89 protein-coding genes and 2 pseudogenes (2 of these 91 cut by a window edge) are annotated in these 115,343 nt (G+C 47.8%); 43 read left to right on the top strand and 48 right to left on the bottom strand.

Features of this window, described 5'->3' with window-relative positions:
• Positions 1 to 181: the start of a ScyD/ScyE family protein gene (locus ACFS7Z_RS16440; protein WP_377486787.1), read on the bottom strand. The gene continues 830 nt to the left of window position 1, outside the view; 181 of the gene's 1,011 nt are visible here — the first part of the coding sequence; it begins with the start codon at positions 179 to 181; its stop codon lies off the left edge, out of view.
• A gap of 395 nt (positions 182 to 576) precedes the next feature.
• Positions 577 to 1,101, bottom strand: a complete 525-nt coding sequence (locus tag ACFS7Z_RS16435; protein ID WP_377486784.1) for a YybH family protein — start codon at positions 1,099 to 1,101, stop codon at positions 577 to 579.
• Between the two features lie 771 nt (positions 1,102 to 1,872).
• Here ACFS7Z_RS16435 and ACFS7Z_RS16430 point away from each other — a divergent pair.
• Positions 1,873 to 4,377 (top strand): TonB-dependent receptor domain-containing protein, encoded by a 2,505-nt coding sequence (locus ACFS7Z_RS16430; protein ID WP_377486782.1) that lies wholly within the window; start codon positions 1,873 to 1,875, stop codon positions 4,375 to 4,377.
• A gap of 582 nt (positions 4,378 to 4,959) precedes the next feature.
• On the opposite strand, the gene ACFS7Z_RS16425 is transcribed toward ACFS7Z_RS16430, so the two are convergent.
• Positions 4,960 to 5,988, bottom strand: coding sequence for a ScyD/ScyE family protein (locus tag ACFS7Z_RS16425; RefSeq protein ID WP_377486780.1), 1,029 nt, complete (start codon positions 5,986 to 5,988; stop codon positions 4,960 to 4,962).
• A gap of 453 nt (positions 5,989 to 6,441) precedes the next feature.
• Here ACFS7Z_RS16425 and ypfJ point away from each other — a divergent pair, with 453 nt between their 5' ends.
• A complete protein-coding gene (gene ypfJ, locus ACFS7Z_RS16420; RefSeq protein WP_377486778.1) occupies positions 6,442 to 7,344 on the top strand; it encodes a KPN_02809 family neutral zinc metallopeptidase in 903 nt (300 codons plus the stop codon).
• Between the two features lie 241 nt (positions 7,345 to 7,585).
• On the opposite strand, the gene ACFS7Z_RS16415 is transcribed toward ypfJ, so the two are convergent.
• From ACFS7Z_RS16415 to ACFS7Z_RS16370, 10 genes and pseudogenes are all read right to left on the bottom strand, one after another.
• A complete protein-coding gene (locus ACFS7Z_RS16415) occupies positions 7,586 to 8,623 on the bottom strand; it encodes an endonuclease/exonuclease/phosphatase family protein (RefSeq protein WP_377486776.1) in 1,038 nt (345 codons plus the stop codon).
• Positions 8,624 to 8,740: 117 nt separating this feature from the next.
• Positions 8,741 to 9,862: a hypothetical protein gene (locus ACFS7Z_RS16410; protein ID WP_377486774.1), complete on the bottom strand. Its 1,122-nt coding sequence runs from the start codon at positions 9,860 to 9,862 to the stop codon at positions 8,741 to 8,743.
• Between the two features lie 117 nt (positions 9,863 to 9,979).
• Positions 9,980 to 10,597 (bottom strand): type I restriction-modification system subunit M N-terminal domain-containing protein, encoded by a 618-nt coding sequence (locus tag ACFS7Z_RS16405; protein WP_377486772.1) that lies wholly within the window; start codon positions 10,595 to 10,597, stop codon positions 9,980 to 9,982.
• 426 nt (positions 10,598 to 11,023) lie between these two features.
• Positions 11,024 to 12,862: a T9SS type A sorting domain-containing protein gene (locus tag ACFS7Z_RS16400; protein ID WP_377486770.1), complete on the bottom strand. Its 1,839-nt coding sequence runs from the start codon at positions 12,860 to 12,862 to the stop codon at positions 11,024 to 11,026.
• 164 nt (positions 12,863 to 13,026) lie between these two features.
• Positions 13,027 to 13,248: a hypothetical protein gene (locus ACFS7Z_RS16395; protein WP_377486768.1), complete on the bottom strand. Its 222-nt coding sequence runs from the start codon at positions 13,246 to 13,248 to the stop codon at positions 13,027 to 13,029.
• 163 nt (positions 13,249 to 13,411) lie between these two features.
• Positions 13,412 to 13,912, bottom strand: a complete 501-nt coding sequence (locus ACFS7Z_RS16390) for a hypothetical protein (protein ID WP_377486766.1) — start codon at positions 13,910 to 13,912, stop codon at positions 13,412 to 13,414.
• A 207-nt stretch (positions 13,913 to 14,119) separates the two neighbouring features.
• Positions 14,120 to 14,281, bottom strand: a complete 162-nt coding sequence (locus ACFS7Z_RS16385) for a hypothetical protein (RefSeq protein ID WP_377486764.1) — start codon at positions 14,279 to 14,281, stop codon at positions 14,120 to 14,122.
• A gap of 617 nt (positions 14,282 to 14,898) precedes the next feature.
• A complete protein-coding gene (locus ACFS7Z_RS16380) occupies positions 14,899 to 15,729 on the bottom strand; it encodes a helix-turn-helix domain-containing protein (RefSeq protein ID WP_377486762.1) in 831 nt (276 codons plus the stop codon).
• Positions 15,730 to 15,935: 206 nt separating this feature from the next.
• Positions 15,936 to 16,166: pseudogene (locus ACFS7Z_RS16375) on the bottom strand (EcoEI R domain-containing protein); the annotation flags it as partial.
• Positions 16,167 to 16,404: 238 nt separating this feature from the next.
• The gene (locus ACFS7Z_RS16370) at positions 16,405 to 17,124 is read right to left on the bottom strand and encodes a DUF4288 domain-containing protein (protein WP_377486760.1); all 720 of its coding nucleotides are present in this window, start codon (positions 17,122 to 17,124) and stop codon (positions 16,405 to 16,407) included.
• Positions 17,125 to 18,004: 880 nt separating this feature from the next.
• Here ACFS7Z_RS16370 and ACFS7Z_RS16365 point away from each other — a divergent pair.
• The 8 genes from ACFS7Z_RS16365 to ACFS7Z_RS16330 all read left to right on the top strand — a co-directional run bounded on the left by ACFS7Z_RS16365 (position 18,005) and on the right by ACFS7Z_RS16330 (position 30,492).
• Positions 18,005 to 19,057, top strand: a complete 1,053-nt coding sequence (locus ACFS7Z_RS16365; protein WP_377486757.1) for a hypothetical protein — start codon at positions 18,005 to 18,007, stop codon at positions 19,055 to 19,057.
• Positions 19,058 to 19,534, top strand: a complete 477-nt coding sequence (locus ACFS7Z_RS16360) for a hypothetical protein (protein ID WP_377486755.1) — start codon at positions 19,058 to 19,060, stop codon at positions 19,532 to 19,534.
• A gap of 66 nt (positions 19,535 to 19,600) precedes the next feature.
• Positions 19,601 to 21,163 (top strand): HAMP domain-containing sensor histidine kinase, encoded by a 1,563-nt coding sequence (locus tag ACFS7Z_RS16355; protein ID WP_377486753.1) that lies wholly within the window; start codon positions 19,601 to 19,603, stop codon positions 21,161 to 21,163.
• 669 nt (positions 21,164 to 21,832) lie between these two features.
• Positions 21,833 to 24,754 (top strand): DEAD/DEAH box helicase, encoded by a 2,922-nt coding sequence (locus ACFS7Z_RS16350; RefSeq protein WP_377486750.1) that lies wholly within the window; start codon positions 21,833 to 21,835, stop codon positions 24,752 to 24,754.
• A gap of 294 nt (positions 24,755 to 25,048) precedes the next feature.
• Positions 25,049 to 26,737 carry a gamma-glutamyltransferase gene (gene ggt / locus ACFS7Z_RS16345; protein WP_377486748.1) on the top strand — a complete coding sequence of 563 codons (1,689 nt, stop codon included), beginning with the start codon at positions 25,049 to 25,051 and terminating at the stop codon, positions 26,735 to 26,737.
• 139 nt (positions 26,738 to 26,876) lie between these two features.
• Complete coding sequence (locus ACFS7Z_RS16340; protein ID WP_377486746.1) at positions 26,877 to 28,019, top strand: DEAD/DEAH box helicase; 1,143 nt, start codon at positions 26,877 to 26,879, stop codon at positions 28,017 to 28,019.
• A gap of 229 nt (positions 28,020 to 28,248) precedes the next feature.
• Positions 28,249 to 29,520 (top strand): anthranilate phosphoribosyltransferase, encoded by a 1,272-nt coding sequence (locus ACFS7Z_RS16335; protein ID WP_377486744.1) that lies wholly within the window; start codon positions 28,249 to 28,251, stop codon positions 29,518 to 29,520.
• A 78-nt stretch (positions 29,521 to 29,598) separates the two neighbouring features.
• A complete protein-coding gene (locus tag ACFS7Z_RS16330) occupies positions 29,599 to 30,492 on the top strand; it encodes a sulfotransferase domain-containing protein (protein ID WP_377486742.1) in 894 nt (297 codons plus the stop codon).
• Positions 30,493 to 30,496: 4 nt separating this feature from the next.
• Here the strand turns inward: ACFS7Z_RS16330 and ACFS7Z_RS16325 are convergent, their stop codons facing one another.
• Positions 30,497 to 30,970: a hypothetical protein gene (locus ACFS7Z_RS16325; RefSeq protein ID WP_377486740.1), complete on the bottom strand. Its 474-nt coding sequence runs from the start codon at positions 30,968 to 30,970 to the stop codon at positions 30,497 to 30,499.
• A gap of 253 nt (positions 30,971 to 31,223) precedes the next feature.
• On the bottom strand, positions 31,224 to 32,225 hold the full coding sequence (locus tag ACFS7Z_RS16320) for a hypothetical protein (RefSeq protein ID WP_377486737.1): 1,002 nt from the start codon (positions 32,223 to 32,225) through the stop codon (positions 31,224 to 31,226).
• A gap of 314 nt (positions 32,226 to 32,539) precedes the next feature.
• Between ACFS7Z_RS16320 and ACFS7Z_RS16315 the strand changes: the two genes are divergently transcribed.
• Both ACFS7Z_RS16315 and ACFS7Z_RS16310 read left to right on the top strand, forming a co-directional pair.
• A complete protein-coding gene (locus ACFS7Z_RS16315; RefSeq protein ID WP_377486734.1) occupies positions 32,540 to 33,544 on the top strand; it encodes a universal stress protein in 1,005 nt (334 codons plus the stop codon).
• 36 nt (positions 33,545 to 33,580) lie between these two features.
• Complete coding sequence (locus ACFS7Z_RS16310; RefSeq protein WP_377486731.1) at positions 33,581 to 34,489, top strand: universal stress protein; 909 nt, start codon at positions 33,581 to 33,583, stop codon at positions 34,487 to 34,489.
• Here ACFS7Z_RS16310 and ACFS7Z_RS16305 read toward each other — a convergent pair.
• Positions 34,479 to 35,714: a glycosyltransferase family 87 protein gene (locus tag ACFS7Z_RS16305; protein WP_377486728.1), complete on the bottom strand. Its 1,236-nt coding sequence runs from the start codon at positions 35,712 to 35,714 to the stop codon at positions 34,479 to 34,481. The two genes, ACFS7Z_RS16310 and ACFS7Z_RS16305, sit on opposite strands and share 11 nt — an antisense overlap.
• 501 nt (positions 35,715 to 36,215) lie before the next feature.
• On the opposite strand from ACFS7Z_RS16305, the gene ACFS7Z_RS16300 reads away from it, so the two are divergent.
• Positions 36,216 to 36,374, top strand: coding sequence for a hypothetical protein (locus tag ACFS7Z_RS16300; RefSeq protein WP_377486725.1), 159 nt, complete (start codon positions 36,216 to 36,218; stop codon positions 36,372 to 36,374).
• Here the strand turns inward: ACFS7Z_RS16300 and hrpB are convergent.
• Complete coding sequence (gene hrpB, locus ACFS7Z_RS16295) at positions 36,355 to 38,880, bottom strand: ATP-dependent helicase HrpB (RefSeq protein WP_377486723.1); 2,526 nt, start codon at positions 38,878 to 38,880, stop codon at positions 36,355 to 36,357. The two genes, ACFS7Z_RS16300 and hrpB, sit on opposite strands and share 20 nt — an antisense overlap.
• A 550-nt stretch (positions 38,881 to 39,430) precedes the next feature.
• Here hrpB and ACFS7Z_RS16290 point away from each other — a divergent pair.
• Both ACFS7Z_RS16290 and ACFS7Z_RS16285 read left to right on the top strand, forming a co-directional pair.
• Positions 39,431 to 40,513 (top strand): hypothetical protein, encoded by a 1,083-nt coding sequence (locus ACFS7Z_RS16290; RefSeq protein ID WP_377486720.1) that lies wholly within the window; start codon positions 39,431 to 39,433, stop codon positions 40,511 to 40,513.
• Positions 40,514 to 40,948: 435 nt separating this feature from the next.
• Positions 40,949 to 41,866 carry a lytic transglycosylase domain-containing protein gene (locus ACFS7Z_RS16285; protein ID WP_377486717.1) on the top strand — a complete coding sequence of 306 codons (918 nt, stop codon included), beginning with the start codon at positions 40,949 to 40,951 and terminating at the stop codon, positions 41,864 to 41,866.
• Positions 41,867 to 41,907: 41 nt separating this feature from the next.
• On the opposite strand, the gene ACFS7Z_RS16280 is transcribed toward ACFS7Z_RS16285, so the two are convergent.
• The 4 genes from ACFS7Z_RS16280 to ACFS7Z_RS16265 form a co-directional block, all read right to left on the bottom strand.
• Complete coding sequence (locus tag ACFS7Z_RS16280; RefSeq protein ID WP_377486714.1) at positions 41,908 to 42,723, bottom strand: membrane or secreted protein; 816 nt, start codon at positions 42,721 to 42,723, stop codon at positions 41,908 to 41,910.
• Between the two features lie 485 nt (positions 42,724 to 43,208).
• On the bottom strand, positions 43,209 to 43,937 hold the full coding sequence (locus ACFS7Z_RS16275) for a DUF4397 domain-containing protein (protein ID WP_377486711.1): 729 nt from the start codon (positions 43,935 to 43,937) through the stop codon (positions 43,209 to 43,211).
• 614 nt (positions 43,938 to 44,551) lie between these two features.
• Positions 44,552 to 45,700 carry a putative sensor domain DACNV-containing protein gene (locus tag ACFS7Z_RS16270; RefSeq protein WP_377486708.1) on the bottom strand — a complete coding sequence of 383 codons (1,149 nt, stop codon included), beginning with the start codon at positions 45,698 to 45,700 and terminating at the stop codon, positions 44,552 to 44,554.
• A 263-nt stretch (positions 45,701 to 45,963) separates the two neighbouring features.
• A complete protein-coding gene (locus tag ACFS7Z_RS16265; RefSeq protein WP_377486705.1) occupies positions 45,964 to 49,941 on the bottom strand; it encodes a CheR family methyltransferase in 3,978 nt (1,325 codons plus the stop codon).
• 239 nt (positions 49,942 to 50,180) lie between these two features.
• Between ACFS7Z_RS16265 and ACFS7Z_RS16260 the strand changes: the two genes are divergently transcribed.
• The 4 genes from ACFS7Z_RS16260 (at position 50,181) to ACFS7Z_RS16245 (ending at position 53,634) form a co-directional block, all read left to right on the top strand.
• Positions 50,181 to 51,023: a chemotaxis protein CheB gene (locus tag ACFS7Z_RS16260; protein ID WP_377486702.1), complete on the top strand. Its 843-nt coding sequence runs from the start codon at positions 50,181 to 50,183 to the stop codon at positions 51,021 to 51,023.
• Positions 51,024 to 51,029: 6 nt separating this feature from the next.
• Positions 51,030 to 51,221, top strand: coding sequence for a hypothetical protein (locus ACFS7Z_RS16255; RefSeq protein WP_377486699.1), 192 nt, complete (start codon positions 51,030 to 51,032; stop codon positions 51,219 to 51,221).
• Positions 51,222 to 51,304: 83 nt separating this feature from the next.
• Positions 51,305 to 51,679, top strand: coding sequence for an endonuclease domain-containing protein (locus tag ACFS7Z_RS16250; RefSeq protein ID WP_377486696.1), 375 nt, complete (start codon positions 51,305 to 51,307; stop codon positions 51,677 to 51,679).
• A 317-nt stretch (positions 51,680 to 51,996) separates the two neighbouring features.
• On the top strand, positions 51,997 to 53,634 hold the full coding sequence (locus tag ACFS7Z_RS16245) for an ABC-F family ATP-binding cassette domain-containing protein (RefSeq protein WP_377486693.1): 1,638 nt from the start codon (positions 51,997 to 51,999) through the stop codon (positions 53,632 to 53,634).
• 119 nt (positions 53,635 to 53,753) lie between these two features.
• Here ACFS7Z_RS16245 and ACFS7Z_RS16240 read toward each other — a convergent pair whose 3' ends face one another.
• The 4 genes from ACFS7Z_RS16240 to ACFS7Z_RS16225 all read right to left on the bottom strand — a co-directional run bounded on the left by ACFS7Z_RS16240 (position 53,754) and on the right by ACFS7Z_RS16225 (position 63,037).
• On the bottom strand, positions 53,754 to 55,313 hold the full coding sequence (locus ACFS7Z_RS16240; RefSeq protein ID WP_377486690.1) for a protein adenylyltransferase SelO: 1,560 nt from the start codon (positions 55,311 to 55,313) through the stop codon (positions 53,754 to 53,756).
• A 213-nt stretch (positions 55,314 to 55,526) separates the two neighbouring features.
• Entirely contained in the window at positions 55,527 to 60,044 is a 4,518-nt protein-coding gene (locus tag ACFS7Z_RS16235) for a DUF7619 domain-containing protein (RefSeq protein ID WP_377486687.1), read from the bottom strand.
• A gap of 289 nt (positions 60,045 to 60,333) precedes the next feature.
• A complete protein-coding gene (locus ACFS7Z_RS16230; protein WP_377486684.1) occupies positions 60,334 to 61,686 on the bottom strand; it encodes a sensor histidine kinase in 1,353 nt (450 codons plus the stop codon).
• Positions 61,676 to 63,037: a sigma-54-dependent transcriptional regulator gene (locus tag ACFS7Z_RS16225; protein ID WP_377486681.1), complete on the bottom strand. Its 1,362-nt coding sequence runs from the start codon at positions 63,035 to 63,037 to the stop codon at positions 61,676 to 61,678. Before ACFS7Z_RS16225 ends, ACFS7Z_RS16230 begins: the two co-directional genes overlap by 11 nt.
• A gap of 250 nt (positions 63,038 to 63,287) precedes the next feature.
• Between ACFS7Z_RS16225 and ACFS7Z_RS16220 the strand changes: the two genes are divergently transcribed.
• From ACFS7Z_RS16220 to ACFS7Z_RS16210, 3 genes are all read left to right on the top strand, one after another.
• The gene (locus ACFS7Z_RS16220) at positions 63,288 to 65,690 is read left to right on the top strand and encodes an ABC transporter permease (RefSeq protein ID WP_377486679.1); all 2,403 of its coding nucleotides are present in this window, start codon (positions 63,288 to 63,290) and stop codon (positions 65,688 to 65,690) included.
• Positions 65,691 to 65,750: 60 nt separating this feature from the next.
• Positions 65,751 to 68,171 (top strand): ABC transporter permease, encoded by a 2,421-nt coding sequence (locus tag ACFS7Z_RS16215; RefSeq protein WP_377486676.1) that lies wholly within the window; start codon positions 65,751 to 65,753, stop codon positions 68,169 to 68,171.
• 204 nt (positions 68,172 to 68,375) lie between these two features.
• Positions 68,376 to 68,939, top strand: coding sequence for a retropepsin-like aspartic protease (locus tag ACFS7Z_RS16210; protein ID WP_377486673.1), 564 nt, complete (start codon positions 68,376 to 68,378; stop codon positions 68,937 to 68,939).
• Between the two features lie 39 nt (positions 68,940 to 68,978).
• Here the strand turns inward: ACFS7Z_RS16210 and ACFS7Z_RS16205 are convergent, their stop codons facing one another.
• From ACFS7Z_RS16205 to ACFS7Z_RS16185, 5 genes are all read right to left on the bottom strand, one after another.
• Positions 68,979 to 69,413 carry a hypothetical protein gene (locus ACFS7Z_RS16205; protein ID WP_377486671.1) on the bottom strand — a complete coding sequence of 145 codons (435 nt, stop codon included), beginning with the start codon at positions 69,411 to 69,413 and terminating at the stop codon, positions 68,979 to 68,981.
• 207 nt (positions 69,414 to 69,620) lie between these two features.
• The gene (locus ACFS7Z_RS16200) at positions 69,621 to 70,073 is read right to left on the bottom strand and encodes a TerB family tellurite resistance protein (RefSeq protein ID WP_377486668.1); all 453 of its coding nucleotides are present in this window, start codon (positions 70,071 to 70,073) and stop codon (positions 69,621 to 69,623) included.
• A gap of 196 nt (positions 70,074 to 70,269) precedes the next feature.
• Positions 70,270 to 71,664, bottom strand: coding sequence for an MATE family efflux transporter (locus ACFS7Z_RS16195; RefSeq protein ID WP_377486665.1), 1,395 nt, complete (start codon positions 71,662 to 71,664; stop codon positions 70,270 to 70,272).
• A gap of 41 nt (positions 71,665 to 71,705) precedes the next feature.
• Positions 71,706 to 73,073 carry a Gfo/Idh/MocA family protein gene (locus tag ACFS7Z_RS16190; protein WP_377486662.1) on the bottom strand — a complete coding sequence of 456 codons (1,368 nt, stop codon included), beginning with the start codon at positions 73,071 to 73,073 and terminating at the stop codon, positions 71,706 to 71,708.
• A 334-nt stretch (positions 73,074 to 73,407) separates the two neighbouring features.
• Entirely contained in the window at positions 73,408 to 73,731 is a 324-nt protein-coding gene (locus ACFS7Z_RS16185; protein WP_377486659.1) for a hypothetical protein, read from the bottom strand.
• 225 nt (positions 73,732 to 73,956) lie between these two features.
• Here ACFS7Z_RS16185 and ACFS7Z_RS16180 point away from each other — a divergent pair, with 225 nt between their 5' ends.
• The 3 genes from ACFS7Z_RS16180 (at position 73,957) to ACFS7Z_RS16170 (ending at position 75,833) form a co-directional block, all read left to right on the top strand.
• Positions 73,957 to 74,325 (top strand): hypothetical protein, encoded by a 369-nt coding sequence (locus ACFS7Z_RS16180; protein WP_377486656.1) that lies wholly within the window; start codon positions 73,957 to 73,959, stop codon positions 74,323 to 74,325.
• Between the two features lie 345 nt (positions 74,326 to 74,670).
• Positions 74,671 to 75,219 carry an RNA polymerase sigma factor gene (locus ACFS7Z_RS16175; RefSeq protein WP_377486653.1) on the top strand — a complete coding sequence of 183 codons (549 nt, stop codon included), beginning with the start codon at positions 74,671 to 74,673 and terminating at the stop codon, positions 75,217 to 75,219.
• Positions 75,216 to 75,833 carry a cupin domain-containing protein gene (locus ACFS7Z_RS16170; protein WP_377486650.1) on the top strand — a complete coding sequence of 206 codons (618 nt, stop codon included), beginning with the start codon at positions 75,216 to 75,218 and terminating at the stop codon, positions 75,831 to 75,833. The genes ACFS7Z_RS16175 and ACFS7Z_RS16170 overlap by 4 nt, the downstream gene beginning before the upstream one ends.
• A gap of 209 nt (positions 75,834 to 76,042) precedes the next feature.
• Here ACFS7Z_RS16170 and ACFS7Z_RS16165 read toward each other — a convergent pair whose 3' ends face one another.
• Together ACFS7Z_RS16165 and ACFS7Z_RS16160 are read right to left on the bottom strand one after the other, a co-directional pair.
• Positions 76,043 to 76,513, bottom strand: coding sequence for a VOC family protein (locus ACFS7Z_RS16165; protein WP_377486647.1), 471 nt, complete (start codon positions 76,511 to 76,513; stop codon positions 76,043 to 76,045).
• Between the two features lie 305 nt (positions 76,514 to 76,818).
• Entirely contained in the window at positions 76,819 to 77,034 is a 216-nt protein-coding gene (locus ACFS7Z_RS16160) for a hypothetical protein (protein WP_377486644.1), read from the bottom strand.
• An 87-nt stretch (positions 77,035 to 77,121) separates the two neighbouring features.
• Here ACFS7Z_RS16160 and ACFS7Z_RS16155 point away from each other — a divergent pair, with 87 nt between their 5' ends.
• Positions 77,122 to 78,105 (top strand): GlxA family transcriptional regulator, encoded by a 984-nt coding sequence (locus ACFS7Z_RS16155; RefSeq protein ID WP_377486641.1) that lies wholly within the window; start codon positions 77,122 to 77,124, stop codon positions 78,103 to 78,105.
• 106 nt (positions 78,106 to 78,211) lie between these two features.
• Positions 78,212 to 78,922, top strand: coding sequence for an alpha/beta hydrolase (locus ACFS7Z_RS16150; RefSeq protein WP_377486638.1), 711 nt, complete (start codon positions 78,212 to 78,214; stop codon positions 78,920 to 78,922).
• A gap of 322 nt (positions 78,923 to 79,244) precedes the next feature.
• Here ACFS7Z_RS16150 and ACFS7Z_RS16145 read toward each other — a convergent pair whose 3' ends face one another.
• The 4 genes from ACFS7Z_RS16145 to ACFS7Z_RS16130 all read right to left on the bottom strand — a co-directional run bounded on the left by ACFS7Z_RS16145 (position 79,245) and on the right by ACFS7Z_RS16130 (position 83,861).
• Complete coding sequence (locus ACFS7Z_RS16145; protein ID WP_377486635.1) at positions 79,245 to 79,553, bottom strand: hypothetical protein; 309 nt, start codon at positions 79,551 to 79,553, stop codon at positions 79,245 to 79,247.
• A 1,028-nt stretch (positions 79,554 to 80,581) separates the two neighbouring features.
• A complete protein-coding gene (locus tag ACFS7Z_RS16140) occupies positions 80,582 to 81,535 on the bottom strand; it encodes a YihY/virulence factor BrkB family protein (protein ID WP_377486631.1) in 954 nt (317 codons plus the stop codon).
• Positions 81,536 to 81,813: 278 nt separating this feature from the next.
• Positions 81,814 to 82,896 (bottom strand): AI-2E family transporter, encoded by a 1,083-nt coding sequence (locus ACFS7Z_RS16135; RefSeq protein WP_377486628.1) that lies wholly within the window; start codon positions 82,894 to 82,896, stop codon positions 81,814 to 81,816.
• A 215-nt stretch (positions 82,897 to 83,111) separates the two neighbouring features.
• Positions 83,112 to 83,861 carry an alpha/beta hydrolase gene (locus ACFS7Z_RS16130; protein WP_377486625.1) on the bottom strand — a complete coding sequence of 250 codons (750 nt, stop codon included), beginning with the start codon at positions 83,859 to 83,861 and terminating at the stop codon, positions 83,112 to 83,114.
• Between the two features lie 412 nt (positions 83,862 to 84,273).
• Between ACFS7Z_RS16130 and ACFS7Z_RS16125 the strand changes: the two genes are divergently transcribed.
• Both ACFS7Z_RS16125 and ACFS7Z_RS16120 read left to right on the top strand, forming a co-directional pair.
• Entirely contained in the window at positions 84,274 to 85,431 is a 1,158-nt protein-coding gene (locus tag ACFS7Z_RS16125) for a zinc-dependent alcohol dehydrogenase (RefSeq protein WP_377486622.1), read from the top strand.
• A 72-nt stretch (positions 85,432 to 85,503) separates the two neighbouring features.
• Positions 85,504 to 85,983, top strand: a complete 480-nt coding sequence (locus ACFS7Z_RS16120) for a hypothetical protein (protein ID WP_377486848.1) — start codon at positions 85,504 to 85,506, stop codon at positions 85,981 to 85,983.
• 256 nt (positions 85,984 to 86,239) lie between these two features.
• Here ACFS7Z_RS16120 and ACFS7Z_RS16115 read toward each other — a convergent pair whose 3' ends face one another.
• Positions 86,240 to 89,032, bottom strand: a complete 2,793-nt coding sequence (locus ACFS7Z_RS16115) for a cation-transporting P-type ATPase (protein ID WP_377486619.1) — start codon at positions 89,030 to 89,032, stop codon at positions 86,240 to 86,242.
• Positions 89,033 to 89,202: 170 nt separating this feature from the next.
• Positions 89,203 to 89,973, bottom strand: a pseudogene (locus tag ACFS7Z_RS16110) (glucose 1-dehydrogenase).
• A 375-nt stretch (positions 89,974 to 90,348) separates the two neighbouring features.
• On the opposite strand from ACFS7Z_RS16110, the gene ACFS7Z_RS16105 reads away from it, so the two are divergent.
• From ACFS7Z_RS16105 to ACFS7Z_RS16095, 3 genes are read left to right on the top strand one after another with little or no spacing between them, the layout of a single operon-like run.
• The gene (locus tag ACFS7Z_RS16105) at positions 90,349 to 91,431 is read left to right on the top strand and encodes an efflux RND transporter periplasmic adaptor subunit (protein WP_377486616.1); all 1,083 of its coding nucleotides are present in this window, start codon (positions 90,349 to 90,351) and stop codon (positions 91,429 to 91,431) included.
• The gene (locus ACFS7Z_RS16100) at positions 91,428 to 92,687 is read left to right on the top strand and encodes an ABC transporter permease (RefSeq protein ID WP_377486612.1); all 1,260 of its coding nucleotides are present in this window, start codon (positions 91,428 to 91,430) and stop codon (positions 92,685 to 92,687) included. Before ACFS7Z_RS16105 ends, ACFS7Z_RS16100 begins: the two co-directional genes overlap by 4 nt.
• A gap of 1 nt (position 92,688) precedes the next feature.
• Positions 92,689 to 93,369, top strand: coding sequence for an ABC transporter ATP-binding protein (locus ACFS7Z_RS16095; RefSeq protein WP_377486609.1), 681 nt, complete (start codon positions 92,689 to 92,691; stop codon positions 93,367 to 93,369).
• A gap of 77 nt (positions 93,370 to 93,446) precedes the next feature.
• On the opposite strand, the gene ACFS7Z_RS16090 is transcribed toward ACFS7Z_RS16095, so the two are convergent.
• The gene (locus ACFS7Z_RS16090; protein ID WP_377486606.1) at positions 93,447 to 93,815 is read right to left on the bottom strand and encodes a spore germination protein GerW family protein; all 369 of its coding nucleotides are present in this window, start codon (positions 93,813 to 93,815) and stop codon (positions 93,447 to 93,449) included.
• Between the two features lie 342 nt (positions 93,816 to 94,157).
• Between ACFS7Z_RS16090 and ACFS7Z_RS16085 the strand changes: the two genes are divergently transcribed.
• Positions 94,158 to 94,937, top strand: a complete 780-nt coding sequence (locus tag ACFS7Z_RS16085; protein ID WP_377486603.1) for a hypothetical protein — start codon at positions 94,158 to 94,160, stop codon at positions 94,935 to 94,937.
• A gap of 256 nt (positions 94,938 to 95,193) precedes the next feature.
• Here ACFS7Z_RS16085 and ACFS7Z_RS16080 read toward each other — a convergent pair whose 3' ends face one another.
• Positions 95,194 to 98,274, bottom strand: coding sequence for a PAS domain-containing protein (locus ACFS7Z_RS16080; protein ID WP_377486600.1), 3,081 nt, complete (start codon positions 98,272 to 98,274; stop codon positions 95,194 to 95,196).
• Positions 98,275 to 98,623: 349 nt separating this feature from the next.
• Between ACFS7Z_RS16080 and ACFS7Z_RS16075 the strand changes: the two genes are divergently transcribed.
• On the top strand, positions 98,624 to 99,487 hold the full coding sequence (locus ACFS7Z_RS16075) for a universal stress protein (RefSeq protein WP_377486597.1): 864 nt from the start codon (positions 98,624 to 98,626) through the stop codon (positions 99,485 to 99,487).
• Between the two features lie 328 nt (positions 99,488 to 99,815).
• Here ACFS7Z_RS16075 and ACFS7Z_RS16070 read toward each other — a convergent pair whose 3' ends face one another.
• Both ACFS7Z_RS16070 and ACFS7Z_RS16065 read right to left on the bottom strand, forming a co-directional pair.
• Positions 99,816 to 100,427, bottom strand: coding sequence for a hypothetical protein (locus ACFS7Z_RS16070; protein ID WP_377486594.1), 612 nt, complete (start codon positions 100,425 to 100,427; stop codon positions 99,816 to 99,818).
• A gap of 253 nt (positions 100,428 to 100,680) precedes the next feature.
• Positions 100,681 to 102,384, bottom strand: a complete 1,704-nt coding sequence (locus ACFS7Z_RS16065; RefSeq protein WP_377486591.1) for a L,D-transpeptidase family protein — start codon at positions 102,382 to 102,384, stop codon at positions 100,681 to 100,683.
• A gap of 987 nt (positions 102,385 to 103,371) precedes the next feature.
• On the opposite strand from ACFS7Z_RS16065, the gene ACFS7Z_RS16060 reads away from it, so the two are divergent.
• Complete coding sequence (locus ACFS7Z_RS16060; RefSeq protein ID WP_377486588.1) at positions 103,372 to 103,791, top strand: DoxX family protein; 420 nt, start codon at positions 103,372 to 103,374, stop codon at positions 103,789 to 103,791.
• A gap of 101 nt (positions 103,792 to 103,892) precedes the next feature.
• Here the strand turns inward: ACFS7Z_RS16060 and ACFS7Z_RS16055 are convergent, their stop codons facing one another.
• Positions 103,893 to 105,008 (bottom strand): SGNH/GDSL hydrolase family protein, encoded by a 1,116-nt coding sequence (locus ACFS7Z_RS16055; protein ID WP_377486586.1) that lies wholly within the window; start codon positions 105,006 to 105,008, stop codon positions 103,893 to 103,895.
• 348 nt (positions 105,009 to 105,356) lie between these two features.
• Between ACFS7Z_RS16055 and ACFS7Z_RS16050 the strand changes: the two genes are divergently transcribed.
• From ACFS7Z_RS16050 to ACFS7Z_RS16030, 5 genes are all read left to right on the top strand, one after another.
• Positions 105,357 to 106,103 carry an ATP-binding protein gene (locus tag ACFS7Z_RS16050; protein WP_377486583.1) on the top strand — a complete coding sequence of 249 codons (747 nt, stop codon included), beginning with the start codon at positions 105,357 to 105,359 and terminating at the stop codon, positions 106,101 to 106,103.
• Between the two features lie 695 nt (positions 106,104 to 106,798).
• The gene (locus tag ACFS7Z_RS16045) at positions 106,799 to 107,665 is read left to right on the top strand and encodes an aldo/keto reductase (RefSeq protein ID WP_377486580.1); all 867 of its coding nucleotides are present in this window, start codon (positions 106,799 to 106,801) and stop codon (positions 107,663 to 107,665) included.
• Between the two features lie 200 nt (positions 107,666 to 107,865).
• Positions 107,866 to 108,132 carry a hypothetical protein gene (locus ACFS7Z_RS16040; RefSeq protein WP_377486577.1) on the top strand — a complete coding sequence of 89 codons (267 nt, stop codon included), beginning with the start codon at positions 107,866 to 107,868 and terminating at the stop codon, positions 108,130 to 108,132.
• Between the two features lie 155 nt (positions 108,133 to 108,287).
• The gene (locus ACFS7Z_RS16035; RefSeq protein ID WP_377486573.1) at positions 108,288 to 108,479 is read left to right on the top strand and encodes a DUF1059 domain-containing protein; all 192 of its coding nucleotides are present in this window, start codon (positions 108,288 to 108,290) and stop codon (positions 108,477 to 108,479) included.
• Positions 108,480 to 108,738: 259 nt separating this feature from the next.
• Positions 108,739 to 109,509, top strand: a complete 771-nt coding sequence (locus tag ACFS7Z_RS16030) for a DUF5995 family protein (protein WP_377486570.1) — start codon at positions 108,739 to 108,741, stop codon at positions 109,507 to 109,509.
• A gap of 70 nt (positions 109,510 to 109,579) precedes the next feature.
• On the opposite strand, the gene ACFS7Z_RS16025 is transcribed toward ACFS7Z_RS16030, so the two are convergent.
• The gene (locus ACFS7Z_RS16025) at positions 109,580 to 110,971 is read right to left on the bottom strand and encodes an erythromycin esterase family protein (protein ID WP_377486567.1); all 1,392 of its coding nucleotides are present in this window, start codon (positions 110,969 to 110,971) and stop codon (positions 109,580 to 109,582) included.
• Positions 110,972 to 111,255: 284 nt separating this feature from the next.
• Between ACFS7Z_RS16025 and ACFS7Z_RS16020 the strand changes: the two genes are divergently transcribed.
• Entirely contained in the window at positions 111,256 to 111,870 is a 615-nt protein-coding gene (locus ACFS7Z_RS16020; RefSeq protein ID WP_377486563.1) for a hypothetical protein, read from the top strand.
• A 79-nt stretch (positions 111,871 to 111,949) separates the two neighbouring features.
• Here the strand turns inward: ACFS7Z_RS16020 and ACFS7Z_RS16015 are convergent, their stop codons facing one another.
• Positions 111,950 to 112,639 (bottom strand): haloacid dehalogenase type II, encoded by a 690-nt coding sequence (locus ACFS7Z_RS16015; RefSeq protein ID WP_377486560.1) that lies wholly within the window; start codon positions 112,637 to 112,639, stop codon positions 111,950 to 111,952.
• Between the two features lie 158 nt (positions 112,640 to 112,797).
• Between ACFS7Z_RS16015 and ACFS7Z_RS16010 the strand changes: the two genes are divergently transcribed.
• Positions 112,798 to 113,142 (top strand): DUF6152 family protein, encoded by a 345-nt coding sequence (locus ACFS7Z_RS16010; protein WP_377486557.1) that lies wholly within the window; start codon positions 112,798 to 112,800, stop codon positions 113,140 to 113,142.
• Between the two features lie 2 nt (positions 113,143 to 113,144).
• Positions 113,145 to 113,630: a DUF6644 family protein gene (locus ACFS7Z_RS16005; protein WP_377486554.1), complete on the top strand. Its 486-nt coding sequence runs from the start codon at positions 113,145 to 113,147 to the stop codon at positions 113,628 to 113,630.
• Between the two features lie 2 nt (positions 113,631 to 113,632).
• Here the strand turns inward: ACFS7Z_RS16005 and ACFS7Z_RS16000 are convergent, their stop codons facing one another.
• From ACFS7Z_RS16000 to ACFS7Z_RS15990, 3 genes are all read right to left on the bottom strand, one after another.
• Positions 113,633 to 114,166, bottom strand: coding sequence for a DUF5872 domain-containing protein (locus ACFS7Z_RS16000; RefSeq protein ID WP_377486551.1), 534 nt, complete (start codon positions 114,164 to 114,166; stop codon positions 113,633 to 113,635).
• A gap of 305 nt (positions 114,167 to 114,471) precedes the next feature.
• On the bottom strand, positions 114,472 to 114,918 hold the full coding sequence (locus ACFS7Z_RS15995) for an EamA family transporter (protein ID WP_377486548.1): 447 nt from the start codon (positions 114,916 to 114,918) through the stop codon (positions 114,472 to 114,474).
• A 162-nt stretch (positions 114,919 to 115,080) separates the two neighbouring features.
• A protein-coding gene (locus ACFS7Z_RS15990; protein ID WP_377486545.1) for a phosphoribosyltransferase crosses the window boundary here: on the bottom strand, positions 115,081 to 115,343 show its 3' portion. The gene runs 157 nt beyond the window's last position; only the last 263 of its 420 coding nucleotides appear in the window; its start codon lies off the right edge, out of view; the stop codon is at positions 115,081 to 115,083.

The following is a 115,343-nucleotide window of genomic DNA, read 5'->3' as shown; positions in this document are numbered from 1 at the left end:
CCACCCATAGTCTTTGGTATTTGTCTAAGTCTATCCCAAGGGGAGTAGCCAGCCCTGTTGCAAATTCTTTTGTTCCTGGTTCGTGCGGTTTTGGCTCTTCCAGGTAATCCCTGAGATGATCACAGGAGCTCAAAGCAAAAAAGACTAAAATCAGGAGAAGTGGGGAAGTTAATTTTCTCATAGCCAGAAAGTTTGATGGTTTATAATTTGCTAGCTTTACGGAAGCGAAAATAGGATGTTTTCTCAATTCATGTAACTTAATTATCTGAATAAGTACATTCTGTGTTAACTTCTCCTGGCCCATAAATTGTTTATGAAGAAGTAAAAAATTATGCCCATGCCGGATGATTGGATATAATTTTTCTCCGTAAAAATGGTGCATGCGTGGAGGCTGTTCATCTATTTATACACTCCTTACCTATTGCTTCACCAACTGCCTGTGCTCCATGACTGGGGTAGGGGTCTTACCAGTATAGTGGTAGTGGTAGTTCCTTCTATGGAAAAGATCTTTTCTTGGGGAGATAGGTAAAAAGATAAAACTGCAGATTTACGGCAGCGGAGGCATGATGTGGTGGGTTAATTGTTTTGAGAAGGTGGGGGTGGTAATTGTGACTCGCTCACCGGGGCATCCCATACTGCTCTCCAGTGACCATCCTTCCTTTCCCAGACCACAACATAGTTCCCCTCATCCTGTATAGGGGGTATGGGTGAATTTTCGTTCGGGGTAAAGCTGAGTTTGAAAGTGCCACGCTCTACTGCTAAATCGCCGCTGTGCTTTACTTCCTGCGTCTTCACATCAAATTTAAGATGACCGTTTTGCACCATCTGCTCCCAGAAACCCTTGAATTCTTCTTTGCCCTCTATAAGAGGCTGATGTGGTACCAGCTGAACGAGGTCATCAGCAAAAACGGTGGCTACTGAATCTACCAGGCCTGCCCTGTACCAGTCTTCTACCTGTGCATTCTTCTCCTCAATAATCTGCCTGACATTATCTGAATCACCTGCCGAGAGTGGCGCTTTAGATGCTGATGGCTCCTGGCAACCGGAGGAGCCGGCAAACACCACCAGCGCAGTAATGTAAAAGAAGATCTGATTTTTCATGAGGGTGGCTTTAGATGAAGCAGTACGTTACTTCAGTCGTATTGGGTTGTATACGTTCAACTGTGCGAAAAGTCCAATACAGTGTAGGTAACAGCCTGTTTGTGTCTGGGGTAAGGACTATACTGCTAACCTCAGTAAATGCGATAGCCGGATTGCCATTTCGAACATGCCTGAGACATGAGTCGAAAGGGAACTGCGAAGCAGGGTCATACCTGGCAGATTGCGGGAGCATTTTAGTTAACCTCATTTCTCACTGCATTACCAATATTAGCTCTAACTGAGGCCACTAGTGGCAGGGCTTCTTAAGCGGCCGCACTTTTTCCTGATAACTTACTTAATGCACCTAATGCACCAGATTTGCCCTTTCTGTAGAAAAACCTGAGCTTATTATTGTATCTATCGCAGGAATTTTGTAATTATACTTCTTCGCACTTCTCCACTCCGGGACAATTCATAAGCGCAACGCGCAGACTAATGGATTGTGTGACTTGAGCATATGGCTTATCATCTTAGCTAAATTTCAAAACCAACCAATTCATCAGAAGCAATCTTCCCTTAAGAGCTTCATTCAGCACGCGGGCAAACGCTTTGTGCTGCATGGCACAGGCTATCGCATCAACACAAACCCAAACTGGCAGGTCGGTATAAGACTTTCAGAGCTTCCTGCTTTGTAGAATAGGGGTATCGTGCAGGTGCTTAGAGCTCTTAATCTGCTCCTGTGCCAGCTGTACTGTCTGTCAGAAATGGTTGCTCTATTTATTTCTATCTTCTATGAAAAGACTTTTCCTTTCCCCCACATTCAGCGCATCGCGCGCGAGGCGTATTTTGCTACACCTGTTCGTTTTCTCCTGGAACGGGAGAAACATGCACTGGCTCTGGCTGCTGGTTATCACAGCAACTACCGGTTTTGGTCAGTCCCGCATCAGCGGTCAGGTGCAGGGGGAGGAGGGGAGTCCGCTGCCTTTCGCAACCGTACTGCTGCTATCATCCAAGGATTCCTCCGTGGTAAGTGGCGCTATCACGACAGAAGCCGGGGACTATGTGGTCGAAAAAGTGGGAAATGGTTCCTACTGCATAGCTGCCTCCATGGTAGGCTACCATAAAGTATATTCTGCCCACTTTGTGGTGTCAGAGACCAACCAGAGCCTTCGCTTACCCCTGCTTGTCGCCCGGATAGATGCGCGGCAACTGAATGAGGTAATCGTTACAGCTCAGAAGCCACTCTTTGAGCAGCAGCTGGACCGGCTGGTCGTTAACGTGCAGAGCAGTATTACGGCAGCCGGTGCCACTGCCCTGGAGGTGCTGGAACGCTCGCCGGGCATATTGGTTAACCGCCAGGACAACACGCTCTCTCTGCTGGGAAAAGCAGGTGTCGTGGTGATGGTGAACGGGAAAATTACGCGCCTGCCGGCCGAGGCTGTGCTGCAAATGCTGGCGGGAATGAACGCCGGAAACATCGAGAAGATAGAACTGTACACCACACCCCCTGCCAGCTTTGATGCGGAGGGTACCGGAGGTGTTGTGAACATCGTTCTCAAACAGAACCAGGAATACGGCACCAATGGCGCTTACTCCCTTACCATGGGCTACGGCTGGTACGCAAGACCAGGCGCAACGTTTAACATCAACCACCGCAAAGAGAAACTGAACCTTTTTGCGGACGGCTCTTTCCTCTGGGACCATTACTGGTTTTCTGCCTACACTAACCGAAGCTTCCTTCACCATGGTGAGCGTGTGCGAAGCAGTACGCACTCTGACCGGGACACACACCACATGACGTATAATGCGCGCCTCGGGTTTGAGTACAGTTTGGGTGCTAACACCAGCCTCAACGGACTTGTAGCGGGCTTTAATAACCGTGCGGAGCAGTTTGCCCGTAACAAGGCCGAAATTTACCATGCAGAGGCCTTGAGCACGTCCATCCACATCAAAGACCATGAAATCAACAACTGGCGCCACCTGATGGGCAACCTGAACCTGCAGCATGCCTTTGCTGACAAGAGCCGCCTGACACTGGACCTGGATTACCTGCTCTATCACCACCGCAACCCGCACTGGTACGAGAACCAGTACCAATACTGGCCTGAGGGAACGGAGCAACTGGAGTTAATGAATGCTACAAAGCGAACTCCGATTCACATCTGGGTGGGCAAAGCCGACTATAACTGGGAGGTCAATGAGAAGTTAGCGATGGAAACTGGTGTTAAAGGCACCTGGTCTACATTCCGGAATGATGTGCTGCTGGAAAAGCTTGTTGACACGGAGTGGCAGCCGCAAGATGAATTCAGCCAGGATGTAAACATGCGCGAAGATATTGGTGCTGCTTATTTGAATAGCCGCTATCAGTTAGACGCTCGTACCAAGCTTCAGGCCGGCTTGCGCTGGGAGTACACGCAAACTGATCTGACTTCTGAAGCAGGGGAAAACATTTTGAACCGCCGCTATCACAATTTTTTCCCGAGCCTGTTTTTGTCCCGGGATTTAAATGAAAACAACAGCTTACAACTATCTTATAGCCGTCGCATCACCAGGCCTACATATGGTAACCTCGCGCCTTTTGTTACCTTTTTAGATCCGAATAGCTCCATGTTCGGCAATTCCTCTTTGCGGCCCGCCATTTCCGACGCAGTGCAGGCTGTATACCAATGGAAGAACTCCTACACAGTCACCCTCCAATACAGTCACGACAAAGATGCACTCAGCTGGACAATGGTAGTGGATCCCCAGCAGAACAAGCAGTATGTATACACAGAAAATATAAAGGGTATTACGACCTACTCACTGAGCATGAACCTTCCGGTTACCCTCACCGAGTGGTGGCAAACGCAGAACAGCCTGATGGGCAACTGGCAACAGAATGAAACAAACTATCAGGGCGAAAACCTTCAGGTTGAAGGGTATACAGGTCAGGTAAATTCCACGCACACCTTTACGCTTCCACGGGATTTTTCGGTTGAGGCGTCTGGACTTTACAAATCACCCTCTTTCATGAGCGTGCTGCGGTTCAGGTCCTTCGGTTCCGTTAATTTGGGCTTGCAGAAGAAGCTGAAGAACGAAGGAGGCACTTTCCGTTTAACGGTAACAGACCTATTCTGGACTATGCGTATGGAAGCAGTGAATGATGTGCCTGCCATGAACCTGTATCAGAATATTGGTTTTCTTCAAGAACCGCGGGTACTCCGACTTACCTACTCCCGCAACTTTGGCAACAAGCAGGTGAAAGCGCAAAAAGAACGCGCCACAGGCTCAGAAGAAGAAAGGAAGCGGGCAAATTAAAGCCCCTTTCCGTGTCTGGTACCTTTCACATCTCTTTCACCGGCGCAGTTTTTTGAACTTGTGTCGTTAATTGATAACGGGTTTGAACGTGACTAGGCCAGCGGTCCCAAAACAGTAGACACGAGCTAAAACGCTCTCGCCATTTTCAGGGTTAAAACAGAATGAACCGGCCCTTACCCGGGAGTGCTGAAGTGCTTTGCAGCCAAGGTGAAAAACACATCTACTAATAGTATTTACCTAAGCCTCTGTTGTGTTGTGGCTAAGGGTAGAGAATGTCATATTGTAGTGGTTTTAGCAGCCCATTTATGTGTCTTCAGTGGAAAGAAGCCCTGAAACTGACGGGAGATTTTTCATTAGGCTTCTCTACACGCGGACAAAGATGTTTGCAGCTTGTTTGGTTCCGCACAAGGATGTCAGGAACGGCGTTCAGCTTTTAGCCAGACGGCTGGGGTGTGATGACCAGCTGGCAAGTTCTTGTAGAAAACAAACAACAACTGCAGCAGTTTCCTAAACCTGACGGCATCAGGGGTAAGGAAGGGCAAACTTCCCACACCTAAAGGAAACTGCAACAGCCTGTTTATTTTATAATATGGCTTTCTGTATTAATCCATCAAAGGTCTGGGCGACATAGTATGTTTTGGCGCCGCTTCGCTCAATAGAGTTGGGGAAGTTCAAACCAGTCACTAAACGCGTATTTTTCTCCTGGGTGGAGCGTACGATGGTGCCTGAGTTCTCTAAAAATGTTTCGCCGGTCCAGGTGCCATACTCCAGCACAACAGGCTTTTTATCCATGCCCAGTTCTATATCTGTAATGTTCTTAAGGCCAGTAGAGTAAACAGATGTGTTACCCTGGAGGTCTACTTCGTAAATGGTGGCTTGTTGCTGGGGGAAAGGGAACCCGGTAAAGGTGCTGACCAGGAACCGCTGCCCGTCAAAAACGATACCGGTGGGTACAGACTCTACCTGCGCCGGATCTCCGCCTGGATTAGGAATAGGAGGGACGACAGCGAATATGCTCAACTCTCCGGTGCCATTCTTCCGGCGGATAATGGCGTTGGCCCCTGCATCCACTATATAAAGGTCTCCCTCCGGCCCAGTGGTCAGGTTGAAGAGGTCAGATTCATTGGTGTCGTCCTCAAATTCATAGGCTTTTACAAAAGTACCCAGGTCTTCATATTCCAGTTCGCTTGCCTGCAGGGGAGCGTCGCCTGGCTGAAAGGAAGAAACGTCGAATTTATACAGCTTTCCTTCTACACCGTGCAGCATCCAGAGGGTGTTGCCCCGCAGGATGAGGTGGTTAAGCCCATAAACAGCGCCTTCCGGACTGAGGCCAGAGGGGAAGCCCGTTACCACCGGGTACACCGTTCCCTGTGGCGTTACCAGCGAAAGCTGCCCGTCATCTGCAAGGCCTGTCCCTGCCTCTGTCACCCACAACCGCCCCTGGGCATCAGTTTCTATTCCTATCGGTGCCGTTAGCCCGGACGCAAAAGGAGTTACCAGCGGCTTGTTGGGGTGCGGCTTGTCAAGGTCTATTAAATCCGGAAGGTGCTCACAGCCTGTAGTGCAGGCAAGTAATATAAATGATAGGAAAATGTGGAGATGCTTCTTCATAGTTTTAGAATTAGGCAGATACTGCTCGTGGTACATGTTAACAGGCAAAGTATCCTTATCCGGAGCGGCTTGCAATACTGATTTTTCAGTATTTGAACAGGCCAGCCTTCAAACATTTTCGGAAGCGCCTGTACTGAGCCGGTTTTGCCTGCTATCAGCGGCAAGTTTAAACCTGTACCAGGACAAGACCGGCCAGGGCATCCGGACCAGCAGCTACACGCTACATATCTGTCCGCACAAATTCCGGTGATGATGGAGGCACCGTATGGGGAACAGTTAAATAAATGTATTGACAGCTCATCTGCACAACGCTATAGGCCTGCTGGAAGAATGCGTGCATCTAAGTGAAGCCGCCTACCGTTATAGTGTCCGGATAAGGATATGAACGCTGGGCCTGGCAAGGCGGGAAAGAAGCAAACCTTACCACCCATCACTTCTTTAAAAAACATATCTATGAAATGGCAAGGCAGAAGAAAAAGCAGCAATATAGAAGACCGTAGAGGAAGATCAGCAGGCGGTTTCGGGGGTGGTGGCAGAGGCATCAGTCCGATGCTGCTTGTACCTTTGTTCCGGCTCCTCTTCTCGAAAGTGGGGCTGATTATTGTGGCGGTGCTGGTGGCGGTGATGTTCCTGACAGGGACCAACCCCCTGACCTTCCTGCAGCAGTTTGTGGGCGGGGAGCCGCAGTATGCACAGTCAGCCAGTTACCAGCCAAGCCCGGAAGAGCAGGCGCTGGCCGATCAGACGGCCGTTGTGCTGGCAGATACCGAAGATGTCTGGAACAGGATGTTAGAAGGGTACAGGGAACCTACCCTGGTGCTGTTTTCGGGGCAGGTAAACTCGGCCTGTGGGCTTGCTTCTTCAGCCACTGGACCTTTTTACTGCCCCGGCGATGAAAAACTGTACATCGATCTAAGCTTTTTTGAAGAAATGGAACGCAAGCTGGGTGCCGGAGGAGACTTTGCGCAGGCCTATGTGGTGGGCCATGAGGTGGGGCACCATGTGCAGAACCTCACGGGTACAATGGAGCAGGTAAACGCCATGCGGGGCCAGCTTTCCGAAGTGGAATTTAACAAGCTTATGGTAAGAGTAGAGCTACAGGCTGATTTCTATGCCGGTGTGTGGGCGCATCATACCCAAAAAACGAAAGGATTTCTGGAGCCCGGCGACCTGGAAGAAGCCCTGAATGCAGCCAGTGCCATCGGCGATGACCGCCTTCAAAAGCAAGCCACAGGAAGAGTGGTGCCGGACTCCTTCACACACGGCACCTCGGCCCAAAGAGTCCGCTGGTTTAGAAAAGGCTTCGAGACCGGCGATTTGTCACAGGGCGACACCTTTAACGCCACCGATTTATAGATCAACAGCTTAACCGCTGTATACCAGTAGTAAAATAAAAAGCCTCTCCGGAAAACGGGGAGGCTTTTTACATCCTGAAAGGTATCTGCTAGTGCGAGCTTGCAGCTCGTACTGCTAATTATTTAAACGGTTTAGCTGCAAGGGTGAAAAGGAGCACGAGCTGCAAGCTTACGCCAGAGGGATACTGCTGGCGCTATGCTTCAGCCAGTTCATCTCAACCAGGTTGTAATCTTTCCTGAAATTAATAGGGTGTCATGTTATTATCGAACAGATGAATATTGGCGACAACCTGCCCATGGTCCGAAACATAAAAAGGTTTTTTATTCATCGAAATAGTTTTGTCAATAATATGATCATTGTACAGGCGCACGTCCATAATGCGGCCTATCTTGTTGTTGTTTAACTCAGCAAAATGGTTGCTTACAAAGATATTATCGAGACTTTCGTAATGGCCGTTGTGAATGTAGGTATAATGAAAGTTTTCGATGCTTTTTCTTGCTTGTATATGTTTACAATTCTGAAATACATACTTCCATTTATCAAACCTGACATCATCCGGTAACTTACGGTAAGGAGGCTCACCGATAATAACCTGGTTGGTAACGGAAGTATCGCTATCATTTAAATCACCCAGAACAATAATGGGCCTGTCCTCATTCAGGCGAATGTCTTCAGAGAGTAACTGCCTGACGCCGCACGCTTCAATTCCTCTGCGTAGCAGGGAGCGAACGCTCCCTTTGGCTATATCGGTATAGGTTGCCTCGTCGCGGTCCAGGTCTTCCGGGAGAATGGGTCGTTTTGACTTTAAGTGGAGGACATAAACCAGCACCGAAAGCGTATTGCTCAGTTGCAGTTCCGCTCTTATTACGCCTCTTGAAAATCGTTTGATAGGAATAGGAATGCGTATGCCCTCCAGAACCTGCTCTATTTTTTCTTCGTCGAAAAACAGAAACTCGAAGGGTATTTCTTCCACTACCTGTGCACTCATTATCGGGAACGTACTCAGAATAGCATTTACCGGACCAATGCCATTAGGCTTCGCTACAAACAGATGCGCGTTTTCATATGGGGTGCCGGCAATACAATCTAATAAAGCCTGCTCTTCAAATATTTCCTGAAAGCCAACAACTTCAGCATCCATTTTTAATAACTGTTCCCTGACCCAGGCAACTTTTAAGGTATACTGTTCCTGCGTATAACGAGGCCTGGTATCATTATAAATCGGTTTCTCTGCGGTAATGAGGTTTTCGACATTAAAGGTGGCGATAGAGAATTTCATAAATCCGTTTTTTGGACTGTTCTTAACAGGGCTTACGGAAAAGGAGAAGCTTAAGAGATAAATTTGTCGTTGTGAGGTAGTAGCACCAACAGCAAGTTGTTAGGAAAAAGCAACCTATCAATGCCAACCAAAATCTACTTTATTATTGTTAAGCTTAATGCCTTTGCTTTCCGCGATATCTTTGATGGCCTCTGAAAATTTAAGCGGTTTATATTTAAACCTGCTTTCGGTTGATAGGCCAAATAGCCGCCTAAATCGGGCTTCTGTCTCTCCGGAATCCTCTGGGTTATAAACGATAATGTTCCGAATTCTATTCTTGCTGATTGTCCCCAAGGCAAATAAATACCTGAAGAAAGAGTCGCTCTCAGGCAGGGAATAGCCAAATATATAAATGTTTTGTGCATTACTTAATTTATCAGCAGCAGCTTCCCACACTTTCGTTAACTGACCATGATATTCTGTCTTGTTCCAGGTAGGGGGAATAATAACAGTCTCAAGATTCTTGTGCTCATTTGCGCCTGCCATATTCAAGTATCTATCAATATCGAAGGGATACTTCTCGTTCTCTTTGTATCTTTTATTATCAAAATCGTTTTGGATGTATCTTGTGGCATCTTCAAGAGAATGAAAATTTATTTCCTTTGTCTGACTGTTCGCGTTTGTGTACCAGTTAATAGAGCCGTGTAATTTTAGAAGGTTAAAATTTTCAGTATCATCATCCAATCTGTAATTTACCTTTGTGTTATAAAAAGCTAAAGCTAATTCTAACCCTAAATCATAATTAAACGTCAGCACTGAGGCACCGTAAGCCTTTTTATTGATCAGTAATTCTGCAAACTGGCTATAGCTTTCAGACGATTTAAACGTCGGTATATTTTGATAGCCCGTTTTTATTACAAAAGGAAATAACATTGACTGTATCAATGTTCTGGATATCAGTGTTGTCAAGGCTTCTTTGTATTTCGCAACATCTTGTGATTTAGAGGTTAAGCGACCGAGGATGATGCCCATCTCAATAGCACCGAAGAGGGATTCTATATTGTTGAGGTCCAGCTGGGCTTTTGAGTGAACGATCTGAAGTTCACTTATTAGGTCAAATACAAGTTCAATCTTTTCTTGATCCTCTTTAAATACTCCCTGACGGAGCAGATCTTCGGCCACATCTAAAAAGTTATTCATTAGAGGAGCGCCCGATTCAAAAGATGCGCCTGCACCTAATATATAAACATCACCATTCATGGCATTTGGATTTATAACTATTTAAAACAATATATCAATTGCCACAAAAAAAGAAAACCTTAATTGCTGGACTTGGCCTTTCAGCGCCTCCAGCATCGTCGTGAGCAAGCGCTACACTTAGCACGGTGTAAAGAACTGCCCCGCATCGGAGCCTTCGGCCATGGCAAACTTGCCGATGTAATATTCATACACGCGGCCGTAGATGTCGGATTCAGGGTTATTTATCTCGGAGAACTTCTCTTTGGAGAACAGGTAGATAAGCCCCGCCACCTGCGTAGGGGAGAGCTGACTTTTCACGAAAATTGGCTCCAGCACCCATTTGTAGTCGGGGTTGCGTTTGGCCAGCAGCTCATCGAGCAGCACAAACGCCTGGTCCACCTTTACTTTAATGTCGTCCTGCTCGGCGTTCTCGCGCAGGTACTCCCAGGTGGATTCCTTTGGCAAGCGGTACACGTTCTTTACCTGGTACTCCAGCTCGTCTTCCAGCACCTGCGCCTGCTCGTGCTTTTCTATGTTATAGTAGTCGCTTTCGGGGTCGGAGAAGGAGAGCTGCAGCTCCTGTTTGCGCACTTCGTAGCGCTCGGAGAGGTGCTTCACAAACAGCAGCGAGAGCACGTAATCCTTGTACTGGTTTTCAGCTACAGCGCCACGCAACTCGTTGGCAGCATACCAAAGTTCATTTTCAAAATTTATATCCGCCTTGGGTTTGGCGGTAGGGGTAGTATTCTTAGCCATGTAATTTACTCGGTGTTTTAACAAAGGCTTAAGGTAGGAAATTTGCCGCGAAATGCTAGAGTGATATAGACATATTTTAATGTTCTATAAAATTAAAATTAAGCAAGATTTAAAACATGTTGGATTAAAAGCTGATAGTCTGTAATTACCGCTGAAACGTCTGTTTTTATCCCTCCGGAAAAAGGAGCAGATACTTTGACTTGCCACTAACGAGTATGCCAGGCGAGCATTGGAAAGCAGGTGAGCACGGTAAGAGGAGAAACCCCGGCAGGAAAAGCCATGGGTAGTGCCGGGCATAGAAAGCAACAGCCGCCCGGGCTATGGTAGTCCGGGCGGCTGTTACTGTTACTGTTACTGTTACTGTTACTGTTACTGTTACTGTTACTGTTACTGTTACTGTTACTGTTACTGTTACTTATGCTACGCTTAGCGCTGCACCACGATCTTAACAATTTGTATTTTTTCACCTGTTGTTAGGTGCGCCAGGTACATGCCTTTTACCAGTCCCTCTGCGCGTAGTTCCAGTTCATAGCGCTTGCCGCTTACGGTGGTGCCGGCGGCGATATGCTGAACAAGCGCCCCTTTCAGGTCATAGAGTTCCAGCAGGTAGCCTGTGTCGCTCTCGGTGGCGAAGGCCAGGGTGGTGCGGTCACTGAAGGCGGTAGGGTACGCCTGAAGGCCTAGGGAAAGCGGCTCCACCACAGAACTTTGCAACAGAGCACTGTTGAGGCTCCTGATGGGTTTATGGATAATGATGGAGCCCCTGTCAATGGCGTCGCAGGCCGGCGCATTGTTATCCAAACTGGCGGAAGTACAGCCAAGCTGGTTGTCGTAAACGACCTCACCTTCGGTTCCGTCCTCGTTCAGCACCCAGATTTTGAGGCGGAGCTGATCTGGACCAGTCTTCGCCCTAAACAGCCCGTCGGTGGCGGCGACAAGGTAGCCAAACCTGCGATCATCCGTGTCAGTATCAAAGCCCCGCTGGTGGTGGAGAACACCTTTGCCCCTAAAGAAGGCCCTGTTGCCGGAGATAACCAAAGAGCCGTCTTCCACGCTGGTGCTTCGGAAAATGGAGGGGCCGGACTCTAGAATCACGATGGCTGAGCCGATAACCTGCTCTTCGCTTCTATACTTTGCCACAAAGCCCCAATATATGTTTCCACCCCGGTGCATAAGCTCGTATTCTGAATTGAAGGGGGAGTCGCTCCTGCCCCCGCCGGATACGAAGCCAGCGTCGGGATGATAAACATGAACATAATGTACAGAGGTCTGGTCAGGGCAGCCCTCTTTGCCGACATAAGTGACGCTCACCTTGTAGGCGTTTGGTTCGTCAGGCCAGTTGACAGCGATGGAACCGGTGCCCTGGCCGGTGAAGTCGGTATAGGCCGAGCCGTCGATGTCGGTGATGGTCCAGGTATAGGAGGCGGCTCCGGAGTGAGGAAGGGAATAGACGGAGTTGCTGGTGCCCAAAGCAGCATTCGTGCTGCCCGCGATGGCTGCCTCAACTATGCCCGGTTCAAAATCATAAATTGTATTGTGGCCGTCTATACCAATGGTAAAGGCATCGACGTACCCGGTAAAGGCAGTACCCCAATATTCGGTAAAGGGTTCAAACCGGGGGGAGCCTATATTGAGCCGGATACCGCCAAACCCGCCACCTGAAAACTGATTCACAATTCGGGCATCAGGATACTGGCTGATATAGGAGGCTAAGGTGAGATAAATTCCACCCTTCTCCGGGTTAAGGATATGCGGCGTACCTAACCACCAGATAGCATTAAGCATATCCCATGTCTGCCAGGTTTTTTCAAGTGTAGGCCCCTGGTCCGTCAAACCGGTTCCTGCTACCCAGGAACCGGTTTGCCAGCGTGGTTCAAAAATCAAGTGGTCATCTTTCAGGCCATCTCCCGTTCTGTCTATCTGCAAAACCACAAAAATATTATCAGTATTGTTGGTGCGGCTTTGAATATAAGTAGAGTAACTAAAGTTGGTGAGGGAAGATAAAAGTGTATTATGATAAGACTCATTTCTGAAATTACCCAGGTCACCGGTCAGGGTCGTGTATTCTAAACTGCCATTGCCCAATAGAGGTTCTGCTTCTCCGGTGGTAAAGGTAGCGATGATGTCGGGGTTGCCCTGATCTACCCAGCCATCCAGATTACAATCCGTAACGGTGATAACAGTTTGGGAATAAACGCTTGTTGAAAAAACCATTGCGGCAAGCAGCAACAGTTTTTTCGGGTAGAAAGTAATTTTAGTTTCCATGTTTCTTAGATTAAAAGGTTTCAGGTTATTACCGCATCAAGTAAGAGGCACTTGTTTTATCTTTTAAGAAGCTAAACTCACTGGGGTTAGAAACAGGTGCCTGTTTATCTATCCGTTTATAGAGGTTAGCGAGGTTTGATTTAGGCGCTAAAAGGGCTTTAGTCCTACTCTGTTAAATTGATGTCTGCTACCTTGTCGCCTAAATTTTTACTTAAGTTCAAGCCTGCATCTACTGCAATTTCATAGCGTATTCCAGCGTAAACGCGAGAGATAGCAACCTTATCCACGACCAGAAAAGGGGCATTCTCAGCCGGAGAGCTAATGGCGACTAACGGGGCAGCAGCATCGGGCGCATCATCTTCACATGCCGCAATACTGAAGACCATGAGAATAAGGAGTAGCCAAGTTGTCTTTTTTTATTCCTGTGAAATAACAAGGAACACATTCAAAGCCAGCATGTGGCACAAGGGGACTTCTCTCGGAAAGCTTTACTGTTTCCTCTGCAATGGTTTGGCTTCTGTCAGAGGTTTTAAAGTATATATACTTCATCTAGAGCCAATACTCACTTTGGAAAATGTGTACATACTCGTTACTGCTCAACACACCATTACCATCATGGTCTAAGCGACTAAAGAGATAGCTTGTAAACTCTTCTTCGGAAAGCAAACCATCGTTATCAATATCCCATTCAGCTAAGAAGCTAGCTTTTTCTAAGCCCTTACTGAACTCTTTAGGTTGCAGAATATCGTCACCGTTCGTGTCCCAATCCGACCAGGTCTGGTTCTCCAGTCCATGAAACTGTACGAACCAATTCCAATCGTCCTCATCAGGTTCAATTTCCCAGTCTTCTATACCACTATTAACGCTACCATAGAAGGCTGCACCTAGCTCATTATAGTTCAGAAAGGCATCATTATTATTATCTATTTGCCCAAAAAATGCACCATTAGAAATTATCGTGCTAAAGCTGGCAAAATCTAATTCTGGCGCATGCACGGTAACAGCAAAAGAGCTTTTTGTCACGTTCTGCTGCCCATCTTCCGCTTCCACGGTGTATATATGGGTACCCAGAAAGTATCATGAAGGTATATGAATGGTTAAGCCCCAGTTTACACTGCTATTACCTTTGCTAATGCTAACCATTTCACCATCTATCTCCTGAGGTATGCAAGTGGAGTCACATTCTGGGTCTGCTGTGTACACCCGCACATCCTTTAAGGCCATGTTATCGGTGATGTTTACTTTGATTGCATTTTCTTAATATACCAATAAAGTATCATTGGCTGCCGGAGACGTGATACTCACTACAGGATGAACAGTATCAGGTTCCGGTACAATTGGGCCAAGCTCAGCACCATCGTCACATGCCGCGATGGTAAAGGCAAATAGGAACAGGAACAGCCAATTTATCTTTTCCATAACCTTTTTTTGAATTAGTTAGAAACGTATAGACGGACAACACACAGTACACATAGCCCTGGCTCTACTGTTGTTCCTTCAGCATGCGGAAAATCAGAATGTATGAAAGTAATTTACTTTACAGGGGAGTAAGCAGAAGATGATGCTTTCGAATCAGGTTAACTTTGCAGTTCTAAATTTTAGATTCAAAGTAGGGTCAGAAGCAGCTTTGGCCGGTATCCTTGCAGGTGGACGATACCCGAATCAAAACCTGTTTAATAAGATTTTAATGGAGTTTTTTTTATAAAACTTATAACATTAAATAGTGGTTCCTCCTGCTTCTTCGCGTTTAATTCTCTATATATACTATGTTATGGTTTTGTTGAATCATCTGCCTTCAGGCATAGTTATTGTCAGAGCAGCGTCATTATTGTCCGGAAAAATGCTGAAAGAATCTTCCCAACAGATTATATAGTTTAAATTTAGCCTGCTCCAAAGCAACACCTTTGTGCCGGTTTTATTCATTTTCAAAGAAGGTCAAGGGGTGAAGTCAACCATTTACCTGGATGATATAAATATACAATGCAGCTGCTGCTAATGCATTGTAAAAATCAGACATAACAATTTTTACTTTTACTTTAACTTATTGAGCACACTGCTTTAATGAAATGTCCATCAAAACTTTGATCGGTGGAGAGGTATTGATTAGGAGAATGGCCAGTGAAGTCATAAAAGTCTTTAATGAAATGCGATTGGTCGTAAAATCCGAATTTATATGTCACATCGAGCAGAGAAGCCTCTGGATTTAGAAGCAGATAATTCATAATTGCCCGGAAGCGTATAATTCGGGCATACAGCTTCGGAGTCAAGCCTACCTGCTCTGTAAATTTCCGGGTAAGTGTTCGAGCGTTTGCTCGCTCCCGGACTGACAATTCACCTATTTTAACCTGTCCTTGCGTCTGCAGAATATATTGTACCGCCATATCTACCTCATTTGGTTTGATGAATTTGTCACGGAACAGCCGCCTCAAAAAAATCTCAAGCACAGACAGTTGCCCCTTCTGATTTTTTTCATCCAGGAGTTGCTCAGGCAAGAACTGGCAATCTGGAATAAGGTCATCAAGCCGAAGGTAAGTATCATTGAAGACATCTGCCGATTCACCCAATACTTTTTGCAAGGCAGTCGGCTTTAATACAACCATATAAGACTGACAGGTTCTGACCCTCAGCCACCACATTTGGGTTGCCTGTCCGCACAGGTAAACACCGTTAGTGATAGATTGAACTTGATTAAGTTGTATGCACTCCAGTTGTCCCTTATTGTCTTCATTCATAACAACCATAAGAGCAGGCACTCCGCGAGGAAGGGTGGGTATAAGGCGGCTATCCTTAAATTCGCTTTGACCAAACAAGTAACCACTCACAAACGGCGCTAGTTCTAAAGGTGCAGGCGAAGTTTGTAGAATCATGGCTCATTTTAAAAGGCAACATACACTTAGTAAATCATATAGTTATATACGAGGTTGCCAATTTCTTACCTCCTTAAGGAACAGCTTTTGGTATCATTTTATGTGTATGTATAAATATATTGTTTGATGTTACCTAATTCCTGAGGTAAGACAAGTATTCACAATAGATTGAAGTTCCAGGAGTGTCCGGTTTTGTCGCCGTTGTTGGTGTTATCCTTGGCTTCGTTGTTAGCCACCATGGTTGATCTGTAGAACAGCACATAATCCGCTCTTTTATGCTTACCCCTCGTTTACTTCTGCCCCCGCACAATAGTTCTGCCATCGGTAAAGGCCCACTCTTCTCTTACTTGTTTTTGAATATACCAGCCAGCCGCTACAAACGCAGGCGTAATAAACTTCGTGCAGATGTCACGCTCGGAGAGGGGCTTTTTTGTCAAGCATGTTTCCAAGTGGTGTTTCAATATTCAATATGCTTTTTGTAATATTCTTATCAAAATCTATATTGTAGGTGAATTATAAGTAGTTGTGCTCATGTATATTGTCTTTGCAAAAGATTAGGGATTAAGAGTTTTTACCAGTCATTACTCCCTAGTAGACCTTCTTAAGCCCGGCTATTTTAGTGCTACCACTACATCTTTATAAGTCCGTTATGGCAGCAACTTCATTTTCTATTATTTATTCTTTTGAGCGGTAGGGCAGGAGCCATTCGTCTCCTGGTTTCATCCTACGGTCCTTTCTTTCAGAATACAGCTCTATCCCGTCTTTATCTAAGTCCTTAAGTTCACGGGCATACATTTCCTGGATGTCGATGATTTCCTCAAACTTAAACCAGACATACCTTTTGTCACTGTTCAGGAAAGGTTCTTCCTGCTTTGGCAAAATATCCAAGGCCTTTTTCTCTGCCTCTTCTTCATTCTTCGCTTTCAGCAAAACAATTCTTTCTTCATAAGTTTGTAACCCGCTGGTAATTCCTTCGATCAGAATGGCGTAGCGTGCTTTGACTGCGTAAAATAAATCCGGCTTTTCCTCATTATCTTCTTCTGATGTCAGCCGCTCTACACCCTCCATTTCCTTCACCCTAACATGATGCACATACTCCTTTTCCTTAAGGTCGTACACGTCTTTCATCTTCATTTGGGCTTCCAAGAGCCGCGGTTCTGTCCGTTTATTAGCCAGTTTGATGTTTGTAAGCGTAAAATCTTTTTTCAGACTGGCGTATTGCTGCTGCAGGAATTCCCGGATAATAGCCTTCCTTTCCTCGGGAGGTATTTTCATGAAACCATCTGTAACGGGGTATTTCATGACTATAGCTACTGTCGCTAGTTTCTCACTACGCCTGGCCTCTTCCGGGCTTATTTTCCATTCGCTTAGTATCTCATTCATTTCTTTCATCATATCGCTCATGCAGGGTAGGCAGGTGCTACTACAGCTATATGTCTTTCTTCGCCGTTCTTGTTGTTTTCATTCACAACTTGTTCAACTGTAGCGCATTTTCATGAATAGCAGTGAGGGCACGTAATCCTTATACTGGTTTCGGCGGCAGCGCCACAAAATTCGTTGGGAACTTTCCAGGTTTTGTTTTTAAAATCAATAGCCGCCCTGAGTTTGGCGGCTGGGATAGTATGCTTAGCTAAGTAATGTACCCGGTTTTTTCAAAGGCTTCAGGTAGAAGACTTAGTATATGCTAGAGAGAAAACGCATTGTTATTCTTGACTCTATTCATTCGGTAGGAAAAGCTCCTGCCAGGCAGGCTCCGCTTCATGTACTGCTTTCAACACCAGCAGCATAGGGGCATAATGGAGCAAAGGCATGCGCTGCAGCCGGCTAAACGTGTTTACCTAAGTAGTTCTTTTCACTCTATAGCCCCAATAACAGCGCTCTGCTCAACAAGAAGGAGTTATTTATAAAATTAAATCTATATTCTATAGTTTTTTTTATATAATATGCGTATAATTTACTATATTGTTTAAAGTATAATACCAGAAGTAGCAGCTTCCTGTTTTAGGACAGCCAGCTACTTAGCCGTGCATGGTGTAACCCCCCTGCTCCTGTAATCCAGCATTTACAGGAGCTACAGCAAAAGCACGCATTAAAAATGAGACTTCGTTTACCGGCTTTTGTCTTGGTATCTGTTTCAGCATACAGACTACCTTATCCATAAATTTTTAGACAGCAGAAATATCCGGAAATAGAACTTTAGCACAGCACCTATAGATTTGGATCCGCTTCTGATAAAAGAAAAGGGTCCTGATGAATTCATACGTACCGCACACAAATGAAAAGAATCATCTACCGGGTCAACCAACAGCTTAGGCAATGTATACTGAAAGGTATACCGCCAGCGCTGTGTTTTATCTTTTTTCTTTCTGTACAAGCCTATAGCCAGAGCAACACCCAAATCAGGGGCTTTGTAGATGTTTCCGCTGTTTACTCCAATGACAGGTTGTTTTTTGCTTTAGGGGAGCAGGACCTGTTCATCACTTCTGACATCAGCGACCGGGTGTCTTTCCTGGGTGAAACAGTTTTTAAGTTTGATCCTTTCTCAGCCACGCGTTTCTCAGTGAGTGTCGAACGTGTTATAATAAGGTACAACATTGCAGGCAACCACAATGTACTGGTGGGGAAGCACCATACGCCACTCAATTACTGGAACGATACCTACCACCACGGCAGGGCTTTCTTCCCGACAATTTACCGGCCTTTGATTTTTTCAACCCCACTCTTCCCCATCCATACCACAGGCATCAGCCTGCAGGGGCTCAACCTGGGGCCCATGAAGTTCGGCTATGACATCATGTTCGGAAACGGGCTCGGCGCATCAGACGTGTTCGATATCGACGACAATAAATCAGTGACGCTTGCCCTGCACATAAAGCCCGTGGATAACTTACGCATAGGTGTTTCTTATTACCGCGATGTTTTTAACAAGGGGGCTAAACTGCACGGCGGCCACATTCTGGGCTGGCGGCTGAAAGAAAATTTAGTGACCGCTTCCGTAGCCAGCTTTGGGGAAAAAGTGGAGGTGCTGGCAGAAAGTATGGTGGGGATTACGCATACAGATTCCACAGGGTATAAAAGGTCCATTTCATCTTATGTGTATGCGGGGTATAAAGCCACTGAAAAGGTGATCCCCTATGTCCGCTATGATCAGCTCCGTTACCAGGAGGGAGAGTTAGGTTTTGCTAATAACAACACGGCTTCCTACCTGGCAGGCATCAGGTACCAGATAAATTACCTGGCAGTTATAAAATTAGAATATCAGCATCAGCGCTCAGAGCTGCTTCCGGATGTTAACCTGGTTTCCACTCAATTTGCTATTGGTTTCTGAATGAGGAGTGGCAACAAAATATATAGCCCGGTAAGGCAGTTCGCAGCGAAGCTTCTGGTAACTTTTCTGTTCCTGCTATTGGCCGCACAGGCCCATGCGCAGGATACGCTTGCTGCCATAGCACACGAGAAAGGAGCACCTTCCAGCCTCTCCAAGAACGAACTGAAATCTGTGCTGTTGGGAGAGCGGCAGCGCTGGAGCAATGGTACGAAAGTGGTGATAGCCCTGATGAAAACCAACAACGAACTTGGCGAAACGATTAGCAGGAACGTGTTTAACATGAAGCCGGACGAGCTAAATAAACACTGGCTTGCCCTCGTCTTCCAGGGGAAGGCCTCTGCTCCGAACTTCTTCAACTCTGTTTCAGAACTTGAAAGCTTTGTCTCCCAAAACCCGGGCGCCATTGGTATCACAAATCAGCCAGTTAGCTTACCCAATATCAAAACGATAACTGTAGACAGAAAAGAAACACTGTGAGCACTCCCCACACCCTGTTTTACGTATAATTAATTGTTTACTTTTTACATGAAGTAGCAGATGGTAATGAATCTTAAAACTAAGATATGGCTGACAGTTGCTACTATTGTGCTCTTGTTCTCGTTTTTTACCTTGTATTATTTCCCTGACCAGCAGGCAAAGCTTTTACTCCGCAATTACAACAATGAGGTACAGCACCTGGCCAATACGGTGGCCTTGGGTGTTAAAATAGCCATAACTGAGCAAAACTTTGAAGGGGTGCAAACTGCGATGGAGTTCGTGAAAAGCGACCCGAGGCTGGAGTTTATCAGCATGCTACAAACCGATACTACCTGGAATGAAGCGCATACGTCCTACACCACCACTGAAAAGCTTTTCAAGACGTACCCGGAAAACAACCCGTACAGCCCTGCCGCTGTCTCGGATGAGAACATTATCGTGAAACGTTCTCCTTTTGAAAGCTCCCTAATGTCGGGCGCGATACTGCTGGGTTTTTCGACCGATGTTATCAATTCCAGTGTACGGAAGATCAAGATCACATCGCTCCTGGTAAGCGGGGTAGTGTTTTGCATTGGCATCATCATTGGTTTCTGGCTGTCCAAAACTATTTCTGACCCGGTGCTGGCCCTTCGGAATGCCGCCATACGGGTTAGTGAAGGAGACTTTAGTGCCAGAGTGAAGAATAACTCCGGTGATGAGATTGGGGAGCTTGGCAAGTCGTTTAACCAGATGGTGGAATACCTTGCCATCACCACCCGGAAGCTGAAAAGAGCCAACCTTACTTTAGCCTCCACCAACGACACGCTGAAGAATACGGTACAGGAACTGAAGGTGACCCAGGACCAGCTGGTTCAGAAAGAAAAGATGGCTTCTCTTGGTGAGCTTACCGCCGGCATTGCCCACGAAATTCAGAATCCGCTCAACTTTGTCAACAACTTCTCTGAAACAAACCAGGAACTGATCGAGGAAATGGTGCAGGAACTGCAGCACGGCGATACAGCCGAAGCCATACTGCTGGCCAACAATATCAGGGCAAATGAAGAGCGGATATTAACGCACGGAAAGAGAGCGGACAGTATTGTGAAAGGGATGCTGCAGCACTCCAGGGCAAGTACAGGCATAAAAGAGCCTGTTAACATCAATGCCCTGGCAGATGAATACCTGCGCCTGAGCTACCATGGCATCAGGGCGAAAGACAAATCTTTTAATGCAAAAATAAAAACAAAGTTCGATAAGAATATCGGGACCATTGAAGTGATACCCGATGACGTGGCAAGAGTTCTTTTAAACCTGTACAACAATGCCTTTTACTCTATCCTGGAAAAAAAGAAACTGCTCCACGACAACTATGTGCCCGTAATAGAAGTGACGACAAAAGACCTGCAGGATAAAATTGAAATCTCCGTTAAAGACAATGGCCTCGGCATTCCTGAAAAGATACATGATAAAATCTTCCAGCCCTTTTTCACCACCAAACCAACGGGACAGGGCACAGGACTTGGCTTGTCGCTGAGCTACGACATCATTACAAAAGGCCATGGTGGTGGCTTAAAGGTGAACACACAGGAAGGAGAATATGCTGAGTTCATCATTCAGTTACCATACGCTGTTAAAGGAGAACTGGCATAAACAGGTATTCTTCTTTCATTGTATTTGTACCACCTGCACCAAAAGCAAAAGAGGCTGTCCCAAAACCAATTAATTTGACCAGGCACTACAAGAAACAGGTTCATCATCTCTTACAAAAGAGGCTGTTTGAAATCGGGGCAGCCTCTTTTATTTTGCTTACACAAGGGCTCCGGTCACTTAGAATAGTCTAATAATACTAAGTTGCCTAAAGTTCCTTTCATGAATGAGCCTTTTCTATTCGTCCGCACGGAGTGAAGCTGCTTCCAGTCTTTGGGTTGAGCGCCTGGGGTAGGGGCCCTCTATTTGGAGATTTTTAGGTGCCGCAGCAGCGGCAGCGCACTGGCGCAGAAAAACTCCAAATAGAGGGCCCCTACCCCCAAGACGAGGCCTCTCGGCCTAGAGAGCACAGAGCAACTAAGATGATACAGTAGATTTGATGCCGCTGGATAAACTATAACTACGGCAGCTTAAAGCATTCTTATGGATTACACTTTATGAGATTTTGTAAGATTAATCTCCTTGTTGAAGTCTGTTTCATAGGAAGCCAGTAGCCGAAAAACCCATGCTTTTTCATGAATATACCCATCTGATGAACTGCTGCCCGTGCCTCAATTTTTTACGTGAGGTGGCAGTTCTGAAGAATTCGTGCTATGTTTGATGACAGGCAAAATGGAAGAGCAAAAACAAATTTACGAGCCGTTTGTAGCGGCAAAGACACACGAGGAAGCCTATGCCTGCTCAGCAAATGTTTCCAAAGAAAGAACAGCCCCCTTGCCCGCCAATACAATGCGCATCATCGTTATAGGCAAGCACAGGTACTATAACCTCTTCACAGCACAACTGGCAGAATGCCGCTTCAGCAGCACGGGGGAGCTCAGGAGCCCGCTCACCATACTGCAAACGCTTGATCTGGTCTGGCAAACACAGCAGCCGGAGGAACTGAAATTCTACGCTGCTGTCAGTAAGCTGCAAACCTTCTATGAGGCTTCGGGCACAGACCTGCAGGTGTTGCAGGCACTTGTCCGCAACCCCTTCCGGTATGCGTATTATCTCCATGATGCTGCCATTACAGAGAAGATAACACCCCGGTCTATTTTCCCCGTTCAGGTAAGCCAGCCTAAGATAAACTGCTCCATTCGCGTCGACCTGCAGGACGGGCTGTACACAGTCAGCAGTGACCTGTTTATCAGCGGGGCTTATTTCCCCTTAAGTCGCATCACTACCCGGTTTGATTATTTTTTGGTGGTGGAGGACAACTGGTATTTCTGCGTTAACCCAAACCTGCTGCAGACCATTGCTTACTTTAAGCGGCACGGCAACGGTATTACCTTGCCCCATGCCTCCTTTATGGAGTTCCGGTCAGACGTGCTGGCGGAGATGGAAAAACATGTGCCGGTAGATCACACGTACTTGGAGCCCGCCACACCAGCACAATACGTGGCGGGTGGCTTTGACCAAACTCCTGAAAAACTGATTTACCTCTCTGGAGTGGAACAGTATGTGAGGCTGAACCCAGTGATGAAGTATGGGGAGGTTGAGATTCCTGTACTGACGAGAAGGCAGATACTTGCCGAGGACAAATCGGGACGCCTGTTCGGCGTAGCACGCGATGCGGAGGCAGAAGATGCCTTCACGGCCCTGCTGCTAAAACAACACCCGGACTTTGAGGAGCAGCTGGAAAGCCCGCTTTTGTACTTTTACCTGCACAGGCACCGCTTCCTGGAAGAGGATTGGTTTCTGGATGCCTTCGAAGCGTGGCGGAGCCAGGGCATTACGGTGCTCGGGTTCAACGAACTGAAAGGAAACAGGCTGAACCAGCACAAGGCCAGCGTTTCTGTTCAGGTGTCGAGCGGCGTGAACTGGTTCAATGCCAAGGTAGCCGTTCGGTTCGGCAGGAGCAAAGCCTCCCTGAAGCAGCTCCAGAAGGCGGTAAAGAACAGGAGCAAGTATGTGCAGCTGGATGACGGCACAATGGGCATTATGCCGGAGGAGTGGCTCGAACGGCTGGAACGCTACTTCCAGGCAGGCAGGGTGGCCGATGAGAAAACCCTGCACATACCGAAGGTAAGCTTTGCCTCGCTCTCAGAATTTTACGAGGCACACATGCTGGCGGATGACGTAAAAAAGGAAATCAGCCAGTACGCGTCACAGCTGTCAGATGTAGCCTCTATCAGACAAGTGCCCGCCCCTGCAGGGCTTTTTACGGAGCTGCGCCCGTACCAGCAACTGGGTCTTGGCTGGCTCCTGTTTCTGGATGGGTTGAACTTTGGCGGCTGCCTGGCAGATGATATGGGACTGGGGAAATCCGTTCAGGTCATCGCCTTTATGCTGCACTTAAAAGAAAAGTTTGGGCAGAGCACCCACCTGCTGGTAGTGCCAACCTCGCTCCTGCACAACTGGGCAGCCGAGCTGCAGAAGTTTGCACCGTCCCTGAAACTGCTGACGCTGCACGGCAGCGACAGAGAGAAAACCACGGATTCCTTCGCTGGCTACGATGTGGTGATGACCACCTATGGCACCCTAGTTTCAGACATCGCCTACCTGAGGGAGTTTATGTTCAGCTATGTTTTCCTTGACGAGTCACAGAACATCAAGAACCCTGCGTCACAACGTTACAAAGCGGCCTGCCTGCTTCAGTCCCGGAACAGGATCGCTATATCCGGCACTCCCCTGGAGAACCGTACGTTTGATATTTACGCGCAACTCTCGTTTGCCTGTCCGGGACTGCTGGGAACGAAGCAGTTTTTCAGGAACACCTATGCTATCCCCATTGATAAGTTTAAGAACAAATGGAGCGCCGCCGCATTGCAGCAAAAAATAAGCCCTTTCATTCTCAGGCGCACCAAAAAGGAGGTGGCAAGCGAGCTGCCCGAAAAAACAGAGGTGGTGCTATATTGCGACATGGAGCCTGAGCAGCGCAACGTGTATGATGCTTATGAAAAGGAGTTCAGGGAGTATGTATCGGCAAGCGGGGAGGATGAGGTATCCGGAAATGCCATGCACGTGCTCAGGGGCATCACGAGGCTCCGCCAGATTTGCAACTCGCCGCTGCTGATAGGGGAGAGTGTGCCGCTGGCAGCTTCCTCCGCCAAAATCAGGGTGCTGCTGGACCAGGTACGCACCATTTCCCGCCAGCATAAGGTGCTTGTCTTCTCCCAGTTTGTAACCATGCTCGACCTTATAAAGAAAGAGCTGGTAAAAGAGGGAATCAAACACGCTTACCTGACAGGCGGTACCAGGGACAGAGGGGAAGTGGTGCGCAAGTTTCAGGAGGATGAGCAGACCCGCGTGTTCCTGGTCAGCCTAAAGGCAGGCGGCACGGGGCTCAACCTGACTGCAGCGGATTATGTGTTTCTGGTGGATCCCTGGTGGAATCCAGCAGTCGAGAACCAGGCCATTGACCGCTGCTACAGAATCGGGCAGAAGAAGAACGTGATTGCCGTGCGCCTTATCTGCCCGGACACGGTAGAGGAGAAAATTATGCTGCTGCAGCAAAGCAAGGCCAAACTCGCCACTGATTTAATCAGTGCGAATGAGCCTGTCTTTAAAACGCTGAAAAAGCAGGATCTCCTCAGGCTCACCACCCCCTGACCTATGCCTTTGGCCGTTCCCCTCTTTTGTGGCTGCTGTTACTACACCGAACTGTGTACTGGTAACGGTGTTGCAGAAGATAGAAAGATGTTTTCCTGTAGGTGGGCAATACCGGGTGTTGAAACAAAAAATAACCTGATTTCCTTTCCATACCATACCTTCTCTCTTTCAGGCACAGGAAACGCGCTACTGCCATACTTCAGCCTCCACTTGTAACTCAGAGGGCAAAATCTTTCAGAAAAACTTGATGAAGGCTGATTTCCGTAAGTCTCTAAGAGACAAGAACACTTTTCAATGATCAAAAAAATACTCATTCCTTTCATACTATTACTTACAGTTGGTTGCCAGGACAGAGAACTGGATGAAGTAGGCCTTATAACAGACCAGGCCATGGTGGTATCGGCGCACCCGCTCGCTTCTGCTGTTGGAGCGGAAATCATGAAACATGGGGGAAACGCAGCAGATGCGGCCATTGCCGTTCAGTTTGCCCTCGCCGTTGTTTACCCTGACGCAGGAAATATTGGTGGTGGTGGCTTCCTGGTGCTGCGCCAGCAGGATGGCACCGTCGATGCGCTGGATTACAGGGAAGAAGCGCCTGGTGCGGCCCACCGGGACATGTACCTGAATGAGGCGGGGGAAGTAATAGAGGGCCTGAGTGTAAACGGGCATTTGGCAGCGGGTGTGCCTGGCACAGTAGACGGCATGGTGCAGCTGCATGAAAAGTATGGGAGTATGCCGTGGGAGACACTGGTGCAGCCGGCAGTGTCGCTGGCAGCAAAAGGCTTTCCCCTGACCGAAAAGGAGGCAACAAAACTGAATGAATACCGCGAAAACTTTATCACATACAGCAGCAGAAGGCCGGAGTTTATCTTGAAGGACAAGTGGAGGCAAGGCGATACCCTCCAACTGCCGGACCTGGCCAAATCGCTGGCAAGGATACGGGACAAAGGCAGGGCCGGCTTTTACGAGGGGGCTACGGCGCAGTATATCGTGGATGAAATGAAAAGAGGAGGGGGCATCATCTCTAAAATGGACTTGGCAAACTACCGCGCCATCTGGCGCGACCCGCTTACAGCTCAGGTAGGAGAACATACCGTCATTTCCATGCCACCGCCCTCCAGCGGCGGAATTGCCCTGATTCAGCTGTTGACTATTTCAGAAAACTATCCTGTTGGGGAGTGGGGGGTAAAAACAGCAAAAACAGCCCATTTTAAAATAGAAGCTGAGAAACGGGTATACGCTGACCGGGCAAAGCACCTGGGAGACCCGGATTTTTATGATGTCCCGGTGGAGGGTCTGCTGGACAAGACCTACATCAAAAACCGGATGCATGACTTCTCCATGGAAAGCGACACAGACAGCGAGCAAGTGTATGCCGGGGAGCCTGCACTTGCCGAAGGGGCCCAAACCACACATTACTCCATAGTGGATCCGATGGGGAATGCCATCTCTGTTACCACCACGCTGAACAGTAATTTCGGTTCTCTTGTGTTTGTGGATGGCGCAGGCTTTTTACTGAATAATGAGATGGACGACTTCAGTGCCAAACCGGGTTATCCTAATTCCTACGGGCTGATAGGTGGGGAAGCCAATGCCATCGCGCCTGGCAAGCGCATGCTCAGTTCCATGACCCCGACCATACTGGAGAAAGAAGGAGAGCTATACATGGTGGTGGGCAGCATGGGCGGCTCCACCATTATCACAACCGTTTACCAGATCATCATGAACGTGATTGTGCATGACTTGCCCATGCAGGGCGCTGTAAACAAAGGGAGGTACCACCACCAGTGGGAGCCCGACTGGGTGCTGACGGAGCTGGGCGCTCTGGGGCCGGTTACTGGCTTGCGCCTGTGGTTAATGGGGCATAAAATAGCTCCGAACGTGAACGGAATCGGGAGGGCTGCCGGCATACTGGTGCTGCCTGATGGCAGGATGGAAGGAGGCGCCGACCCAAGGGGAGACGATGCCGCCGCAGGTTTTTAACCGGTGATTTGCCTGCTGCTTGTTTTGTTTGTTGGAGAAGGTATCCGCAGTGCTCTTTCGGAGCTAAGCTGGGAGAACATTATTAGCCCTATCTTTGTACACAAAAGCACCAGCTTTATCACCTAAATTCAGGCATACCATGTCATTTTCATCTTTAGGCTTGTCAGCCCCCCTTTTGAAAGCTGTAGCCGAACAGCAGTACACACAGCCTTACCCTATTCAAAAAGAAGCGATTCCTGCTGTGCTACGGGGGAGGGATGTACTGGGCATTGCCCAAACGGGTTCCGGTAAAACAGCAAGCTTTGCCTTGCCTATCCTGGAAATGTTCCAGGGGAAAGACCCCATTAAAAACAGGTATGTGAAGGTCCTAATTCTGGTGCCGACAAGGGAGTTAGCCATCCAGATTAATGAGGTGTTCCATGCCTTCAACGCCAGGCTGCCCCATAAGGCGAAAACGATGGCCGTGTATGGGGGCGTTTCCATTAACCCGCAGATGATGCAGCTCAGCGGCACTGAAATACTTATTGCTACCCCTGGGCGGTTGCTGGACCTGGTTTCGCACAACGCAGTGAAACTGGCAGAGGTAGAGACGCTGGTGCTGGACGAAGCAGATAAAATTCTGAGCCTTGGCTTTAAAGAGGAGGTTGATAAAGTGTTTGCTCTCCTGCCTGTAAAACGCCAGAATGTTCTTTTCTCCGCAACACTAGGGGAGGATGTCGAGGCCATGGTTACAAGGCTTCTGTCAAACCCCGTGAAAATTCAGGTGGAGGCAGAGGCCTCTGTTCCTGAACTTATAAAGCAGGTAGCTTACCATGTTGAAACCGGGAAAAAAGGCCCGTTGCTCCGTTACCTGATCAAGACCGGCAATATGCAGCAGGTATTGGTATTTACCTCTTCCATCAGAACAGCCAATAATATCGTAGTTAAACTAAATAAAAACGGGATTGAAGCGGCTGGCCTGCATGGGGAGAAAAGCCAGGGCGCCCGGACGGAGGCGCTAAAAAAATTCAAAGCCGGCAAAATAAGAGTCTTAGTCGCAACTGACTTAGCCTCGCGGGGCATCGATATTAAGTTACTGCCCCACGTGATTAACTATGAACTGCCACGCTCCCCGAAGGACTACGTGCACCGGATAGGCAGGACCGGGCGTGCTGCCTCTGAAGGGGAGGCAATATCCTTTGTAACACCGGAAGACGAGCATCACTTTAAAATTATCCAGAAGAAAATGGGCCAGCGAGTCCCCATGATCCAAACAGATGCCCTCGACCTGGCGGGGTGTTAAAGAAATACTGGTTATCTTGTCATATTTTTCGGCAGCCCAAACAGCAAAATAAATACTGTGGTAGTCATTGGTGCCAAAGGGGAAAATCCTGTTTTGCTCCAGATAGATTTCTCCATTTGGTAAAATGACGTGAACATGTAGTTGTTGAAGGCACGCAACCGCGGCGAATGAAAAGCATGACGGACTGCTTCAGCAACATTTGCGTAAATCTCACTGACAACTCTAAAATATGAAAGCAGCATATACACTACAACATAACCCGCTGGTAGAAGGCATCAAAATCATCGGGATAGGCAGGCACGGAAGCAAGCCTCTGCCAGAGCCCTTGCTCCATGAAATTGCGGCATACCTGCAGTTTGCGCAGGAGGTGAGTGCTATTCAGAAAGGAGCCTTTTATGGCGCTTTGCTTGCAAAAGGGCCTACCCACACAGAACAGGAACTACTGTTGCCTTCAAATGGGCAAACTAATGCTTTTAATGTGGTTGAACTCTATGACACCCTCTGCGCGGATACACCCGCTGAAATGAAAGAGACAGGAGTGAAACTGCTGCAAAAACAAACCTTAACGGAAGCGGAAGCAGAGAAACTCGGCCAGTACCTTTTTTCAGCGTTGCCCGGCGAAGCGTACAGGGGCATGGCAGCCAGTATGCTGCGCATCCGGTACGAGACAGATGAAGAATACTATGGCCTGATGAAAGCCATTGAAGCCACCTATTCCCCCGGATTCCAGGAACCAGTAGCATTACCCGGCACTACTGTTCAGTTGGCAGAACCGTTCGATGGCGTAGAGCACTCCTATATGCTCACGCCCTTACTGGCGCAGGCTTTACAGGAAACAGGGTATCGTGTGCTCGTAAATATGGGAACATCGGCAGGCCCCAAGCTAAGCCTGAACGCGCTGGATTTATACAAGGGGCTGGAGGGACAATTTCTCCAAGCCACAAAAGAACTGCAGGAAGAGGCGCCTGTTTTTGGCTGGGCCTTAGATCAGAAAGACTTATCGCCCGCTTTGGATGAGTGGGTAGAACGCAGAAGAACTATTTTCAAACGTCCTTTCCTGGCTACTCTGGAAAAAGTGCTCAATCCATGCCGAGCGGAAATTCTGATAACCTCCGTCTTTCACATCACATACATGCAGAAGATGATACGGCTGGCAGACATGGCTGGCTTCAACGGCGTCATCGTCTTGAAAAGAGGTTTGGAAGGAACGCTGGCTCCATCCTTAGCCAAGGCAAGTGGCATTTTATGCGCTGCCCGCCAACAGGGAGGAACCTTCGTTACCCAAACCTTCGAGGCGGATGAGGAGCGCTTTGCCTCATTCCGGGCAGAGGCTGATGACCTGGTGGAGCCACTTGACCTGGAGACGAACTTGGCGCTTGTGCGCCAGTATGCCCAACAGGGTTTTACAACAAACAACAATTTTGACAAGCGGGTGGGGCTGGCCGTTGCGCTGTTTCAGGCCGGCCTGAAGTGGATACAGGAAAACAGGCAGGCGGGGTAATTATCTAAGGGGAAAAGTGGCACTTTATGTTTTTGATGCCGTATAGCTGACCGATAATACGCAAAAGAACCTCTGAACATGAAAATACTGCAGGGCGGAGCACCGAAGTGCGGCAACTTCTGGCTTTACCAGATCATCCAGCAAATCCTGTCCCGAACGGGCCGCGATACCACCACCTTCATACAACAGCACCCCATTTACGAGCTGGCCAAAACCTGGGACCTGAACTACCCCAGCCAGGCCAGCATAGATGTGCTGGAGATTACGGACCTGCAGTACTCCTACCGCATCAGCAGCATTTTCAGAATGCCCGTTACTGATATAGAAGACTACCTCACCAGGACAAACCACGTCTGGACACACTCCCCGATCTGTAAAAGAAGCGGCGAACTGATGCGCCTGTTCGATAAGAAGGTATACATTGTCAGGGACCCGAGAGACCGGGTCATCTCCGCCTCCAAATACTATTGCTCAGAATACATGCTGAAGTATTACCCGCAGGAGGAGAAAGATCCGCAGCAGTTCCTGGAGAAAAAATTTGAAAAACTAATGCACGAGTGGGTATGGCATGTGTTCGACCATCTTCGCCTTCAGCGCGAGTACAACATCCACATCTCTTTCTATGAAGGCTTCCTGCTCGATTTCCAGCAGGAACTGGAGCGGCTGCTGCATTACCTGGGGGTAGAACTAAACCAAAGCCAGCAGGACGAATTACAGGAAGCGATGAGCTTTGCTGCCCTAAAAAGTAAAAACCCGAAGCACCTGAAGAAAGGCCAGTCCGGCTACTGGATGGACCAGCTGACAGACGAGCAGGTAGAAAAAGCAGACATCATTGCCGGCCCCCTGATCCGTTTCCTCCAATACCCCGGTCAGAAAGGGCAGCCGATGACCTTCTCACCGAATCCCGCACACCACGATTTTGAACAGCTGAAACAGGAAATCATCGCATCGCAGGAGGCGCTGTATGCCTGACCACCTACCAAACCCCCAACTGCCTGCCTACCGTCTTGAGCTGCCCTATGTGATAGCCGGTATGGTGCAGTGTAGTTAGAGCGGCCCAGGAGAGGGTTAGCCCATTTGCCTGTTTCTGAAATAGCGGCGTCTCAGGTTTTGCTATCATGTCTATCATTTCCTGTAGTTCAGACTCATAGTCGCTGATGGCACTTTCCCACTCTTCCTTTGTCTCCGGGGTATGGTTTTCCGGCCAGTGCGCATCCGGCCACACGTCGGGGTTGTTTTCAGGGTCCTTCATGAAGTTGAGCAGCGTATGCTGGCGTGCCTTTATGTGCCCTAAAAGTACCCATGCAGAGAAATGGAGGCCATCCAGCATAACCCCGGCCTTCTTATAGTCAAACTCCTGCAGCAGGATGACATTGGGGGCGAAGCCGCCTTTCAGTAACACAACCAGCTGCTCTCTTAAAATACTTTCTGCGTTTTGTTCAAGGGTCATTTTTAATTCTGCTGCTTTACAAATGTTCATGTTATCAAGAGTTCTGAAACGACAACACAGCCATAATGTTCCTTAGCAGGTGCAGGGAATTCTACAGCATAGCGCCTGAAGGAGGATTTCATAACTCAGACAGCAGCAGTAGGAGGGGACAGTTATTTTGAAGGAACCTTTCACTGGAACTGACATGAATTGGTGCCTCATCCTGCCACTGAAAGACAAAGTTGGAGTAGATAAAGTATAACTGAACTCAGCTTCATGAAGAGTGGGTTCTTTTACTTGATTTTGCTACAGCAGAGGTTTCAACGCGAACTGCTTTGCTTTTGTTGATACTCCTCAGGAGCAGCACAGCGCACATAATGGCAGTCAGGTTAAACAGCGGGATAATGATAACAACCGGAAACACATTGTACCCTAAAAGCGCCATCGCAATAACTTTAGCTGTTAATGCCGTCATCAGGATGGAAAGGAAAACAAGGTATACAGGTGCCAGCAGGTAGCCGGCGTCGTATTTATGGACAAGCAGCCTACCCGCCACAAAAGCCGCTGGTAACAGAATACCTAAATCCAGCCCCTGTACTACCAGGGTCGTGTAATGCTCTACCTGTAGGGGAACAACAACGCCGTCGGCCAGGGGCGGTACTATGATACTCAACCATAACAAGCCAATCGCAACTGCTGCAATCATCAGGAAACCACCTGCCAGTTTAACTGGAGTATGGGCATGGAAGTACGTGTTGGTATTTGCTGACGGGAGGGAGCGCAGCGCAAGTATGAAACCAAAGAAGCTGGCAGCAAGCAAGGCTACGTAAACCAGGAACAGGGCATTGTACATGCCCATAACGGTGTAAAACAGGTACGTCACCAGGAAGTAGCCTATGGTGCCCGTCAGCAGGTAGCTGCCTGCCAGAGAGCCTCTCCGTGACAGCACCAGCGAAAGCAGCAGCAGGGGGATGCCGATGAACAAGGTCACTACATCCTGCGCTATACCCTGTGGCGCCACTTCCGCTGACATGTGCTGGTACAAACCTTTTCCGTAAATCAGCACTTCCTGCCCCCGGATAGAGGTGTAGGCATAGGCTCCCGGTCCCTCCTCTGTAAATATGCCAGTTGCTGTAGCAGCCAGGGCTAATAAAGAAATAAGCAACACCAGAACGGTGATGGTCTTTGCATGCCTCATTTTAAACCTCCTTCCATAAATGCCCGAAGCACTTCTTTTTTCCTGTACTTCCGCTGGCCCTAATGTTAACTGCCTCATCAAAATTGAATAATGGTAAGTAATTTAAAGTTGAGCCTTTTTCAGGCATTAGGATATGATGAAAGTCATCCGGCAGCCTGACTTTTCTCCTGTGTAAGGGAAGGAACGTTGGCTAAACTAGCTACAGAATCAGGAAACCTGGTTTGCGAAAAGACCCTTCTGCTGCAGAAAACCCTTGACAGAGGAAGGTGAGAAAAATCAATCTTTATGCTGACGTGCATTATCCCCGATGATGGCTATATACCCTTTCTTTGTGATGTGAACCAGTTGGTTATGAAGCGGCTGGAGAAATTTAAGATTAAGAACCTGAAATTATGAGAACCATTTTAGTACCCACCGATTATTCTCAGAATGCACATAATGCCTTGCTTTATGCCATAGAACTGGCGAAGGCAACGGGATCAGGCATCGTGCTGTTTCACGCATTTTACCAGCCGCTCTCTTACCCCTACCACATGAATTTTACCACTGTGGTGCATGAGCTGGAAAGAGAGAAAGCAAAGAAGCTGGAGGCGAACGTACATGAGGTCCGGGAGAGTTTGTTTGCAGACTTCTCGCTACGCTTCCTCACAACTGTTCCGGCAGCTACTGCAGAAGACAATGACATTCACAAAACTAAAAGCGGGTACCATGCCGTGTCCATTGACCTGGAGCCGGCGGAAAAAGCCAGGCTGAGCATTAAGTGTGTGTGCAAGTATGGCTTTGGCTTCGATGAGATTCTGAAAGCGGTTGATGTGCACCAGGCAGACTTGGTGGTGATGGGAACAAGGGGAGGAGGTGGGTTACAACGGGCTTTGCTCGGCCGTACCACAACAGCCGTCATCCGGGACGTGCAGGTGCCGGTGCTGGCTGTTCCGGGGAATGTGAAGTTTGATGGGTTGAAGTCTATTGTTTTTGCTTCCGATCTTTCCAAGTTGCCAACTGCGCAGGTGTTCGATTCGCTGCGTGTGTTTGTGAAGTTCTTCAGAAGCAAGCTGCAGGTGTTGCATTTATATAAAAAGGATATGCGGCAAGACCAGCAGGAAAATGCTTTAGCGGCTCTGTATACTTTAGATAAGCACCTGCACGACATCGACTATGAGGTTGTTTTCCAACAACGCAATGATCCTGCCGAGGCAATTCAGGACTTTGTAAGGGAAAAAGAAGCGGACCTGCTCGTGTTAATCCCCCAGAAGCACTCTTTCCTGGAGACGCTACTGAACAAGAGCATTACCCAAAGACTGATGGTGAACGCCTTTGTGCCTATTCTTGCTTTACCCGCAGTGAATACACAAAGCAACAACATACTGCTGGAGAACCTGACCGAAGTACAGCTTTAACACGCGCATACCTTTCTGAACTTTAACCTGCACCAGATGAAAACATTACTTGTTCCTGTCGATTATTCAGAGGCTTCGCTTAAAGCGCTTGAAACAGCCTTGAACCTGGCATCGCGTATACATGCAAAGCTGTTACTGTGCCATGTGTACCAGACCCCGGTATATGCTGCTGAAGTACACCACCCGGTGTATGCCCTGCCTTTGTATGAGACAAAGCAGGATGCACTGGCAAAGCTAAGGAAATTTGTAAAACGCGTTAAGAACGACCCTGAGGTTGATGTGCCGGTAGCCTATACCGTAGTGGTAGGAAGCGTGGTAGAAGGGCTGCTCGAACTCGCCCAAAAGCGAAAGGCGAGCCTGATAATAATAGGCACAACAGGACGCGGATCATTGGAAAACAAACTGTTTGGGTCCACTACAAAGCATCTGGTGAAGCATGCGTCATGCCCGGTGCTGGCTGTTCCACAGAAAGCCCGCCTCAGCCCGGTGAACAGGGTGGTGTATGCTTCTGCACTGGAGCCTGGTGAAGCAGGCGCCCTGGTGCAGTTGTCACAGTTAAGGCACTTGTTCAGCTCTGCCTTAACACTGCTTTATGTTGATTGCGGGGACAAACAAAGCCAGGTGAACATTGACATCAGAAAGAATGAACTGCTGAAGGATCTTCCCGATGACACCTACACTTTCTCCCAAGTTCGATGTGACAAGGTAGCGGAAGGCATTGTGCATTTTGTGCAGGCTTACAATGCTGATCTATTAGCCTTTACTGTGTCCAGGCGTGGCTTCTGGAAAAATATGATGCAAAGCAGCACGACCAGCAGGTTGCTGGAGGAGCTTAACCTGCCGATGTTAGCGTTCCCTCAGTATCCGGCACCAGCAACAGGATTCATGCCCGATGAACAGGATGAAGAGCATGCCGCTATGCAGGAGAAGCCGGTTAAGCCCTGATTTCTTCGCCTTTGCGGGGATTGTTATCCAGCGTCTTTCCCTTTTTCTTATACTGCAGCGCGAACATAAGGACTAAGAGTAACACGGTACCAACACTGTAGACAGATAGCGCCTGAAGGTACCCGTAGACGGCGGCACCTGTTACGTCACGTATAGTTGCCCCAATCAGGAAACAGGCAAGAATAAGCGCTGCCTTTCCTGCAAGGGAGAAATTCTGGTAATTGTAAACCAGATACATGATGCAGGGGGCTGTAAATAAGAAAGCATTCTCGCTGGTGAAAGCAAAAAGAGGTACCAGGGCTATCAGAAAGGCAAGCTCCGGCACTTGCTGTTCTCGCAGTTGGCGCCCCCACCTGTTAAACAGCAGGAACAAGCCTCCTATCAGAACGAGCAGTACGAATTGGTATACTTTGATGGCTGCAGCGCTTGTTAAAGCATACTGTACCGGCGTGTAACGCGCCAACACTGAAAAGATGGTGTGGTTCCCTTCCGTGAGCAGGCGCTGCTTTGCTTTCAGTTCAATCGTCAGCTCTTGGAACCAGCTCAGGTATAGATGTTTGAAAGCAGGCAGGGAGGGATAAAATAACATAGGCAAAAGCCCCAGCAGCAGTATAAATCCCACAGCGTAAAAGATTGTCCTGTACCTTTGCTTCAGGAGCAGGTAAGGAAAGAAAATCAGCCCGAAGGGTTTGATAAACAGGCTTGCCGCCAGCAGCAGCCCAGCTACAACAGGTTTACCGTGTACCAGGCCCTTCATCATAAAAATATAGAGGCCCAGCAGCAGCAGGTTCACCTGGCCCAGGTGCCACTCCCGGTGTAAGTGTACCGCAACAGCAAGAAATGACAGCAGCAGGACGATATTCTGCTTCCTGTTATCAGAAGCCAGACCATCCTGAGGTAAAAGCATCCTATAAAAGAGTTGAAAGGCAACCCCTGTTAAAAATGTCAGCAGAACCCAGTACAGCACCTTGGCTACAGAAAAGGGCAGCAACAGGAAGGGAATGAAATAAATGGCGGCTGTGGGCGAGTATTTATAAACATAATGCCCGTCAGTTGCTATTCTGTAGAGCGCCTCCCCCTGCATCAGGCGGGCAGCTGTTCTGTAATATACCTCCAGGTCATGCATCCGGAGGCGTTCATTTATTACCTCCCCTGTAAGTAAAACAAAACTTATACTTCCTAAAAAGAAAACCCAGGTGTACTTGGAGTGGAGGAGCTTGTTCATACAGATTGGTGTCCATGGCCAGGTTCATTTAAAAGCGCAGGTGAAGGTATTTGTTCAGAAGAAAAGCCTTGTGCAGAACCTGCTTACGCTGATAATTTACTCTGTTCATAACAAAAGCCTTTCTGACACCGCTTTAGTTCTTGAAACGACTCATCTGAGATTTATCTTATGAATCAGTTAATTATTTAGCCCTCCAAAAAAACATCAGACCAAGAACTACTACCAAATCGCCTAAAGTTCCTTCCATCAAACCAAGACTTTTCTATTCGTTGTCACGAAGTGAAGGTGTTTCCAGTCTTTGGGTTGAGCGCCTGGGGGTAGGGGCCCTCTATTTAGAGATTTTTAGGTGCCGCGGCAGCGGCAGCGCCCTGGCGCAGAAAAACTCCCAACGCGATGTCCAAAGACGAGGCCTCTCGGCCTGGAGAGCACATACTTTTACAATGGAACTATAGGCTTGTTGCCGCTGGATAAAATGATTCTACGGCAGTTTAAAGCATTCCTATGGAATACACTTTATGCGATTTGGTATTATATGCAGACATGCAGGAGCTGTGCACACTGCGTGGCTTTTACCTTACCCGTACGCTTTCAGGCACCATTGCTCTCTTGCTTTTCTTTCTCATGGAACTTCCTCTTCGCTTTACCTGGGCCTCCTTTTAATGCCCCTTGTGGGTGGGGCCGAAAGCGGATCTTCCGGCCAGTGGTGCTTCGGATAGCGGCCACGCAGGTCTTTCCGGACGTCAAAATAGCCGGTGCTCCAGAAGCTGCGAAGGTCCTGGGTTACCTGCACCGGGCGGGACGCAGGAGAGAGCAGGTGGAGGAGCAGGGGTACCTTGCCGCCGCCAATTCTGGGGGTGTCCAGCAGGCCAAACACTTCCTGGAGTCGCACCGCCAGCACAGGCGAAACAGTATCAGCATAATCAAGTGCTATGCGGGAGCCGCTGGGCACCTCCAGGTGCGTCGGGGCCAGCCTGTTAAGCTCCTGCCGCTGCTCCCACGACAGGTCAGCGAGCAGAATCTCATTGAAATCCAGTCTGGTTACCTGTTCCATGGAGCGCAAACCGGCCAGGTGCGGGAGCAGCCAGGTTTCCATATCGGCCAGTGCAGCATCTGAGGCATCTGGCCAGGAGCCTGGTGACAGGTGGTGCAGAAAGGCCAGCCGCTGCCGCGTGCGCTGTGCCTCCTCCGACCATGGCAGGCGCGCCACGCCTTTCTCCTGCAGCCCCTGCAGCAGCGCCTGCGCCACAAGTTCCGGGTCCGGTTTGGTCTGCATGGATTCTTCCAGCACCAGCGCTCCGAGCCGCACGATCTGCCTTGCCACCACGCGTTCTGTTTTGGCATCCCACCGCACTTCCTGTAGCTCTTCCAACATCCCGGAAAAGTGCTCCAGAATGTCCTTTTTATCTATCGGCGCAGCCAGTAATACCCGCGCCTGCTTTCCTGCTTCCAGGTGTGCTACGGCATAGAAGGCAGCTTCGCCGAAGAGTTCTGTCTGCAGTGCCGCCCGCTGCCCCGTCACCAGTCGTACCCTTCCGGATGATTCCCGCTGTGCCACCCGGTGGGGATAGGCGAGCGCCGTGAGTAAACCGGCAGCTTCTGGGTTTGATCTGCCTTCTGCTGCTCTAATCCGCTGCCGCAGGTTCTGTTCCTGTTCCCGCACCCGTCGCAGTGCATTTTCATCCAGTACATACCCTGGCGTGGGCGGGCGCTTGCCTGCCAGTATCTCGAGGCGCAGCTGCAGGTCGGGCAGTGGTTCCTGCCACGCCAGTTGCACCGGCTTGAGCATGTCCCGCTCCGAGAGGAGGGAAGCTAACGCACAGGCTGTACTTCCAATGCCAAGTTCCTGCCCACGCACCACCAGGTGACCCAATCTCGGGTGTATACCCAGCGTGGCCAGGGCTTTGCCATGGTGCGTCGGTTTTTCTTCGCTATCTATGGCACCAAGGCGCTGCAGCAGGTCCCGGGCCAGTGCCATGGCCGCCGCAGGAGGCGTATCCAGCCATTTCAGTGCCGATGCCTCTTTCACGCCCCATAGTGCCAGTTCCAGTACAAGGCCTGTGAGATCCGCTTCACAGATTTCAGGTGCCTGCCTGTCCGGGAGCTGCAGCTGATCGGCCGAAGACCAGAGGCGGTAGCAAACGCCCGGCTCCAGCCGGCCGGCCCTGCCGCGGCGCTGGTCAGCAGCAGCACCGGACACCGGAATGGTAACTAATGTGGTAAGGCCGGTGCGGGGCACAAACTTCGGAACCCTTGCATAGCCGCCGTCCACCACAATGGTGATTCCCTCTATCGTTAAGCTTGTCTCTGCTATACTGGTTGTCAGCACTACTTTGCGTTTACCCCTGGGTGCCGGGTGAATGGCCGCCAGTTGTTTGGTGAGGCTGAGCTCCCCGTGCAGTAAGTGCAGGTCTGTTGCGGGCGGCAACTTATTTTCGAGGTGCTGCGCTACCTTTTTTATTTCTCCTTTACCCGGCAGGAAAACCAGTACATCGCCTCTTTCTTCTTTGGCTAAGGCCTGCCGCACCGCTTTCGGCACTAGGTTGCCCAGCCGCTCCATGGGGCGGTTACCGGCAGCAGCTACTTCTGCCGGTGGCAGGTAAAACGTTTCTACCGGAAACTGGCGGCCTTCGCTCCGGATAACGGGCGCATCCAACCAGGTTCCCACAGCGGCGGCATCCAGTGTGGCGCTCATCACCAGCAGGCGCAGGTCCGGCCGCAGCACGGCCTGTGCATCCAAGGCAAGGGCCAGGCCCAGGTCTGCCTGCAGGCTCCTTTCATGAAACTCATCAAAAATGATAGCAGCGACTCCCTCCAGGCCCGGGTCCTCCTGTATCAGGCGGGTGAGGATAGCTTCGGTCACCACTTCTATCCGGGTTTTGCCTGAAACCACATGCTCCATCCTTACCCAGTAACCTACTGTCTGGCCCGTAGTTTCACCCAGTATATCTGACATGCGCTGGGCAGCTGCCCTTGCTGCCAGCCTGCGTGGCTCCAGCATAATGATTTTGCCGTTTTTCAGCCAGGAGGCCTTCAGTAGGGCCAAAGGTACAAGTGTGGTTTTTCCGGCTCCGGGCGGCGCTTCCAGCACTGCCCTGGCATTGGATTCCAATGATGACAGCAGCCGGGGAAGGGCTTCCTTAACAGGTAAATCAGGTAAGTTATGCACTGGGCAAGGGAATGTGTTTCTGTACCAAAGGTCATGATTTTACTGCAGAAATGGTAATCTGTTCTGTAGTGAGAACCAGAAGATAAGGTAATAGCTGGTTTCTTCGTGTTATCAGGGAAGTATGCTGCAAGGGGCACGTGCAGTTTATAAAACGATAATCAGGAAATTATTTGCAATTGTATTCTGGACCAGGCGCATCCTTTAGTATGAGGCCGATATATGGCAGTGGACGCAACACCTGTAACCTTCACAAGTTCTTTAGAGAGAACAACCTGTTTGTTTTGCTTATTCTCTCTTCCTGTTCTCCTTAGTTATACAGGACAATCGCGAAGAATCAAAAATAAAAGTTAACTGTATCAGGCACATCAAGAGTATACCTGAACCAACCCTTTACTTTACTGGAAGGCGAAGCAGCATTACAACTATGGTTCTTTACATCAGGGTATAGTTTACCACGAGAATCCTGGTCCTCATCCGTAAAAACCGTTGCGGCTATAAACCTCTTGTGCTTAGGGCTGTTCCATACTTACTTGAAACTATAATTTGAACTATGAAGCAATTATCCGTAACAACAGCCGCTTTTCTAAAAAAGCGATTTTCCTTTGTGCTTTTCTTCCTGATTTGCCTGGGCACCGTCTCCTGCTCCCCTGAAGAGTTGTGGGATGATTTTAAAGATGTAATGGACGATGTGGATGCTGCAAAAAGGGTTCCAGAGAAAATCATGTTCACCAATCCCGGTCTGTACCCGGAGGGTGTGAGCCATGATGCGCTTAACCGGCGCTTCCTGGTTTCCTCTATCACCACCGGCAACATCGGTACGGTCAGTTACGATGGAAATTACATGCCTTTTATTACAGATGATCGCCTGGTATCCGCCGTTGGGCTGGAGGTGGATGAGGCCAGAAATAGAGTGCTGGTAGCTGGTGCCGATCCGGGTGGTACGCCCAACTCAAGCCCTGCTACAACCGCGCAGACGGCAGTACTGGGCATATATGATCTGGAAACTGGTGCCCCGATGCACTTTGTAGACCTTGGTGCCCTGCGACCTGGAATGGGACATTTTGCAAATGACTTTTCAGTGGATAAACAAGGTAACGCCTATATCACCGACAGTTTCTCTCCGATCATTTACAAAGTAGATATGTGGGGAAACGCTTCTGTCTTTTTTGAGAATGAGGATTTTGCCACTTCTCCGGGTGCTTTCGGTTTCAACGGTATCGCCTTTCATCCCTCAGGCTATCTGTTAGTGGCCTACTCAGTTGATAATGCCATTTACAAAATTCCATTGAAGAACACGTCTGCCATCAGCAAGGTACAACTGAATGATCCGTTGGAGAGGCCGGATGGACTGCTGCTGAGCCAGAATGGCAAGCAACTGATTGTGGTAAACAATGCAGGCGGTGCGCCTTCGGGTAGGGTGCTGTCGTTCAAAAGCAACGATATGTGGAACTCGGGTACCTTGAACAACAGCTTTATAGCCGGTGAGGTTTTTCCGACAGCACCTACAGGTTACGGAGACGAAGTTTTTGTATTGTACGCTTACCTGAATCAGCTCTTCAACGGGCAGGAGCTACAGGAAGTGTATACCATACGCAAGATGCCATTTTCTGACAACGAGACCTTCGGTAGGTAATCTGCTGACACAAGTACTCCAGCCATTCTGACGAAGGCGAAGAGCAGCATGAAGCAGGAATGAAAAACTCAATAGCAGAAGCCTCTTTGTATACGACAAGGAGGCGGCTTCGCTTTTAAGTGCTGATGGAGTGAAATAACAGCGAAGAATACATGCGGCGTAGCTGCCGCTTCGTATAAAATAAGACAGGAGCAAACTGTATTTATTGAATTATGGCTTACATACTGGTAAGGCAGGATTGCAGGTTGTTAATGTCCTGATTCAGAGGTGTAAATACCCGCAAGAATGTTTGTTTTTTCTGAATTTTGCTTGAAAATGTAGCTGCTTTCGGGCTTTCGGTACTTAGAAAACTGGTCCTTTTTTTCTAACTTTAAGAATATAGCGGCAAATAGTCAGTTATAGAACTGATGGGAATTTAACTGGAAGGAGGATCGCATGACAAAGCATTATTGGAAATTCGGATGGGTAGGAACGGTGATATTGGGTCTTTCGTTGCACCTTTGCAGCCAGCAGCCCCTTCGGTCTGAAGGAGACACTGAGGGAGAAATAAATACCATTGTAACCAAAAAAGGTTACCGCCCACCTGCTTTGCCGGATGCGCTTTCTTTTGCCGGGGAGCCGGTGCCGCTCCACGTGCCTGACGTGGCCGAGCGCCTGGACCAGGAACTTCTCATTAACACCTACTCGCACTATAGAACGCTGCTGGGCCTGAAGCGCATGCAGCGGTACCTGCCGGAAATGAAACGCCTGCTCAGGGAAAATGATGTTCCGGAAGATTTTATCTACCTCGCCCTTGCCGAAAGCCTTTTCGGACATGTTACCTCGCCGGCGGGTGCGGCAGGATTCTGGCAGCTGATGCCGGACACTGCCCGTGGCTATGGTATGGTGGTAAACAGCGATGTGGATGAACGCTTTCATGTGGAGAAATCGACGCGGGCTGCTATCCGCTACCTTAAGACTGCAAAGAAGCGATTCGGCAACTGGACCAACGCGGCAGCCTCCTACAACCGGGGCATGGGCGGCCTCGACAGAGCGCTGGAGAAACAGGGGGTGAGTTCTTACTATGATTTATACCTGAACGAGGAAACCTCACGGTATATGTTCCGGATTCTGGCTTTAAAAGAGGTGCTGGGAAATCCGCAGAAATACGGCTTCGACTTTGCAGAAGAGCATGGCTATAACGCTTTGCCAACGCGCCCGCTGGTCATCACTACTTCCATACCTGATTTATCTGCTTTTGCTTTGGAGCATGGCACTAACTACAAGACCATACGCTACTATAACCCCTGGATAAAAGGGTATGATTTGCCTGTGCCTGCTGGAAAAGAGTTTGTGCTGCAGTTACCTAAGTAGCCGCTGCTGCAACGGCATAGATCTGTAAGCCTGATGCAGTATTATTGCATTTCGTAAATCTGCCAGACTTCATTAATGGGTTTGCCGGTACTGCTCAGGCCGCTGTGGTGCCATTTGCCGTCTTTCACTTCGAAGTCGAAGGCTAATTGCCTGCCTACCCGGCTTGAATCGCGGGAGAAGAACTCGATGTTCTCTGTGTACTTGCCGTTTTCTGTTGTAAAAGTGCCCCCACCGGTTCCGAAGAAACCTGCTGTCTCAGAGTTAAAGGCAATCCATTGAAAGCGGTCTCCCGACAACATCTTGATTGTTTTCCGAGGTCCCGGTTGCATGGCGTTCATCTGTCCGTTATCTTCGCGCCCACTAATGCGCCAGGCACCTGCCAGCGGAGAAGCTGTTTGCCCAGCCTGAATTTTTTCCCATACTTCAGTGGCGTTGGCTTCTTTCACTCCCTTCAGCTGCATTTTGTCGTTCATGATGGTATAATCGCCCGTCACTGATTTTCCTACTGCCGTTGTATCGAAGGTATTGAACTCGTATTGCTCGGTGATCTTTCCATCAGCGAGTTTGTAAGTGCCGCCGTAGGTTCCTAGAAACTCTTTTCCGGCCTTGTCATAATAAGCCACTGAGAAAAAACCGTCTTCCATAATTTTTACAGCGGTGGCGTTTGGCATTGCCGCTTTCTCTTTCGTTGTAGGAATCGTAAGCAGCCAGGCACCTTCCGGTTCAACGGCCTGTACAACAGAGTGTGTAATAGCTGTATCTGTACCCGGATTTGAATAAGGAGCAGTAAAGCCCATCAGAAGCAGTAAGCCAAGTGCTAAAATCTTTTTACCAAACAATACTTTCAGTGTTACCATCGCTTTAGTGTTACGCTCAAAGAGCAGGTTAAAGTAATTTTCTGAACTGAAATTTTATAACTTATAATTTGATTATACGCAGGCTATAAGGTAAAACGGAATTTCGCTCAGGGAGTTGACTCTGTTCCATGTTTACCTGGAACGCTGGAGCAACAGAAGGTAAAATGCAGAAGCCAGCGGTAAAGATATTTGATGACACCAGCGCCTGTTATGATGATGCCCTTTCCTTAGCATCAATACCTGCTTTATTCTTAAAAACTTGTAAGCTGACTTAGCTTTCACGGAGTAAACTGTATGCACAACTACAACCTCCATCTTACAATCATTCTGAAGTCGGCCTGGCAATGAAATACTGCGCTGTGGGGCTGGTGCCGGTAGCTGAGTATAATGCAACAAACCCGCTTATACCTGGAGAAGCGGGTTTGTGAAGAAAAAACAATTTTTAATAGAATTGCCAGGAATGTATTCTACTCTACCCCTGGCGCTTAGTAATTTCGGATAACCTGCAGGCTTAGCACGTTGGTGCTTCCGGTAGGAGGTGATGTAAATCCACGGACGATAAAGGAGTAGTTTCTTCCGGCTTCCAACGTGATGTTGGGCACAGCAAGCAGCAGTTCCTCACTGCCTGCATCTCTTAGCTGGACAGTATGTGTTCCTGAGGGTGTTTTCCTGAAGGGGGTACTGTCTCTGAAGTCCATATTGGTGGAGAAGGAAGTGTTGGTGCTGCTTTTAACAAGTACAATATCCATGGCAGGGGCATCCGGTGATAGCTGCACCACACGCAACCCTACTTCATTTGCACCTGGTGTTATCAGGCTATCCTCTACAGCCAGCAACTCAACTTCCTGCAACCGGTCTACCAGAAAGAGCGAGTAAATGTCGCCTTCTTTAAAAGTTAATGCTGTATCTATCAGGGCGTTGGATGCATTGACTGGTGTAAACTTGAGCCTGTGGTTTCCGGGTGCCACAAAATTAAAGTAATCGGAGTAATTGGCATACTTAAATGATTGGTTGTTGATGCGGGTGTTGTCTACAAAAATGTCAACATCAGGAGCATCAGGTGCCCCATGGTAAATGGCGATGTAAGTAGCAGGCTTTATAATGTCATCATCCGCATCTTTCATTTCCAGGCAGGAGGTTAGGGAAAAAGTAAAGACACTGGATAACAGAATTGTAAACTTGCTTAAAAACAGCTTACCTGAAATTTTTTTCATAAGTTTTTGATGGTTGGATAGAACGGAAAATTTCTCCTCGGCACTTAAGACTACTGCAAAAGCATTCGTTTATAGCGTGCCGAAGACATAAGAAAGACCCCAAAGAAGACAGTGATGGTTGCAGGTGCTGTACAATTTATTTTTGTTGCAGGGTAGCAGCGGCAGAATAAGGTGGAGGTAGTTTACTTGGTGTACTAACCACTATATCGGAAGCCTGGTGCTGCATGCTGTTCCTCTTCTTTTATTTTCGTGGGGCAGGTTTATATACTTGTAACTAATACCTTTTATCTTAAAGTAACTTCCACAGGATCAGCTAGCTATGGATTTTGTCTAAGCTGCCGTAGTGACAGTTCATCCTGCAGCATCAAACCTGCTTTTCTATAGCTATTGTGCTGTGCTCTCCAGGCTGGGGTAGGGCCCCTACCCCCAGGCGCTCCACCCAATGTCTGGGAACGGATTCGCTTCGTGCTGCTGATTATGGCTTGAAGTCTTATCATCCTTAGGAATAAGCTTTATGAGATTTGGTATAACATACATAACATGGCTGTAACCTAGCTTAGCAGAGTGGAAAGAAGCTTACACATAGATGCCTGCACAACACTATAAGTACAAGATTACAGCAGCAAGGTGTCAATCCGGTGCGCGTGCACCATCTGGTCGTGGGGCGACCAGGCAAAAATAGTGAATCCGCCATCCTGCGAGGCTACGAGGGCGAAGGCATCGTGCTGGTCGTGTACGAACTGTGCTGCAGATAAATGCCGGGTACCGCCGTTCTGCGAGGGCGAAACCACAGTCGGGGTGCTGCCGACAACAGGTTCTGTGACCATTACCTTCTGGACAGGAGTGCTTCCCTGCGGCCGGCCAATTTTTGAACCAAAGGCAAGCAATTCATACTTGTCGTTGATAACAGTAGCACCGTCTACTGCCGTTACACCGGCAATGCCGTCTATTGCTTTAGTCAAGGCACTTTGCCAGTCGTTTCCGCTTTGCTGCTCCTCTTCCTGCTGCACCAGTTCGGACAACCTGCTGAAGGCTGGAACCACAGAGTACAGAATAGGATGTATAATAGATTTACGCCATGCCTCTGTGCCAGCCGGAACGACCAGTAGGGTGCCGCCGCGCTTGTGGTCGCGCATTGAAACGGCCAGCTGTACCAGCACGTTCACAGATTCTCCCCAGGGCGAGGGGGATGAGAAGCCCAGCAGGGTTGAGAGGAGGGGAGGGCTGTGCTGCAGAAAGATGCTTTGCTCCTCCAGTACCTTCACCTGGTCTCCTTTTAGTACTGCAATGTTGGCAAACTTGCCCAAGCCGCCGGTTCTGCGGTACTTTATCACCAGCAAGCCCGGCTCTGTAACATCCAGCACCAGGCACAGGCTCGGAATCAGGCGGGTAGCGCCCCACACATACATCTCATTCTCGTCCTGCCACACCCCCAGATGGATACCGGGACGCTCCACGGCTGGTGCAAGCTTTACCAGAACAGCGGGAGTGAGCGGCAGCCTTTGCTCCAGCAACAGCGGCTGGCCTGAGAGTGCGGGTGGGAGAAAGGCGAGGGATATCTTGGGAGAATGCCCTTCCTCACGACGCAGGCTGGCCCAGAAAGCAATATCAATCAGAATTTCTATGGCCTTGGCATTGGGTTCTGGTGCCATAGCCTCTTCATTTTCGTAGCGCGACGCAGTCAGATGGCGCACAAAATGGGCTTCTATCGTTTTAGCTACTGTCTTGGCAGCTCTGTATGTAGTGTGGTGGTGTATAGGCATGGGTTAGCCAGTGATGTTAGCGGGATAAACAGGTAAAGCAAGCTTGTGTTTATCTCTTTCTGCTAAACTATTGCTCCTGGTGGATTTTTCAAAAGAAAGCGCTGTCTTTATACCCGACCTCCTGGTGCGACCTTTGCTTTTCTTCATGCAAGTGGCTAACGTTCTCTGCGAGGGTACAGGCTAAAAGTAAGTTTTTACTGTAAGCTTATCCTAAAAAAGGCAGGATGAAAAATAGACTACAGCAGCAACAGCAGGATAAATGCTTATAGCGTACACTCTATTTCAAACACTGAGCCTTTGCCTTTTTCGCCATGTACTTCCATTTTCCCCTGCAGCAGCTCCACCCTGTTTTGGATACTGCTCAGGCCAATGCCTTTCAGCTTATGGAAATCTTTCTCATCTATACCAATGCCATTGTCTTCCACCCGCAGGTAAACGGATTTTTCTTCACATTCAATTAATATTTTAGCTTCGGTAGCGTGTGCGTGTTTGAGAATATTATTCAGCAGCTCCTGAATGATCCGGTACAAAGAGAGTTCTACTGTGTAGTCCAGGCGTTTATCGAATCCGTTTATCTCTAAGCTGATGCGGAGGCCTTTGTTGTTGATCCTGGAAATAGCTTCTTCTACGGCAGTTTTAAAGCCAAAATCCTTCAGAACAGCAGGTGTCAGTTCGGCAGAAATATCGCGCGTAATCGTAACACTATCTGTGAGCAGCTTATCAACGGTGGCTATGGCTTTCTCCTGCTTCGCGTTCTCAGCATCTAAGTTGCTGAGGTTTAGCTTGGCGGCGTACAGTATCTGGCCTAGCCCATTATGCAAGGCTTCCGAAATGCGCCTGCGCTCTGCTTCCTGTGTTTGCAGAATGGCACTCAGTATCTCACGCTGCTGCGACAGCCTGTACTGAATCTGTGTTTCTTCAGCATCTTTTTGATCCTGAATGTCCGTGGCAGTTCCTACCCACTGGGTGATTCTGCCGTTCGGATCCCTGATGGGAACATCTTTGATAAGGTGCCAGCGGTACTGGTTATCTACTTTTCTTAAGATGCGGGCCTGAGTATTAAATATTTCACCTGCCTGCATGGAGGAGAGATAATCTGGCTGCAGCGTTTTCAAATCGTCAGGGTGAATAGCGTTTTCCCAGCCCCAATCAGTTGATTCTTCCTCTGCTAGTCCGGTATAATCATACCAGAACCGGTTAAAGGAAATGGCTTCTCCGGTAGGTTTGTTTGTCCAGGTAATATGCGGCACGGCCTCCAGCAGGGTGCGGAAACGTTCTGCACTTGTTGCAATCTGTTCCTGCTGTTGCTGCAGCGAATGTTCATACAGTTTGCGCTCTGTAATATCGTGCAGTGTCAGCACCAGGCCATCGTCAAACTTAACAGCTACAATGTGCAGCCAGTGCTGGCTGCCGTTATGCTGCTGTGGCAGTTCCACATCCAGTTGCTCGCCTGTTTCCACCACTTGTGCCAGGCTGCCAAAAATTCTTTTCTCCAGTATACGAGGGTATTCCCCCCAAAGCGTTTTACCAAGCAGGTTGCCGGCAGGGTAGCCCATAAACTCCTGTGCTCTGTGGTTAAACAGAGAAAGGGTGAAGTCAACGATTGCGTTGCTTTGATTCCGGACAGCCTTGAGGGCAAGGATGGCATTCGGGGAACTGTCCAGGATACCTTCGTGCAGCAGGTGCAGGTTTTTCAGCTCGTTTATCTGGATGAAGATGATGATGGCGCCATCAATCTTCCGCTCCTGCGTGATGTAGGGAAGGATGCGCATCTGGTACCACACGCCGCCTTTATCCTGCACCTCTTTTTCAAGGACATAATGCCTGGAGATAACATCCCGTACATCGTCTATCAGCCCGTCGTAGCGCAGGTTGTTGGATATCTGGTAGATGGAGCGCCCGATGTCACTTTCTATCATGTTTATCAGGCGTGTTGCAGCAGGCGTAAACTTTCTTATAACCAGTTTGCGGTCTACGAATATCTGCCCGATATCGGTGCTTCGGAAATAGTTGTTCAGGTCATCGTCGAGTTCTACCAGCGCTTTTATCTTGTACTGGTGCTCGGTGTTGATGGTGTGTAGCTCCTCGTTCAGCGACTGCAGCTCCTCATTAGTGCTTTGCAGCTCTTCATTAGAAGAAAGTAATTCTTCGTTCGTGCTCTGCAGCTCTTCGTTTGCAGTCTCCAGTTCCTCTACTACGGCCTGCAGATCATCTTTGGTGTACTGCAATTCTATTTCAAGTTCCTTAACCCGTTGGTCATATTGGCTATCAACAGAGGGTATCAGCTCGTTCGTGGTAAGCGGTACGCTAGGGTGCTCTTCAGAGAACAACACCAGGATAAATTTATGACCCAGGTTTCTGCCTGCCAGGTAAGGCTTTACCACTACATTAACATAGCGGAGAGTATTGCCATCGCGCATCTGAACGTTATGGGCAGTTAGTTTCTCCTTTTCAAGTATGGCTCTTCGCAGCATGGTTCCCAGGGAAACGGCAAGGTCCTGCGGCACCAGCTTAAGCAGGTTAAAAGTGAAGTTCTGCTCAGGTAGGTCCAGGTAGTTTTTGAATTTACCTGCTCCGTGCAGCACATCATAGTTTTCATCTACATACACAGCGGCGAAACCGTACTCCTCCAGTACAGTCTCACTGAGTAGCTCGTTGAAATGATGATGCAACAGTTGTTTCGTAGTCAGGTCACGTGAATAGCTTGGTATGGCTGGCGGAGCGGGTCTCCTGCTCAGGCCACTGCCCGTATAAGTATCAGTCAAGCCAAGAGACCGGCTAGGCTCTGTGTTGCGGTAAATCTTCCACTTTTTACTTACCTCCTCAAAGTTTCTCCGCTCGCCGATGCTTTCGCTGGAACCTAGGAACAGGTAACCGCCCACCTGCAAAGCGTAGTGAAACTTATCGATGACTTTTTTCTGAAGCAACGGGCTGAGGTAAATAAGCATGTTTCTGCAACTCACCAGGTCAATCCTGCTGAAGGGAGGGTCTTTTACCACATTGTGAGGGGAAAAAATGACCATGCGGCGTACGCGCTGGCACACCCGGAATTTGCCATCCTCTTTTAGAAAGAATTCCTGCAGCCGTTCTTCCGGAACAGCTGTTAGATCGGTTTTTGGGTATAATCCTTTACTTGCAAAATCGAGGGCATCGCGGTCTATATCGGAGGCGAAAATCTTTACCTCGAGTTCTTTCTTCACCTTATCCAGGTACTCCCTTACCAGGATGGCCAGGGAGTAGGGTTCCTCGCCGGAGGAGCAGCCGGCAACCCAGATGCGCAGCTGGTCATTTTCCTTTTTACTGTCTACCAGGTCTGGAATTACTGTATCTGCGATTACCTGGTAAGCCTCCTTGTCCCGGAAAAATTTGGTGACACCTATCAGAAAGTCTTTGCTCAGTATTTCTACTTCCTGAGGGGTCTGGTTCAGGTAGTCGAGGTAATCAGGCAGGTTGAGTATGTTCAGGACGGCCATACGGCGGCTGATGCGCCTTATGATGGTTGGCCGCTTATAGCTATTAAAATCAAACCCTGTCCGCTCATGCACCATATCCAGGATCTGTAGGAAAGACGCTTCCGTTTCACTGTTCACCAACTCTGTCAGGCCTAAGGTGAGCGGCGCTGCTTTCACATAATTCATAATCTCGCCGGGCATTTCCTCCGGTGACAGGACATAGTCTGAATGGCCGGTGTTGATGGCATTAAGAGGCATCGCGTCGAAAGTGGCAGTTTCGGGGTCCTGCACGATGACCATACCACCTGCTTTTTTGATGGCTACTACGCCCTGTGAGCCGTCGTTGCCCGTGCCTGAAAGGATGATACCGATGGCGCGGTTCTTTTTGTCGGCAGCCAGAGAGGCGAAAAACGTGTCTACGGTTCTGGAGCGGCCGCTATTGGTTTTCTCAATTAGCTGTAAGTGATTATCCTGTATGGTCAGCTCCTTGTTATTGGGAATAACGTATACCTTGTTTGTCTCCACAAGCATGTTGTGTGCTGCTTCCATTACTTCCAGTGCGGAATATCGTGACACCAACTGCGTCAGAAAGCTACGGTGTTCCGAAGAGAGGTGCTGCACAATAACATAAGATACACTGTCCTGCGGCACACAACTAAACAAAGCCTCGAGGGCCTGCAAGCCACCTGCAGACGCTCCAATCCCAATCACAAATACCTCTTGTTCTGCCTTTTTACGCACTTTGCTGCCTGCTTTATTATTTTTCTTATGTTTAGCTGATTCTGCCATGCACTGTTCCTTATACTCAGGATACGTTTTTTTCTTACTGGTCTGGCAATTTATCACTTAATTATGTAATAAACTTTAGGCGGATGAGGGGGAGGCGAATAATAGGGATAGGTTTTTCTGAAGCACGGGGCAGGCTTACGAAGCAGAGGACTTAACACTTCATGTAGTGGCCCGTAAATATAAAAATATGTTACTATGGCGTATGCAGCCATCTGCCTGTAAGGTTTGAAGTTTTTTATATGGATATAAACAGCCCTAAGATCATTGTTATTGGCACCTCGGCAGGGGGGATGCAGGCGTTAACGCTGCTGCTGTCTAAGCTCCCGGCTGATTTGCCGGCTGCGATTTTCATCGTTCAGCATTTAAGCAACGATTCCTCCGCGCCATTCCTGGTAAATCGGCTCAACCACCACACGAAGCTAACCTGTAAAGTTGCGGAACACCAGCAGGCTTTTGAAACTGGTACGGTCTATATGGCCCCACCCGACAGGCACCTGATTTTAACAGAAAAAGAGATGCTGGTAGCAAGAGGCCCGCTGGAAAATCAATTCCGGCCAGCCATTGACCCTTTGTTCCGCTCAGCAGCGGCTTACCATGGTGCACGGGCGACAGGTGTAATATTAACCGGCTTTTTGAGCGATGGGGTAGTGGGCATGGAGTTTATAAAGCGCTGCGGTGGTAAAACAGTGGTGCAGCACCCGGATGATGCGGAGTACCCAGCCTTGCCGGCCAACGTTATACGGCAAGTGGCCATAGATTATGTGGTGCCCATTAGTGACATGGGAGAAATATTAATGAAGCTTGCGCATCAGCCAGATCAGGATTCAGTGAAAGTGCCTACAGATGTCTGGCAGGAAGCACAAATAGCACAACGAGTTATGATCAGCAGTGTTATGACCAGTATTGAAGAATTAGATAATATCGGGAAACGCGCCCCTTACAGTTGCCCTGATTGTGGTGGTGGCTTATGGGAGCTTTCACAACCAAACACGGTGAAGCGCTTCAGGTGCCACTCCGGCCACGCCTATACCAAAGAATCCCTGATGCAAGGGATGTCCAATTCCATTGAAGAAACGCTTTAGGTTGCTTTGCGCACCCTCGAAGAGCGGCGCAATATTCTGAGGCAAATTTCCCAAGCTGAAAGCAGCAAAGGAAACGGGCGCTGGGCTACCATGCAGGAGGAGCGCGCAGAGGAAATGAAGGTGCACGTAGAGCGGCTCCGCGAGCTACTAGCCAAATCAGCCCTCTCAGACGACGAGCATATGAGTAAGGTGGAGTAAGGGGATTTGATAAGGAAAAACAGCTTTTCCCTTTTGGAAAAATTCCCTTCCCCGGAGGGGTTAGGGGTGGGTTAATTTTACAGATGAGACACAAAGTCATACCATATCAGCCAAATCTAAAAGAACTGGCTAGGCAGCTTCGGCAAAACAGCACACTGTCAGAAGTCCTGCTTTGGAATGAGCTCAAAAATAGGCAACTGCTCGGCCTCAATTTCGACAGGCAAAAGCCACTAAATAACTATATTGTTGATTTTTACTGCAAGCAGTTGATGCTGGCAATTGAAGTTGATGGCGACAGTCACGATTATAGCTATACAGAAGATAAAGTGAGACAGGAAACTTTGGAGGAATTAGGTGTAAGGTTTCTTCGGTTTGATGACGCAGCTGTAAAGCAGGAGCTATCAAACGTAATCCGGGTAATTGAAGGATGGGTGATGAAGCATAGGCAATTGCAGTAACCCACCCCTGACCCCTCCGAGGAGGGGAATTCTCTGCATGTTCAAAATGACAGGATTTAGAGAGGTAGCCAGTACTTGAGCTGCAATTAAGTTGGGTAGAATGAAACGGCCCTACTCCGAGGAGGGGAATTTTCTGCACAAGAGTGAAAAGAACCTGTATAGGGCACCATTCCATACCTTTATCCATTATAACCTCACAGTAAATAACCTCAGAGTAACTACATTCTACTCAACCTGCTCAATTCCGGTCTACTATCTGAAAATCTAAGGCAAAAAGGTGAATTTTATCTTATCTTTGCACCTTTATTTTTAGCCATATGATTTCAGTTGACGGAGTTACGGTCGAGTTTAATGGCTCGGCGCTTTTTAGCAATATTGGTTTTTACATTAACGAAAACGACCGTATTGCCCTGATGGGCAAAAACGGTGCGGGGAAGTCTACGCTCTTGAAAGTGATAGCAGGCGTCAGCAAGCCCACCCGTGGCAAAATATCGGCCCCGAAAGAAGCTGTTATTGCATACCTGCCGCAGCACCTGCTAACAGAGGATGACTGTACCGTGTTCGAGGAAGCCTCTAAAGCCTTTGCGGATGTACTGAATATGAAAGCGCAGATGGACGAGCTGAATGCGCAACTAGAGACCCGCACTGATTACGACTCTGATGATTATTACAAGCTGATTGAGCAGGTATCGGAGCTAGGCGAGAAGTACTATTCTATCGAAGAAATCAACTTTGATGCAGAGGTAGAGAAAACACTGAAGGGCCTTGGTTTCTCCCGTTCTGACTTCGGCAGGTCTACGGTAGAGTTTAGCGGCGGCTGGCGCATGCGCATCGAGTTGGCCAAAATCCTGCTGCAGAAGCCGGACCTCATCCTGCTCGATGAGCCGACCAACCACCTGGACATTGAGTCCATTCAGTGGCTGGAGGATTTCCTGGTGAACAATGCCAAGGCCGTTATCGTCATTTCACACGATAAGACCTTTGTCGACAACATCACGAACCGCACCATTGAAGTGACCATGGGCCGTATTTACGACTACAAGGTAAACTATACCCAATACCTGCAGCTGCGCAAGGAGAGACACGAACAGCAGCAAAGGCAGTTTGAAGATCAGCAGAAAGAAATTGCTGATATCCAGGGCTTTATCGACCGCTTTAAGGGTACTTATTCTAAAACGCTACAGGTGCAGTCGCGGGTGAAGATGCTGGAGAAAATGGAAATCATAGAGGTGGATGAAGTAGACTCTTCCGCCCTGAGCCTGAAGTTTCCGCCTGCCCCGCGCTCCGGTAATTACCCGGTTATTGTGGAGGACCTGACAAAGAAGTATGGCGACCACACGGTTTTCAAAGATGCTTCGCTTACCATAGAACGAGGAGAGAAAATTGCTTTTGTCGGCAAGAATGGAGAAGGAAAGTCTACCCTGGTGAAAGCGATAATGGGGGAGATTGATTATGAAGGCAAGCTACAATTAGGCCACAACTGTATGGTAGGGTATTTCGCCCAGAATCAGGCCGCTTTACTGGATGGTGATCTCACCGTTTTCCAGACAATAGACCAAATTGCTGTTGGAGACGTGCGCACCAAAATAAAGGATTTGCTCGGCGCTTTTATGTTCAGCGGTGAAACAGTAGAGAAAAAGGTTAAAGTGCTATCCGGAGGGGAGAAAACGCGCCTGGCCATGATAAAGCTGCTGCTACAACCCGTTAACCTCCTGATTCTGGATGAACCTACCAACCACCTCGATATTAAAACAAAAGATATTCTGAAAGATGCCCTCAACAGCTTCGACGGTACCCTGATCCTCGTGTCTCACGACCGGGACTTCCTCGACGGGCTGGCCACCAAAGTATTTGAGTTCGGCAACAAGCGCATTAAAGAACACTTCGAGGACATCAACGGCTTCCTGCGAAATAAGAAGTTGGAGAACCTGCGCGAAATAGAGCGCAAAGCATAGGTTCTGATTTTTAACATAAAGAAGCCGCTCACATAAATCCTGAGCGGCTTCTTTTTTTAGTTTCCACCTTAATACATTCTGTTGCCTGTTGAAAGTGCAGGATATTCGGAAAACAAAAATCAGGAACTGCAGGATAGCATAGAGCAACCTGCTTTCTGGCTTGCCCAATCAGGCCTTTTGGCAAAAAACTCATCAAATTCTTTTGAGTACGGCTTCTTCATTGCCTCCTGCAGCTTTACAAAAAGCTGATCCTGCCCCCGTTCCAGCTCTTCAATGGCCTGGTGCAGCAGGTAGTTTCTTAGAATAAACCGTGGGTTCGCTTCCCTCATCCGCTTTTGGGAGGCTTCACGGGAACTGCCATTTGTCTTTATCCGTTGACTGTAGTTCGTAATAAGGCTGTATAGCGTTTCAGTTTCTTCCTGTGACAATTCATGGTATAAGCTTTCTTTAAAATGCTTCACAACATCCTGCTTCTCTTCCAGCCCGAGAGGGAAGTCGATAAGAAGCTGGTAGAAAATGGCCATATCAGGCTTTATAGTTGAGAGAGTAGCCTCAAACTGCTCAATGAGATCCACGTCTTCCGGTTTCACCTGGTCAAGACCAAGTTTATTTGCCATCATGGCCAGGTACTTTTCTGTATATACATTTCCGTAGGTTTCCAGCACCTCTACTAACTCTTTCGTGTCAGGAAGTAAAGGGGCAATGGCGCTGGCAAGGCAGCCTAAATTCCAGTAAGCGATGGCGGCTTGTTTTCCAAAGGCGTACCTTCTGCCCGGTAAATCAGTGGTGTTCGGCGTAAAATCCGGGTCATAATCATCGAGGAATGAATAGGGGCCATAGTCGATGGTAAGGCCCAGGATGGACATGTTATCCGTATTCATGACCCCATGCACAAAGCCCACCCGCAGCCACTCCACAATCATTGTTGCTGTGCGCTCCGTCACCTCCCTGAACCACAGCAGGAGTTTGTCTTCGCCCTGTAGGTGCGGATAGTAGCGGCTGATGGTCCAGTCGGTCAGTTTTCGCAGATTCTCGGTTTCTTTGCGGGCAGCCAGTATTTCGAAATTGCCAAAACGCAGGAAGCTCGGCGACACGCGCATCACAATGGCTCCCGGCTCATAGGCTGCATTGCCATTGTAAAACATGTCGCGCAATACAGGCTCGCCGGTGGCCACCAGGCTCAAGGCCCTGGTAGTGGGTACGCCCAGGTAATGCATGGCTTCGCTCATCAAATACTCTCTGACAGATGAACGCAGCACTGCCCTGCCATCGGCCCTGCGGGAGTAGGGAGTAGGTCCGGCTCCTTTTAATTGCAGCTCCCAGGACGTGCCTTCTGCTGCTTCCCATTCACCCAGTGTGATGGCCCTGCCATCGCCCAACTGGCCAGCCCAATGCCCGAACTGGTGCCCGGCATAACAGGCCGCGTAGGGATGCATAGATGCCGTGACCTTATTGCCGCCTAAAATGTCAGTCTCCTCCTGGTTTTCCGGCTTTTGTATACCAAGCTCTGCAGCCAGTTCATCTGACCAGGCCAGTAGTGTAGGTTTTTCGACAGGAGTAGGAATGGCTTTACTGTATAGAACACCCGGTGTTTTCCGGGGCTGCAGGTTCCCGCTTTCATCCCCATCGAAGGTGTTTACAAATTCATTTTTATATTCTTTTGCGCTAAGACTTTGCATCTGTATCTGGTTAAAATCAAGGTTGTTGTGGTTTGGCTACCGTTTAATTTAGGCAGCTTAGCCAAACCATTATAACCTGATTTCAGGAGGAACAGTTATATTTTAATCAAAACAACACATAGTATAATTGTACCATTTGATGGAGTGAAGGAGTTTGTTAAGGCTAGTTGAAGAGTAAGGAGTTTGATGATGGTGAAATATCTGGCTGTTGATTTAAAGTAGCGTAAGCTTTTTAGTCACAATGCCTCTATCTGTTCTGATGTGTAGGATATAGAGCCCTGTCTGCGCAAAAGCCAGGTTCATCTCCAACTTGTCAGGGCGTGGACTGGAAACCGCAGCCGAGTGTATAAGCTTACCAACGGTACTGAACACCTGCACAGCCTGCACATCAAAGTCGGCTTGTAGGAAGTTGATGGTAAAGTACCCGGTGGTAGGGTTGGGATAAACGACAATGGACTGTGTCGGTGTGAGCTCTTCTATTTCAAAATCAGAAGTGCTGTAGGCAATGCCTCCATACCCCGTAATTTTTACTTTACCGGTGCTTGCACCCCTTGGTACGCGTACTTTATACCTTGCATCTGAAGCTTCTAAAATCAGTGCCTTCTCTCCGTTGAATTGAATCTCATCCTGCACGCCAAGTGTGCCAAAATTCGCACCTGTTATCTCTACTTCGGTGCCCACACTTCCTTTTGAGGGTGCCATGGAAACAAAGACAGGAGCCGGTATTACCTCGAAACTAACAGTGCTTGTTGTTTTACCGCCTGGCGTCTCGACAGTTACAAAACCAGACCCAGCACCAACGGGTACTTTTACCGTCAGTTGTGTAGGGGTTGCCTGCAGCACCTCTGCCTGCACATCTCCGAACATCACCCTGTTTCGGTCTGCAAGCGGTGCAAAATGCTCGCCTGCCAAGGTAATAATAGCACCTACAGCGTCTGTGGTTTTGCTCAGGCTACTGATGGAAGGCTGATGCCATACAACATATTCGGTTGTACTTTCCGTCTCGCCCCCTTTGGTTACAATCTTAAACTTTGATGTCACGGCTTCAGATGGTACCCGCACCACCAGTACATCACCTGTATTGCTGATGATGTCACATGCCTTTGTGCCAAGTTTTATACTTTGTAGCAAGTCTGGGTTTAGCTGCTCACCCATCAGGGTTACGGTGGAGCCTGCAATGCCCTCTGCAGGGCTGAAACTGCTGAGTACTGGTGGCTGGTATACTTTAAAGGCATCTGCCGTGTTTGCCGCGCCGTCTGGTGTCACTACTTTTACAGTGCCTGTAGTTGCGCTTACTGGCACCAGCACGCGCAACTCTGTATCAGAGGCGCTTACAACAGGAGCCAGTATACCATTGAAATAGACCTTGTTGCTGGCCGCTGTAGCAGAAAAACGCTTACCGCTAATACTTACTTCTGTGCCATACTTGCCGGCAGCGGGAGCGAAGCTTGAGATAGCTGGGATTGCAATAATCTGCTCCAGGTTTAGTCGCACCGTTTCATCTACAACCAGCGGCATATCATAAATGCGGTTTTCAGTGATATTGGTTCGGACAGGAGAATTGAAGTCGAAGAAGATATCAGCGTAATTCTCAACGGCAGTTTTCTCCGGCAGGTTTGCTTTGGGTTTTATGCTGAACTGGATGTACCCGTGGCTGCCAGGCTCATTGCTAGTACTGTCGGGCAGCATGATGTTATCAAATGTCCAGGTAAGCACGGCTTTTCCTTTTCCGCTTAATTCATACCGATGTGTATGCGAAACTGAGCCGATTTGCAGCGTGCTCAGGTCCAGGTGCTCCGAAAGCGTATCCACTACTACCACCCGGTAGGCCACATCGGTGCCGGTGTTCTGGAACCGTATCTTATACTTCAATGCCACACCCGTTGGTGTGTAGTTCTCTTCTGTCTGCCCAGTAGGTGTTACCAACTTGTCGTTCGGGTCGAAAGAGTCGATGATGGGCAGGCATTCTTCTGCTACCTCGGCCTCTTCATCGTCGGTAGGCAGTGCATTTACAAATCCGGTGCTGAAGGCAGTTGGGGTAGCTGCTGTACTACAGGCTTCTATTGTTGTGCTGGCCATGGTATTGTCGCCATTGCCCTCAGGCTGGTCTGCCTCCAAACGAACGGTTCTGCCACCTGCGGGTACCCAGAGCACCAAGCTGTCGCCGGCGGCCAGCCTGTAATCCTCTACCGTGGAGAGCAATCCGTTGATGTACTTTCGGAACTGCTCACTCTTCTCCATGTCCACCTGCCCGGTATTTTTTATCACGAAGCGCACCTTGCCTGTTTCCGGGTTACAGGTGCCTGTAATTGTAATGACAGGAGCAGGGGGTGCCGTAGGGCTCTGGTTGCCTGGTGTTATCCAAGCCCTGGTGCAGACGGTCATGCCTCTTATAGTTTCGTCTCCACAAACTACTTTGTCCTGGATGGTTATGACACTTTTTTGGCCTGCTGCCACCGTGCCGGCATCAAACACATAGGTGCCGTTGGGCAGGCGGGTGTACGGCTTATCTGCCGACAGCAGGTCTACTTGCGCTGGTAGCTGTAAATAAACTTTCGCATCTTCAGCAAGGGCATAGCCTGTGTTGGAATAAGTAAGTTTCGTGGTGCTCTCGAAGCAACGGCGGCGGCGGTCGGAGGCGACACTGACGGAGAGGATGGGGGAGACAACAACCTTCACCCCAATGTTGTGGCTCCCTGAATTGTTGCCAAAACTGTCGAAAGTAAAGGTGCTGGCATTCTGGTTAGGCAAACACGACAATTGTGACTTTTTACCTGCCATTTCCTCAAAGAGAGGCTCTACTGTGAAAGTGCCTTTTCCCACTGCCAGGGAATAATGACCCCCTGCATCTGTTATGGCATAGTATGGGCCTGGTTCTGCTTTTGTTATGACGCCTGCAAGGCCCGGCTCATTTGTGTCCTGTACACAATTTAGATTGATGTCATGGTAAATGCTTCCCTGAATGAGATTATACACAAGAGGGGTAGTAGTTTCATATACTTTTATTACATCTTTATAATGGTCGGCAGCAGCAATAAACTTACCATCTGCGCTTATCGATATACTAGGAGAGTCATCTGGCAAAGAAGAAACCGCTTTTCCTCTGGCGTCATAGTACGTTACTTTGTACACAGCTCCATCTAGAGAGGAGACAACAGTGTTTCCTAAGGCATCTGTGGTGATGCTTGCACGTGCCAAGCGGTCATATTCATCTGTTCTGAAAGAGCCGTACTGTTGCAGGAATTTTCCTGTCGAACTGAACTTCTGTATGCGATGTCCATTGATATCTGTGACATACACATAACTACCAGCATCTACACTTACATCCAGTGGCTTCCAAAGCTGACCCGGGCCTTTTCCCATACTGCCAAAGGTAGCGAGAAGTACACCTTCCGGGCTGTACTTACTGAGTGCATTGGTATTATGACTTGTTACATACATGTTGCCAATCTGATCAACAGCCAAACCAGCCGATACATAAGTTCCAGAATTTACCTTATAGTATCCTGCTATGTTGTTGAAAGACCTGATGTAATTTCCCATAGCATCAAACTTTTTGATAGATGTTCTTGTGCCCTCTATATCCACAACATAAATGTAGCCCTGGTTATCTACGGCAAGGGTTAAAGGATTCTCAATACCGGCATCCTTCCCGCCAAACACCAGGAGTTCCTGTCCCTCCGGGTTCAGTTTTACTACTTCGTTTTTAAAAAGATCCAGCATGTACAGGTTGTTATTGTTATCGAGTACAACCTCATATGGCCTTCTAAGGCTTCCCCACTGTTCTAAAAACTGCTGATTAGCATTATACTTGCTGACGGCACTACCATACCTGCTATAGCTTCCGAGGTACATGTTGTTTTGGCTATCAAAAACGATTTTAAAATCGCTTCTCCAATAGCGGCTGTCGGGTTCTGTATTTAAAAGCAATCTCTTTTTGAATTCACCGGCAGAGGAGTAGATGTTTATTGCCGGGGTGAAGTTTGATATATAGATGTCACCGTTCTTGTCTAAATCAATATGAGTGGGCCTTATAAGGCCACCGTCTGCTATCGCTTTTTCGCTGAAGCGCTGTACTATTTCTCCTTCTTGGTTCAGCACCGTCAGGAGGGAAATAAAAGAATTGCTTTCTAGATTACGTTTGGTTTCAGCAACATAGATTTTACCCTGATCATCTAAAGCGATTTGAATGCTGGATGTGTGGTATTCCGGGGCAGCATCAGCAAGGGCAATAGATTTTATATACTTGCCTTCTTTGTCATATACAAAAATCTTTCTTTTTAAAGAGTCGAAGATACAAAGCTGCAGGTGCTTGTTGTAGTGAATAGTCCAGGGATACAAATATTCCTCTGGCCCTTCGCCGGCGTTGCCAAAGGTTTCTAAAAAAATTCCGGCTGGATCATGTTTCTCAATTCTCTTTTTTACACGGTTAAGCAGATATATATACCCCTGATCATCAACCGTAATACCCCCGGGTGCGCCATCTGGAATGTAAGAGTTTGCATATTCCTCTAATTCAACTGAAAATTCAGATAAGATCTCTCCTTCCTTCATCTTCAGGATTCTGGTTTTGTCAATCACATAGATGTTGTCTGCAGCATCTACTGCCATGCCTCCTAAGTCAAAAGATGGGGTGCTGCCAATAGTAGACTTTAATTGATAACCAGGAACCTGAGCTAGTATAAAGTGCAGAGGGAGTAGTAATAGAAAGAACAGTAGCGTTTGTTTCATAAAGGAAGTAAAGAAGCTCAGGGTTTGGATTCTAAATATCCTCTAAATATAATAATATAAGTATTAGTGTAACATTATATAAAAATATTATATATAAAATCCTTGAAAACAAATCATGCTTGTTTTTCTTCGGTATAAGTTCTTCTAAGGAATCAGATCAACTTGGCGACTGGGAGGATGGTTTTATCTGCTTGAAGCAAGAAAGGTTAGCTATGGCCAAATTAAGATGAAGGGTAGTTTGGAAATGAGAATATGTATCAACTCTGTTCATTGTTCAAGTTCACTTCTCTCACCCAAACCGAAGGATAAACACCGTTCCCACGCCTTCTTCTGATTGTACCTGAATGGTGCCGCGGTGGAGCATTACAATCTGCTTGCACAAACTCAGGCCAATGCCGCTGCCTTGCTTCTTGGTGCTGAAAAATGGGATAAAGATTTTCTCCTGTACTTCCCTGGACATGCCGGCTCCATTGTCGCTTACTTTGATAACAATTTTGCCATCGGTGCCGATGTTGGCGCTCAGGGTTATCTCTGGATCAGGAACGTCTTTTACAGCTTCCATGGCGTTTACCAGCAGGTTGATGAGCACTTGGTCCAGCAGGTTGGGATCTGCTTTCAGGGAGAGGTTCTGATCTGTGAGTACAAGGCTGAGGTGGATGTTTTTTTGTGCGAGCGTGGGCTGCATCAGGCGGTGCAGGTTGTTGAATAGCTCCCGGATGTTGACCTGGGTTAAGTTCAGCGTTGTTATTTTGCTGAGGTTGCGGTAGGTCTGGGCAAACTTCAGCAGTCCTTCGCTCCGGCGCTTGATGGTGCCAACACCCACTTCCAGGTCTTCAAAATCCTCTGTGGAGGCACCTGTCACCACGGCTTCCTTCAGGCGGTTCTTCAGCGTATCGGCCAGCGAGGAAATGGGCGCGATAGAGTTCATGATTTCGTGCGTCATCACGTTCAGCAGCTTTTGCCATGCCTGCGACTCTGTTTCATCCAGCGCTTCATTCACATTCTGGAAGGCCACCAGTTTATACCGGTTGCCATCGCTTTGCCAAGAGGTTGCCGACAGGAGAACTTTAATGGTATTCTTTTCTAAATGAGTGGTATGAGCCGTCGTGATAATAGTTTGCCCGGGCTCCAGTTTTACTACCTCTTCATATAAATCCCCGTCTCTTTTCTGGAGGTAATGGATGGTCTTCATAAAAGGGACGTGCAGGAGCTTCTTGATGGCTTCGTTCATGAGCAGGATTTCGCCCGTGCCCATGTCATAGGTCACGATACCGGTATCCACCATCTCGAGTATCTTCTGCAGGTGCTGGTACTGGGTTTCTTTTTCTCTGTTGATGCTCTTGAAGGTGGTGGTGATTTCATTAAACCCCTTCCGAAGCATATCCAACTGGGCGGAGTCATGGTTTTCAGCAAAGTAGCGTGAAAAGTCGCGGTAATGGACGGACTCCACAAACTGGTTCAACTCTTCCTGCGCCTGCTTCAGAAAGCGGATGAGCTCAAAAACTTGGAAAAGGATGAGGGGCACCAGAAAGACCAGCGCCTCAGGCCAGCCTTTTAAAATGACAATGGCGGGGGTGCTCAGGGTAATACACAGCAGTACCACCCGAAGAATAAGCTTCGCTTCAAAGTTCTTAAATGTCATATTTGCCCAGTCGCCTGTATAATGCCGTGCGGGTAATCCCTAACTCCTTCGATGCCCTGGACAAATTCCCGTTGTGTTTTTCCAGCACGCGCAGGATAGTTGTTTTCTCCAGCTCTTCGAGGTTGGTCTCCTGTTGCAGGTTTTCAGGTGCAGGAGCCGCTTCTATGGGAGAGAAAATTATGTCCTGCGCCTCCAGCACGTCACTGTCGGCCATAATCACTGCGCGCTCTATGGCATACTGCAGCTCCCGCACATTGCCGGGGTAATGATAGCTCTTTAGTTTCTCCAGGCCTAATTTAGCAAGCTCCGGAGCGGGTTTCATATACTTGTTTGCGTACACCGTAATAAAGTGCCGCCCCAGCAGCACAATGTCGTCTCCTCGCTTGCGCAGCGGGGGAACCGTTATTTCCACTGTATTGATCCGGTATATCAGGTCCTTGCGGAAGCGGGCCTCGTTTGCCATCTCTGCCATCGACACGTTGGTAGCACAAAGCAGGCGCACATCAATGTCCACGGGCTCATTGGCACCCACCCGTATGACCTGCCGGTTCTGCAGCACACTGAGCAGCTTGGACTGCTGGTGCAGGGAGATGTTCCCGATTTCATCCAGGAAAATAGTGCCTTTGTGGGCAGCCTCAAAACGCCCGGCTCGGTCTTCCCGGGCATCTGTAAAGGCGCCTTTCTTATGGCCAAACAGCTCACTCTCAAACAGTGACTCGGTCAGCGCGCCCACATCCACTTTAACAAATGGCTTGTCTGCCCGCAGCGAGTGCTGGTGAATGGCTTTGGCGATAAGTTCTTTTCCGGTACCGTTTTCCCCCAGTATCAGGATATTGGCGTCGGTCGGAGCCACTTTCTTTATCTTGAAAAAGATATCCTGCATCACTTCCGATTCTCCTAATAATTCAGAGCCAATCACCGAGGTGCTGTCGGCAGGTGAGGAGGAGACCTTTGGGCCATTGGTTTTTTTGCTGATGGCTTCCTGAATGGTTGTTAGCAGCTTTTCGTTGTGCCAAGGCTTTACCACAAAATCATAGGCGCCTTCTTTCAGGGAACGGATGGCCAGGTCGATATCGCCATAGGCGGTAATCATGATGACGGCGGCGGTTGACTTCAGTGCTTTTATCTTCTTGAGCCAGAAAAGCCCTTCGTTTCCGGTGTTAATGGAGCTGGCAAAGTTCATGTCCAGCAGGATCACATCGAACGTATGGTGTGTCAGCAGTGACTGGATGTTCTCCGGATTCTTTTCCGTCACTATTTCTTTCACCTGCGGCCGCAGCAATAGGCGGACAGCCGTGAGCACATCGGTATCATCATCGACAACAAGAACAGAGGCCTTCTTTAGTTGCATAAACAAAATCTATAGCATCGAAATAAACTACAATTATGCCACTATTACAATATGCTGATTCTGAATAGGAACCATTATTTAGCAAAAGATAAAGTGTGCATTTTCGCACACTCATCGCGCGATTTTGCACGCTGCTGATATCGTAGTGAAAATTAAAGCCCTGATAATGAACAATATAATGTTTTGGCATTTGTTCTGCAAGCCTGATCAAGACAGAGAAGCACCATAGAACAGCTAAACCATTATCAACATGTTCAGAAATTACTTTATTACGGCCTACCGGAACATTCTCAGGCATAAGGTCTTTTCTTTTATCAATATTTCTGGCTTATCTCTTGGTATCACAGCCTGCCTTTTGATCGGTCTGTTCGTCTATGATGAGTATAGGTTCGATAAGTTTATACCCGGGGGAGACAGGGTATACAGAGTTTACTATGAGATAACAGGAGATGAAGGTACAGATTACATAGGTACAACCCCGGCCATGTTCGCTACTACGCTGGAGCAGAATTTTCCTGAGGTTGAGAATACCCTACGAGTGATGGAGCTGCGGTCGAAGCTACTGTTTGAAAAGGGTAATAAGAAAATGTATGAGGAAAAAGGCGTTTTTGCTGATTCGACCTTCTTCGAACTCTTTCCGCTTTCCTTTACCCATGGCTCTGCCGCTGGCGCTCTGGTGGAACCTGCCTCCATTGTGATTTCTGAAGATATGGCAGAACGCTTTTTTGGGAAGGAGAACCCTGTTGGTGAAGTGATTCAGATGAATAAATTTCCTTTCAAGGTAACAGGGGTGTATCAGAACAACCCCAGATTCCATCTCTCCATTAATTTTATTCTGCCTATGGCTGCCGGAGTCCCGAAAGAGCAATTGCAAAACTGGACTACTTATGCCTATAACAGCTACGCAAGACTTGAGGAAGGAGCAAATGTAAATGACCTGGAAACTAAATTCCAAAACTATACAGCGCCATTCCTGAAAGGTGACGGTCCTGTGTTTTTGCCTCGGTTTCAGCCTTTAAGAGAAATTCACCTTCAGTCTTTTGACTTTAAACATGATATGGCTCAAAAAGGGAACATTACCTATGTGAGAGCGCTCAGTATTATTGCTATTTTCATACTACTGATTGCTTGCTTCAATTTTGTGAATCTGGCTACTGCCAAGTCTCTGCAAAGGGCAAAAGAAGTGGGGGTACGAAAAGCTATAGGCGCCAGCAGAAAACAATTAGTCCTTCAGTTCCTTGGTGAAACCATCTTGCTAACCAGTATCAGCGTCATCTTTTCAGCAGCACTTACTTCTTTACTCCTTCCTGTGTTGAATGAGTTTACAGGAAAGCAAATGACTTTTAATGTCTTCTCTGACCCTTCATTAGCAGTTTTACTGCTCATCATGACGCTTATAGTTGGTATACTCGCTGGTTTTTATCCGGCATTGATTCTATCTGGTTTTCAACCAATAAAAGTATTAAAAGGTGGAAGTGTGAGTGAAGTATCACCAGGAAGAATACCATGGCTGCGCCAAGGCTTGGTAGTTGCTCAATTCTCTATATCTGTTTTGTTGATAATAAGTGCCATTATTGTTATTACGCAAGTAAACTTCCTCCACAATAAAGATCTTGGTTTCAATAAAAAAGAAATCATGTTCTTTCCTATGCGGGGTGAGAACATGCAAACCAATTACGAAACCTTTAAGAATGAGCTGTTAAAATCACCCCATGTCTCTTCGGTATCTATTGGATATGGGTTTCCAGGCGATATGTTTGGAGACGGCTTTGTTACAGCACCTGTAAAAGGCGAGCAGAAGAAAATTAAAGCCACGCAATTGATGGTAGATACTGATTATATAAAAACATTAGGCATACAGTTAGTGGCCGGCCGTGATTTTTCCAAGGAAATAAAAACGGATAAGGATGAAGCCTATATCATTAATGAGACTACGGTTAGGGAACTTGGATTCGAAACGCCTGAGCAGGCATTGGGGCAAACGCTTATGTGGAATACATGGCGAGATCCTGACTTAGTAAAAAAAGGGCAGGTAGTAGGGGTAGTAAAAGATTTTCATTATAAAAGTTTATATGATAAAGTAGAACCGACGGTTTTGCAAATATACCCGGAAGCCTATTCAAAAGTGGCTGTGAAAATGGAAACAGCTGATGTTGCAAATACTATTGTGCATGTGAAAAACGTGTGGGATAAATTTTCTCCGGACTATCCGATAGAGTACAATTTCCTGGATGAAAACTTTGACCAAATGTATAAGGCGGAAGATAAATTAAAATCTTTGCTCTGGATATTTACGGGCATTACCATTTTTGTCTCTTGTCTGGGCCTATTTGGACTTGCTGCCTATGCAGCTGAGAGAAGAAGAAAAGAAATTGGTATAAGAAAAATCTTAGGCGCCAGTGTGAGAGGAATTGTTCTGCTATTGTCAAAGGACTTTTTGAAAATGGTTGTTATAGCGCTTCTCATTGCTTCGCCGGTTGCTTGGTATTTCATGCACCAATGGTTACAAGACTTTGCCTATCGCATCGATATAGGGTGGTGGGTGTTTGGAGTAGCAGGAGCGGCAGTGATCATTGTCGCTTTGTTAACAGTATGTTTCCAGGCAATAAAAGCAGCAACAGCCAACCCCGTCAATAACCTCAGGATTGAATAAATACTGAGTAAATAGTAAAAGAAGAATTTATTAATATAAAACAGCTTAACCACCTCCTATATGTTTAGAAACTACTTTAAAATCGCCTATCGGAATATCCTCCGGCACAAAGGGTTCTCCTTTATCAATATTGCTGGTTTAGCGCTCGGTTTGACAGCCTGCCTGCTCATCGGCCTTTTTGTGCATGATGAGCTGCAGTACGACAAATTCCTTCCGGAAGGGGAACGGGTATACCGCGTTTACAATGATATATCTGCTGAGGAAGCCGGAACCATATTGGCGGTTGTACCTCCCATGTTTGGAAGTACTTTGAAGGAAAGTGTCCCGGAAGTAGAGACTGTTGTTCGCATCCTGATGCTGACGTTTGATTCTAACCAGCTGGTTGAGGTGGGGGAGAAGAGCATTTACGAAAAAGGACAATTCTATGCTGAACCGGAGTTTTTTGAAGTATTTCAGCTTCCTTTCAAATATGGTTCTCCCGAAAAAGCCCTTGAAGATCCTTCCTCCATCGTTATCTCAGAAGAGTTTTCTGATAGAGTGTTCGGGGATATCGATCCGGTTGGTAAGGAGGTAATGGTTAATAAAGATCCGTTTATTGTAAGAGGGGTATACAGTACGGAGGAGCGCTTTCATTTGCCTGTAAACTTTGTGCTTCCGTTGGCAGCTGCCCAGATACCTGCAGAACGGATGAAAGATTGGGGATGGCAGCAGTTTTATACATATGTTAAATTGAAAGAAGGAGCAAGTGCAGCTACAGCTGAAGCAAAGCTCCAGGATATTGTGGCAAAGCAGATTGATGAAGCCCGTAATAAACCTTTCGCATACCTTCCGTTGCTGCAGCCCCTGAACGAAGTCTATCTGTACTCAGCCAGCTTTAAGTTTGACCAGTCTATAAAAGGCAACATTACTTATGTCCGGGCGCTCAGCATTATCGCCATCTTCATCTTACTCATTGCCTGCTTCAACTTTGTGAACCTGGCTACTGCCAAGTCCATGCAGCGGGCAAAGGAAGTGGGCGTAAGAAAGGCGATAGGCGCCAGCCGGGGCCAGCTCATGCTGCAGTTCCTCGGCGAGACAATATTGCTGACGCTTATCAGCGTAATTTTTTCTGCCGCACTCACATCTTTGCTCTTGCCGTCGCTGAATGAATTTACGGGCAAGGAAATGTCGTTTAACCTGTTTACAGACCCAATTCTCCTTTTACTGTTGCTACTCCTGACGCTGGTGGTCGGCATACTGGCAGGGCTTTATCCGGCCATGGTGCTGTCTGGTTTTAAACCTGTAAAAGTGCTGAAGAGCGCTGTGGTGGTGGACAGTAAAGTGGGGAAAATACAGTGGCTGCGGCACGGACTGATTGTGGTACAGTTTGCCTTGTCCATCTTCCTCATCATCAGTGCCGGCATTGTTTACAAGCAGGTGTCTTACCTGCACAATACAGACCTCGGCTTTAACAAAGAACAGATCATGTTCTTCCAGATGAGGGGAGAAAATATGTTCAGCAACTATGAGACGTTTAAAAACGAGGTGCTGAAAGGGCCAGGCATAAAGAATGTCTCCATTGGCTATGGTTTTCCGGGAGATGCCACGGCAGGAGACGGGGTAAATGTGCCGAAGAACGGGGAGATGGTACCACAATCTACTGCCATGCTGATGGTAGATTTTGACTACATCAACACTTTAGATGTAAAAGTGGTAGCAGGAAGACCTTTTTCAAGAGAATTTAAAACAGATACTGACCAGGCTTTTATGATCAATGAGACAGCTGTAAGAGAACTGGGGTACGGTACGCCGGAGAAAGCGCTGGGGCAGACGTTATTCTGGCCAAGATGGGATAGCCCTGATTCTCTTAAGGAAGGCAAAATCATAGGTGTTGTAAAAGACTTCCATTTCAAAAGCTTGTATGATAAGATGGATCCAACGGTGCTGCAGATCTACCCGGGTGCCTATTATAAAGTAGCCGTAAAAATGGAGTCTGGTAATATAGCCGGTTCCATAGACCATGTAAAGGGAGTTTGGGACGAGTTTTCACCTGATTACCCTTTAGAGTACATTTTTATGGATGATAACTTTCAGAAAATGTATAAAGCGGAAGATAAGTTGAAGACCCTATTGACCATCTTTACAGCCATCGCCATTTTTGTTGCTTGCCTGGGTTTGTTTGGCCTGGCCGCATATGCGGCAGAGCGCAGGAAAAAAGAGATAGGTATACGCAAGGTGCTGGGTGCTGAAACTTCGTCTATCGTGACCTTGCTTTCTAAGGATTTCCTGAAGCTGGTGTTGATAGCTGCTCTCATTGCCTTTCCGCTGGCCTGGTATGCTATGCAAACGTGGCTGCAGGACTTTGCCTACCGCATCGACATTCCAATCTGGGTATTTTTTGTTGCAGGTATAGTTGCAGCTCTGTTAGCCTTTATTACCATCAGTTACCAGGCTATAAGAGCAGCTACTTCCAACCCGGTCCTTAACCTAAGGATGGACTGAAGAACTTTACAGGAAGAGCTACCCAGACAGGTAGCTCTTCCTGATTTAAACCCGAACTGATTAACTTCTGCAGAAAGCTTTAGTCGGCTGATTTTGAAACGATTTCTGTGCAGATATACTTTATACATAGGAAAGCAGGTGGTAAATTAACTGCCCTAAGGCTCTTCATTTTAAACAAAAGCATATCCGAAGCAGGAGTTATATATGAGCAAATTTTTCTGTTACCTGATAACAGCACTAACGGTTATCGTAGCGGCTTGCGATGCGCCGCAGTCCACTACCAGAGTTGCAGCCGGGGCACCAGCTGAAACAAGTGTGACAGCTGACATGAGCCTAGATGAGTTACTGACAAAGCACCAGCAGTACGAGCGGGTAAAGTTGAAGAAGATGCCATCCGGGCATCTGCAGATGCAGGTTTACCTGAATGGTGTGAGCGGGAAGTTTATACTGGATACAGGAGCCGGAGCTACCATATTGGAAGAGAAAAGAAAGGCTACGTTTAACTTAAAGTCACGTAAATCAAATACTCAGGTAACGGGAACAGGGGGTGGCACTATGGGAATGCAGCTGTCAACTGGAAATAAGATGCAGATAGGACAGCTTGAAATAGACAACACGAGCATATACCTGATAAACCTGGACCACGTGAACAAGGCTTTCCTGAACATGAAGCTGGAAGAGGTAGACGGTATTATTGGCGCCGACATTCTTTCTGCTAAGCGAGGGGTTATCGATTATACCAATCTTATCCTGTACCTGCGGAAGTAATAGCTCTACTTTTGCAGCTGGTATAGCGCAAAAAAAGATTTACCTGCTCTTTCTGCCTTTTCCCTGCTTTTGCTTTCTGGCTTTGCTTCGGTCGCTTTTGATTTCATTAAAAGCCTCATTAGAGACCGTAATTGTGTACTCAGCAGAGGTTAAAATGGTCACATTTTCCTCGTAGTCATGGTCCACTATCAGGGAGAGGTGCTTGTTTTCGTTGCGTTCATACGCATCACCTGACTTATCATACACATCAAACTCATAGCTTCCCTTTTCAAACTGCTTTTTGTCAGAGAGTGCCAGGCAATCTCCCGTGATAACGAGCGGTGTGTCCAGTTCATCCACAAAGTCAAAAGCCTGAAAGTATTTACCGTCCTTTTTGTGAGTGATGTATTCAACTGAATTGATGTGAATAGCAATATCGCTGTTCCTGCTGTCTCTGGTTGTTTTGATCTGGCCGATGTTGCCTGTTATTCTCATATGCTTCTGTTTCCTCTGATTCCCCTGCCACTGCCTGCTTCACCTGTCTCTTCTCTTAAGCTTTTGCCTGTTGGATTTGGAAGGGCAGGAGAAGTTTCAACTAATTCGTGCAAGGTACGCATACGCTTTGACTAAATGCCTGCTTTAGATTTTGAGGGTGAGTCCGGAAAGAGGTAGGGTAGAAAATTAAGCCAATAGAGGTGCTGCTTATTCCTGCGTTTCGTCCTTGAAATGGCTTAGTCTCTTCTCCACTATTTTTTTTGCTATGCTCTCCTCTAAATCAAGGGCAGAAGATATATAGCTGATCAACTCTTCTTCTTTGCTGGCTAATACGCCATCGGCAAGCACCAGCTCAATTGTCAGGGCAAAAAGGTCGTATTTACTTTCAGCCGAGATATGCTCTGCGCTATTGTCTATCAACTGTTTGCTTCCTATTTTGGCATGTGCAAGTAAAACTGTTTTATAATACTCCCGCACGTTGTGCCCCTCAAAAATGGGCTTGTAAGCTAATGTCTGGGCCAGTTCCTCCAGTTCTTCATCTGCAACATCTTCATCCACTGCAATGCAGGCGTGCATAATGGCTATCCATGCCTCTTGTTCATTTCCTGGTGTATAAGTTACTGATGTTGCTTTCGTATATTTTTTATCAAATATTCCCATTAACTTATTTTACTCCTTTTAGTATTGTGAATTTTCTACTACACCCGATAATTATCAAAGGTTGCGGGATTTTAATTATTTAGTCCTGTGAAGAAGTAATAAAAGAAAATGAACCCGGAATGAGCATTTGTTGCGCCAGAAGGTTTTATAAAAAGGTAAGCCGGGTTTGACGAAAACCCTGCAGAAAGTGGGCCAGTTAAACCCTCACTTTCTTCCATTTGCCTTGCCTGAACAACCACCAGCTCACGAGTGCGTGGAGTGAGTGGCAGAAAGCGATAGCGATAAATATGCCTGTGGCGTGAAAACCAAAGGTAATTGAAAGCAGGTAGGCGAGAGGTATCTCGATTACCCAAAGCACCATCACGTTGATGATGGCGGGAGTACGGGTATCGCCGGCCCCGTTGAATGCCTGTACCATAACCATACCCAATCCAAAGAATATGTAGCCCAAGGTAATTATCTTCAAAGCCTCAGAAGTAATTCTAATAACTTCTGCCTCATCTGTAAAAAAGCGAGCCAGGTGCTCTCCAAACAAAATAAAAATAAGGGTGATGGCCGCCATAAAAATAACATTATAACGCGCCGTCAGCCACACGGCAATTTCTGCTCTTTTCCCTTTTTGCGCTCCCAGGTTTTGCCCAACCAGCGTAGCTGCTGCAGTAGACAGCCCCCATGCAGGCAGTATGGTGAAGACGATTATACGGAAAGCAATGGTATAGCCTGCCAGGGCATGGCTTCCGAATTCCGCAATCAGCCTCGTCAGGAAAATCCAGCTGGCGGAGTCAATCAGGTACTGGCCCATCCCCCCCGAGGATACTTTCAGGATTCTCCATATCATGGACAAACGGATGCGCAGATTTTCCCGTCCGATCTTCAGCAAGTGCCTGCCATTGAGCAGGTGGTAAAGCTGGTAAACCACGCCCAGGCTTCTGCCGGCGGTAGTGGCCCAGGCAGCGCCCTCGAGCCCCAGCGCAGGGATGGAGCCAATACCAAAAATGAGGATGGGGTCCAGAATAATGTTGGCTCCGTTTGCAATCCAGAGCGCGCGCATGGCCAGGTGTGGCAAGCCTGCACCGCGAAAGGCGCCATTTACCAGAAAGAGGATAATGATGGCGATGTTGCCTGCGAAAATGATTTGTGCATACCGGATGCCTGTCGCAATAACGTCAGGTTCGGCGCCCATCAGCGCCAGGATTTCCGCTGCATAGTAAGTGGCGAGGGCACCCATCAGCAGCGCCAGCAAGCATCCTGTTACAACCAACTGGTAGGTGATGTTTCCGGCTTCGGTATAGTTCTTTTCCCCAAACCTGCGCGACACCAGCGCTGTGGCGGCGATGCTGACACCCATGCCAACTGCATAGATAATCATCAGCACCGACTCTGTGAGTCCCACCGTGGCTAATGCGCTTGAACCAAGCCTGCCCACAAAGAAGATATCCACCACAGCAAATAAAGACTCCATTACCATCTCCAGTATCATGGGGATGGCCAGCAGTACAATGCTTTTCTTAATGCCCAGGGTAGTATAATCCTGCTCCTTTCCCTTAACGGCGTGCCAGACGAGGGTCCATTTTTCTTTAATGTGGCTCATGCAGCGGAAAGTAGTGTGGTTTCGGTTCTGTGGAGAATGGCTTACACCTTGTTCAGGTCCGGATGAACCCAGGGCTGGCGGTAAGGCCGCTGCAGCAGGAGTGTGGCTTCCGGGTCACCCGGAATTTCATGCCGGATGGGGTCATACACAAGGGGGCGCCCCAGCAGCATGGACATGTTCGCCAGGATACAGCTGGCGGTGGAGATATGGCCCTGCTCAATGTCAGCAACCGGCTTGCCTCCCTTTCCGATGGCTGCCAGGAAGTCCTGCATGTGCAGCCTGGTTGCCGGCGCCGCATGCAGTTCTATACCTTCCTCTGTCAAATCCTCTGGATATTTCTCCTTTTCATAAACCGCGTCCCGGTGAATCTTTTCGCTTTTATCATCCACAGGTATAAAGTCATATTGATGCGGGCTGGCTAGTAAGGTGCCTTTCTCCCCATAGATGGTTAATCCCCAGGGATAATCCGGGTTAACGGGAGTGCCCCATGTTCTGTGCTGCCAGACGCAGTTTAGTTCATCGTATTCAAAAATGGCTGTCTGGGTGTCTGAAATATTTGCCTTCCCTTCCTCCTGCACATAAATGCCGCCCGTAGAGGAAACACTTTTTGGCCACCCCAGGTCCAGCATCCAGCGCGCCGCGTCGAACATATGGATGCACATGTCGCCCACAATGCCATTGCTGTACTCCATGAAATTTCGCCAGCGACGGTGTGGCGGACCGTCGTAAGGGCGTAGCGGGGCAGGCCCGGTCCATAGGTCATAGTTCAGGAAATCGGGAACGGCGCGTACCTCCGGGCTGGTTTTACTGCGCATGTGGTAGTAGCAGTACATCTCTACATGCGCCACTTTACCCAGCAGCCCGGCATCAATGATATTTTTCTTGGCCTCAATCAGGTGCGGCGTGCTTCTGCGTTGTGTGCCTACCTGCACTACCCGGTTGTACTTACGGGCGGCAGCAAGCATCGCTTCCCCTTCCATCACGTCCACGCTAATCGGCTTTTGCACATACACATGTGCTCCGGCTTTGATGGCGGCAATGGTTGGCAGGGCATGCCAGTGATCCGGGGTGCCAATCAGCACAATGTCGAACTTGTTGTCAGCAAGCATTTTCCGGTAGTCCTCGTAAAGCCGCGGCTTCCTGCGTGACTTCTGTCGCTGGCTAACAAGGGAAGCGGCCTCAGCCAGCATGTTTTTATCAACATCACATAGCGCCACCACATCTACCTCTGCCACCTGCATCAGGCGGAACAAATCGCTTTTACCGTACCAGCCCGCACCGATCAAGCCGACCTTCAGGGGCTTTGCCGGGTTGGCAAGGCTCATTCCGTGTGCACCAAGGGCAGTCAGGGCAAGTGTGGCTGTAGCGCCTTTCAGGAAACTTCGCCTGTTAAATAGATATGAAGACATTACTGTAGCAGTTTAAGGTAACAATATGAGTTAATAGTTTGCAGCACTTGCTCCGGCTGCGATGTCGCAACACCCGAAGAAGTACTCACAGCAATATAAAAATATTTTTGCTTTGATGTGATTTTCCTGTTAACCCCATTTGTATGCTCCGGATGTGAGCAGGTTCGCTTTGCAACAAAGGCTGGAGTCGGAAGGAGAGAGGTGTATGACAGCCAGGGCCTGAGGTCCGGATACTTTAACCGGAGATTCAGGAAGGGCAGGAAAAGCAAAAGACCCGGTACTAACCGGGTCTTTCTTATATAGCTTGTTTATGCTGTTAAGCAGTAAGCCTGCACTAGTCTTTTTCGTTACCTAAGCCTTCGTTGCTCTTGTGCCCCTTCAAGGTGCTGGCGTTAGGCTGATCGGTTCTGAATTCTTTGTCAGTGCTGTCTGCGCCCCGCGACGTAGTGGTCAGGTTGGTGTGGTCTTTATCGCTTTGCTTTCCCTTGCCTGGTTTTGCACCGCCACCATGACCTTCACTGCTTGGCTTGTTTTCACCGCGTGTATTGTCGGCGCCGCCCGCTACTGGTCCGGTCTGGTTTCCTCGCTGCTGGCCGCTTCCGCTCTCATCAGCTTGTCTTTTCAACTCATCATTGCTTTTATCTTTATCGCTTGCCATAGTATTTCTCCTTGTCTTGTTTGTAAAATGGTTTTGTACCGGATTCCCGGGGTAATTAGTTGTACGGACAAAACAAGGGTTAAGGTTAAGGATGAGTTGTCTGGTCTCAATTAAATGCTAATAATATTAGTATAAAGGTGAAAAGCATTTAAAATAAAGAACATGTACAAGCTTGATGCGTATATAATTAGCAAATAGTATGTTGAAAGCCTAAAGAAGAACATTATGAAATTGAAAATAGATGAAAAGCCGTTTCTGCCAAACGGACGGCATGTTGTAAAGATAACTGAAGTGGAAGAAGGGAAAAGTGAAAACAAGGACATCCCTTTCATTAACTGCCGCCTGGAGAACGAAGATGGGTTTGTGAACCAGCGTTTTTATTTAAGCGAGCCTGGTCAGCCTATCCTGGCGTCGTTTCTGAAAGCAGTAGGCATTGAAAAAGCAGAAGTTGATTCAAAAGAACTGAAGGGTAAAACTTTATCTGTAGAAGTAGAGGAGCGTTCTTACGAAGACGCGGAAGGCAAAGAAAAGACCATCAAGCAGGCCACTCATTTCGAAAATGCAGGTAAAGCCAGCGTTTCTGACAAATACTAAGTAAGGTATAGCATGTAATTGTACCGGAAAAAGAGGAGCCACGTGTTCCTCTTTTTTGTTTTAAAACATCATTATTGTTTATCGTGCTCAAGGGCTTCTCATGCGTAATACCATTAAATACTTGCGCTCGGAGTTTACATTATGTTGCATTGCCTCTCTCCTTAAGAGATTGTGTATGATGAAGTAGCACGCTTCTTTTCATGTTCCACATTTAGTAGATATGAACAGCAAAAGTATATAAGCCTCACCTACTACCTTAGTCCATCATTTTGTTATTCAACCGCTTTGATTAAATTGTACTGGATTAGCCTTTAATAGGAATCGGGGGCAGGAGAAAGAAGAGATATGTCAGGAATAAATTTACAGGGAGAAACAGAGCAAAGCTTGGTTGCAGCGCTGCAGCAGGGGAGGCAGGAAGTACTGGGCCTGCTATACGATGCTTATGCGCCGGTGATGATGGGAGTCATCTCAAGCATTGTGCCGGACCAGGAAATGGCTGAACAGGTGCTGCAGGAAACTTTCGTGGCCATCTGGACACGCATTGAAGTGTATGATGCCACCCGAAACAGGTTCCTGACCTGGGGCTTAGCCATTGCACGTGGTATTGCATTGGAAGCAGTTAAAAATGGCAGGTATACGGCTGTTGCCCAGCAACAAAAGAGTCGTAATTTTGCGGGGGCAGAAAACAAGGAGAACAGCTTTCTGAAGAAAGGGAAACAGGAGAATGAGCAACTTTGCCACCTGGAGCCACAGGAGAAGGAAATTCTGGAACTTGTTTACCTGAAAGGGCGCAGCTGCACCGAGGCCGCGGCAGAACTGGGCATTACAGAGGAAAAGATGAGAGTAGTCTTAAAAAACGCATTTGTACATTTAAAAGCGAAAAAACCAGCATGAACTCTATAAAAGACTTTATAGAATCCGGGGTTTTAGAGCTCTATGTAATGGGTGCTGCCAGTCCGGAAGAAGCTGCTGCCGTAGAGCAAATGGCCGCATCCCATCCCGAGGTGCAACAGGAAATTGACGCTATCAGTGAGCAGATGGAGGTGTATGCCATGGCGCATGCCGTAAAGCCAAGGAATACGGTGAAGACACTGGTGCTAGCTACAATTGATTACCTGGAGCGCATGAAGGAGGGGGAACTGCCTACCTCGCCACCTGTACTCACTGCCCAATCGCGCCCGGAAGATTTTGCCCCCTGGTTGAACCGGGAGGACATGGTGTTGCCTGCTGATGCAGAAGGCGTCTATGCTAAAATAATAGGGTATACGCCTGTGGCCACAACAGCAGTCATCTGGTTAAAAGATGCTACGGAGCAGGAGGTACACCACGATGAGTATGAACGCTTTCTTATTCTGGAAGGTACCTGCGAAATAACGGCAGGAGAGAACGTCTACAGCCTGGCAGCAGGAGACTATTTTGCTGTTCCGCTCCACACGCCGCACCACTTTAAAGTTATTTCCACGGAGCGATGCAAAGCAGTGCTGCAGCGCCTGAGTGTGGAAGCCTGAAAGAAAACAGCTATCCCTGGCAGCAGCAGTTCAGCAAACGAACCTGCTACTGCAAAAGGACAACCTGAAGCTTTTACGCAAATTAACAAATGAGCTTTATCTTACTCTTTCGGAGGTATCCATTCCGAAAGAGTAAGAATTTTAATCAATTTCAGCGTTTTTATAAGAGAAGTGCAACAGTTCAACAGAAAGTTTTCGCTCTGTTTTATTCAGGAAGCAACAGGCTGCGCAGCCTGCGTTTGTGCCTCCTTTGACTGCTGCACCGGATCGTAACTGATCATCCACTGAACCCCGAATTTGTCGGTCAGCATCCCAAAGTAATCTCCCCAGAAGGCCTTTTCAAGCGGCATATAAACATTCCCACCAGCTGATAATTTACCGAAAAGCATGTTGGCCTCCTCTTCACTTTCTGCACTCACAGACAGATGGAAGTTGTTGCCAACCGTCAGCGTCTGACCCATTGATTCGAGGGCATCAGTTGCCATGAGCAGGAGTCCCTGTCCAATAGGAAGCGCAATATGCATGATTTTATCCTGTTCATGTGCAGGTACTCTGCCGGCTTCCGGCGTGTCCCTGAAGCGCTGCAGCGCGGCATATTCACCACCGAATACGGATTTATAAAAGTTGAAGGCTTCTTCTGTGTTGCCACTGAAGTTCAGGTAAATGTTGATGGTTGCCATTTTGTCTATAGTTTAAGTTGTATAAAGATTCTTTGTTAGTTTGGCTCTTGGACGTAAAAGCTATTCTTTAGGTATTCTTGCAATCGATTATAAGTGCCCTTGAAGCCTTTTTATAACGAGGTATATTCTTTCTCAAAAGAGTTAGTTTCTTCTACTGTTGCATTCACCGGACATGAGCGCAGGGTCAGGCTTACCTTGCCATCTTCTTCGGATAAGGGAAGTATGTTTAAAACTTCCAGCGGCTACACCTGGCAGAAAGGTGCCCGTGTACTTATGCCTTCCTCACTTGAAAATGATCTGATATTTCAGATATGCTGCGGTGCCTGCCGTTCCGTATAGATAAACCGACCCCACATCTTTTGCCCGTTTGGTAGCGCCATGCTATAATAAAGAGCAGCCAGGCCGCTCATCCACTTGTGCAATCTCCTGATTAAACCTTTACAAGCACCAGCATCGCTCCAGGGGGCTGCCGCTGTCCGTGCCTTTTCTGACACGTCTTTTACGCTTTCCTGATAGTACAAACATATCCTTTTTAACCTGGAAATAAGGGGTATAAATACGGCAACTTTAGGGTTGATCGCGACACCCGTTCTGCTTATCTTACACCTATGAAGCACATATCCATCCTTGTTCCGAAAGGCGCTATACTGGGTAGTATAGAAGGCCCGCGCCAGGTATTTACGGAGGCAAACAAAGCGCTCAAAAGTATGGGCAGGCCCGCTCTGTTCCAGGTGCAACTGGTAGGCCTGTCTGAACAGGTGTCAGCAGCTGGTGGTATCTATACCATCTATACAGATGTTGTGGCAGATGCGGTAGATGATACCGACCTCATCATTATCCCGGCACTGGATGGAGACTTAGTGGAGACAGTAGAAAACAACAAGGCGTTCTTGCCCTGGATTGTAAAGCAGCATAAAAGGGGTGCAGAAGTCGGCAGCCTTTGTGTAGGTGCTTTCCTGCTGGCGTCAACGGGTTTAATAAACGGGCGGCAATGCGCCACGCACTGGATGGCCGCCAGCGCTTTCAAAAAGATGTTCCCCGAGGTACACCTGGTGCAGGACAAAATCATTACAGATGAGCAGGGGATCTACTCCAGCGGCGGTGCCTTTTCTTACCTTAACCTCATCCTGTACCTGATTGAAAAGTATGCGGGCCGGGAGGTGGCCGTGTTCATGTCGAAGGCCTTCCAGATAGATATTGAACGTCGCAGCCAATCGCCGTTTGTTATTTTTAATGGGCAGAAGGAACACGATGATGAGCAGGTAATGGTTGCGCAGGAGTTTATTGAGCAACACCTGCAGGACAGGATAACGGTTGACCAACTGGCAGACATGCTTGCGTTGAGCCGCCGGAACCTGGAGCGCCGCTTTAAAAAAGCTACTGCTAACTCCATAGTAGAGTATATGCAGCGGGTTAAGATGGAGGCCGCAAAATTAAGCCTGGAGCGTACGCGTGAGAATGTGACGGAGGTAATGTACCATGTGGGCTACTCCGATGCAAAAGCTTTCCGTACCACCTTCAAACGTATTACGGGACTTTCTCCATTGCAGTACCGCAGCAAGTATAACCGCGAACTGGTTGAAGAAGCATAGGGTAAGAGTCCAGATTTAAAATAGCATCAGAAGGAGTTGCTTGTCTCTTAAAGTAAATTTATACTGGGTTTTTTCGTAAGCTGAATGTACCAAAGGAGGGGGAGGAATGACGACGAACAGAAAGCAGTACGCGACAGGAAGGTTAACAGCAGTAACAGGCGCCGCTACAGTAGAAGATGCATTTAAATCCGGTGTAAGGCGGCTCAACTTAGATGAAAAAAAAGACGGTTTAATCTACGTCCCGCATAGTTACGATAAGAAACAACCTGCTGCCCTTGCTGTCATGCTGCACGGTGCAGGAGCCCCTGCAGAAAACGGGCTTTCCCTGCTGCAACGGTATGCCGACGCACGCAACATCATTCTTCTGGCTCCTGCTTCCAGGTCTTATTCCTGGGACATCATTGCCACTGATGCTTTTGGCCCGGATGTGATTTTTATTGACCAGGCACTCAGCTTCATTTTCAAATATTTCGCTATCAACCAGAACCGCATTGCCATCGGTGGGTTTTCTGATGGCGCTTCTTATGCCTTCTGCCTTGGCTTAACCAACGGCGATTTGTTCACGCACATCATTGCCTTCTCTCCGGGCTTCGCTTATGCGCCGGAGAAGAAAGGCAAGCCTGCTGTGTTTATCTCGCATGGAGAGTATGATCCTGTACTGCCGATAGACTCCTGCTCCCGGCGTATTGTGCCGCAACTACAGCGCCAGGGCCTGGAGGTAAACTACATTGAATTTAGAGGAAGACATGAAGTCCCTTCCAACATATCTGGAAGTGCAGTGGCATGGTTTACAGGAAGCCCCAGCCCTTCTTTATAAAGCAGGCGTTGCCTGTTCCTCTCATACAATCCCGGTACATCTGAGAAACTTTATAGAGTTAGCGAGTAGTCTATCGGCTTCCTGTTTTTTATTGATAATGCCCTCCTCAACTGATGGCTGCGCAAGACACGTAGTGTGCATTCAATTCGCACTTTCGGATTTGTAATCCGAAAGTATGGAGGTCGCGAATTTGTAATTCGTCCTGCAGGGGCAGTAGCTGCCGGCAAGCCAGTGTATTGCAAATCCGATTCTTCACAAGTTCCGGATTACAAATCCGGAACAGCAGCCTATATGCGTACGATTCAACTGATTATGGTATAATTCAGAGGCGCTCCTTCAGGTAATATGAGGATTTATCAGACTCCCAGAAAATTTCGTAGTAGATGCACTCATTTTGTTGGGCAGCTCTGGTGTCTTGTGCACCTTCTGCCTCTTGTATACTCTGAAACATATCCTCATCAAAGCCTCTTTCTATAAATCGGGGCTCCTCAGGAGCATTAAAATGGCTATCTGCCTTTATAAAAACGTATCCTTTTTTAGGCTTATACTTTAAGTATTCTCTGATGATGGCATCTCTGTGCTTGCCCAGAAACTTAAGCTTAAGCAATTTATCCGGATTTTTAAATTTCATAAAACCGAGAGTGTAAAATAGCTATAGCGGATACATTCTGCACTGTCCGTGCTACAGGACGGTATAGAAGCATACTAAGCAACAACTATTTGCCAGGCTACATCACACGAGACATAGTGGCATTAACAGAAAACGCTTCGTTGCTGCCAGGATGAAATATCAGTGGCCAGACAGGAAGCAACAAAATTACAGTGTAGAGGTGCAGCAGAAAGGATATTAGCCCTGCACAGGCAGAAATAACCTTGAACTCAAGGTGGAGTGGGATTACTATTTTTAAAGGACAGTCTCATTTCAGAAGCTAAAATACGAAACAGATTGGAAAGACTCTATTAAATAATAGTCTAACGAATCAATATCAATACGTGCATTCGTTTCGCCCGTTTCACTTCTATAGAACTTAGCAACTCAGTACAGAAGGATAGAGGGCTCTATAATATGGAACAGTTTGAAATAATACCCGATCAAAGAAAGATCTATTTTCTAAAGTCAGGTCTTTCCTAATCGTTGGCACGGAGTGAAAGGGTTTGCAGTTTTTGGGTTGAGCGCCTGGGGGAGGATGCCTCTATTGTAAATGTTGCGGTGCTGAGCGCAGCGAGGCAGCCGTAGCAGAGCTAAAGAGGACCCCTTCCCCCGGCAGCTTCTTTACACTTCACGCTGCCCAGGAGGGCCTCAACCACCAATGACGTGACCGCTCTGATATAGTGCCCCTGCCCCAGCCTGGAGAGCACAGAGCATCAGAAATGAAACAGTAGGTCTGATGCCGCTGGATGAACTACAGCTACGGCAGCTTAGACAAAAAAAGTCTCACTCCTTTGGAATACACTTTAAGCTGCCGTAGTATAAACTGATGGGATGGAGTCCGTTTAAAACACAAAGCCCCTACCTGCTCGAAAACCGAACAAATAGGAGCCTTAAAATTCAGGGAGTTTGTGGTTGGTTACATAAAACTCCCCGTTATACCTAGGGTAACATAACTGTTTCGGCATGCACGGGAGCGTAGCACCTTTGTGTCTGCTATGAGAACAATATTAATCTTCTGGCCCGTCCGCTACGTGGTCGGCGTGATAGGCCCCACGTGCTCCCATTGGTTGATCCTCACCGACAGTAGTATCTTTTTCTGTCTGGTGTTCCAGTTCAGAATTTATCTCAGCACCCAGCAAAATGATGTAACTCGTCAGGTTAAACCACAGCATCAGAATGATGACAGCGGCAACAGAGCCATAAGTTTCATTGTAATTACCAAAGTTGGTCACATACCAAGAAAACAAAAGTGAGCCTATCAACCATAGCACTGTTGCAATGCCAGCTCCCCAGCTCACCCATCTGAACTTAGGTTTGTCTCTGTTAGGGCCTATCTTATAAATAAGGGCAAGACCGCTCATGATGATCACAGCCAGCAGGAGCCACCTGCCCCACGACAGCACTGTCTGAAGCACACTTGGCAGCCCCAGGTGTTCAACCAGTGCAGGAAACGCAATCACCAGCCCAATACCCAGTGTGCCGACTATAATGCCGCCCAGCGTGAAAAGCATGGTTATACCGTTTAACTTCAGGAAACCTCTATCTTCCTCTTCATCATAGGCAATGTTAACGCCTTCGAACAAGGACTTTGTACCTGCATTGGCGCTCCATAAACTCAGGAGAATGCTTAGGGCAACTCCCCAGCCAAGCGTGGAACTGGAGCCTTCTGAGATGCTGCGCAGCCTTTCATTCAGCATCTCATGTGTTTCCTGGGGCAATACATTGGTAAGCTGCTCCATGTGCTGCTCCACTGAGGCAGGCTCAGTCACGAGTCCATAGATAGAAATGATGGCCGCTAAGGTTGGAAAAAGGGCCAGGAAAAAGTAAAAGGCGACACCGGCAGCCACAATATGCATGTTATCAGTGCTTAACTGCTCTTTTACCCTTAACATCACCTGTTTCCATCCCTTGCCGGGTATTTCTCTCGGTTTATCGGCTTTCCTTCCTTTTGTATCTTTCATGTAAAATTTAATTTTGATATACCTATAGAACGAAGCACCCTGCCGTTGGTTAATGAATTTGGCTTATTTACGGGGAATGCAAGCGGTGCAAACTCTATGAGAACAGCAACGGAGCCCAGCAGGAATGGAGTATGCAGAACATGAGGCAAGGCTAAACGAGTATGCTGTTACAAAACTTCCGGCTTTCTACCTTTGCGCTTTTTCCTGATGAAAACCTGCTTCAGTTAGAAGCAATGAAATCAGTAAAGAACACCTTTTGCTGATGAGACTAATTTAAATTATTTATTATCAGGAGGGGGCGGCAGGTCGTCTGTGGCGTCACCCTTTCCGAGTATGTAGCCGTAGGGGGCTAGTTGCGGTATCTGGTCAAAAATAATTTTCAGGCTGGCGAACAAGGGAACAAACAGGATCATTCCGGCTATGCCCCATAGCAGGTTGCCCAGAAGAATGACCATGATGGTTGCCAGCGGATTGAGTCTGACTTTTGAGCCCGTGATGTAGGGAGTCAGCAGGTTTGCCTCTAACAGCTGTGTAACCATAAAAAAGACCAGTACCAGCACCGGGTACCAGAGAGAATCTTTTGTAAGAAAGGCAAACGCAATAGGTAGGGCGATACCGAGGTAAGAACCAAAATAGGGTATGATGCGCAGCAGGGCCGTGATCATGGCAAAAAGAATGGCATGATCAATGCCTATCGCCCAGAAGCCAAGGGCATATACAACTCCTAGAACAGCGATAACCGTCAGAATTCCCTTCAGGTAATCATGAATGATAATGGAGATCTTAGCGAGCATCACTTTCGATTCTTTCTGACTCTCAAACATGCGGAGCCTGACAAAGAAGTTCTGAATACGCTGATGATAAATCATCAAGAAGAAGGTGTAGGTCAGGATAATGAAAAGAAACAACAGGACGAAAAAAAACTGCATCACAAAATCCCGAGCACTTTTAAAGACCGCCTTTGCAATGTCCGGTTTTTTCTCCTCCAGAATTTCTTCCTGCTCATTCGCAGTTATGTCTGTGGTTTCATAAAGCAGCCATTGTAGCCTGTTTGTCTTCTCATTTATTTTATCTTCTAACCTCGGGAGGTCCGATTGAAGAATAGTGGCCTGGTAATAAACAAGGGCTGTCAGAGCGGAAATAGTACCCAGCAGTAACAGGATGGAGACAAGCGCAGCCGTAGTCTCCTTTAAATGATACTGCTGTAGCTTTTGCACCAGCGGGAAGAGTAACATGGCAAAGAAGGCGGCAACAGCGATGGGTATCAGAAATGGTTTGCCCAGGTACAGGAGCAGGGATACCAGCAGTATAGTAAGTAAGCGCTTGTTAAACCTGCTGAAATTAATCTGTTTTGTATGCATAACTGAAGAAATGAAACGCAAAAGCAGCAAGGAGGTTTTGCACATTTCTTATAGTGGTTGTAGCTCGTAACAATAGGTGTTGCCTCTCAGGTAGAAGTCCAGTGTTATAATTCCTGATTTAAAAGGGAAAGGAGAAATTCATACGCCTGCCATTTAAGGAATACCAGAAGGAAAGAAAGTGAAGTTGGACTACATATATACTATAAGGAGAGGGGTTACTCCACAGTGGAGATTACCTGTGCCAGTTCCTTTTTATAAGTTGGGTTTTCATTCATGCCGTTGTGTCCCTGCCTTTCCAGGAAAATCACTTTATCTGTAGGCTTGAGAAGTTCTTTCAGTTTTTCAGATGACAGGGGATAGATGATTTCATCCTCAGCGCCATGGAAAAGAATTACTGGTGCCTCTGTTTTTTCTAAGAATCGAAAAGTTTCAAATTTATACTTTAACAGAAATGCAGGAACAAAAGGGTATAGGTTATTCATCAAGTCACCGAGGCTGTAGTAAGGTGCCTGCAACACCAGGAGCTTCGGGTTGTTGACCGAAGCAAGCATTGCGGCTGCTCCTGTGCCAATTGAATAACCTGTAACTATAATTTTCTCCTCGGAATACAACGTTTTCAACTGGTCATAAGCAGCCTGCACATCTTCATAAAACTGCTTTTCGCTGCTGATGCTTCCTTCGCTCTTTCCATAACCGCGATAGTCCAGTATGAAGATGTCGTAGTTCAAATCAGTATATGTTTGTGCTATCCATCCCCAGGTGTACACTGAACCGGCGTTGCCATGCAGGTAAAAGACCAGGCCTTTTGGTTCAGCTGCCTTAAATAGTAGCCCATGCAGCTTTATACCATCTTTTGTAGGAATTTTGATTTCCTCAAACTCCTTATCAAACCTGAAGGTATAGTCTTTCCTGAGCTTCTGCGGAAAGAAGATCAGGCGCTCCTGCTGAAAAGATAAAAGGCCCATGAGTAGAAGGTATATGACCAAAAGAACTAGGACAAACTTAAGAACATTCATACGCAAGAATCTGACTTAATTATACAAGCCCGCCTACTGTTATACGACTTGCTGAACGTAAGTCTGCTGCAGGTGCGTTAGCTGCTATCAAATTTGAAGGACCAGAGCGATACCCTGTTCAGCGCGAGGAGTGGACAGCAGGAGGAAAAGCATAAGTTTGCGGTGAATACGTACTTGATTCTAAATTATATGGTATAAATACGTATTTATAGTCTCCTGTCTCTGTTCCTGCAACTTAGACTATACAGACAAGTACCTACATTAATGCGATACAATCACTTGATCCAAATTCGGAACAAAGGCAGAAATGTAGCGCATCTGAAACTTAATTTGTCTTACTAAACATGAAGAAAACAAACTTATGCTGGCAATGAACTACCGCGGACCACAACGGATCCGCCTCGATCGCGACAAACCTATGCCCGAAATACAGCATCCGCAGGATGCCATTGTTCGGGTTACCCGCTCCTGTATCTGCGGGTCTGATTTGCATTTATATAACGGAAATGTGCCTGATACCCGTGTAGGGGAGACCTTTGGCCACGAATTCATCGGAGTGGTGGAGGAGATAGGACCAGATGTTCACAAACTCAAAGTAGGAGACCAGGTTATAGTGCCGTTTAACATAGCCTGTGGACAGTGTGTCTTTTGCAAGCAGGAGCTCTATGGTAATTGCCACGAAGCCAATCCGCAGGCTACTGCTGTAGGCGGTATTTTTGGCTACTCCCATATTGCCGGCGGCTATAATGGTGGCCAGGCAGAATATGCACGTGTTCCATATGCCGATGTAGGCCCTACCGTTATACCAAGTGATATGCACCCAGATGATGCCGTACTGCTGACGGACGTTGTGCCGACAGGATACCAGGCAGCAGAGATGGGTGGCATCCAGAAGGGAGATACCGTTGCCGTATTTGGAGCAGGCCCGGTAGGTATTATGGCGGCAAAAAGCGCCTGGCTTTTTGGAGCAGGACGCGTGATTGTATTTGACCAGGAAGAGTACAGGCTTGATTTTGTGCGTAAGTTTGCGCAATGTGAGGCCTATAACTTCAGGTCGATAGAAGATCCGGTGGTGTTCATGAAGAAAACGACTGATTCCCTTGGCGCTGATGTATGTATTGATGCAGTTGGTGCCGAAGCTGCTGGTAGTGCCATGCAAACTTTTACCGGCCGTAAAACACTCATGCAGGCAGGTTCTGCCACAGCGCTGCAATGGGCTATCAACTCAGCGAAAAAAGGCGGCATTGTCTCTATTGTAGGGGTATATGGTCCTACACTAAACCTGGTACCGATAGGTAACGCAATGAATAAAGGCCTTACCATTCGTGGAAATCAGGCATCAGTGAAGCGCCTGCTGCCGAAAATGATTGAGCACGTGCAAAGCGGCATATTCAGCCCGAGAGAAATGATTACGCATCACTTCCCTCTGGAGGAGGTATCCGATGCTTACCGCATTTTTTCTGACAAGCTGGACAATTGTATCAAGCCAGTTCTTATTCCACCATCAGCAAGAATCTAAAGGAGGATTATTATGAATAACGAAGCTAAAGAAAACGCAAATATAGAAGATTGGAGAATCGATGCTCCTGCTATGCCTAAAGACTACTCTCATATAAAAGGCTGGGGCATAGATGCAGATCCGAAGAATGACCCAACCTACCCGATGAGAAAACGCAGCAACGAGGAAAACAAGGGTTATTCCTGGAATAGGCCGCCGTTACAACCGGTAGATATAGAAGTGCTGCACTCTATTGAACGCCCAAATGTGACGGCTGTTTTTGGCACGTCTATGCCGCCGACGGGATTGAGTGGCATGCTCCGGCGCTATGCTTTCCAGTACGGAGAAGGCAGTTTCGGCCATTGGTTACCCTTGCTGCTTGCCGACAGGGTGAATGTGGTTGAAGGTATTATTGACGACCTGAAGCGCGGCCATGCTCCCAATATTTGGGCTGAACGAGGTATGAACGCAGAGTGGAAGCACAATCGGGCAGGCCTTATAAAGAATCTGGCAATAGGAGCCGTTGTAGTCACAGCGGCCGTAGCCTATTTTTCCAGAAAAGACAGAGATTAACAAAATTAGCTGATAAATCCTTTGCAGTGCATTGGGTTTATTTTGTTATATTATTCAAGAAGTACGGAAAGGACGCTAGAAGTAGCATTCTTTCTGTGCTTCTTTTTTCCTGTTCGAAATTAGACTGTAAGCTAAATAAGACTGACGCCTTTTTATTCTTACTCTCCTATACTTCTCATCCCTCTATCCTACAAGGAGGACATATAACATCTTTATAAGCACCTATCATTATAATCACTTCAATGCTGAGAAAGTATTATGCAGATGTGCCGGCTTTACGGGTAAGTATTCGAAACCGGATGGTCTTTTCAGTTGAAACAATCAGCAGGAGCATTACACCAGCACCAAAGATGCGTAGAAGCTGCATTGCGTCCAAAGGGCTGGAATGAAACATTGTGTTCAGGAGAGGGAGGTAGATGAACAGCGCCTGGAAGAAGAACATAGCCGCAATACCATAATAGACCCAGGGGTTAGTGAAGAAACCTATCTGCAGAATCGGCCTCACGAGAGAACGACAACTCAGCAGGTAAAACGCCTCCATAACTACAATAACCGTGGTGGCTACTGTCTTGGCCTCTGCTGTGCTGGCGCCCTGCTTTATCTCGTACAGGTACAGGCTGAATCCGGCCATCATAATGAGCGACCCTACGAGCAACGTGCGCATTATCAAGTCTCTTGTAAGGATGGGTTCTCCGGTGGGGCGTGGAGGGCGGTCCATAATGCCTGGTTCTTTGGGTTCAAAAGCCAGCGTAAGCCCCAGCAATACGGCTGTTGACATGTTAATCCAAAGAATTTGCACGGGCTGAACAGGAAGCTGGGTTCCCAAAATTACAGCCACCAGGATAATAAGTCCCTCGCCCAGGTTGGTGGGAAGCGTCCAGACAATAAACTTTGTCAGGTTATCAAAGACACTTCTGCCTTCTTCTACGGCGCCTTCTATAGATGAGAAATTGTCATCCGTAAGCACCATATCTGATGCTTCTTTGGCTACTTCGGTACCGGTTATACCCATGGCGATTCCAATATTAGCCTGCTTCAGTGCTGGGCCATCGTTCACACCGTCGCCCGTCATGGCCACAACTCTGTTGCGGGCCTGCAGCGCTTTCACAAGCCGAAGCTTCTGGTCCGGTGACACACGGGCAAAAACAGAAGTCTGCTCCGCTACCTCTTCAAGTTCCCGGTCACCAATCTGCTGTAGCTCCCTGCCTGTAATGGCCACCAGCTTACCGTTTTCCTGTCTGCCTTTTAAGCCAATCTGGGTGGCAATGGCCGCAGCGGTAATGGCATGATCGCCCGTTATCATTTTAACATCTATGCCGGCCTTCTGGCACAGTTTTACTGCTTCTATCGCCTCCTGGCGCGGCGGGTCAATCATGCCCTGCAGTCCCAGGAATATCAATCCTGATTTGGTGTGTTCGTGGGTGATATCTTTTGTTCCCTCAGGTGCTTCGGCCATGGCACAGGCTAATACACGTAGCCCCTCGCTTGCCATTTCCTCTACCTGCCTGTTTATTTCCTCCTTGTCAAGTTGACTAAGTTCACCGTTCGCCTGCATGGCCATGTTGCAGCGCTCCAGCACCGCCTCCACCGAGCCTTTGAAGTATATAACAGGCCGGTTGCCACCATGCAGTGTAGCCATGTACTGGTACTCCGACTCAAATGGAATGGTATCCTGGCGGGGTTGTTTGTGTTCCAGCTCCCTTACGTCAAAATCTGCTTTGCGGAAGGCTACCACCATGGCACCCTCCGTGGGATCGCCTTCTATGGTCCATAAGCCTTCTTTTTCCTTCACGTTACTGTCGTTGCAGAGCATGCCGGCCTTCAGGCACTGTTTCAATGCATGGTTGGAGGTCAGGTCAGCCTGTGATTCTCCGTCCAGTATCTCGCCCTCCGGGCGATAGCCAAGCCCTGTCAAGGTATAAGTTTTGCCTCCTGCTACTATCTGCTGCACCGTCATCTGGTTTTCGGTGAGGGTGCCTGTTTTGTCAGAGCATATCACGTTGGTGCTGCCAAGCGTTTCCACAGCTACCAGCTTCCGTATAATGTCCCTGCGTGCCGCCATTTTAGATACCCCCAACGCCAGCATAATGGTGACGGCTACAGGCAAACCTTCCGGTATAGAACCCACTGCGAGTGCTACAGCCATCATAAAGGTTTCGCCTATACCTTCGCCACGCAGCAGGCCTACGGCGAAAACAACAGCAGAAAGCCCCAGAATAACCCATAGCAGCAGGTGGCTAAACTCTTTTATTTTTCGGGTGAGGGGCGTCTCCAGGTCCTGTGCCCTTGAAATAGATTGCTGAATTTTTCCTACTTCGGTATTATCTCCTGTGGCTACCACTACACCTCTGCCATGCCCGTACGTGACCATGGTAGAGGAGAAGCCCATACTCAGGCGGTCTCCCAGTACATCGTCCGGAGCTACCGGAGCAGCATTTTTCTCTACCGCCACTGATTCTCCTGTAAGGGCCGACTCATCCACTTTCAGGTCGCGCTCGTGCACCATGCGAACATCTGCAGGAAATTTATCCCCCGACTGGACAAACACAATATCTCCCGGCACCAGCTCCTGCGCATTAATGTCCTGCTTTTGGCCGTTGCGGATTACCTGCGCCCTGGCTGTCATACTCTTTGCCAGGGCATCAATGGCCTCCAGTGCCTTCGACTCCTGCACATACCCGATGATGGCGTTGACGAAGACAACCGCAAAAATGACAATGGCATCGGTGTACTCTTCCAGGAGAATGGTGACCACTGTGGCAGCTAGCAGAATGTAGATTAGCGGCTGGTGAAACTGCAGCATAAACCTGACAAAGGCGCTCTGCTGCTTTGTCTTGGTCATGATGTTGCGGCCATACAGCTCTCGGCGCTTTGCTACGGCTTCGTCGGTGAGGCCTGCTTCCGGTGTCACGTGCAGCAGTTTCATCACCTCCCCGGGCGTCATGCTGTGCCAGGGGTATTGTTTACCGGGTTGCAAAGCTTTGCTGCCTGTTGTCTTTTCTTCTCTCACTCGCATGCCGGTGTAGGGTTTTTCTTGAAGCGTATTCATGTTGTCTTATGAGATAAACGAGCCGTAGACTGTCAGTAATAGTATCTCAGCCCCTTTCCGTTGTTGTGTTTAAAAGGCTATAAGGAGAGGCTGCCAGAATGTATCGGTAAGGCCAGCAGATGGAAGAGGTTAGGACGTCATAGAAATAAGTTATCACCCGCCTTAAAAGTTTACTGCGCCAGGTAGGCACCGTCTACGGCATAGTAGGCTCCTGTTACGAAAGAGGCTTTGTCAGAGCTCAGCCAAACCACCAGTGCAGCTACTTCTTCTGATTCTCCCAGCCTGCCAATGGGGTGTAAGCCGGCTAAGATTTGTAACGTGTCTTCTGTCATTCCCGCATCAGATAAGAGCGGTGTTTTAATAAAAGCAGGGCCAACCGCGTTCACACGTATATTCTTAGAGGAGTACTCCAATGCACTGCTTTTGGTAAGCCCCACCACTCCGTGCTTGGCCGCCACATAGGCTGCAGCGTTTGCAAAGCCTACCTGGCCGAGTATGGATGAGTTATTGACAATGGCGCCACCCCCGTTCTGCAGCATCTGCTGTATCTGGTATTTCATACAGTAGAACACACTGCTCAGGTTTACCGCTATTACTTTGTTCCACCCCTCAATACTCATATCACCTACTGGGTTAGACTCCCCGCCGATACCTGCATTGTTGAAGGCAACATCAAGGCGACCATATTGGGCTACCGTCTGCTGCACCATGCTTTGGCAATCCTCGGGGCGCGCAACATCGGCTTTCACAAAAAAAACATCCCCACCGTTGCGCTTTATTTCTTCCACCACCTCTTCTCCCGGTGCTTCTTTAATGTCCTAAACAACTACTTTAGCGCCTTCCTGCGCGTACTGTTGGGCAGTGGCTTTACCTATACCGGAAGATGCTCCTGTTACCAAAGCTACTTTTCCCTCAAATGGATACTGCGTATTTGATGCCATATCACAAAAATTAAATTTTATAATTCAGGACGTTACTTTACAAAGTTGATCAAATTGTTGTGCCGGCGAAATGATATAAATCATAATTTAAGCTGTTACAAATCAGTTACAAGCACCTGTAGCAAGTTCTATATTTGTATGATGGGTCTAAAAGGCGCGGCATTTTCAAACCTATTTAGATTCGAAAGCTATTGTTTATCGGACTGCTGCAATGGCTTTTCCATCGCTTCTTTTTTGTGCAATTTGATCTATAATTTATTATTTTTAGACTATGTGCAGCGCAGGTCTGAACAAAGGTTTTATGCTTTTCCAACTATATTTGCGTGCTGCTGCACCGCCCGACATGCTGTTTCCAAAATGCTTAAGCTTCATGTTATGAGATTATACCTGCAATTGGTCCTGAGCATATTGCTGTTGGTTTCCTGCAAAGGGGAGCAGGAAAAAACACAACCCACAGTAGAGGATATTTCAGAGTCTGTGTATGCATCGGGGGTAGTGAAAAGTAAAAACCAGTACCAGGTTTACCCGATGGTTAATGGCATTATCCAGCAGATTCTGGTAACCGAGGGAGACGTGGTGCAAAAAGGTGACCCGCTTCTGAAAGTGGAAAATGAGGCTGCCCGGCTGGGTACCGAGAATGCAAGGCTTGCCGCTGACTATGCCCGTGTCAGTGCGAACGAAGACAAACTGGGCGAACTGCAGGAAGACATTAATCTGGCTCGCAGCAAAAAGCAGAACGATTCGCTGCTCCTGGTAAGGCAACGCAACCTGTGGGCAAACCAGATAGGCACCCGGGTAGAGCTGGAGCAAAGAGAGCTCAACTATAAAAACTCCGCAACAGCCTATAATACAGCCCGACTCCGGTACAACGACCTGAACAGGCAACTTAACTTTGCGGAAAGGCAATCACAGAAAAACCTGCAAATCAGCCAGGCCAGAACAAACGACTACCTGGTAAAAAGCGAAACCGATGGCAGGGTATACGATGTGCTGAAAGAGAAAGGCGAAATGGTGAGTCCGCAGAGTCCGGTGGCGGTGATTGGTGATGCAGATGAGTTTATCCTGGAGTTGCAGGTAGATGAGTATGATATTTCCCGCATTAAGCCGGGGCAGCGTGTCTTGCTGAACCTGGACAGCTACAAAGGGCAGGTGTTCGAAGCCGAAGTAACAAAGGTAAACCCGGCCATGAACGAAAGAACCAGGTCTTTTACCGTAGAAGCCGGTTTTGTGACCACACCACCTGCGCTGTACCCGAACCTCACCACGGAGGCCAATATCCTGATACAGGCGAAAGAAAAAGCACTTACTATACCACGCGATTACCTGCTGGACGGAGCCTATGTGCTGAAGCAAAACGATGAGAAAGTGAAGGTAAGCACCGGCCTAAAAGACTATCATAAAGTGGAAATTCTGGATGGCCTGACGAAGGAGGACGTAATTGTGAAACCTGCCCAATGAACAGCAAGCTCATCTTAGACATCGCAAAGTCGCTGCTGCTGGCCAGGTGGCGGCAAACTTTGGTGGCTGCTGTTGGAGTAACCTTCAGCATTGCCATGTTCATTACACTGCTGGGTTTCATGAACGGCCTCAACGACATGCTGGACGGCCTGATCCTGAACAGGACACCACACGTGCGCCTGTACAACGAAATAAAGCCCAGCCAGAACCAGCCGATAAACAATGCTTCCGGTTTTAAGGATTCCTACAACTTTATCAGTTCTGTGAAGTCTGGCATAAGCCGCAAGGAAATCTACAACAGCGGCCCCATTATCCAGGCACTGAAAGACGATCCCCGTGTAGTGGGGGTATCTCCGAAACTAAGTGCACAGGTGTTCTTCAATGAAGGCACAATTGATATAACCGGCGTAATCAACGGGGTTGATGTGGAGGAAGAAAGCAGGCTGTTTAACTTCCGGGACTATGTGACATCGGGTTCCGCCATAGATGCCAAAAATGTGTCGAACAGTATCATACTTGGCAAAGGGCTGGCTGAAATTTTAGTCGCAGATATAGGGGATGTGGTGCAGGTAACGACTGCGCAGGGCGAGCGGTTTTCGCTGAAGGTAGTCGGCTACTTCCAGTCGGGGATACAGGAGTACGATAAAGTGCAGAGCTATGCTTCCATTAGCACCACACAGAAACTCCTGGGCAAGCCTGCCAATTACTTCACCGATTTGCAGGTAAAACTGCAGGACCTGGAAACGGCGCCAGCCGTAGCAAAGGAGTATGCGCAGCTGTTTGATACTGATGCAGAGGATATTAAAGCAGCCAACGCACAGTTTGAAACAGGCACGAATATCAGGTCGATGATTTCATATGCGGTAGGGGTTACCTTGCTTATTGTAGCAGGCTTTGGGATATTCAATATCCTGAACATGATGATCTACGAAAAAATGGATTCTATTGCTATACTGAAAGCCACCGGTTTCTCAGGAAGCGACGTGAACAGGATCTTTCTGGTGATCGCCCTGAGTATCGGGTTTTTCGGAGGAGTTGTGGGACTGGTGATAGGTTTTGGTTTTTCTGTTGTCATCGATAATATTCCGTTCAACACGGCAGCGCTGCCAACCATTAAAACATTTCCGGTTAACTATAACCCTATCTACTACTTTATAGGTTGCTCCTTTTCATTAGTTACCACCTACTTTGCCGGATTTTTTCCTGCACGCAAGGCCAGCAAAGTAGACCCTGTTGAAATAATAAGAGGCAAGTAAAATGCAGGACATCATACTGGAGGCAAGGCACATCCATAAAAGGTTTTATGACCCTGTTACAGTGCAGGTGCTCACGGACATCACTTTCACTGTTAACAAGGGGGAGTTTGTATCAGTTATCGGCAAATCAGGGTGCGGTAAGTCTACGCTGCTGTACATCCTTTCAACCATGGATACCGATTACGAAGGGGAGCTGCTGATTGACAAAGTATCCATGAGCGGGAAGTCGGATGCAGCTCTGGCGCGCATCCGGAATGAGAAGATTGGCTTTGTGTTCCAGTTCCATTACCTGCTGAACGAGTTTACGGTGCTCCGGAACGTGATGCTGCCTGGCATCAAGTTAAACAAGCATAGCGAGCAGGAGGTGGAGCATCGGGCACTGGAACGGCTGAAGATGCTGGGAATAGAACACCTTGCAAACAAATTGGCTTACAGGGTTTCTGGTGGCGAAAAGCAGCGCGTAGCCATAGCCAGGGCCCTCATTAACGACCCGCATATTATCATGGGCGATGAGCCCACCGGCAACCTCGACGTTAAAAACAGCGAAATGGTGTTTGATATTTTTAAGCAGCTCGCGGAAGAACACAACCAGACCCTGCTCATCGTTACCCACGACCCTAGCTTCGCTGAAAACTCCGGCCGTATCATTGAAATGGAGGACGGCAAGATCATCAGGCATTAGCAGGAGGCGGAACCAGGAGGTTTGGTTTCTACTGAAATGAGGCGTTGCCAAATTTGATGTTCTTCCTTGTTGCTCCCTTACCTGCGGAATATTTTTGTAATACTCCGGGCGGTTAGCAGGACGGCAACACCGCTAATAGCAAAGAGTTTGATCAGTGTCTGAGGGTCTTGGATAGGGCGGAATTTTGTTGTACCCTCTTTTATTTCGATGTAGCCGACAGGCGTCAGCACCATGCCACCGCCTCCGCCTGAGCCTTCTTCTCCCGCTTTTGTGCCGGCTCCCCCGCCAAAGCCGTAAGCAGCTTTTGAAACAGGTATAACTGTTACCCCATTGCGTTCCACTGGCTCACCATAAATACGCTTTGCATTGGCTGCAGCACTCATTTTTTCGGCTATCCGTTCCACAAAGGATCCGGATGGACTGCCTTGTTTTTCCTTATCTTCCATAGAGATGCTTTTTAGTTGGGTTATTTACCTTTGTAATAATACACAGATCTCCTTTTTCAGGGCTCAAAGAAGAAAGCTGTTTCTGATGCTAAGTGCTTTTTATGTAGCTGATCAACCCCAGGGAGGTAGGGCATATTGTAAGAGTAGGGTATGGCTTACCTGCTATACGGTTTGTAAATTTACAACGAATTGCTGATTTGTTTATGTTATGCGTGAAGAAATTAAGCTCAGCTAATTTATTCTTATCAGCGAGAAAGCGAAAAGTGTGCAGGTAATAGCAGTTTATGTAACAAGGATTTACCTTTGCGGCTTGCTAATGCTTTTCTACTTAATTTTATTTTTATGCCATCAGGTTCTACCGCTCAGGTAAGACTTACCTTTAAAAAGTCTTTTGTATTGCTGTTGTTTTCGGCCCTCATGCTGCTCTTTAACCGGAAGGCAGAGGCGCAGGTCATTTACCAGGGTGGGTCTAACGTGCAGCTGCTCTATGGCCGGAACTTAAAGCAGTCTGGTGAGCTGGCCACCGTTACGGTAGAGCATTTTGGCTCTTACAGGGCTCTGGAGCAGTTTGTATTCGCGGACCTGTACAACAACGTGAGCCTGGCGAGCCCCAATATGTATATGGAGTGGTACCCTAAACTTAGCCTCAGCCGCGCCACCGGACGTGAGTTTAAGCTGGGACCCATCAGCGATGTACTGTTATCGGGTGGTATGAACGTTTTGTTCGGAGGCTCAGAAGACTTCTTCGCCTACACTGCAGGCCCTGCCTTTAAATTCAGGATTCCTGGTTCTGGTCTGCTGCAGCTTGAAACCTACTACTACAAGCAACATGGCGAGGAGTATGACGGAACCTACCAGTTCACACCAAGCTGGGATATACCTTTACCTGTTTCGGAGAAGGTGCGCCTGCGGTTTCGTGGCTTCATGGACTTCATAGGTGACCGTGGCCCTGGAAGCACACAGTACCTGACACAGCCACAGCTTCTCCTGGATTTGGGGAACACCTGGGGAAAGTTAGGAAAGGTATTTTTCGGTTCTGAATGGCGCTACTGGAATAATGTTGTTGGTATCGAAGGGCTTGAGGAGTCCATCCTGCAGGCCAACCTCCTGATTGGCCTATAGGTAGGCATTACAGCAGGGGAGATATACCTCCTTTGCTGCATCCTGATCTATAGAAAGAGCAAGAAAGCCTGAGAACCCGGTGTAGCCTGTATGCACTTTGCGCCTGCATTTTTGTGCCTCTCTAAAGACCTGCCTTACCGCTGGCTGAAAGGAAAGGGACAGCATCATCGGACGTTATTTCTACTCCGAAAGCCGGACATTTTCAGGATTTCCAGCTTTGCATGCTGCCTCATTTCAGCACGACAATCGCGTTTGCTCAGGTTTTAAAGTATATTTTAAAGGTAGAGCCAACGCCAATCTCACTCTCCACTTCTATATGGCCGTCGGCATTCTCCACAATCTTCTTTACCATGTAGAGGCCTACACCAGAACCCTCCACGTGGTCGTGCAGGCGCCCGAACATCGAAAATAATTTGTTTTTTTTCGTTAGGTCCATGCCCAGCCCATTATCCCGTACAGACAGTACAGCATAGTCCTCTTCCTTACTGCAGGTTACCTGTACCTTCGGTTTCCGTTCCGGGGAACTATACTTAATTGCATTGGAAATTAAGTTGTAAACCACAGAGCGCAGGTTTTTTTCTGAAAAACAAATCTGGGAGCAGCCATCCACTTTAATTTCCAGTTCGGCATTCATTGCATTCAGTTGTGGCGCCAGATCCAGCTTCACTTCCTCTATCACATCCGAAATTTTCACCACCACGGCGTCCTGGTTGTTTTCCTTTTGAAGCTTTGTCACTTCCGTCAGGTGATCGATGGTGCGTTTAAAACGGGTAATAGAGTGCTCTATCATATCCCTTACTTCCTCCAGGCCCTGAGCGGCCAGCGTGTCAGGTGGCAGGGAATCGATGAGAATCTGCAGGAGCCCTTCTATGTTAAAGATTGGAGCCTTCAAATCATGTGATGCTGCGTAGATGAAATTATCGAGGTCAACGTTTGTGCGTGTAAGTTGCTTATTGGCCGTTCGCAGATCCTCGTTTGTTCTGGCTAGTTTTGTAGTAAGTGCCTTTAGCTCTGCCTCCTGTTCCTTACGTTCCGTGATATCTATGGTGATGGTTGCCAGGCCTAAAAGTTTTCCTGTTTGCGGGTCTTTTATGGAAAAGCAGTTATAATAAACCGGAATGCTCTCCCCGGTCTGGAAGTGGCGAAAGCGAAGCTCTCCGGCCCAACTTCCTTTTTCTAGCAGGATGGGCAGGATGAATTCACTTACAAAGGACTTATCCTCTTTATAAAAGAAATCAACAACGCTCACTTCTTTTACCTGCGATTTTTCCAGCCCTACCAAATCAAGGCCTGCCTGGTTGATGTAGAGGCCTTTGCCCTCAGGGGTGGCAAGGCCAATAAAATCTGAGCTGTTTTCTACCAAAGCAACCAATTGCTGCTGTTCCTGTGACAAACTTTTATAGGCCTCAACAGACCTGGATAAATCTTCGTTGGCTGCTTTGAGTTCACTGGCGAGAGCCTGGGCTTCTTTTTCCCTTTCTTCAATCTGTTGACGTGCTTCTACCTGCTCGGTTATGTCGCTTACCAAGGAATAAAAACCTGCCACTTCGCCCTGCCGGATATCAGGGACATAGCTGGTGCGGATATGCTTCACGAAATCTTCCCAGTAAGGCATTCTGCTTTCGAAGTCAAGGCGTTCTCCGGCCAGCGCCCGATCTATGTAGCCTTTCACTCCCTGGTAGGCCTTTTCACCAATCACATCCCTTATAGGGCGACCCAGCAGGTTGTTGGGATCTGTGCCAAACCATGCCTCATATGCCTGATTCGTAAACTGGTACCGCTCTTCCTTATCCAGGTAACCTATCAGCACGGGAAGGGCATCGGTGATAAGTTGCATACGTTTGGCATTATGTTCAACAACCTGGCGGGCTTTAACCTGTTCGGTTACTTCATGCGCAAATACCAGCACCCCATCCACGTCTCCGTTCTCGTTGCGGCGCGCCTGATACGTAAAGGTCCAGTATATTTCTTCCGGGGGCGCACCCTCATGACGCGATAGCATCAGGGGCAGTTCCTGTGCGACAAAGTTTTCACCAGTTTGGTAAACCTTCTTTAAGATGCCTGGTATGGGACTCCCTGCTATTTCCGGTAGAGCCTGCAGTAGGGCTTTACCTAGCAACACCCGTCCGGGGAAAATTTGCTGATAAGCGGGATTGACCAGCTCAAAGACCATATCAGGACCATCCAGTATGACAATAGGAGCCGGGGCCTGCATAAACAGATTGTGCAAAAGATTGCGCTTGGCTTCGGTTTCGGCTTTAGAAGACTGTAGTTGTTTCGTTCTGTCCGCTACCCGCTCCTCCAGTTCGTGATTTAGCTCCTGAAGTGCGAGGTGCGTTTCAGAAAGCTCCTCATTCGCTGCCCTTATTTCTTCGTTAGCTGTTGCCAACTGCTCGTTAAGCAATTGAAGATCTTTCTCCCTTTGCTCCACTTTCAGCCGTGATTCTACCAGATCAGTTACTTCATAGGCGAACACCAGTATGCTGTCAACAACGCCTTCCAGGTTTCGGATAGGCTGATAAGTAAAGTTGTAGAAATTATTCCCCAATCCGCCGGTGTTGTCGTGGTCGAGCTGCACTTTCATCTCATGTGCGTGAACGCTGACGCCGGTCTGGTATACCCGGTCCAGCAGCCCGAAAATGGGCTGCCCTTGCAGCTCGGGCATAGCCTCTGCAATAGGTTTTCCCAGCAGTGGGCGGTCGCCAACCACTCGCTGGTAGGGTGGGTTTACCAGCTTGAACACGTGGTCTGGCCCATCTAAAATGCAGATCATCGCCGGAACCTGCATAAAAATGTTGTACAGTTTCTCCCGTTGCAGTACTGCTTCGTTGCGGGCAGTAAGCAGCTCCGCACTCGTTACTGCCTGCTGCCCGGAAAGTAGCTCCAGTTGCTGCGAATAATCTTTTAACCGTAATTCACTTTTATACAGTTCTGTATTATCCACCACCTTTTGAATGATGTACTGGATGTCGCCTTCACTGTCAAAAACAGGGGTATGAGAAGCGTGCCAGTACTTCTCCTCAAAACCACCGGAAGGCTCCGGCTGCGGAACATCATACCGTATATGGCCTAGCTGGTGTGTTAGCTTGTGCTGGAGAACCCATTCAAGTGAGTCTCTCAGTCTTGTCGTAGAATCGGATTGAGCCAGCGCCGGGTTTTCCGGGAATGCATCAAAAACAGACTTGCCTTGTATATCTTCCCGTTCTGTGAGGGTAGCTTTCAGGTAAGCGTTGCTCGCTGTGAGAATGGTAAAATCGGGTGACAGTATCAGGTAGAGGTCAGGTACAGTTTCGAATAGCTGGAGCAGTTGTGGCAGAGGAGTTGCGGCTTTAGTCATTAACTGATAATAGGTTCGGGTGGTACCTGTGCTGCTTGGTAGAGGTGGTATTAATCAAACGATGATTGTTAGGAACAGGTTGATTTATTTAAGTTTATTCCAAACTTTAAAATTTTCATTCCTCCAGAACTTCAAAAGCCTTTCTGTATCGGTTCTGCTTTCAGCGTAGGGTAAAGGAAGCTGCCGTATAACCCATTAAAATTATCCAACTTGTAGCTAACGCAATACAGGATCTTGGAAAAGGAGGTTATAGTGGATGTTCTAAACTGCTGTATTTCTGGTACCTTTCTCGGAAGTTCTTCGTATGTGAGATAAATAAATGATAAAAATTCAACTAGATATCAAAGATATGATAAACTTTTTAGTTCCGGTTGATTTTTCAGATAATTCCCTCAGAGCGTTGGAATATGCCTCCGGACTGGCAGAAAGGTCAGGCGCAAACGTTATAGCGTGTCATGTTCAAAACAAAGGCTCTTTTTTGTCTGGGCTGACAGGTGACAAGCAGAAGGAAGGTAAAGGAGAATTACAGCAGAAGATGGATTCTTTCCTGGCCAGAATAACATACCCTGCTGCTGCAGTGCCCGAGACAATACTGCGGGAGGGAGATACAGTAGAAGAGGTTCTAAAGGCAATTGATGAATATGGTGTTTCGCTCGTGGTAATGGGAACCGCAGGTGGAAAGACGTTGAAAAAGAGGATATTCGGTACAACAGCGGAAGCTATAGCGAAGGGTGGTATATGTCCTGTTTTAGTTCTACCGGAGAATGGTATCATGAAGCCTCTCCAACATATTGTGTATGCTGCCGACTTTGAGAATGGTGATCAGGTGACTGCCATGCAGTTGATACAACTGAAAGATTTATTTCATGCTACCTTAACCTTTCTTCACGTGAAGAATGACAAGCAGCCTGATTACATAGATGATAACTATATCAAAGAGGGCCTGATGAAGCAGTTCCCTAAGGCTGACATTCATTTTGTAGAAGTAAGAAACGATGATATAGCGGAGGGTATTTCTAACTATGTGAAGGCACACGAGACAAGTCTTCTTGCCTTCACCATACTCAACAGGAATTACTTAGAGAATCTAACGCACAGCAGTGTCTCTTCGAAGCTGCTTCACAGCCTGAACATGCCTATGCTGGCGCTGCCGGAAAACGGTGTTTTACTGGAACTGCAGAAGCACCGGGATTCAGAATCGGGAAGAATTTAAAAACAAGGAGAGTGGTATGCCTGATGGAGAATGACACAAGTCCCAAGGCTCTCTACCTGAACAGCATCTAAAAATCCCTTTGCCGGTCCGGTTTGAGTAAAGAATACGGACCGGCAAAGGAATCTTGCTGATGAACTTCAGGCTTGTTTAGAGGCTGCTGCGTCTTTTCCTTCCTTGTACGGTAGTACAGCGCCTGCCAGATTTACATCTTTTTAAACTTATCAGCTGCTGAGTCTGTAGTGGTTTAACTGCTGACCATGCAGGTAGGGTATCTATTCAAAAGAAACTGCACGTAACAAAGGAACAACGCAGGGGCACCTGCTTTTTCTTAAGAGGACAAATAATCTGTAGCATCTCCATTGTCTGAAAAATATTCGTCGCCCAGTAAAGTATTAATCAGCGGTTGCTGCGCTTCTTCATAGATCAGTTCACCGCGAAGCAGGAATCTGTTTGCCTCCAGCATCACTTCGTAGATGGGGGTATGGACGTGTTTGGGTATTTTGTACAGGCGCGGATCGCGTTTATCGAAGGGTGTAGAAATCCTGGAGTTGAACAGGTAGGGGATAAGCGTTTTAGAACAACTGATGGCAATGCGGTGAATTTCGTTTTCTGAAAAATACTCCTGCAGTCGTTCGTTAATGTTCTCAAAGAACTCGACCGTTTCGCTTAAACGCACCCTGGAGCCGGCCCTCGATTTACCTTTGGTTTTAAGGTATTTGATCTGGCTCTTTCCCTGTTTCTTGCGCACCATATAAGAGCGGAATACTTTATGATCCAAGTTGATGCCATTTTCGAAATAACCCAGGGCACAGTTCCCCGCCTGTATCAGCACTATGACATAATTCAGCCTTTCTTCGCCGGTGGCTAAAGTTGTGCCGGGAGGAGGAACCACGATGGGCAGCCTGAAATACACCTGGTCATTTCCAGCATCGTCTAACATTATTATCCTGTGTTTCTCCAGGTCATATACAGTAGAAAAAGAAGCATGCTGTAGCTGTTGCAGTAACTGGACAGATTTCTCTTGAGATAAAAAGCGATTCATTTCTATGCGAGGCAAAAAATGAAGTTACGCAAAAGCCACCGGATTCAGTGGCCCTTATCGCGTCTTTACTGATGTTGCCTTTGCTGATTTAGAGTACTGGCTATATGCAGGGGGTGTAAATGTTAAAGTGCTGCCTCATTTATTCCCTATTTTAGAATAACTGCTGTGCCAGGGCATTGTCGTGGCCATAGAGGTCATCCCTGAAATGGACTGTCCCGTCGTCTTCTACCCAGGTAGTAAAATACACCAGGTACACCGGTACGCTTTCCTCCAGGTCTACGCGCTGTTGGGTTTTGGAGTCCATGGCGTTTAATACGCGGCTTCTGTTCCAGCCAGGCTTGTCCTGCAGCAGGTACGTCGCCAAATCAGCGGGGCGTTCTACACGCACACAACCATGGCTAAAGTCCCTGTCTCTCTCATTAAACAAATGGTCGGCAGGTGTGTCGTGCAGGTACACCGCAAACTCATTTGGAAACATAAATTTTACCCGCCCCAGTGAGTTGTTCGGGCCCGGGCGCTGCCTGATGCGGTAATCAAAGTTATACTGTGTCATGGTATTCCAGTTAACCCGGCTCACCGGTACCCGGCGGGCATTGGGACCGAAAGTCGTTACCATTTCCATATCCCGGCTTCGCAGCCAGTTTCTGTTTTGCTGCAGATGAGGCTTTATGTCGCTTTCCACAATGCTGTTTGGCACGTTCCAGTAAGGCGCGAACATCAGATACTGTAACTGGTGGCTAAATACAGGAGTAGAGTGCATGGTTTCCCCGACGATGGCTTTCATGCGCATCCTTTCCTCTCCGTTCTCCATCACCGAAACCCGATAGGCAGGAATATTCACAATGATATAGCGTTCATCTTCTCCATTCGGGTCCAGATCTTTTGGCAACCATCTCCACCGCTCCATATTCAGCACTATCTGGTCGATGCGCTCGTCTACACTCACATTCAATGCTTTGTAGGTCTGCGGCCCCAGTACACTGTCTACTACCAGTCCGTGTCTGTTCTGGAAATCAGCAACGGCACGCACTACCTGCGCGTCATAAATGAAAAGCGCAGAATCCGGTTGGTTCACATTCTGCTGCGGCAGCAGGCGCTTCCGTACATCTACCACTACTCTTGCTGTGTCATTGGGCTTTACAATTCCCTCGCCTATTACTGTAGACCAGCCGCCGCGCTGCTGTATGTCGCGGTACTGCACCAGGGCTTGGCGCAACCGCTGGTACCCCTCGTGCAGGGCCTCAAATTCATAGAAAGGATAAGTGCTTTCTCTTTCCTGTAGAATTGTTTCCAGCGCTTTGTTCAGCTTAATTCTATTCCGCTTTACCTCCCATTCAATCGCTGCAACGCTGTGGGGGTCCACGGCACCCTTATAAAAATCAGAGGCATAGTTGAAGTAAGAAGCAGTAAGGGCCATATCCAGTTCCTGCTTCTTTTGCTGTTTGGTTCTATCTGATGCAGGTAAGGCGGCAAATTCACGGAACATTTCCCGAAGGTTCTTTATCTGATAATCCTTTGGGCTTAAACCTTCCTTGTTAGCCTTATTAATTGCCTCCATCAGCTTATCGGCTTGTGGCACCAGTTCGTTATCATCAAACCAGGCCAGCTGAAAATCCCGATCCTTGTAAAACTGCTTCACCAGGCCGAGGTGAGGCCTGAATGCTCTTTCGCTGCTGATATATTGCTGAACATAATCACTGTCGAATTTTGCTTTTTCGTTTGGACCCGAAGCAGGAGCGGTATTTACTGCAGTGATTTGATTAGTGGCTCTAGCGGTTGCCAGGAAGGGCGCCAGCAGCAACAGCAGGGTAAATATAAAGTATGGAAAGTATGTAGTTGTAGGTATTCTATTCATTAGTTATGATGTCGTTTTGTTTGAGTTTGGGGCCGCCGTACATCTGTGATTTATACCAGAAGTCGTGATTGTTTCTTTGGAGCCTCACTTTTGTATATACAAATATGAGGCCAGTAATGTTTGATATTTCCGATGCAAAGTGTTTCTTGCGTAATGGGAGGGAAGTATGGAAGGGTATTTTTTGTATGTTGTGCCAGGAGGAAGGCCTTAGCCGAAGTGCCGGGTTTTTATGCTGCTACTTTTTTACAATGTCATCTGGTAGTGCTGGGTTGTAGCTTTAACTTCTAGGGTTCACATCAAATTAGCCTGACCGGATCTGGAAAGCAAGAGCTGTAAGTGTCTTCCTGTCTCATCAGTTCATTGGAACAGGACTTACGGGAATTTTCCACTAGAAGCAGGGTAGTATACTTCTGTCTTTCACTGGCCAAGTTTTTAAACTTGCGTCTCATTATGATGTCGTGTCTGTAACCTGACTGGGCCACAGGCCCAGAAATAGCAGAAACGAGGAAGGACAATTGCGTCATGGTAAGGCAGCACAGCTGGCTAAATCAGAATGAAACGGTCTTGCCTTTAAGGGGAGCAAGAGGAGTGTTTACACCTGCTAAATATACCGCCCAGAACGTACTATCGTCCCTTCTATAAAACGCTACACTCTGAGCTGTGCCCGCAAGCTAAGAAGGATGTTCCTGCTTGTCCTCAAGGTAACATTCCTGACTAAGGCTGTTGCTGCCTCCGTATCTAGTGCTTAAGCTTGGATTTTTTAAGACAGGATAAGTCAGCAGGATCGCGCTTGCGGATTTTATTTGCAGGAGGGGTAATGTTCGGGTTATGGCTAACAGGCATTATACTGCACCAAATCAGGAACGGCAAATTTTCCGGGATTTAACTTTATCTGATAACATGCGTTTACTGCCATATATAAATACCTGCTTTATAAATCATTACAGGTTGTGTTTGATTTAATCTGCTAACAAAATATAAACGAATATGGATAAATTTTTAGGAAGTTATAGCCCGCACCTCTTCGCCATTTTAAGAATAGTAGCAGGACTGATGTATGCCATGCATGGTTCCCAGAAATTGTTTGGCTGGCCAGGAGATGGCAACACAGTGGAACTTGCTTCCATGATGGGACTGGCAGGTATAATAGAATTAGTGGCGGGGCTGATGATTGCCTTTGGCTTGTTTGCCAGCTGGGCAGCTTTTATTGCAAGTGGTCAGATGGCCGCTGCCTATTTTATAGCACATGCCCCACAAAGCTGGAATCCCCTGATGAATGAGGGAGAGAAGGCTGTTCTGTACTGTTTCCTTTTTTTGTACATTGCTGCGCATGGCGCCGGTATCTGGAGCATCGATGCTACCAGGAACAGAGGAATAAGGCACAGCACAGCAGCAGGAAACAGATAGCCTGAGGCCGGCACAGGTTCCTTTTTCTTTTCCGGCGCCAGCGAGCTTTTACAACTTTAACCTTATGCTGGCTGGAAAAGCACACCTCTAAGACCGGCTTCTTATAAATCTGCTTTCAATAACCTATCAAAAAAAGGGGCTAGTTCCTGTGCCAACACAGCATGCTCTTCCACGCTCGGGTGCCCGGTGCAGCCACTTGCCTGCATGGGCTGGAAGAAGTACAAAGCCACTGGCTTATCGGTAGGATAAGTAGAGTCTATCTGTGCTTTGATATCTGTCAGGGCGCTTTGCAGTATCTGTCTGTTTTTTCCGTTTACCATAGGGCTGCTTAGCAGGGCAATACTGGCCTGTGGGTACTTCTTTTTTACCAGTTCTACAAACTTCACATACTCCTGTATAAAGCGGGTGCTGTCAAACGGGAGCCTTTCCTTTTTACCATCGCCGTTGCTGAAGTCGTTGGTGCCCAGGGCGATGCTTACCACCTTTGGTGAGGCAGTTTCAAAGTTCCAGCGTTGCGGGTTGCTATCCTGGAAATCGATTTTTTCGTACACCTGCGGCATCGCAGGGCCATCGCTGTTCCAGTTCCGGTACGCACCGATGCCGCTTACACAGCTAATGACATAGTTGGCACCCACTGCTGCTGCTACCCTCGGCCCGTATGCCATCATGGCATTGTGCTGGTCGTGGTACTGGCCACTGCCACAGGGCACCTCCGACGGATCGGCAGCTGCACCACATGTAATACTGTTTCCGATGAATTCAATGATGGGAGCATCAGGTTTCTGAATTGCCTGCACGTTCTCACCCGTCACTTTATCGATTAACACAGGGCCGGTATGGGCTTCGGTCGCCTTATAGACCCAAACAGTATGCTTACCTCCTGCGGGTGCCTTTATCACGATAGGTTCCGTTGCATTTCCTGAGACTTTAACTCTTTTCTGGTATTCCCCGTCCAGCTCATATTGCAGGTAGTTATGCCCATTGGTGTTCGGAACGGAGGCAAAAACCCGACTCTCGTTTCCTTCAAACGTATAGCCAAAGTGAACTGCAGCGCTTATCAGTTCCAGTTTTTGCGCGTGAGTCAGGCTGTATCTGCCGTAGGGCTGCAAAGCGGTGGCTGGCAATTCATCTGTTTTGTCTGTACTATTCTTTATGTATGTACAGCTGAAGCAAAGCAGGATGAAAAGGTTAGCAAAGTGAGCGTATGTTAACTTCATGTGGAGAACTTTATTTAAGCTTATCGGCAATGCAAGATGCACCACGAACTTTGTTGTTACAACGCTTTTGAATTATTATAAAGATAGGGAATAGAGGCACGATGAGGTGACAGTTCGGGTAAATCCCATCATGGCCGTGCATCAGATTATCCTGGCTATTCTCCTGCAACTCATCTCTGCCGGCTGAAAAGAAGCACGCTGTTGATGAAAGACCTGATTATGTGCTACATTGAGAGTAGAAAAAGGAGCGATGCAAGATGGAAGGACTTAACAGAAAAGACCGTTTTGAAAATCATTTTCCGGCACAGCAACTAGCCACGCTGCAGGATTGGGACGACCTTGTTTTAAATGAGTACGACCATGAAGCAGGTGCGAATGCTGGAGGTTTGGCTAAAGCACCGGGATGTCCTGCTGAAAGACTGGGGATTGGCGAAAAAAGTAAAGCTTGGCTACAGTGTGCTGTTTCATGGCCCTCCTGGTACTGGTAAAACACTGACAGCTTCTATTTTGGGCAAGAGTACCGGTCGAGAGGTATACAGGGTCGATCTTTCGGTGGTGGCTTCTAAATTTATCGGGGAGACAGAAAAAAACTTAAATCAACTGTTTGAGAAAGCCCAGGCCAAAGACTGGATCCTGTACTTCGATGAGGCTGATGCTATGTTTGGCAAGCGGACGGAGATGAAGGTTGCATACGACAGGTACGCTAATGTAGAAATTTCGTATCTACTGCAGAAAATGGACAGCTATACCGGCCTCATCATCTGTAGCACCAACAAGAAAGGAAACATAGTCGAAGCATTTATTCGTCGCTTCCAGGCCAACATAAGTTTCCCGCTGCCAAAGGAGGATGAGCGTTTACGGCTATGGCAAAAAATCATACCTGAAGAAGTGAAACTGGCAGAATCCATTGATATGCAACAAGTGTCTGCTGAATATGAACTGACAGGTGCCCAAATCACCAACGTGATACAGGCTGCCAGCCTTCAGGCTGGTGCCCGGCACGAGGCCACGATAACCCGGCATGACCTGTTGGAAGGAATCCGGATAGAGTATGAACTGGCAGGAAAAGCATTAGATGATTTGGAGGAGCGGTAACTGTAACGCTCCGGCAACTTCAGATGAGAATATTCTCTCCGCAATCTGACGCTGTAAAGCAGCTAACCCTGTTCCCATATATGGAGCAATGCGCATAAACAATTTAACATTGGTATGAGAGAATTTTTCTGTCTAAGCTGCCGAAACGACGGCTTATCCAGCGGCATCAGACCTAATGTTTCATTGTTTCTCTTCGTGCTCTCCAGGCCGAGGGGCCTCGTCTTTGGGCATCGCGCTGGGAGTTTTTCTGCGCCAGGGCGCTGCCGCTTGCGCGGCACCTTAAAATCTCCAAATGCGCTCAACCCAAAGACTGGAAACACCTTCACTTCGTGCCAAAGGATGTAGGCACGTACGAGAAGACACTTATAGTTTATGGAAGGGGATTCATAAGAATTAGTATTAGCTGCGGGGCGGAAGACTTTTTTTAAATGTGTATCAGAGAAGATTTAAGAGAGGCCTTGAGTTTCTAAGATACTGCAACAGGAACAGCGCGTTTTCCCTGAACCAGATTTTTTTATGATTCCCTAAGTTTTCTATAGTCCAGAGAGACCTCTCAGTTCATGTACCTGATATCGTCCTATTCATACCTATTCAGCTCCTTTCAAATCATTCAGCTCCATCAAAAGCTTTTAACATGCTACCCATCCTGCCGTACAAATAAACCAGACAATTTTTTTTTAAAACAAACTTATACAATGGCAAACGAAACAACATTTTCAAAAACATATACTATTGGCGGCGATCTGACAGTGAACAGGATGGGATTTGGCGCAATGCGCATTACAGGAGAAGGTATCTGGGGACCACCAAAAGACCATGACGAAGCGATACGGGTGCTGAAAAGGGCATTAGAACTGGGCATTAACTTTATAGATACAGCAGACAGCTATGGGCCTCACGTTTCAGAAGAAATGATGGCAGAGGCGCTGCATCCCTACCCAAACGACCTGGTCATTGCAACAAAGGGAGGCCTTACGCGCTCCGGGCCCAACCAATGGCATATAAAGGCAGACCCTGATTACCTGCAGAAGGCTTTGGAAGGAAGTTTAAAAAGGCTGAACGTAGACAGCATTGATTTGTACCAGCTGCACAGGGTAGATCCGGATGTGCCTTATGAGCAAACACTTGAATTCCTGCAGCGGGTACAGGAAAAAGGACTCGTGAAGCACATCGGCCTGTCGGAGGTAACGATAGAGCAGATAGAGGAGGCACAGGAATATTTCGATGTGGTATCGGTACAGAACAAGTATAGCGTCGACTTCCGTAAATGGGAGGATGAAGTAGAGTACTGCACAGAGCATGACATTGCTTTTATTCCCTGGAACCCGATAAATGCAGGTAATTTAGGAGCTGTACAGAAGCTAAACGAGATAGGGCAGAAGTATGATGCCACCGCGCACCAGATTGCGCTGAGCTGGCTCCTGCACCGTGCGCCTAATATCCTGCTGATACCCGGCACATCCAAAGTTAAGCACCTCGAAGAAAACTATAAAGCACTCTCTATCTTTCTTTCTGAAGAAGACCTGGAGGAACTCGATGAAATAAAGCAGTCTGAGAAGTAGAACAGACCTGGTTTACAAGAAGTCTCACTTTCAGATACAGAAGCGCTGACCCGCAACTAGCGGGGCAGCGCTTTTTTTGTTAGCTACTGAATTCTAATACTGATCCTAAGACCAAACGGCCTAAAGCTCCTTCGATAAATAAACTTTTTACATAAGTTGGCACGGAGTGAAGCTGATTCCAGTCTTTGGGTTGAGCGCATTTGGAGATTTTTAGGTGCCGTGCAAGCGGCAGCGCCCTGGCGCAGAAAAACTCCAAGCGATGCCCAAAGAGGAGGCCCCTCGGCCTGGAGAGCAGGAAGAGAAACAATGAAAAAGTAGGGCTGATGCCGCTGGATAAGCCGTCGTTTCGGAAGCTTAGACAGAAAAAAGCCAACATTCCTATAGAATATACTTCCTACAATGCGGTAGAAGAAGGAAGAGTTATTCAACTGAAACCCTTTATCCTGAAATCCTTTATCGGCAAGTAATCGCGATGAAAGTACATATTCTATAACAATATTCAGGAGTCTTAGTATTAATTAGTAGCAGGTTTAAAATGAGGAGTAGCAAGCAGCGTCAGGAAAAACATCCTTCTGTATAGCTACCCAAAGAAACCAATTTTAACCACAAAAACAGCAACTTTATGAAACGATTAAACTGCCGTGATGCCGGTTTTGACTGCGAGGGCGTTATCCGGGCTGAAACTGATGAAGAAATTCTAAACCAGGCAAGCCAGCACGCACGTGAGGTGCACGGTGTTACCATAACAACAGAACAGGCAGCTCAGTTAAGAACGCTGATACACGATGAAGGAGTGAGAGACGGCAGAACTTAAGCCTTATTGGTTTTCATTCGCCCTGGTACGAGAGCAAAAGTAGGCAGTTCTACGCTGGTCATGCTACAATAAGCTGCAGGTGCCGGTTTCTGGCTCTCTTATAACTTCTGTTGTATAGATAAAAGCAAATTAGGTAATACTATCATTAAGCAAGCACTTGCTACAGCAGGGAAGAAAAGAGGATCAGGTGAGGTATTGTTTGAATTTAAAATCAGCTGAATTTAAATAGCCAAATTTAGATAGCCACCTTCCTCCTCTTATGACACTCCTGAACAAAGATTGTAAAACCACAGATGAAGTAATAGAAGCACTTGAACATATCATCCAGCGAAGCATCAGGACCAACGACAGGGCAGGCTATTTTGCTGTGTTGTATTACCTGGTGACCTGCCGGGTAAAGGAGGGTATCAGCCGCAATGAGTTTGACGATAGTGCACGTATGGAACGCCTTGATGTGCTGTTTGCCAACCGCTACCTGGAGGCCTGGCATCTATGGAAGTCAGGCAAGCCAACCACAGCCTCCTGGGCCGTTGCCTTCAGAACGGCCACGCTTGCGCCTGCTATTATTTTGCAGCACCTCCTGTTGGGTATCAATGCACACATCAACCTGGATTTAGGTATAGCCACTGCCGCGACCATGAAAGGCCAGCCCATGTCGCTCATCAAGGGAGACTTCGACAGGATAAATGCGATTTTAAAGGCGATGGTAGACAAGGTGCAGGATAACCTCGGGAAAGTGTCTCCGCTGATGGGACTGCTGGATATGTACAGTAAAACGCATGACGAACTGCTGGTAGGCTTCAGTATAGTGGCCGCCAGGGAAGGGGCCTGGTGGTTTGCACAGGAACTGAGCCAGAAGTCAGGAATTCCCTATGATCAATGCATCACAAACCGCGACAAAAGAATCGCCGTTTTAGCCAGCCGCCTGTCAAGCCCTTCCAGCTTCTTTCTGAAGCTAATCCTGAAGCCCATCCGCGCTTCTGAATGGCGAACGCCCGGAGCTTCCTTACAAATACTTAGAGCTGTCTGAGGCAGCGCCTTCTGGATAAACCAAGCGTAAACGTGCATTTACCAGAATTGAATTGCCCCTGTTGCAGCCATCAGGTGCCGAAAGGAAAAAGATCCGGTGGCTCGTTGCTGACCTGTATGTCCTCAATCGGGTGCAGCGCGTGTGTCTTGTCTATGTACAGGAAGGCGTCGTAGCGCCTGGGTATAATAGAGGGCACGTAGTTCCCCAGGTGTTCCAGTGCAGGATTATAGATCACGCCAATTGCCCTGTGCCCTATCGGGTGTTTCAGGTGCTTTTCGTCCCGGATATCTGTTGAGAAGACGATTTTATTCGCCGGGCTTAGCTGATGCAGAATATGTTCCCAGCTACCTTCTGTGGCAGGCGGCACCTCTATGTTTTTTATCTGAGCACCCCAGCCACCCGCCGCTATCACAGAGCCGCTATAAGAGCCAAAACCTACAATATAAACGTTGTCTTCCCCGTATTCTTTCCGCGCCAGCTGCCCGACATTCACTTCACCCTGGCTGGCCATGTCTGTGTAGCGGGCATCGCCAACGTGGGTATTATGCTGCCACACGATGGCCTTCGATTCAGGGCCGTGAAATTCCAGCAAGCGTTTCAGGGTTAGCATCATGTGCCGGTCGCGGATGTTCCAGGACTCTGAACTTCTGCTGACTGCCGCCCGGTAATACCGTTCCCCGTTCAGGGCTACCAGGGCATTTTGTTCCATGATAAACTGCGCCTCGTTTTTGTTCCCTCCAGCTTTGCTCTGTTTTTGAATGGAATTCCAGAGGCGGTTCGTTTCTGCTCTGCAGTTAGCTGATGCATTGGCTACGGCTTGGGCATATTGCATGGCATCTGTGCTGTAAGGTTTAAAACACTCGTGCACCTCCATTGCCGCCTTCACCAGCGAAGGCTGTTCTTTCAGGTAAGGCATCAACTCCAGCATCGACTCCCAGATACAGTAAACATCCATCCCGTAGAAACCTACTTCAGCTGCATCCGGCACGTTCTGGTTGTATTGGTTTAGCCAGGTGACCAGCGATGCAACCTCATAGTTTCCCCACATCCAGGTGGGCCACCTGTTGTAGTTCTTCAGCAGTTCCACTGTTGCCGCACTGTCCTGCGGACCGCCTTTTATGAATTCGTTCACGCGGTAAGAGTCTGCCCATTCTCCCTCTACTGCTATAAAGTCAAACCCTTTCTCCTGAATTAATCTTTTGGTGATGGCTTTTCGCCAGGTATAGTACTCGGAGGTCCCATGCGATGCCTCTCCCAGCAACACCACACGGGCATCACCAATTTGCTGCAGCAGCACGTCAAGGTCCTGTTCGGTTCGGAGGGGGTGGTTTGGTATTTTCAGCGTAACCGTTTTTTCCTCACGCTGCCCTACTTGTCGCGGTGTCTGGCTGCAGCCGAGCGGAAGCACCCAAAGCATTAAAAGCAAAATGCTTCCCCAGTTCCATCTCTCCATTTTCTTCATACCGCACCTTCCTGTATCTGTTGTTATTGTTGTTCTACTTTTTAGCTGGCAGGTAAGTTTCAGTTTTATGCTATCAGAGCAATGTAAATTTGTCTTTTTGTCCCAGCGTGACACCCTGTGGATAGAGATGCAGTGGGATACTTTTTGGGCTCCGGATCAGCGGCCTGTAAGCCGTTGCCATAGTTGCGCGCCACATGCTGCTACAGACAAAACTTATAACATAAAAATGTTCTAAGCCATTGATTTAAATTCTATATATTGAATCGAAAATAATCTATATACCTATGAACAAACTTAAGCTATTCCTGATCTGGTGCCTTGTAATCGGCGCGTTAACCTCTTGCAGTAAAGAAGCTGATCCGGAGCCGGCAACTACTGCAGAGCAGGACTACCTGCCCACCACAACAGGGTCTACCTGGAACTACGGAGGTGATATGCCTTACACACTCACTGTAACTGGTAAAAAGGAAGTGATTAACGGGAAGTCCTTTCACGAAATGGAAACCACACAAGGCACTACAAAAAGCAAATCTTATTTATTGAAAGAGAAGGGAGTCTATACTGGTGTTGGAATGCAGCCTGGTATGGGAAATGTTGAGATTACCATCTTAAAAGAGGAAACACCGGTAGGGAAACCCTGGGAGCAGACAAACACAATTAATGGTATAGTCACAAAAATGACATTCACGATTGAGGAAAAAGGAATTTCTAAAACGGTAGAAGGTAAAACATATAAAAACGTCATCCACGTAAAAATGAAAAGTACCTACACTTTTATGGACCTGGAAGTGGATGCTGGCGTTGTGTCTAACTATTACTTTTCAAAAGGAGTAGGGCTTATACTTTCAGATTTTGGTGCAGAAGGACAGGTTCCTTTGCTGACGTATGATGTCAAATAAACTGAAATTCGTATCCTGCTTTTTATGCACAGCTGCTTCGGATTACAAATTCGAAGCAGCTGTTTAGTTCGTTTTTTTACTACATGGCCACCAGTGTATCAGCTAAGACTGAAAGGGTAGGGGCTGACAGTTCCGGCGTTGGGGCGAGCGGGTAAAGCACCTGGCCTGGACGGGAAATGAAAGCTGCACGGGCACCTGCACGTAAGGCACCTGTCATGTCCCAGCCATGGGCCGCTACCATCATCATTTCTTCCGTTTTTACGCCCATTTTGTCGGCGGCATACTGGTAGGGGCTTAGATGAGGTTTAAATTTCTCTACTCCATCCACCGTCAGCGTCTCTTCAAAAAAATCAGTTAAACCAACTTCCTTCAGGTGCGGAATGCTTGATTTGGATGGCGAGTTGGAGAGTGTGGCCATCCTGAACCCTGCCTGCTGCAGCTTTTCAAGTCCCGGAATCACGTCGGGGTGCGGCTTCGTGTCTTTCACCATGGCCACAAGTTCTTTTTGCTTTTCCTCTGATACATCCTTTCCGATTACGGCTGCTGTCATGCGCATCACGGCCTCTCCAACCTCGCTGAAGGAATGGTATTTATCTGTTACCGTCTCCACGAGCGCGTACTCCAGGAGCTGGGCAAACCAGAACTTGAAAGCCAGTTCGTTACCGAAGGCTTTATTTACCTCCTTTTGCATGTCAGACATGTCTAGCAGGGTTTCATTTACATCAAAAAGCAGTAAGGCAGGTCGTTTGTTCGTAGTCTTTTGCATCATGTTTTTAGTTTAAGTACTTCAATGGTTTAGGTTTTACTTACGGCACCGGCGGGAGTAGTGTGCAAATTCCTTTTCCTTTAATAAACAATGTTGAATGCATACTCTTTTTTCTGTTTCCTTCGTTTTTATATAAGTATTTCACTATCAGATTTATACTTATGATGCTACCAGCCAAACTACTCCTGATTCTATTCCTGCCACTGTCTGTGGCTTTCCATCACGGTTGGTCAAATTACGACCAGACCCAAACGCTGGATTATACCGGCGAGGTAGAGGAAATCACTTATGAAAACCCGCATGGTTTGTTGAAGCTACAGCACGAAAATAAAACCTGGACGGTTTGTCTGGCCCCACCCAGCAGAATGAGCACCCGCGGCCTGGCTAAGGATATGGTACAGGTTGGCGATGAGGTGCGGGTAGTGGGGTATCCGCATAAAGAAGTGAAGGATGAGATGCGTGCAGAGCGGATATATGTAGGAGACAAAAAGATAGAGCTACGCTAGCGGTGCTCCTTACGCTGGCAGGGCTGCTGCAAAGCCTGGAGGCTTCAGTGCTGGCCAGCGCCATCCGGCAGTCTTCCTGGCTATACCCTTTCCTGGAGATTGTGCACATCCTGGGCATCGTGTTGCTGGTTGGTGCCGCTTTCCTGTTCGACCTGCGCCTGCTGGGCTTCTCCAAAAAGCTGCCCGTCCCGGACCTGGCCCGTCATCTTTTGCCCTGGTCCAGGAGGGGCTTATACCTGATTGTTCCTTCTGGTTTGTTGCTGTTCAGTACCAATGCGGTGGCCCTGGCAAGCGATCCTGTTTTTCATATCAAGCTGATCATGCTGGCGGTAGGAGGTATAAATGCCGGTTTATTTCATCGGTACCTCTTCTCTTTGGCACCGGGCTGGGGGCACGGTCACACGCCCCCAATGGCTAAAGCGGTGGCGGTTTGCTCTATTGTGGTGTGGGTGGTGGTGATTGCCTGCGGGCGTTTGCTGGCTTATTAGTTTTACTTTTCTGCTTTCACCGCTTTTTTCAACTCGGCTTTGTTCATTTTGCTGCGGCCGCTGATGTCCAGCTTTTGGGCTTCTTTCATTAGTTCTGCTTTGGTGGGTGTGTTATCCTGCTCTTTTTTTACTGCCTTCAAGGCGCGTTTCACGGCTGGAGTATAGGCTACATGCTGATCCCCTTTCTTAGAGCCTTTTGCTTTTTTTTGCTCGGCTTCTTTTTTCTCCTCTTCGCTCAGTTTTTCCCATACTTCTTTGGGCAGGTACCGGCTGGTTTTGCCGTCGTGTCGGGCATCAGCGTCGCCCTCCTTTGTCTGCCAATCCTCTTCCGTCCATTTCTCCAGCGACTTGGCCTCCTCGTCTTTATCGCCTTTGTAGCCGCCACCCTGCTTTTCGTACTCCTTTACCAGCAGCTGGCTTTTGCGTGCCGACCATTGTCCTTTCTTGCCTCCCTTGTCCGAAGCCATCAGCTCGTCTTTGATTCTCTCCCGCAGCTCCGGCCTGGTGTACTGCGCATCATTTCTGCTCTTTGTCATAGTTTATTTTGATTGTTTTGCTTTCTGTAAACAATGTAAAAAGGGATAAGTTTTAGATGCATGTATTGTAAGGGATGAAAGGAAGGTGTGTTAAACCCGCTGCTCCTGAAAGCATTTTCAGCTGCGCACGCAAAAGAGGAGTGGGAAAAGTTTACAGCGAAAGAGGCATGACTCTTACACTTATACCTGCTTTATTTAAATGGTAAATGCATATGAGTTAGTTTAACCTGCAGACCGTGTAAATGCTCCGTTAATAAGAGAAGGCTAAATAAGGGACGGTGAAACACCCTGTTACTCCATAAAAGCTATTCAGAAGATTGCCCACCAATGGCAATAAGCACAGCACCGATGGCCATGAGCGTGGCGCCGGCAATGACCATCCAGTCAACTTTCTCTCTGAGAAAAATAACGGCAAAAATGATGGCAAATACAAGGGATAACCTTTCCAGCGGCGACACGCGCGAAGCGTCAGCTAAACTAAGGGCGTAGAAACTCAGCAAAGAAGATACGCAGGTGATGATGCCAGCCAGCACCAGGTAAACCCATACTTTCTTTTCGATGCTGGCTAATTCCGTCAGGTTGCCCTGCCAGGCCACCACCCCCCACGACACCACCAGTATCAGTACGGCTTGTATGGCAAAGGCAAGGCTGGAATTCACATGCCTGATTCCGGCTTTGGATAGCGTAACAACTACCGCTGACGTGAGGGCGGCCAACAAAGCAAAAGTAATCCACATAAGCGTCTTGTTCATCAAAAGCCTGAAGAAGTGGTAAGTAGCAAAGTCTAAAGGTACGGTGTTTAATTGTTGTAAGTTATTGGGTCACGGGTTGTTACCCGTTCTTCATCTAAGATGGGGCGGTACATGATTTTACGCGCGAATGCTGCAAAATAGCGCCAGCGGGAGCGGGGTAATTTATAATTGTTTTCTTACTTCCCAGGGCATTTTCGGGCAATCGCCCACATAATCTAAGCCCACGAAAGCTGGTCGGTTGGTTTGGTTGTCTGCTGCACAGAAAAGCACGGCTACACTGGCAGTTTCGCCGTACCGGGCCTTGATGAATTCCATCGTACTACCTGTTTCTGTGGCATCATCAATAAACAGCACGTCCTCAAACTGGTGGCGGCCCGTCAGGCTGTCGCCCTCAAAGCCATATGCACGGCTGTAGTTCACGTAAT

It is taken from the genome of Pontibacter toksunensis (genome assembly GCF_042686245.1).
Lineage (GTDB): Bacteria > Bacteroidota > Bacteroidia > Cytophagales > Hymenobacteraceae > Pontibacter > Pontibacter toksunensis.
This window is presented reverse-complemented; position numbering and strand designations above follow the sequence as displayed.

Bases quoted from the DNA above. Each gene is read 5' to 3' on its own strand.
- ACFS7Z_RS16435 (WP_377486784.1), bottom strand. From the start codon at position 1,101: ATGAAAAATCAGATCTTCTTTTACATTACTGCGCTGGTGGTGTTTGCC.
- ACFS7Z_RS16430 (WP_377486782.1), top strand. From the start codon at position 1,873: ATGAAAAGACTTTTCCTTTCCCCCACATTCAGCGCATCGCGCGCGAGG.
- ACFS7Z_RS16425 (WP_377486780.1), bottom strand. From the start codon at position 5,988: ATGAAGAAGCATCTCCACATTTTCCTATCATTTATATTACTTGCCTGC.
- ypfJ (WP_377486778.1), top strand. From the start codon at position 6,442: ATGAAATGGCAAGGCAGAAGAAAAAGCAGCAATATAGAAGACCGTAGA.
- ACFS7Z_RS16415 (WP_377486776.1), bottom strand. From the start codon at position 8,623: ATGAAATTCTCTATCGCCACCTTTAATGTCGAAAACCTCATTACCGCA.
- ACFS7Z_RS16410 (WP_377486774.1), bottom strand. From the start codon at position 9,862: ATGAATGGTGATGTTTATATATTAGGTGCAGGCGCATCTTTTGAATCG.
- ACFS7Z_RS16405 (WP_377486772.1), bottom strand. From the start codon at position 10,597: ATGGCTAAGAATACTACCCCTACCGCCAAACCCAAGGCGGATATAAAT.
- ACFS7Z_RS16400 (WP_377486770.1), bottom strand. From the start codon at position 12,862: ATGGAAACTAAAATTACTTTCTACCCGAAAAAACTGTTGCTGCTTGCC.
- ACFS7Z_RS16395 (WP_377486768.1), bottom strand. From the start codon at position 13,248: ATGGTCTTCAGTATTGCGGCATGTGAAGATGATGCGCCCGATGCTGCT.
- ACFS7Z_RS16385 (WP_377486764.1), bottom strand. From the start codon at position 14,281: ATGGAAAAGATAAATTGGCTGTTCCTGTTCCTATTTGCCTTTACCATC.
- ACFS7Z_RS16380 (WP_377486762.1), bottom strand. From the start codon at position 15,729: ATGATTCTACAAACTTCGCCTGCACCTTTAGAACTAGCGCCGTTTGTG.
- ACFS7Z_RS16370 (WP_377486760.1), bottom strand. From the start codon at position 17,124: ATGATGAAAGAAATGAATGAGATACTAAGCGAATGGAAAATAAGCCCG.
- ACFS7Z_RS16365 (WP_377486757.1), top strand. From the start codon at position 18,005: ATGAAAAGAATCATCTACCGGGTCAACCAACAGCTTAGGCAATGTATA.
- ACFS7Z_RS16360 (WP_377486755.1), top strand. From the start codon at position 19,058: ATGAGGAGTGGCAACAAAATATATAGCCCGGTAAGGCAGTTCGCAGCG.
- ACFS7Z_RS16355 (WP_377486753.1), top strand. From the start codon at position 19,601: ATGAATCTTAAAACTAAGATATGGCTGACAGTTGCTACTATTGTGCTC.
- ACFS7Z_RS16350 (WP_377486750.1), top strand. From the start codon at position 21,833: ATGGAAGAGCAAAAACAAATTTACGAGCCGTTTGTAGCGGCAAAGACA.
- ggt (WP_377486748.1), top strand. From the start codon at position 25,049: ATGATCAAAAAAATACTCATTCCTTTCATACTATTACTTACAGTTGGT.
- ACFS7Z_RS16340 (WP_377486746.1), top strand. From the start codon at position 26,877: ATGTCATTTTCATCTTTAGGCTTGTCAGCCCCCCTTTTGAAAGCTGTA.
- ACFS7Z_RS16335 (WP_377486744.1), top strand. From the start codon at position 28,249: ATGAAAGCAGCATATACACTACAACATAACCCGCTGGTAGAAGGCATC.
- ACFS7Z_RS16330 (WP_377486742.1), top strand. From the start codon at position 29,599: ATGAAAATACTGCAGGGCGGAGCACCGAAGTGCGGCAACTTCTGGCTT.
- ACFS7Z_RS16325 (WP_377486740.1), bottom strand. From the start codon at position 30,970: ATGACCCTTGAACAAAACGCAGAAAGTATTTTAAGAGAGCAGCTGGTT.
- ACFS7Z_RS16320 (WP_377486737.1), bottom strand. From the start codon at position 32,225: ATGAGGCAGTTAACATTAGGGCCAGCGGAAGTACAGGAAAAAAGAAGT.
- ACFS7Z_RS16315 (WP_377486734.1), top strand. From the start codon at position 32,540: ATGAGAACCATTTTAGTACCCACCGATTATTCTCAGAATGCACATAAT.
- ACFS7Z_RS16310 (WP_377486731.1), top strand. From the start codon at position 33,581: ATGAAAACATTACTTGTTCCTGTCGATTATTCAGAGGCTTCGCTTAAA.
- ACFS7Z_RS16305 (WP_377486728.1), bottom strand. From the start codon at position 35,714: ATGAACAAGCTCCTCCACTCCAAGTACACCTGGGTTTTCTTTTTAGGA.
- ACFS7Z_RS16300 (WP_377486725.1), top strand. From the start codon at position 36,216: ATGGAATACACTTTATGCGATTTGGTATTATATGCAGACATGCAGGAG.
- ACFS7Z_RS16290 (WP_377486720.1), top strand. From the start codon at position 39,431: ATGAAGCAATTATCCGTAACAACAGCCGCTTTTCTAAAAAAGCGATTT.
- ACFS7Z_RS16285 (WP_377486717.1), top strand. From the start codon at position 40,949: ATGACAAAGCATTATTGGAAATTCGGATGGGTAGGAACGGTGATATTG.
- ACFS7Z_RS16280 (WP_377486714.1), bottom strand. From the start codon at position 42,723: ATGGTAACACTGAAAGTATTGTTTGGTAAAAAGATTTTAGCACTTGGC.
- ACFS7Z_RS16275 (WP_377486711.1), bottom strand. From the start codon at position 43,937: ATGAAAAAAATTTCAGGTAAGCTGTTTTTAAGCAAGTTTACAATTCTG.
- ACFS7Z_RS16270 (WP_377486708.1), bottom strand. From the start codon at position 45,700: ATGCCTATACACCACCACACTACATACAGAGCTGCCAAGACAGTAGCT.
- ACFS7Z_RS16265 (WP_377486705.1), bottom strand. From the start codon at position 49,941: ATGGCAGAATCAGCTAAACATAAGAAAAATAATAAAGCAGGCAGCAAA.
- ACFS7Z_RS16260 (WP_377486702.1), top strand. From the start codon at position 50,181: ATGGATATAAACAGCCCTAAGATCATTGTTATTGGCACCTCGGCAGGG.
- ACFS7Z_RS16250 (WP_377486696.1), top strand. From the start codon at position 51,305: ATGAGACACAAAGTCATACCATATCAGCCAAATCTAAAAGAACTGGCT.
- ACFS7Z_RS16245 (WP_377486693.1), top strand. From the start codon at position 51,997: ATGATTTCAGTTGACGGAGTTACGGTCGAGTTTAATGGCTCGGCGCTT.
- ACFS7Z_RS16240 (WP_377486690.1), bottom strand. From the start codon at position 55,313: ATGCAAAGTCTTAGCGCAAAAGAATATAAAAATGAATTTGTAAACACC.
- ACFS7Z_RS16235 (WP_377486687.1), bottom strand. From the start codon at position 60,044: ATGAAACAAACGCTACTGTTCTTTCTATTACTACTCCCTCTGCACTTT.
- ACFS7Z_RS16230 (WP_377486684.1), bottom strand. From the start codon at position 61,686: ATGACATTTAAGAACTTTGAAGCGAAGCTTATTCTTCGGGTGGTACTG.
- ACFS7Z_RS16225 (WP_377486681.1), bottom strand. From the start codon at position 63,037: ATGCAACTAAAGAAGGCCTCTGTTCTTGTTGTCGATGATGATACCGAT.
- ACFS7Z_RS16220 (WP_377486679.1), top strand. From the start codon at position 63,288: ATGTTCAGAAATTACTTTATTACGGCCTACCGGAACATTCTCAGGCAT.
- ACFS7Z_RS16215 (WP_377486676.1), top strand. From the start codon at position 65,751: ATGTTTAGAAACTACTTTAAAATCGCCTATCGGAATATCCTCCGGCAC.
- ACFS7Z_RS16210 (WP_377486673.1), top strand. From the start codon at position 68,376: ATGAGCAAATTTTTCTGTTACCTGATAACAGCACTAACGGTTATCGTA.
- ACFS7Z_RS16205 (WP_377486671.1), bottom strand. From the start codon at position 69,413: ATGAGAATAACAGGCAACATCGGCCAGATCAAAACAACCAGAGACAGC.
- ACFS7Z_RS16200 (WP_377486668.1), bottom strand. From the start codon at position 70,073: ATGGGAATATTTGATAAAAAATATACGAAAGCAACATCAGTAACTTAT.
- ACFS7Z_RS16195 (WP_377486665.1), bottom strand. From the start codon at position 71,664: ATGAGCCACATTAAAGAAAAATGGACCCTCGTCTGGCACGCCGTTAAG.
- ACFS7Z_RS16190 (WP_377486662.1), bottom strand. From the start codon at position 73,073: ATGTCTTCATATCTATTTAACAGGCGAAGTTTCCTGAAAGGCGCTACA.
- ACFS7Z_RS16185 (WP_377486659.1), bottom strand. From the start codon at position 73,731: ATGGCAAGCGATAAAGATAAAAGCAATGATGAGTTGAAAAGACAAGCT.
- ACFS7Z_RS16180 (WP_377486656.1), top strand. From the start codon at position 73,957: ATGAAATTGAAAATAGATGAAAAGCCGTTTCTGCCAAACGGACGGCAT.
- ACFS7Z_RS16175 (WP_377486653.1), top strand. From the start codon at position 74,671: ATGTCAGGAATAAATTTACAGGGAGAAACAGAGCAAAGCTTGGTTGCA.
- ACFS7Z_RS16170 (WP_377486650.1), top strand. From the start codon at position 75,216: ATGAACTCTATAAAAGACTTTATAGAATCCGGGGTTTTAGAGCTCTAT.
- ACFS7Z_RS16165 (WP_377486647.1), bottom strand. From the start codon at position 76,513: ATGGCAACCATCAACATTTACCTGAACTTCAGTGGCAACACAGAAGAA.
- ACFS7Z_RS16155 (WP_377486641.1), top strand. From the start codon at position 77,122: ATGAAGCACATATCCATCCTTGTTCCGAAAGGCGCTATACTGGGTAGT.
- ACFS7Z_RS16150 (WP_377486638.1), top strand. From the start codon at position 78,212: ATGACGACGAACAGAAAGCAGTACGCGACAGGAAGGTTAACAGCAGTA.
- ACFS7Z_RS16145 (WP_377486635.1), bottom strand. From the start codon at position 79,553: ATGAAATTTAAAAATCCGGATAAATTGCTTAAGCTTAAGTTTCTGGGC.
- ACFS7Z_RS16140 (WP_377486631.1), bottom strand. From the start codon at position 81,535: ATGAAAGATACAAAAGGAAGGAAAGCCGATAAACCGAGAGAAATACCC.
- ACFS7Z_RS16135 (WP_377486628.1), bottom strand. From the start codon at position 82,896: ATGCATACAAAACAGATTAATTTCAGCAGGTTTAACAAGCGCTTACTT.
- ACFS7Z_RS16130 (WP_377486625.1), bottom strand. From the start codon at position 83,861: ATGGGCCTTTTATCTTTTCAGCAGGAGCGCCTGATCTTCTTTCCGCAG.
- ACFS7Z_RS16125 (WP_377486622.1), top strand. From the start codon at position 84,274: ATGCTGGCAATGAACTACCGCGGACCACAACGGATCCGCCTCGATCGC.
- ACFS7Z_RS16120 (WP_377486848.1), top strand. From the start codon at position 85,504: ATGCCTAAAGACTACTCTCATATAAAAGGCTGGGGCATAGATGCAGAT.
- ACFS7Z_RS16115 (WP_377486619.1), bottom strand. From the start codon at position 89,032: ATGAATACGCTTCAAGAAAAACCCTACACCGGCATGCGAGTGAGAGAA.
- ACFS7Z_RS16105 (WP_377486616.1), top strand. From the start codon at position 90,349: ATGAGATTATACCTGCAATTGGTCCTGAGCATATTGCTGTTGGTTTCC.
- ACFS7Z_RS16100 (WP_377486612.1), top strand. From the start codon at position 91,428: ATGAACAGCAAGCTCATCTTAGACATCGCAAAGTCGCTGCTGCTGGCC.
- ACFS7Z_RS16095 (WP_377486609.1), top strand. From the start codon at position 92,689: ATGCAGGACATCATACTGGAGGCAAGGCACATCCATAAAAGGTTTTAT.
- ACFS7Z_RS16090 (WP_377486606.1), bottom strand. From the start codon at position 93,815: ATGGAAGATAAGGAAAAACAAGGCAGTCCATCCGGATCCTTTGTGGAA.
- ACFS7Z_RS16085 (WP_377486603.1), top strand. From the start codon at position 94,158: ATGCCATCAGGTTCTACCGCTCAGGTAAGACTTACCTTTAAAAAGTCT.
- ACFS7Z_RS16080 (WP_377486600.1), bottom strand. From the start codon at position 98,274: ATGACTAAAGCCGCAACTCCTCTGCCACAACTGCTCCAGCTATTCGAA.
- ACFS7Z_RS16075 (WP_377486597.1), top strand. From the start codon at position 98,624: ATGATAAACTTTTTAGTTCCGGTTGATTTTTCAGATAATTCCCTCAGA.
- ACFS7Z_RS16070 (WP_377486594.1), bottom strand. From the start codon at position 100,427: ATGTTAGACGATGCTGGAAATGACCAGGTGTATTTCAGGCTGCCCATC.
- ACFS7Z_RS16065 (WP_377486591.1), bottom strand. From the start codon at position 102,384: ATGAATAGAATACCTACAACTACATACTTTCCATACTTTATATTTACC.
- ACFS7Z_RS16060 (WP_377486588.1), top strand. From the start codon at position 103,372: ATGGATAAATTTTTAGGAAGTTATAGCCCGCACCTCTTCGCCATTTTA.
- ACFS7Z_RS16055 (WP_377486586.1), bottom strand. From the start codon at position 105,008: ATGAAGTTAACATACGCTCACTTTGCTAACCTTTTCATCCTGCTTTGC.
- ACFS7Z_RS16050 (WP_377486583.1), top strand. From the start codon at position 105,357: ATGAGTACGACCATGAAGCAGGTGCGAATGCTGGAGGTTTGGCTAAAG.
- ACFS7Z_RS16045 (WP_377486580.1), top strand. From the start codon at position 106,799: ATGGCAAACGAAACAACATTTTCAAAAACATATACTATTGGCGGCGAT.
- ACFS7Z_RS16035 (WP_377486573.1), top strand. From the start codon at position 108,288: ATGAAACGATTAAACTGCCGTGATGCCGGTTTTGACTGCGAGGGCGTT.
- ACFS7Z_RS16030 (WP_377486570.1), top strand. From the start codon at position 108,739: ATGACACTCCTGAACAAAGATTGTAAAACCACAGATGAAGTAATAGAA.
- ACFS7Z_RS16025 (WP_377486567.1), bottom strand. From the start codon at position 110,971: ATGAAGAAAATGGAGAGATGGAACTGGGGAAGCATTTTGCTTTTAATG.
- ACFS7Z_RS16020 (WP_377486563.1), top strand. From the start codon at position 111,256: ATGAACAAACTTAAGCTATTCCTGATCTGGTGCCTTGTAATCGGCGCG.
- ACFS7Z_RS16015 (WP_377486560.1), bottom strand. From the start codon at position 112,639: ATGATGCAAAAGACTACGAACAAACGACCTGCCTTACTGCTTTTTGAT.
- ACFS7Z_RS16010 (WP_377486557.1), top strand. From the start codon at position 112,798: ATGATGCTACCAGCCAAACTACTCCTGATTCTATTCCTGCCACTGTCT.
- ACFS7Z_RS16000 (WP_377486551.1), bottom strand. From the start codon at position 114,166: ATGACAAAGAGCAGAAATGATGCGCAGTACACCAGGCCGGAGCTGCGG.
- ACFS7Z_RS15995 (WP_377486548.1), bottom strand. From the start codon at position 114,918: ATGAACAAGACGCTTATGTGGATTACTTTTGCTTTGTTGGCCGCCCTC.